This window comes from Kangiella shandongensis, assembly GCF_020005365.1.
GTDB lineage: Bacteria > Pseudomonadota > Gammaproteobacteria > Enterobacterales > Kangiellaceae > Kangiella > Kangiella shandongensis.
The window spans coordinates 1-115,343 of sequence record NZ_JACNML010000005.1 but is presented as its reverse complement, the minus strand read 5'-3'; the positions used below and the strand labels follow the sequence as shown (position 1 = coordinate 115,343).

The 115,343-nt window shown below is 46.0% G+C and carries 120 protein-coding genes (1 of these 120 running past the window's edge); 65 read left to right on the top strand and 55 right to left on the bottom strand.

Annotation, left to right across the window (positions count from 1 at the left end; translation table 11 throughout):
• Together rep and H7708_RS07160 are read left to right on the top strand one after the other, a co-directional pair.
• A protein-coding gene (rep, locus tag H7708_RS07165) for a DNA helicase Rep (protein WP_223669818.1) crosses the window boundary here: on the top strand, window positions 1-1,403 show its 3' portion. It extends 622 nt beyond the left edge of the window; only the last 1,403 of its 2,025 coding nucleotides appear in the window; its start codon lies beyond the left edge, outside the window; its stop codon occupies window positions 1,401-1,403.
• A gap of 117 nt (window positions 1,404-1,520) precedes the next feature.
• A complete protein-coding gene (locus H7708_RS07160; protein WP_223669817.1) occupies window positions 1,521-1,658 on the top strand; it encodes a hypothetical protein in 138 nt (45 codons plus the stop codon).
• A gap of 43 nt (window positions 1,659-1,701) precedes the next feature.
• Here the strand turns inward: H7708_RS07160 and fadA are convergent, their stop codons facing one another.
• Both fadA and fadB read right to left on the bottom strand, forming a co-directional pair.
• Window positions 1,702-2,868, bottom strand: coding sequence for an acetyl-CoA C-acyltransferase FadA (fadA, locus tag H7708_RS07155; protein ID WP_223669815.1), 1,167 nt, complete (start codon window positions 2,866-2,868; stop codon window positions 1,702-1,704).
• A 23-nt stretch (window positions 2,869-2,891) separates the two neighbouring features.
• Entirely contained in the window at window positions 2,892-5,057 is a 2,166-nt protein-coding gene (fadB, locus tag H7708_RS07150) for a fatty acid oxidation complex subunit alpha FadB (protein ID WP_223669814.1), read from the bottom strand.
• Window positions 5,058-5,329: 272 nt separating this feature from the next.
• Here fadB and pepQ point away from each other — a divergent pair, with 272 nt between their 5' ends.
• The 4 genes from pepQ to ubiK are packed head-to-tail and all read left to right on the top strand — an operon-like array spanning window position 5,330 to window position 7,914.
• Window positions 5,330-6,652 (top strand): Xaa-Pro dipeptidase, encoded by a 1,323-nt coding sequence (gene pepQ, locus H7708_RS07145; RefSeq protein ID WP_223669812.1) that lies wholly within the window; start codon window positions 5,330-5,332, stop codon window positions 6,650-6,652.
• Entirely contained in the window at window positions 6,653-7,324 is a 672-nt protein-coding gene (locus tag H7708_RS07140) for a YigZ family protein (RefSeq protein ID WP_223669811.1), read from the top strand.
• Window positions 7,311-7,673 (top strand): SirB2 family protein, encoded by a 363-nt coding sequence (locus H7708_RS07135; RefSeq protein ID WP_223669809.1) that lies wholly within the window; start codon window positions 7,311-7,313, stop codon window positions 7,671-7,673. The genes H7708_RS07140 and H7708_RS07135 overlap by 14 nt, the downstream gene beginning before the upstream one ends.
• A gap of 4 nt (window positions 7,674-7,677) precedes the next feature.
• Window positions 7,678-7,914, top strand: coding sequence for a ubiquinone biosynthesis accessory factor UbiK (gene ubiK / locus H7708_RS07130; protein ID WP_223669808.1), 237 nt, complete (start codon window positions 7,678-7,680; stop codon window positions 7,912-7,914).
• A 46-nt stretch (window positions 7,915-7,960) separates the two neighbouring features.
• Here the strand turns inward: ubiK and H7708_RS07125 are convergent, their stop codons facing one another.
• Both H7708_RS07125 and H7708_RS07120 read right to left on the bottom strand, forming a co-directional pair.
• Window positions 7,961-9,118, bottom strand: a complete 1,158-nt coding sequence (locus tag H7708_RS07125) for a S8 family peptidase (protein ID WP_223669806.1) — start codon at window positions 9,116-9,118, stop codon at window positions 7,961-7,963.
• 14 nt (window positions 9,119-9,132) lie between these two features.
• Complete coding sequence (locus tag H7708_RS07120) at window positions 9,133-9,687, bottom strand: hypothetical protein (RefSeq protein ID WP_223669804.1); 555 nt, start codon at window positions 9,685-9,687, stop codon at window positions 9,133-9,135.
• A 328-nt stretch (window positions 9,688-10,015) separates the two neighbouring features.
• Here H7708_RS07120 and H7708_RS07115 point away from each other — a divergent pair, with 328 nt between their 5' ends.
• Entirely contained in the window at window positions 10,016-11,503 is a 1,488-nt protein-coding gene (locus H7708_RS07115) for a helicase HerA-like C-terminal domain-containing protein (RefSeq protein WP_223669803.1), read from the top strand.
• A 122-nt stretch (window positions 11,504-11,625) separates the two neighbouring features.
• On the opposite strand, the gene H7708_RS07110 is transcribed toward H7708_RS07115, so the two are convergent.
• Window positions 11,626-11,829, bottom strand: coding sequence for a dodecin family protein (locus H7708_RS07110; RefSeq protein ID WP_223669802.1), 204 nt, complete (start codon window positions 11,827-11,829; stop codon window positions 11,626-11,628).
• A 118-nt stretch (window positions 11,830-11,947) separates the two neighbouring features.
• On the opposite strand from H7708_RS07110, the gene H7708_RS07105 reads away from it, so the two are divergent.
• Entirely contained in the window at window positions 11,948-12,838 is an 891-nt protein-coding gene (locus H7708_RS07105; RefSeq protein ID WP_223669801.1) for a PPK2 family polyphosphate kinase, read from the top strand.
• 74 nt (window positions 12,839-12,912) lie between these two features.
• On the opposite strand, the gene gyrB is transcribed toward H7708_RS07105, so the two are convergent.
• From gyrB to dnaA, 4 genes are read right to left on the bottom strand one after another with little or no spacing between them, the layout of a single operon-like run.
• On the bottom strand, window positions 12,913-15,339 hold the full coding sequence (gene gyrB / locus H7708_RS07100) for a DNA topoisomerase (ATP-hydrolyzing) subunit B (protein WP_223669800.1): 2,427 nt from the start codon (window positions 15,337-15,339) through the stop codon (window positions 12,913-12,915).
• A gap of 40 nt (window positions 15,340-15,379) precedes the next feature.
• Window positions 15,380-16,486: a DNA replication/repair protein RecF gene (recF, locus tag H7708_RS07095; protein WP_223669799.1), complete on the bottom strand. Its 1,107-nt coding sequence runs from the start codon at window positions 16,484-16,486 to the stop codon at window positions 15,380-15,382.
• A 59-nt stretch (window positions 16,487-16,545) separates the two neighbouring features.
• A complete protein-coding gene (gene dnaN / locus H7708_RS07090) occupies window positions 16,546-17,649 on the bottom strand; it encodes a DNA polymerase III subunit beta (protein WP_223669798.1) in 1,104 nt (367 codons plus the stop codon).
• Between the two features lie 37 nt (window positions 17,650-17,686).
• The gene (gene dnaA / locus H7708_RS07085; protein WP_223669797.1) at window positions 17,687-19,093 is read right to left on the bottom strand and encodes a chromosomal replication initiator protein DnaA; all 1,407 of its coding nucleotides are present in this window, start codon (window positions 19,091-19,093) and stop codon (window positions 17,687-17,689) included.
• 820 nt (window positions 19,094-19,913) lie between these two features.
• Here dnaA and rpmH point away from each other — a divergent pair.
• The 6 genes from rpmH (at window position 19,914) to H7708_RS07055 (ending at window position 24,107) form a co-directional block, all read left to right on the top strand.
• Window positions 19,914-20,048 (top strand): 50S ribosomal protein L34, encoded by a 135-nt coding sequence (rpmH, locus tag H7708_RS07080; RefSeq protein WP_046562175.1) that lies wholly within the window; start codon window positions 19,914-19,916, stop codon window positions 20,046-20,048.
• A 29-nt stretch (window positions 20,049-20,077) separates the two neighbouring features.
• Window positions 20,078-20,464 (top strand): ribonuclease P protein component, encoded by a 387-nt coding sequence (gene rnpA / locus H7708_RS07075; RefSeq protein ID WP_223669796.1) that lies wholly within the window; start codon window positions 20,078-20,080, stop codon window positions 20,462-20,464.
• A complete protein-coding gene (gene yidD, locus H7708_RS07070) occupies window positions 20,449-20,697 on the top strand; it encodes a membrane protein insertion efficiency factor YidD (protein ID WP_223669795.1) in 249 nt (82 codons plus the stop codon). Before rnpA ends, yidD begins: the two co-directional genes overlap by 16 nt.
• A 3-nt stretch (window positions 20,698-20,700) precedes the next feature.
• Window positions 20,701-22,329: a membrane protein insertase YidC gene (gene yidC, locus H7708_RS07065; RefSeq protein WP_223669794.1), complete on the top strand. Its 1,629-nt coding sequence runs from the start codon at window positions 20,701-20,703 to the stop codon at window positions 22,327-22,329.
• Window positions 22,330-22,349: 20 nt separating this feature from the next.
• The gene (mnmE, locus tag H7708_RS07060) at window positions 22,350-23,717 is read left to right on the top strand and encodes a tRNA uridine-5-carboxymethylaminomethyl(34) synthesis GTPase MnmE (protein ID WP_328798971.1); all 1,368 of its coding nucleotides are present in this window, start codon (window positions 22,350-22,352) and stop codon (window positions 23,715-23,717) included.
• A gap of 90 nt (window positions 23,718-23,807) precedes the next feature.
• Window positions 23,808-24,107 (top strand): DUF2846 domain-containing protein, encoded by a 300-nt coding sequence (locus tag H7708_RS07055; protein WP_223669793.1) that lies wholly within the window; start codon window positions 23,808-23,810, stop codon window positions 24,105-24,107.
• Between the two features lie 33 nt (window positions 24,108-24,140).
• Here H7708_RS07055 and ypfJ read toward each other — a convergent pair whose 3' ends face one another.
• The 3 genes from ypfJ to H7708_RS07040 all read right to left on the bottom strand — a co-directional run bounded on the left by ypfJ (window position 24,141) and on the right by H7708_RS07040 (window position 27,225).
• On the bottom strand, window positions 24,141-24,995 hold the full coding sequence (ypfJ, locus tag H7708_RS07050; RefSeq protein WP_223669792.1) for a KPN_02809 family neutral zinc metallopeptidase: 855 nt from the start codon (window positions 24,993-24,995) through the stop codon (window positions 24,141-24,143).
• 149 nt (window positions 24,996-25,144) lie between these two features.
• On the bottom strand, window positions 25,145-26,467 hold the full coding sequence (locus H7708_RS07045; RefSeq protein ID WP_223669790.1) for a hypothetical protein: 1,323 nt from the start codon (window positions 26,465-26,467) through the stop codon (window positions 25,145-25,147).
• A gap of 53 nt (window positions 26,468-26,520) precedes the next feature.
• Window positions 26,521-27,225 carry a CPBP family intramembrane glutamic endopeptidase gene (locus tag H7708_RS07040; protein WP_223669788.1) on the bottom strand — a complete coding sequence of 235 codons (705 nt, stop codon included), beginning with the start codon at window positions 27,223-27,225 and terminating at the stop codon, window positions 26,521-26,523.
• 166 nt (window positions 27,226-27,391) lie between these two features.
• On the opposite strand from H7708_RS07040, the gene mnmG reads away from it, so the two are divergent.
• The 17 genes from mnmG to H7708_RS06955 all read left to right on the top strand — a co-directional run bounded on the left by mnmG (window position 27,392) and on the right by H7708_RS06955 (window position 44,660).
• A complete protein-coding gene (gene mnmG, locus H7708_RS07035; protein WP_223669975.1) occupies window positions 27,392-29,290 on the top strand; it encodes a tRNA uridine-5-carboxymethylaminomethyl(34) synthesis enzyme MnmG in 1,899 nt (632 codons plus the stop codon).
• Between the two features lie 583 nt (window positions 29,291-29,873).
• Complete coding sequence (rsmG, locus tag H7708_RS07030; RefSeq protein ID WP_223669787.1) at window positions 29,874-30,518, top strand: 16S rRNA (guanine(527)-N(7))-methyltransferase RsmG; 645 nt, start codon at window positions 29,874-29,876, stop codon at window positions 30,516-30,518.
• A gap of 20 nt (window positions 30,519-30,538) precedes the next feature.
• Window positions 30,539-31,309 carry a ParA family protein gene (locus H7708_RS07025; RefSeq protein WP_223669786.1) on the top strand — a complete coding sequence of 257 codons (771 nt, stop codon included), beginning with the start codon at window positions 30,539-30,541 and terminating at the stop codon, window positions 31,307-31,309.
• 32 nt (window positions 31,310-31,341) lie between these two features.
• Entirely contained in the window at window positions 31,342-32,238 is an 897-nt protein-coding gene (locus tag H7708_RS07020; RefSeq protein ID WP_223669785.1) for a ParB/RepB/Spo0J family partition protein, read from the top strand.
• A gap of 141 nt (window positions 32,239-32,379) precedes the next feature.
• Complete coding sequence (locus H7708_RS07015; protein WP_223669784.1) at window positions 32,380-32,754, top strand: ATP synthase subunit I; 375 nt, start codon at window positions 32,380-32,382, stop codon at window positions 32,752-32,754.
• Window positions 32,755-32,817: 63 nt separating this feature from the next.
• Window positions 32,818-33,693, top strand: a complete 876-nt coding sequence (atpB, locus tag H7708_RS07010; protein ID WP_223669783.1) for a F0F1 ATP synthase subunit A — start codon at window positions 32,818-32,820, stop codon at window positions 33,691-33,693.
• A gap of 76 nt (window positions 33,694-33,769) precedes the next feature.
• Window positions 33,770-34,036, top strand: a complete 267-nt coding sequence (atpE, locus tag H7708_RS07005) for a F0F1 ATP synthase subunit C (protein WP_068994180.1) — start codon at window positions 33,770-33,772, stop codon at window positions 34,034-34,036.
• A 64-nt stretch (window positions 34,037-34,100) separates the two neighbouring features.
• Window positions 34,101-34,571 carry a F0F1 ATP synthase subunit B gene (locus H7708_RS07000; RefSeq protein ID WP_223669782.1) on the top strand — a complete coding sequence of 157 codons (471 nt, stop codon included), beginning with the start codon at window positions 34,101-34,103 and terminating at the stop codon, window positions 34,569-34,571.
• 9 nt (window positions 34,572-34,580) lie between these two features.
• Window positions 34,581-35,117, top strand: a complete 537-nt coding sequence (locus tag H7708_RS06995; RefSeq protein ID WP_223669781.1) for a F0F1 ATP synthase subunit delta — start codon at window positions 34,581-34,583, stop codon at window positions 35,115-35,117.
• 12 nt (window positions 35,118-35,129) lie between these two features.
• Window positions 35,130-36,677 (top strand): F0F1 ATP synthase subunit alpha, encoded by a 1,548-nt coding sequence (gene atpA / locus H7708_RS06990; RefSeq protein ID WP_223669780.1) that lies wholly within the window; start codon window positions 35,130-35,132, stop codon window positions 36,675-36,677.
• A gap of 78 nt (window positions 36,678-36,755) precedes the next feature.
• On the top strand, window positions 36,756-37,616 hold the full coding sequence (gene atpG / locus H7708_RS06985) for a F0F1 ATP synthase subunit gamma (RefSeq protein ID WP_223669779.1): 861 nt from the start codon (window positions 36,756-36,758) through the stop codon (window positions 37,614-37,616).
• Between the two features lie 63 nt (window positions 37,617-37,679).
• On the top strand, window positions 37,680-39,056 hold the full coding sequence (gene atpD, locus H7708_RS06980) for a F0F1 ATP synthase subunit beta (RefSeq protein WP_223669778.1): 1,377 nt from the start codon (window positions 37,680-37,682) through the stop codon (window positions 39,054-39,056).
• 37 nt (window positions 39,057-39,093) lie between these two features.
• A complete protein-coding gene (locus H7708_RS06975) occupies window positions 39,094-39,519 on the top strand; it encodes a F0F1 ATP synthase subunit epsilon (RefSeq protein ID WP_223669777.1) in 426 nt (141 codons plus the stop codon).
• Between the two features lie 242 nt (window positions 39,520-39,761).
• Entirely contained in the window at window positions 39,762-41,135 is a 1,374-nt protein-coding gene (gene glmU, locus H7708_RS06970) for a bifunctional UDP-N-acetylglucosamine diphosphorylase/glucosamine-1-phosphate N-acetyltransferase GlmU (protein ID WP_223669776.1), read from the top strand.
• Between the two features lie 2 nt (window positions 41,136-41,137).
• A complete protein-coding gene (gene glmS / locus H7708_RS06965; protein ID WP_223669775.1) occupies window positions 41,138-42,967 on the top strand; it encodes a glutamine--fructose-6-phosphate transaminase (isomerizing) in 1,830 nt (609 codons plus the stop codon).
• A 14-nt stretch (window positions 42,968-42,981) separates the two neighbouring features.
• Window positions 42,982-43,596, top strand: a complete 615-nt coding sequence (locus H7708_RS06960) for a thiol:disulfide interchange protein DsbA/DsbL (protein ID WP_223669774.1) — start codon at window positions 42,982-42,984, stop codon at window positions 43,594-43,596.
• A 134-nt stretch (window positions 43,597-43,730) separates the two neighbouring features.
• Window positions 43,731-44,660 carry a lysophospholipid acyltransferase family protein gene (locus H7708_RS06955; protein ID WP_223669773.1) on the top strand — a complete coding sequence of 310 codons (930 nt, stop codon included), beginning with the start codon at window positions 43,731-43,733 and terminating at the stop codon, window positions 44,658-44,660.
• 6 nt (window positions 44,661-44,666) lie between these two features.
• Here the strand turns inward: H7708_RS06955 and H7708_RS06950 are convergent, their stop codons facing one another.
• The 5 genes from H7708_RS06950 to def all read right to left on the bottom strand — a co-directional run bounded on the left by H7708_RS06950 (window position 44,667) and on the right by def (window position 50,457).
• Window positions 44,667-46,118: a TrkH family potassium uptake protein gene (locus H7708_RS06950; protein ID WP_223669772.1), complete on the bottom strand. Its 1,452-nt coding sequence runs from the start codon at window positions 46,116-46,118 to the stop codon at window positions 44,667-44,669.
• Between the two features lie 12 nt (window positions 46,119-46,130).
• Entirely contained in the window at window positions 46,131-47,504 is a 1,374-nt protein-coding gene (trkA, locus tag H7708_RS06945) for a Trk system potassium transporter TrkA (RefSeq protein WP_223669771.1), read from the bottom strand.
• A gap of 126 nt (window positions 47,505-47,630) precedes the next feature.
• On the bottom strand, window positions 47,631-48,947 hold the full coding sequence (rsmB, locus tag H7708_RS06940) for a 16S rRNA (cytosine(967)-C(5))-methyltransferase RsmB (protein WP_223669770.1): 1,317 nt from the start codon (window positions 48,945-48,947) through the stop codon (window positions 47,631-47,633).
• 28 nt (window positions 48,948-48,975) lie between these two features.
• Window positions 48,976-49,929, bottom strand: coding sequence for a methionyl-tRNA formyltransferase (fmt, locus tag H7708_RS06935; protein WP_223669768.1), 954 nt, complete (start codon window positions 49,927-49,929; stop codon window positions 48,976-48,978).
• Window positions 49,930-49,953: 24 nt separating this feature from the next.
• The gene (gene def, locus H7708_RS06930) at window positions 49,954-50,457 is read right to left on the bottom strand and encodes a peptide deformylase (protein ID WP_223669766.1); all 504 of its coding nucleotides are present in this window, start codon (window positions 50,455-50,457) and stop codon (window positions 49,954-49,956) included.
• 305 nt (window positions 50,458-50,762) lie between these two features.
• Between def and H7708_RS06925 the strand changes: the two genes are divergently transcribed.
• The 5 genes from H7708_RS06925 to dsbG all read left to right on the top strand — a co-directional run bounded on the left by H7708_RS06925 (window position 50,763) and on the right by dsbG (window position 55,498).
• A complete protein-coding gene (locus tag H7708_RS06925; RefSeq protein ID WP_223669764.1) occupies window positions 50,763-51,812 on the top strand; it encodes a LysM peptidoglycan-binding domain-containing protein in 1,050 nt (349 codons plus the stop codon).
• A 99-nt stretch (window positions 51,813-51,911) separates the two neighbouring features.
• Window positions 51,912-53,039 carry a DNA-processing protein DprA gene (gene dprA / locus H7708_RS06920; protein WP_223669763.1) on the top strand — a complete coding sequence of 376 codons (1,128 nt, stop codon included), beginning with the start codon at window positions 51,912-51,914 and terminating at the stop codon, window positions 53,037-53,039.
• An 81-nt stretch (window positions 53,040-53,120) separates the two neighbouring features.
• On the top strand, window positions 53,121-53,600 hold the full coding sequence (locus tag H7708_RS06915; protein WP_223669762.1) for a DUF494 family protein: 480 nt from the start codon (window positions 53,121-53,123) through the stop codon (window positions 53,598-53,600).
• 219 nt (window positions 53,601-53,819) lie between these two features.
• Window positions 53,820-54,662: a prolipoprotein diacylglyceryl transferase family protein gene (locus tag H7708_RS06910; RefSeq protein WP_407929727.1), complete on the top strand. Its 843-nt coding sequence runs from the start codon at window positions 53,820-53,822 to the stop codon at window positions 54,660-54,662.
• The gene (gene dsbG / locus H7708_RS06905) at window positions 54,659-55,498 is read left to right on the top strand and encodes a thiol:disulfide interchange protein DsbG (protein WP_223669759.1); all 840 of its coding nucleotides are present in this window, start codon (window positions 54,659-54,661) and stop codon (window positions 55,496-55,498) included. The genes H7708_RS06910 and dsbG overlap by 4 nt, the downstream gene beginning before the upstream one ends.
• 22 nt (window positions 55,499-55,520) lie before the next feature.
• Here the strand turns inward: dsbG and H7708_RS06900 are convergent, their stop codons facing one another.
• A complete protein-coding gene (locus tag H7708_RS06900) occupies window positions 55,521-55,829 on the bottom strand; it encodes a DUF1272 domain-containing protein (RefSeq protein WP_223669758.1) in 309 nt (102 codons plus the stop codon).
• A 16-nt stretch (window positions 55,830-55,845) separates the two neighbouring features.
• Window positions 55,846-56,388, bottom strand: coding sequence for a DUF2569 domain-containing protein (locus tag H7708_RS06895; protein ID WP_223669757.1), 543 nt, complete (start codon window positions 56,386-56,388; stop codon window positions 55,846-55,848).
• A 191-nt stretch (window positions 56,389-56,579) separates the two neighbouring features.
• On the opposite strand from H7708_RS06895, the gene purE reads away from it, so the two are divergent.
• From purE to H7708_RS06855, 8 genes are all read left to right on the top strand, one after another.
• Complete coding sequence (gene purE / locus H7708_RS06890) at window positions 56,580-57,086, top strand: 5-(carboxyamino)imidazole ribonucleotide mutase (protein ID WP_223669756.1); 507 nt, start codon at window positions 56,580-56,582, stop codon at window positions 57,084-57,086.
• Window positions 57,087-57,143: 57 nt separating this feature from the next.
• Window positions 57,144-57,707 carry an L-threonylcarbamoyladenylate synthase gene (locus tag H7708_RS06885; RefSeq protein ID WP_223669755.1) on the top strand — a complete coding sequence of 188 codons (564 nt, stop codon included), beginning with the start codon at window positions 57,144-57,146 and terminating at the stop codon, window positions 57,705-57,707.
• A gap of 23 nt (window positions 57,708-57,730) precedes the next feature.
• On the top strand, window positions 57,731-58,657 hold the full coding sequence (hemF, locus tag H7708_RS06880) for an oxygen-dependent coproporphyrinogen oxidase (protein ID WP_223669754.1): 927 nt from the start codon (window positions 57,731-57,733) through the stop codon (window positions 58,655-58,657).
• Between the two features lie 10 nt (window positions 58,658-58,667).
• Window positions 58,668-59,666 (top strand): porphobilinogen synthase, encoded by a 999-nt coding sequence (hemB, locus tag H7708_RS06875; RefSeq protein ID WP_223669753.1) that lies wholly within the window; start codon window positions 58,668-58,670, stop codon window positions 59,664-59,666.
• 12 nt (window positions 59,667-59,678) lie between these two features.
• Window positions 59,679-60,572, top strand: coding sequence for an AEC family transporter (locus tag H7708_RS06870; protein ID WP_223669752.1), 894 nt, complete (start codon window positions 59,679-59,681; stop codon window positions 60,570-60,572).
• Between the two features lie 76 nt (window positions 60,573-60,648).
• A complete protein-coding gene (locus tag H7708_RS06865) occupies window positions 60,649-61,365 on the top strand; it encodes a DUF4197 domain-containing protein (protein ID WP_223669751.1) in 717 nt (238 codons plus the stop codon).
• 78 nt (window positions 61,366-61,443) lie between these two features.
• Window positions 61,444-62,325 carry an alpha/beta hydrolase family protein gene (locus H7708_RS06860; protein WP_223669750.1) on the top strand — a complete coding sequence of 294 codons (882 nt, stop codon included), beginning with the start codon at window positions 61,444-61,446 and terminating at the stop codon, window positions 62,323-62,325.
• Window positions 62,326-62,333: 8 nt separating this feature from the next.
• On the top strand, window positions 62,334-62,831 hold the full coding sequence (locus H7708_RS06855; protein ID WP_223669749.1) for an acyl-CoA thioesterase: 498 nt from the start codon (window positions 62,334-62,336) through the stop codon (window positions 62,829-62,831).
• Window positions 62,832-63,013: 182 nt separating this feature from the next.
• Here the strand turns inward: H7708_RS06855 and H7708_RS06850 are convergent, their stop codons facing one another.
• The 3 genes from H7708_RS06850 to rhlB all read right to left on the bottom strand — a co-directional run bounded on the left by H7708_RS06850 (window position 63,014) and on the right by rhlB (window position 66,100).
• Entirely contained in the window at window positions 63,014-63,292 is a 279-nt protein-coding gene (locus H7708_RS06850; protein ID WP_223669748.1) for a hypothetical protein, read from the bottom strand.
• A gap of 170 nt (window positions 63,293-63,462) precedes the next feature.
• Complete coding sequence (locus H7708_RS06845; protein WP_223669747.1) at window positions 63,463-64,704, bottom strand: glycerophosphodiester phosphodiesterase family protein; 1,242 nt, start codon at window positions 64,702-64,704, stop codon at window positions 63,463-63,465.
• Between the two features lie 154 nt (window positions 64,705-64,858).
• The gene (gene rhlB / locus H7708_RS06840; RefSeq protein WP_223669746.1) at window positions 64,859-66,100 is read right to left on the bottom strand and encodes an ATP-dependent RNA helicase RhlB; all 1,242 of its coding nucleotides are present in this window, start codon (window positions 66,098-66,100) and stop codon (window positions 64,859-64,861) included.
• Between the two features lie 112 nt (window positions 66,101-66,212).
• Here rhlB and trxA point away from each other — a divergent pair, with 112 nt between their 5' ends.
• From trxA to H7708_RS06815, 5 genes are all read left to right on the top strand, one after another.
• Window positions 66,213-66,539: a thioredoxin TrxA gene (trxA, locus tag H7708_RS06835; protein WP_223669745.1), complete on the top strand. Its 327-nt coding sequence runs from the start codon at window positions 66,213-66,215 to the stop codon at window positions 66,537-66,539.
• 248 nt (window positions 66,540-66,787) lie between these two features.
• Window positions 66,788-68,044 carry a transcription termination factor Rho gene (rho, locus tag H7708_RS06830; protein WP_068994090.1) on the top strand — a complete coding sequence of 419 codons (1,257 nt, stop codon included), beginning with the start codon at window positions 66,788-66,790 and terminating at the stop codon, window positions 68,042-68,044.
• Between the two features lie 479 nt (window positions 68,045-68,523).
• The gene (locus H7708_RS06825; protein WP_223669744.1) at window positions 68,524-68,781 is read left to right on the top strand and encodes a hypothetical protein; all 258 of its coding nucleotides are present in this window, start codon (window positions 68,524-68,526) and stop codon (window positions 68,779-68,781) included.
• 73 nt (window positions 68,782-68,854) lie between these two features.
• Window positions 68,855-70,336: a 4-hydroxy-3-polyprenylbenzoate decarboxylase gene (gene ubiD / locus H7708_RS06820; RefSeq protein WP_223669743.1), complete on the top strand. Its 1,482-nt coding sequence runs from the start codon at window positions 68,855-68,857 to the stop codon at window positions 70,334-70,336.
• A 12-nt stretch (window positions 70,337-70,348) separates the two neighbouring features.
• Entirely contained in the window at window positions 70,349-71,086 is a 738-nt protein-coding gene (locus H7708_RS06815; RefSeq protein ID WP_223669742.1) for an NAD(P)H-flavin reductase, read from the top strand.
• Window positions 71,087-71,107: 21 nt separating this feature from the next.
• Here the strand turns inward: H7708_RS06815 and H7708_RS06810 are convergent, their stop codons facing one another.
• The 24 genes from H7708_RS06810 to ftsY all read right to left on the bottom strand — a co-directional run bounded on the left by H7708_RS06810 (window position 71,108) and on the right by ftsY (window position 93,428).
• A complete protein-coding gene (locus H7708_RS06810; RefSeq protein WP_223669741.1) occupies window positions 71,108-72,325 on the bottom strand; it encodes a beta-ketoacyl-ACP synthase in 1,218 nt (405 codons plus the stop codon).
• Complete coding sequence (locus H7708_RS06805; RefSeq protein ID WP_223669740.1) at window positions 72,325-73,050, bottom strand: 3-ketoacyl-ACP reductase FabG2; 726 nt, start codon at window positions 73,048-73,050, stop codon at window positions 72,325-72,327. The genes H7708_RS06810 and H7708_RS06805 overlap by 1 nt, the downstream gene beginning before the upstream one ends.
• Window positions 73,051-73,058: 8 nt before the next feature.
• Complete coding sequence (locus H7708_RS06800; protein WP_223669739.1) at window positions 73,059-73,541, bottom strand: ApeP family dehydratase; 483 nt, start codon at window positions 73,539-73,541, stop codon at window positions 73,059-73,061.
• 3 nt (window positions 73,542-73,544) lie between these two features.
• On the bottom strand, window positions 73,545-74,738 hold the full coding sequence (locus H7708_RS06795; RefSeq protein WP_223669738.1) for a beta-ketoacyl-[acyl-carrier-protein] synthase family protein: 1,194 nt from the start codon (window positions 74,736-74,738) through the stop codon (window positions 73,545-73,547).
• A complete protein-coding gene (locus H7708_RS06790) occupies window positions 74,728-75,342 on the bottom strand; it encodes a DUF3261 domain-containing protein (RefSeq protein ID WP_223669737.1) in 615 nt (204 codons plus the stop codon). The genes H7708_RS06795 and H7708_RS06790 overlap by 11 nt, the downstream gene beginning before the upstream one ends.
• Window positions 75,330-76,580, bottom strand: coding sequence for an NAD(P)/FAD-dependent oxidoreductase (locus H7708_RS06785; RefSeq protein WP_223669736.1), 1,251 nt, complete (start codon window positions 76,578-76,580; stop codon window positions 75,330-75,332). The genes H7708_RS06790 and H7708_RS06785 overlap by 13 nt, the downstream gene beginning before the upstream one ends.
• Window positions 76,573-78,897 carry an MMPL family transporter gene (locus H7708_RS06780; protein ID WP_223669735.1) on the bottom strand — a complete coding sequence of 775 codons (2,325 nt, stop codon included), beginning with the start codon at window positions 78,895-78,897 and terminating at the stop codon, window positions 76,573-76,575. Before H7708_RS06780 ends, H7708_RS06785 begins: the two co-directional genes overlap by 8 nt.
• Window positions 78,887-79,525 carry an outer membrane lipoprotein carrier protein LolA gene (locus tag H7708_RS06775; protein ID WP_223669734.1) on the bottom strand — a complete coding sequence of 213 codons (639 nt, stop codon included), beginning with the start codon at window positions 79,523-79,525 and terminating at the stop codon, window positions 78,887-78,889. Before H7708_RS06775 ends, H7708_RS06780 begins: the two co-directional genes overlap by 11 nt.
• Complete coding sequence (locus H7708_RS06770) at window positions 79,522-79,962, bottom strand: acyl-CoA thioesterase (protein ID WP_223669733.1); 441 nt, start codon at window positions 79,960-79,962, stop codon at window positions 79,522-79,524. Before H7708_RS06770 ends, H7708_RS06775 begins: the two co-directional genes overlap by 4 nt.
• Window positions 79,955-81,505: an HAL/PAL/TAL family ammonia-lyase gene (locus tag H7708_RS06765; RefSeq protein WP_407929730.1), complete on the bottom strand. Its 1,551-nt coding sequence runs from the start codon at window positions 81,503-81,505 to the stop codon at window positions 79,955-79,957. Before H7708_RS06765 ends, H7708_RS06770 begins: the two co-directional genes overlap by 8 nt.
• Window positions 81,489-83,225: a glycosyltransferase family 2 protein gene (locus tag H7708_RS06760; RefSeq protein ID WP_223669731.1), complete on the bottom strand. Its 1,737-nt coding sequence runs from the start codon at window positions 83,223-83,225 to the stop codon at window positions 81,489-81,491. The genes H7708_RS06765 and H7708_RS06760 overlap by 17 nt, the downstream gene beginning before the upstream one ends.
• Window positions 83,226-83,231: 6 nt before the next feature.
• On the bottom strand, window positions 83,232-83,600 hold the full coding sequence (locus H7708_RS06755; RefSeq protein WP_223669730.1) for an ApeI family dehydratase: 369 nt from the start codon (window positions 83,598-83,600) through the stop codon (window positions 83,232-83,234).
• 1 nt (window position 83,601) lies between these two features.
• Window positions 83,602-84,945, bottom strand: coding sequence for an AMP-binding protein (locus H7708_RS06750; RefSeq protein WP_223669729.1), 1,344 nt, complete (start codon window positions 84,943-84,945; stop codon window positions 83,602-83,604).
• Window positions 84,946-84,950: 5 nt separating this feature from the next.
• Window positions 84,951-85,514, bottom strand: a complete 564-nt coding sequence (locus tag H7708_RS06745; protein WP_223669728.1) for a COG4648 family protein — start codon at window positions 85,512-85,514, stop codon at window positions 84,951-84,953.
• Between the two features lie 10 nt (window positions 85,515-85,524).
• Window positions 85,525-85,782 carry an acyl carrier protein gene (locus H7708_RS06740; RefSeq protein ID WP_223669726.1) on the bottom strand — a complete coding sequence of 86 codons (258 nt, stop codon included), beginning with the start codon at window positions 85,780-85,782 and terminating at the stop codon, window positions 85,525-85,527.
• Entirely contained in the window at window positions 85,782-86,045 is a 264-nt protein-coding gene (locus H7708_RS06735; RefSeq protein WP_223669725.1) for a phosphopantetheine-binding protein, read from the bottom strand. Before H7708_RS06735 ends, H7708_RS06740 begins: the two co-directional genes overlap by 1 nt.
• Window positions 86,026-86,820 (bottom strand): lysophospholipid acyltransferase family protein, encoded by a 795-nt coding sequence (locus tag H7708_RS06730; RefSeq protein ID WP_223669723.1) that lies wholly within the window; start codon window positions 86,818-86,820, stop codon window positions 86,026-86,028. Before H7708_RS06730 ends, H7708_RS06735 begins: the two co-directional genes overlap by 20 nt.
• The gene (locus H7708_RS06725) at window positions 86,810-87,562 is read right to left on the bottom strand and encodes a beta-ketoacyl synthase chain length factor (RefSeq protein WP_223669722.1); all 753 of its coding nucleotides are present in this window, start codon (window positions 87,560-87,562) and stop codon (window positions 86,810-86,812) included. Before H7708_RS06725 ends, H7708_RS06730 begins: the two co-directional genes overlap by 11 nt.
• 145 nt (window positions 87,563-87,707) lie before the next feature.
• The gene (locus H7708_RS06720) at window positions 87,708-88,487 is read right to left on the bottom strand and encodes a substrate-binding periplasmic protein (RefSeq protein WP_223669721.1); all 780 of its coding nucleotides are present in this window, start codon (window positions 88,485-88,487) and stop codon (window positions 87,708-87,710) included.
• A gap of 235 nt (window positions 88,488-88,722) precedes the next feature.
• Complete coding sequence (gene rpoH, locus H7708_RS06715) at window positions 88,723-89,574, bottom strand: RNA polymerase sigma factor RpoH (RefSeq protein ID WP_223669720.1); 852 nt, start codon at window positions 89,572-89,574, stop codon at window positions 88,723-88,725.
• Between the two features lie 213 nt (window positions 89,575-89,787).
• Window positions 89,788-90,366, bottom strand: coding sequence for a YceI family protein (locus H7708_RS06710; RefSeq protein ID WP_223669719.1), 579 nt, complete (start codon window positions 90,364-90,366; stop codon window positions 89,788-89,790).
• Between the two features lie 116 nt (window positions 90,367-90,482).
• The gene (gene ftsX / locus H7708_RS06705) at window positions 90,483-91,466 is read right to left on the bottom strand and encodes a permease-like cell division protein FtsX (RefSeq protein ID WP_223669718.1); all 984 of its coding nucleotides are present in this window, start codon (window positions 91,464-91,466) and stop codon (window positions 90,483-90,485) included.
• Entirely contained in the window at window positions 91,463-92,143 is a 681-nt protein-coding gene (gene ftsE, locus H7708_RS06700; protein WP_223669717.1) for a cell division ATP-binding protein FtsE, read from the bottom strand. Before ftsE ends, ftsX begins: the two co-directional genes overlap by 4 nt.
• 13 nt (window positions 92,144-92,156) lie before the next feature.
• Window positions 92,157-93,428: a signal recognition particle-docking protein FtsY gene (ftsY, locus tag H7708_RS06695; protein ID WP_223669716.1), complete on the bottom strand. Its 1,272-nt coding sequence runs from the start codon at window positions 93,426-93,428 to the stop codon at window positions 92,157-92,159.
• A gap of 91 nt (window positions 93,429-93,519) precedes the next feature.
• Between ftsY and rsmD the strand changes: the two genes are divergently transcribed.
• The 3 genes from rsmD (at window position 93,520) to H7708_RS06680 (ending at window position 94,821) form a co-directional block, all read left to right on the top strand.
• Window positions 93,520-94,134, top strand: a complete 615-nt coding sequence (gene rsmD / locus H7708_RS06690; RefSeq protein ID WP_223669715.1) for a 16S rRNA (guanine(966)-N(2))-methyltransferase RsmD — start codon at window positions 93,520-93,522, stop codon at window positions 94,132-94,134.
• 185 nt (window positions 94,135-94,319) lie between these two features.
• Window positions 94,320-94,541, top strand: a complete 222-nt coding sequence (locus H7708_RS06685) for a ParD-like family protein (protein WP_223669714.1) — start codon at window positions 94,320-94,322, stop codon at window positions 94,539-94,541.
• The gene (locus tag H7708_RS06680) at window positions 94,534-94,821 is read left to right on the top strand and encodes a type II toxin-antitoxin system RelE/ParE family toxin (protein WP_223669713.1); all 288 of its coding nucleotides are present in this window, start codon (window positions 94,534-94,536) and stop codon (window positions 94,819-94,821) included. Before H7708_RS06685 ends, H7708_RS06680 begins: the two co-directional genes overlap by 8 nt.
• A gap of 26 nt (window positions 94,822-94,847) precedes the next feature.
• On the opposite strand, the gene H7708_RS06675 is transcribed toward H7708_RS06680, so the two are convergent.
• The 5 genes from H7708_RS06675 to H7708_RS06655 form a co-directional block, all read right to left on the bottom strand.
• Window positions 94,848-95,255, bottom strand: a complete 408-nt coding sequence (locus tag H7708_RS06675; RefSeq protein ID WP_223669712.1) for a hypothetical protein — start codon at window positions 95,253-95,255, stop codon at window positions 94,848-94,850.
• 7 nt (window positions 95,256-95,262) lie between these two features.
• Window positions 95,263-95,577: a hypothetical protein gene (locus tag H7708_RS06670; protein WP_223669711.1), complete on the bottom strand. Its 315-nt coding sequence runs from the start codon at window positions 95,575-95,577 to the stop codon at window positions 95,263-95,265.
• Window positions 95,561-95,968, bottom strand: coding sequence for a hypothetical protein (locus H7708_RS06665; protein ID WP_223669710.1), 408 nt, complete (start codon window positions 95,966-95,968; stop codon window positions 95,561-95,563). Before H7708_RS06665 ends, H7708_RS06670 begins: the two co-directional genes overlap by 17 nt.
• A 227-nt stretch (window positions 95,969-96,195) precedes the next feature.
• Window positions 96,196-96,363: a hypothetical protein gene (locus H7708_RS06660; protein WP_223669709.1), complete on the bottom strand. Its 168-nt coding sequence runs from the start codon at window positions 96,361-96,363 to the stop codon at window positions 96,196-96,198.
• Between the two features lie 35 nt (window positions 96,364-96,398).
• Window positions 96,399-97,184, bottom strand: a complete 786-nt coding sequence (locus tag H7708_RS06655; RefSeq protein ID WP_223669708.1) for a class I SAM-dependent methyltransferase — start codon at window positions 97,182-97,184, stop codon at window positions 96,399-96,401.
• A 41-nt stretch (window positions 97,185-97,225) separates the two neighbouring features.
• Here H7708_RS06655 and H7708_RS06650 point away from each other — a divergent pair, with 41 nt between their 5' ends.
• Both H7708_RS06650 and H7708_RS06645 read left to right on the top strand, forming a co-directional pair.
• Window positions 97,226-98,059: an RluA family pseudouridine synthase gene (locus tag H7708_RS06650; protein ID WP_223669707.1), complete on the top strand. Its 834-nt coding sequence runs from the start codon at window positions 97,226-97,228 to the stop codon at window positions 98,057-98,059.
• Window positions 98,056-98,682, top strand: a complete 627-nt coding sequence (locus H7708_RS06645; protein WP_223669706.1) for a uracil-DNA glycosylase family protein — start codon at window positions 98,056-98,058, stop codon at window positions 98,680-98,682. Before H7708_RS06650 ends, H7708_RS06645 begins: the two co-directional genes overlap by 4 nt.
• Window positions 98,683-98,703: 21 nt before the next feature.
• Here H7708_RS06645 and H7708_RS06640 read toward each other — a convergent pair whose 3' ends face one another.
• Window positions 98,704-99,270, bottom strand: a complete 567-nt coding sequence (locus H7708_RS06640) for a DUF1415 domain-containing protein (RefSeq protein ID WP_223669705.1) — start codon at window positions 99,268-99,270, stop codon at window positions 98,704-98,706.
• A gap of 101 nt (window positions 99,271-99,371) precedes the next feature.
• Window positions 99,372-99,722, bottom strand: a complete 351-nt coding sequence (locus H7708_RS06635; RefSeq protein WP_223669704.1) for a DUF3703 domain-containing protein — start codon at window positions 99,720-99,722, stop codon at window positions 99,372-99,374.
• A 130-nt stretch (window positions 99,723-99,852) separates the two neighbouring features.
• Between H7708_RS06635 and H7708_RS06630 the strand changes: the two genes are divergently transcribed.
• From H7708_RS06630 to H7708_RS06620, 3 genes are read left to right on the top strand one after another with little or no spacing between them, the layout of a single operon-like run.
• On the top strand, window positions 99,853-102,405 hold the full coding sequence (locus tag H7708_RS06630; protein WP_223669703.1) for an efflux RND transporter permease subunit: 2,553 nt from the start codon (window positions 99,853-99,855) through the stop codon (window positions 102,403-102,405).
• A gap of 14 nt (window positions 102,406-102,419) precedes the next feature.
• Window positions 102,420-103,232, top strand: a complete 813-nt coding sequence (locus H7708_RS06625) for an outer membrane lipoprotein-sorting protein (RefSeq protein ID WP_223669702.1) — start codon at window positions 102,420-102,422, stop codon at window positions 103,230-103,232.
• Window positions 103,232-103,858 carry a TetR/AcrR family transcriptional regulator gene (locus H7708_RS06620; protein ID WP_223669701.1) on the top strand — a complete coding sequence of 209 codons (627 nt, stop codon included), beginning with the start codon at window positions 103,232-103,234 and terminating at the stop codon, window positions 103,856-103,858. The genes H7708_RS06625 and H7708_RS06620 overlap by 1 nt, the downstream gene beginning before the upstream one ends.
• Window positions 103,859-103,921: 63 nt before the next feature.
• On the opposite strand, the gene H7708_RS06615 is transcribed toward H7708_RS06620, so the two are convergent.
• Together H7708_RS06615 and H7708_RS06610 are read right to left on the bottom strand one after the other, a co-directional pair.
• Window positions 103,922-104,347 (bottom strand): hypothetical protein, encoded by a 426-nt coding sequence (locus H7708_RS06615; protein WP_223669700.1) that lies wholly within the window; start codon window positions 104,345-104,347, stop codon window positions 103,922-103,924.
• 257 nt (window positions 104,348-104,604) lie between these two features.
• Window positions 104,605-105,690: an NHL repeat-containing protein gene (locus H7708_RS06610; protein WP_223669699.1), complete on the bottom strand. Its 1,086-nt coding sequence runs from the start codon at window positions 105,688-105,690 to the stop codon at window positions 104,605-104,607.
• A gap of 218 nt (window positions 105,691-105,908) precedes the next feature.
• On the opposite strand from H7708_RS06610, the gene tssC reads away from it, so the two are divergent.
• The 8 genes from tssC to H7708_RS06570 all read left to right on the top strand — a co-directional run.
• Entirely contained in the window at window positions 105,909-107,354 is a 1,446-nt protein-coding gene (tssC, locus tag H7708_RS06605) for a type VI secretion system contractile sheath large subunit (RefSeq protein WP_223669698.1), read from the top strand.
• Between the two features lie 3 nt (window positions 107,355-107,357).
• Complete coding sequence (locus H7708_RS06600; protein WP_223669697.1) at window positions 107,358-108,152, top strand: type VI secretion system accessory protein TagJ; 795 nt, start codon at window positions 107,358-107,360, stop codon at window positions 108,150-108,152.
• 116 nt (window positions 108,153-108,268) lie between these two features.
• Window positions 108,269-108,820: an OmpA family protein gene (locus H7708_RS06595; RefSeq protein WP_223669696.1), complete on the top strand. Its 552-nt coding sequence runs from the start codon at window positions 108,269-108,271 to the stop codon at window positions 108,818-108,820.
• Window positions 108,821-108,823: 3 nt separating this feature from the next.
• On the top strand, window positions 108,824-109,303 hold the full coding sequence (gene tssE / locus H7708_RS06590; RefSeq protein WP_223669695.1) for a type VI secretion system baseplate subunit TssE: 480 nt from the start codon (window positions 108,824-108,826) through the stop codon (window positions 109,301-109,303).
• Window positions 109,293-111,101, top strand: coding sequence for a type VI secretion system baseplate subunit TssF (gene tssF / locus H7708_RS06585; RefSeq protein WP_223669694.1), 1,809 nt, complete (start codon window positions 109,293-109,295; stop codon window positions 111,099-111,101). The genes tssE and tssF overlap by 11 nt, the downstream gene beginning before the upstream one ends.
• The gene (tssG, locus tag H7708_RS06580; protein ID WP_223669693.1) at window positions 111,098-112,087 is read left to right on the top strand and encodes a type VI secretion system baseplate subunit TssG; all 990 of its coding nucleotides are present in this window, start codon (window positions 111,098-111,100) and stop codon (window positions 112,085-112,087) included. The genes tssF and tssG overlap by 4 nt, the downstream gene beginning before the upstream one ends.
• A gap of 22 nt (window positions 112,088-112,109) precedes the next feature.
• A complete protein-coding gene (gene tssH, locus H7708_RS06575; RefSeq protein WP_223669692.1) occupies window positions 112,110-114,770 on the top strand; it encodes a type VI secretion system ATPase TssH in 2,661 nt (886 codons plus the stop codon).
• 233 nt (window positions 114,771-115,003) lie between these two features.
• Window positions 115,004-115,343: Hcp family type VI secretion system effector (locus H7708_RS06570; protein ID WP_223669691.1), on the top strand; the 340-nt coding region annotated here is incomplete at its 3' end.

Here is a 115,343-nt window from a genome sequence, read left to right as displayed (position 1 = left end):
AGAATAAGATTAAATATTTGTTGGTTGACGAATACCAGGATACCAATACCAGCCAGTACGAATTGATTAAAAACCTGGTTGGCCAGTTCGGCAACTTTACCGTGGTTGGTGATGATGATCAGTCGATCTATTCCTGGCGCGGCGCGCGTCCAGAAAACCTCGACCAGCTCGCCAAAGATTATCCGAAACTCCAAGTCATCAAGCTCGAACAGAATTACCGCTCTTATGGACGAATACTGAAAGCCGCTAACGTTCTGATTGATAACAACCCCCACGTTTTCGAGAAAAAGCTGTGGTCTGATAAACCCTATGGTGATCCGCTGCGTGTCGTTACCTGTGCCAACGAAGATGAAGAAGCACAAAAAGTTGTCACTGAAATCATCACCCGAAAAGCCAGAACCAAAAACGGTAAATACTCAGACTTTGCTATTTTGTATCGCGGTAACCATCAGGCCAAACTTTTTGAAAAAACACTAATCGCGAACAAGGTTCCATATAAAATTTCAGGCAGCACCTCCTTTTTTGGTCGCGCAGAAATTAAAGATATCATGGCTTATCTGCGCTTACTGACTAACGAAGACGACGATAACGCCTTCTTGCGGATCGCCAATACGCCGCGCCGTTCCATCGGGCCGACGACTCTCGAGCAGCTTGGTACTTATGCTCAAAAACGTCACATCAGCTTATACGCTGCCTGCTTCGAGTTAGGATTAGAACAATATCTAACTGGCAAAGGGCTGGATTCGGTTCGCCGCTTTGCCGATACCATTTCTCGTGCCGCCGATAATATCAAGCGCGGCGACAGCATGGGAGTGATGCACGAGTTAATCGCCAAAATCGGCTATCACTCCTGGTTGCATGAAACATCCAGCACACCTAAAGCGGCCGAGTTTCGTTGGAACAATATTCAAGAATTGCTTGGCTGGGTTGAAAAATACGTTGACGAAAATGAACACGATGAAAACCCTTTCGCCGCAGCCGTCGCGAACCTTATGTTACGCGACATGCTGGACCGTAACGAAGAAGAGGAAGAGAACAGCAACGAAGTTCAGTTAATGACACTACATGCTGCCAAGGGTTTGGAATTCAATCACGTTTACCTGGTCGGTATGGAAGAAGAGTTTTTACCGCATAAGTCCAGCATCGAAAACGACGATATCGAAGAAGAAAGACGCCTGGCCTACGTAGGCATTACTCGAGCACAGCAAACGCTGGTCTTCAGCTTGTGTAAAAAACGCAATAAGTTTGGTGAAGTGATCCGCTGCGAACCCAGCCGTTTCTTAGAAGAGCTGCCGGAAGCCGATCTTGACTGGGATGAAAAACGAAAGCCCTTGTCTGAAACTGAACAGCAGGAACTCGCCGACGATAACATTTCCATGTTAAAGGCTTTGCTTGGTGATTAAACTTTAGCCGCCGTTACCTGTCGGCACCGATTTTGCAGTTTCTTACAAAGCCTCACTTGCTTATTACTTACAAATCAGTCAATAATAAAGACGTACAAAGGACACAGGAGGTGAGCTATGTCACTGGTTGAATGGATTATCGTTATCGTAGCCTGTATTTTTATTGTTGGACTTGGCTACGCTGGCGTTACAGGCAAATCTTTTTTTTCTTATAAGAATAATCATAAGAACAATCACAAAAGTAACCACCAATAAAAAAGGCTTCCGAAGAAGCCTTTCGTGATGATTATTGGCTGTACTAATTCAAGCGTTGGAAAACAGTCGCAATACCCTGACCCAGGCCAATACACATGGTGGCTAAACCAAACTCTTTATCTTTGTCTTCCATCAAACGTAGTAACGTCGTTGAAATTCGCGAGCCGGAGCAGCCTAGCGGATGACCCAGGGCGATGGCACCACCGTTTAAGTTAACTCGCTCTTCAAAGTTATCACGAATGCCTAAGCCATCAAGTACGGCAATCGACTGCGCGGCAAACGCTTCATTCAACTCAATCAGATCAATATCGTCTAATTTCATATTAGCTCGAGCCAACGCTTTTTTGACCGCCGGTACTGGACCAAAACCCATGATTGACGGATCACAACCAGCAACACCCATCGAGACAATTTTAGCAATCGGTTTCAAACCTAAACTGTCAGCTTTTTCTTTCGACATCACTAACATGGCCGAAGCACCATCTGAAATCGCTGATGACGTTGCAGCTGTCACCGTACCATTTTTTGGATCAAACACCGGTTTCAATTTCGCCAAATCTTCAACCGTCGACTCTGGACGAATGACTTCATCAAAATCGAACAGCTTTAACTGCCCTTTCTCATCGTGCCCTTCCATCGCCAGGATCTCTTTGGCAAAGCGACCTTCAACCGTGGCTTTATGCGCCAGCTGATGCGAGCGATAGCCTAACTGATCTTGCTCTTCACGACTTACTTTATACATGTTCGCTAACATTTCGGCAGTTAAGCCCATCATGCCAGCGGCCTTAGCCGTGTGCTTGGCCAGTTCGGGATCAAAATCGATACCATGACTCATCGGTACGTGACCCATATGTTCCACACCACCGATAATAAAGACATCGCCGTCCCCGACCATGATCGAGCGTGTGGCCGTGTGTAATGCTTCCATTGATGAACCGCACAGGCGGTTAACCGTTTGTGCCGCTACATGATGAGGTAAGTTCGTTTTTAGCATAGCATTCCGTGCAATGTTAAACCCCTGCTCCAGGGTTTGTTGCACACAACCCCAGATCACATCTTCAACATCAGCCGGATCGAGTTTTTCATTACGATCGAGCAGACCTTGCATCAAACGCGCAGATAATTCTTCCGCACGTGTATTTCTAAACATACCGCCTTTCGAGCGCCCCATCGGGGTACGAATGGCATCTACTACTACTACTTCTTTCATCGTTTAATCCCCTATGGTTTCTCTTAGGATAAGTCTGATTGGTAAAACTTTTTGCCGGCTTTGGCCATTTCCAACATACCTTCGGTTGGCTCATAAGCTTTACCCAGGTGTTGGTATTTCTTAACCAACTCAACGATGGCCTCAATACCTTGCTCGTCTACATATTTAAAGACGCCACCTCTAAATGGAGGGAAGCCTAGACCATAAATTAACGCCATATCGCCTTCGGCAGGACTACCAATAATCCCCTCCTCCAAACAACGAACGGTTTCAATGATCATCGGCAACATCGTTCGAGCAATAATCTCTTCATCGTCGAAGTCTTTTTTCTCGGTCGCCACTTCTTTGAGCAATTCATAGGCCTTCGGATCGGCTTCTTTCGTCGGGCGGCCTTTTTTATCTTTACCGTACACATAGAAACCGCTCCCCGTCTTCTGCCCATAACGATCATGCTCAAACATGACATCAATCGCATCTTTTTCTTCTTTGCTCATGCGATCTGGGAAACCTTCCGCCATCACTTCAGCAGCGTGGCGACCCGTGTCCATACCAACCACATCAAGTAAGTAAGCAGGTCCCATCGGCCAGCCAAATTTCTTGCTCATGACCTTGTCGACTTTTTGGAAGTCAGCACCATCACGGATCAGCTTGGTAAAGCCACCGAAGTAAGGGAATAATACACGGTTTACAAAGAACCCGGGACAGTCATTAACCACTACTGGTGACTTACCCATCTTGCTGGCGTAAGCGACCACGCTGGCAATAGTTTCGTCGGAGGTTTTTTCTCCGCGAATGACTTCCACCAATGGCATTTTGTGTACCGGGTTAAAGAAGTGCATACCGCAGAACTTTTCTGGACGCTTTAATGACTTCGCTAAACGGTCAATCGATATAGTGGATGTATTAGAGCAAATGATCGCATCTTCCGGCATTAAGCCTTCGACTTCCGACAATACCGCTTCCTTCACTTTCGGGTTTTCGACAACAGCCTCGACCACGATGTTGGTATGCTTTATTTCGTCATAGCTCAGCGTCGGTTTAATGCTGGCAATGCCTTTGGCCATCTTTTCATTGGAAATTTTGCCGTATTTAACACCCTTACCAAACAATTTGATCGCTTCTTCCATCCCTTGCTCAAGCGCTTCGGGATTAATATCTTTCATGATCGCCGGCACGCCACGAGATGCTGATTGATAAGCGATGCCACCGCCCATAATGCCGGCGCCTAAAACGGTAGCGTTCTTGACCTCAACGTCAGCCGTCTTCGAGGCAATCTTAGCTTTCTTCTTTAATATCTGATCATTTAAAAAGAGCTGGATTAAGGCTGAAGCCTGGGAGGTTTGTGCCATATCGGCAAACGCTTCATGCTCTGCTTTAATCGCATCTTCCAACTTCATAGCAGCGCTGTCTTCAATCAACTGTACACCACGCACCGGTGCTGGGTAATGTGGGCCCGCCTGACTCGCAATGTAAGCCTTCGATGTCATAAACGACATGGTGGCTTCAGTTTTATTCAGCTGCAGCGGTGCTTTTTTCTCAGCACGGCGGGCCTGCCAGTCAAGTTCACCTTCGACCGCTTTTAACAACATCTCTTCTGTACTGGAGATCAGGTTCTCAGAATCGACGATGGCATCAATAGTGCCTACCGCCAATGCTTTTTGTGGTTTATAACCTTTACCCGTAGACAGCCATTCAAAGGCATTGTCCGGGCCAATCAGTCTTGCCAAACGGACACTGCCACCAAAGCCTGGTACCAAGCCTAACTTCGACTCAGGCAAACCTAGCTGGGCTTTAGGGCTTGCCACACGGAAATCGCAAGTCAGGCACATTTCCAGTCCACCACCGAACGCAATACCATCGATCGCCGCGGCAGTTGGGAACGGCAAGTCTTCAAAGCCACTAAATACCTTATTAGCTTCAACCAGCCACTCAATCAATTGTTCACGGCTCGAAGCAAACAGCTCATTAAACTCGGTAATGTCGGCACCGACAATAAACACCGGCTTGCCACTGGTTGCTATTGCTGCTTTAACCTCTTTATTATCCTTTAATAGCTGGTTAACCTGGTTCCATTCGTCTAGGGTGTTTCGGTCGAATTTATTCACCGATTCTTTTTGATTATTAAAACAGACTTCAGCGATACCTTTATCGCTCAGCCTGCATTGAATAGACTGACCTTCGAAAATCATTCTGTTTCTCCATTTGGGTTATCAGAAACTGGCTTATCACATTCTGGAGCTCGGCTCATTTCTAGATGACCGATACATTAACAAACCAGTGTACTGCAATGAGTCTTATGGACTCAATGGCTTTATCTGGTCTGACCAATCATAGCGAACTTTTCCACAGATCGAAAGCATGTTGCTAGCGTCGCATCACAAAGTTATTCTTTCCTTGCTGATCAACCGCTGGATCTGGAATAATGACGCCTATTATATTCATAGCCAACACGGTAGTTTTTATGACCGATTCACAGCTAAAACCATTGTACGATCAACACATTGAAACGATCACCAAGCGTTATCAGGAAGCGATGCAGCGTCATGGCTTTGATCATCTGTTGATCCCGGCCGGTTCCATGCACGGAATTTTTCTGGACGACATGTCTTACCCGTTCAAGTCTAACTTCCACTTTAATAGCTTTATACCGCACGATGATCTGCACGACAGTACCGTCATCATCTCGGCCAAGGGTGAGCGTACCTTATGTTATTACCAACCTGTTGATTTTTGGCATAAAGTTGCCGGAGATCCGGATGGCTTCTGGGTTGAACACTTCGACATCAAAATGATGCGTAAGAAAGATGAAGTGCGTGCTTTTATGCCTTCCAGCGGCAATATTGCCTTTATTGGAGAAATGGCTTATCCATTCCTCGACGAAGATTTCGACGCCATTAACCCGGGCAACCTGATCAATGAGATCAACTGGCATCGTGCGACTAAGACCGCTTACGAAATCGAGTGTTCGGCATTAGCTAATAAACGTGCCGCCATGGGCCACATGGCAGCACGTGACATGTTCTACAACCAGGGTTCCGAGCTCGAGATTCATTTGGCTTATTTATTGGCCAGCGGCCACCACGAAGCGCAGCTGCCATACAACAGCATTGTTGCTTTGAATGAAAACGCTTCGATTCTGCACTATATGCATTACGATACTGAGCGCCCAAGCGAGCACCGCACTTTCCTCATCGACGCCGGTGCCCGTTATAACAGCTATGATGCGGACATCACTCGGACTTACGCTTTTGATAAAAATACTGAGTTTGCTGAATTGATCGATACCATGGAAAAACTGCACCTGAGCATTGTCGATCGCGTCAAGCCAGGTCAGTCATACGTTGATCTTCATATTGATACCCACCTTGCGATTGCTAAGGTACTGAATCAGTTCAAGATCTGCGACATGAGCCCAGAAGCAATGGTCGAAAATAGCGTTACCCGCACCTTCTTCCCACATGGCCTCGGTCACCAGATAGGGCTTCAGGTTCACGATGTAGGCGGTCACCAGTCTAATGCCGACGGCGATCCAGCGCCACCACCACAAGAGCATCCGTTCTTGCGTAACACACGCCCAATCGAAGAGAACCAGCTCTTAACGGTTGAGCCTGGCCTGTATTTCATCAAATCATTGCTGGCCGATCTGAAAGCAAGCGAACACAGCTCCAGCATTAACTGGGATCGAATTGAAGAGTTCCGTCCATTTGGCGGCATTCGTATTGAGGATGACATCGCGGTAACAGCGGATGGTCATCGCAACCTGACTCGAGCTCACCTCAAATAAATGAGCAAAACTTCCGCCGCGTCAGGGGCGTCTCCTCTGGCCGCTTACCGGGTGCCAGCCCATCCGGTAAGCGAGCCTTGTACCTTTGAAGAAATCATTAAAGGCAGCCGCTTTATCACACGCTCGGTATTCACACCTACCGTTGAGCAGGCAAAGGCCTTTATCAAACAGCTCAATATCGACGAACCCGATGCAACCCATCACTGCTGGGCTTATATCGTCGGCAATCCGGAAAGCACGACGTTGATGGCCTGTTCCGATGACGGTGAACCAAGCGGCACGGCCGGGATGCCGATGTTAAACGTGTTAAAACACTCTGATCTGGGTGATATTACCGTCGTCGTTACCCGCTATTTTGGTGGCACCAAATTAGGTACTGGTGGCCTTGCCCGTGCTTATAGTAGTGGTGTTAAAGAAGCTCTAGAGAGAGTGAGCGCTCACAATCGAATATACACTAGCGAGATCGATCTCATCACCAGCTATGAACTGCAAAATCAGCTGCGCTATCTACTGGAAGAGCATCAGGCACAAAACATTAGCGAAAACTTTAGCGATAAAGTTGCTATTCACGCCGAAGTACCGCAAGATCAGCTCGATTCATTTCTGTCCTCGATTGAGGCGTATCAAAACAAACAACAATTAAGCATAAAGGTGTCCGATGATAGCGTTTAAACACATCCACATGACATTGGCTTTTATTACCATTATTGGTTTTTTAGTGCGTAGCGTCTGGCTCTTCAAACAAAGTCCGATGCTGAATAAAAAGTGGGTGAAAATTACTCCCCATGTGATCGATACTTTGTTACTCACCAGTGGTATTGTCCTGTTGGCTACCTGGTATGGCGGTGTCGTGACTTCCTGGCTTGCGATTAAGCTTGTCATGATCGTGCTTTATATTGTCTTTGGTATCGTAGCCTTTAAAACCCAAAGTGCAGCTATTCGGGGCACTAGCTTTACCCTTGCAATTATCAGCTTTGCCACCATTTTATATTTAGCACGCATCAAACCTGCTTTATGGTAATACTATGATTGATCCTAAAAAACTCGATGATATCGCTCAAAAATTATCGGACGCTGTTCCAGAGCGTCTTAAAACGGCAAAAAATGAAATGAGTCAGCAGTTCAAGCAAGTTTTACAAACTCAGCTGACGAAATTAGATCTGGTTTCTCGCGAAGAGTTTGATACGCAAACGCAGGTACTGTTGCGTACCCGTCAAAAACTTGACGATCTCGAGAAAAAACTGCAAGAGTTCGAAAAATAAATAAAACAAAGGGGCCACAGGCCCCTTATTTGGTGAGTTTTCTGGATTACTTCTTGCCTTTACCATCACAGCCATTAGCCATCAGGTAGTCATAAGCAGCTTTAGCCTGTACCAGACCATAACCATAAGAGTAATCTCGACCTGGATCGCCCAGATCTTTCGCCGATGCGCCTAACGCATTTCGGATCTCATAGTTATTACAGTTAGGGAAATGACTCCATACCAACGCCGTTACACCCGCCGTATGCGGCGATGCCATTGAAGTACCCGAAGCATATGCATACGCATCTCCTGGATAGGTTGATAGTACGTCCACGCCCGGCGCTGCTAACTCAACCTGTGTCGTCGTCTGCGAGAAGTCTGCAACCGTCTCTGTATCATCTACTGCAGCGACTGACACGACCGAGTCATAGGACGCAGGATAGGAGTGAGTAGAGTTACCATCGTTACCGGCTGCAGCGACAGAAATAACACCTGCTTTTTCCACTCTATCGAACGCACGCTGTTCAACTTTAGTTGCAAAAGCACCGCCTAGGCTCATATTGATAACTTTTGCACCAGCATCCGCACAGTCTGAAGCAGCACCGGCTAAATCAGAGGCATAGACAAAGCCACCGCCACTATCAAATACGCGTACAATATGCAGTTCAGGAGAACCCGAACCGAGTACACCAGTCAGGCCACCGTTGCCGTCCAGCGCAGCAATGGTACCTGCAACATGGGTACCATGACCGTGACCATCAACGTTCCAGGGACCCGCCCCTTCACTCTCGCCATCAACACCGGTAGCCGGTAAATCCGAATGTCCTAACGAATAGCCCGTATCCATAATACAAACTTTGACGCCGCCCTGATACGTCAGCTGATCGGCCTGTACCATGGCTAAACCATAAGGCGCAAAATCGGTGAAGCTTTCGGTCTCAAAGTCTGACGGAATAAATTTTCTTACCGCATCTATTTCTACGGATTTAATGACCTTAGACTTTTTTAATTGCTTGAAGGTGTGTTTACTAATGGTGGCTGCAAAAGAATTATCCTCATCCAGCTCAATATTAATTTGCCCTCCAGCAGCTTTCACTTGATTAACCAAGGCTTCTTTCTTGCCCTGGTTGTATTCGAACACCAGACGTATATCATCAGTTTGATCCGCCTGTGCCACAACGGCACCGCTTATTAATAACGTTATTAAACTTTTCTTAAACATTATTCACTCCTTGTTTATTCTGTTTCTTCATCGCTGCTTGGGCAGCCATGATCCTGTACGTTCCCATTTAAAGTACCGTGGTTTAAATAACCATCGAATGGACCATCGCTTAAACTGAATGCTGTTATCGCACCGTGAAAGTTGCCTTTACCTTCACCGGTATCAACGAAACAGGCATAACCAGTGCCACTGCCAGGTGCACCAGGATTACTCGATTCATAAGTAAATTGCGCTTCATACTGATCTAGACAGCTACATTCAAAAGCTAAATCAGGGTTCGAAAGGTCCATAGTACACAAACCAAAATCCGTCACCTCGGCCTTTAACTTCACACCGCCAATGTCTTCAAAATCAATCGCGGACTGATCCTGATAGTTCACTTTTCCCGTGGCATCCATACCATCACATTTTTTTACGTTAAACGTGAAGACAGCATTTTTATCGCCACCAGCAGAGTTCATATGACCACCGCCAGTAAACTTTCCTTCACCAGTGAGTTCACATCCTGAAACGACAAGTATGGCTATCGCAGACGCAACAACCGTTTTCATAGACTTGCTTTGAAACATGGTATCTCCTTGTTTTTGTATATTAATCCATCACTTTTTTAGTGACTTAAACATAGCAAAGGATTTAACTCTTCTTTACAAGAAGTTCCACAGATTTATTTTGTGATAAATTTAACATTTTAAAGAGGTCTTACCAGAGGTGTTTTTATTTTAATAATCAATTAGTTAACTCTCAGCTATAGCTTTTATTAGCATTTCCTTATGTTATCCCACATTTAAAATACACCTTTATACCTACTCTTTTATTAGCCTCACGAACCAAATACACACTTGCCTTTTCCTAGTCTTGGTATAACCTAATTCTAATAATCATAACCAGACAACCACCATGCTGTTAATTGGCGCTAACCCTCAACAGAAACAGATCCGGCTCAAGCCGCAAATGGCCAACCGCCATGGTTTAATTGCAGGCGCAACAGGTACCGGTAAAACCGTGACCATGCAGGTTCTGGCCGAAGGCTTCTCCAAAATGGGGGTGCCAGTCTTTACCGCAGACGTTAAAGGCGACTTATCTGGCATTGCCAGCGCCGCCGGTTCCCACCCTAAGATTGACGAGCGTATCGAAAAAATCGGCATCCCCGACTACCAGCCCCACGATAATCCGGTTATTTTTTGGGACGTTTTTGGCAAGCATGGCCACCCGGTACGCACCACGATTTCCGAAATGGGCCCAATCCTTCTTTCTAACCTTTTAGAGCTTAACGATACCCAGGAGGGCGTCCTCCATATTGCCTTTGATATTGCCGATGAACAAGGCCTTTTATTATTGGACATCAAGGACTTACGGTCGATGCTCAACTGGCTTAGCGATAACCGCAAAGAGATTATGCGCGAATACGGTAACGTTTCACCGCAAAGCGTTGCTGCAATTGTCCGTCGCTTACTAGTTCTCGAAAACTCAGGCGGTGATCAGTTTTTTGGTGAGCCTGCTTTGAATATTCAGGATATGATGCGAACCGACACCTCAGGGCGAGGCCTGATTAATATCCTGCACAGTAAAGAACTGATGCTGAACCCGCGGATTTACTCCACGTTTTTGCTATGGCTTTTATCAGAACTGTTCGAAGAGATGGAAGAAGTGGGTGATCCTGATAAACCTCGCCTGGTATTCTTTTTTGACGAAGCTCACCTGTTATTTGAAAACGCCCCTAAAGCACTACTCGACCGTATTGAGCAAGTGGTTCGTTTAATTCGTTCTAAAGGTGTTGGGGTCTTCTTTATTACCCAGCACCCAACCGATATCCCAGACGATGTCTTGGGGCAACTTGGTAACCGCATTCAACATGCGCTTCGAGCTTTCACCCCTAGAGATTTTAAAGCCGTTAAAACTGCCGCAGAAACTTTTCGACCGAATCCTGAACTAGATACCGAATCACTTATTACACAACTTGGCGTTGGTGAAGCATTGGTATCGGTACTGGATGAAAAAGGACGGCCCAGTATCGTCGAACAAACCTTAATTTGTCCGCCGGAATCACGCATCGGCCCCTTGGACGATAAAGAACGTGAAACGGTCTTTAAAGCCTCGCCCGTCCATGGTCTTTATGATGAAGCGGTTGATCGTGAGTCAGCTTACGAAATTTTACTGGCAAAAGAAGAACAACTTAAAGAGCGTCAGCAAAAAGAAATGGAAGAAGCCAAACGCCTGCGCGAAAAAGAAGAAAAAGCCAAAGCCGCGCGCAAGAAAAAAACGCGCCGTTCTAACCGCCAGGGAATTGGAGAAGCCTTCTTAAAAACTCTAGTCAGAACACTGGGCTCTAATTTAGGAAAAAAACTTCTGCGCGGAATACTCGGCTCTTTAACGGGTAGTAAGTAATTAACGCTGTTTTTACGAAGCACAACTATATAAAAAACATCTAAAATTTAAACAGCAAAAAGGGTGCGCTATGCACCCTCTTTATACATAGTTCTAAGTAAAAACTTATTATAAAGTTATCTTTAATCTTTTAGTAAGAATGTTACTTTTAGTACTACTCGGAAACCAACCACTTCACCGTTGTCGATGACAGCCTGTTGTTCTTTAATCCATGCTGCTTTAACTTGATCAAGGGTTTTGTTTGCTCGTTTTACCCCTTGCACTACAGCATCTTCAAAACTTTTTTCCGACTCAACAATAATTTCGGTAACCTTTGCTACTGACATATTTTTCTCCTTTGTTTTTTATCGTTAACCATTAACTCTTTTCATATTACGTATTTTTAAGGTATAAACAAGGAAGCAAAGCATAAGTTTTGTAAAATATTCATATTAAAGGAGTTTTATGTTTCCTGTAACCGACCATCCTTTTTTGTGTGATAATTCTTTTGATTTAAAGTCAGCCTCAACCTCGGTTAAGGATTTAAAAGATAAAGATCACTATAAGAAAATATATAAAACGAACCGTAAAAAACTTTATGAGGCACAACAAAAACTTTATGCGCATGATAAGTTTTCGGTACTTTTAATTTTTCAAGCTATGGATGCCGCAGGCAAAGACAGCACCATTCGTCACGTTTTTCGCGGAGTCAATCCTGCGGGTTTTCAAGTATCCAGCTTTAAACAGCCCTCTAAGAAAGAGCTAGACCATGACTTCTTATGGCGAACCAATAAACTATTACCTCAACGAGGTCGAATTGGCATTTTCAACCGAAGTTATTACGAGGAAGTCTTAGTTGTTAGAGTTCATCCGCAATATCTATCTTCCCAACAACTACCTTTCGATTATGATTTAGAGCAAGACCCTTTTGGCCACAATAGTTTAACAAACTTATGGCAACAAAGGTTTCGCTCTATCAATGATCACGAACATCACTTGGCCACTAACGGTACTATTATTCGGAAATTCTTTTTAAACGTTTCACGTGAAGAGCAACACCGCCGCTTTAAAAAGCGTATCGAATGTTCTGACAAAAATTGGAAGTTTTCACCAAGCGATCTTAAAGAAAGCGAACTCTGGGATAGTTATATGTCTGCTTATCAAGACTGTTTACGGTCCACATCAACGCCATGGGCGCCCTGGTACTCTATTCCAGCTGATGACAAACCAGCGATGCGAGCCGCAGTCTCTGATATCATTCTTGAAACCTTAAACAGTCTTGATATGCAATACCCATCTCTTGATGAAGAAGTTGCAAACAAGCTTGAACACTATAAGTCCCAGCTTATCGTTTAGATATTCTGTGCTTGTTATAAAAAAGGGCCTTAGCGACCCTTTTTTAATGCTTGAGACTTACTATAAGTTTGGTGCTAGATATCGAGATTGGACACCGATAACGCATTACTCTCAATAAAGTCTCTTCGCGGCTCTACGTGATCCCCCATCAGTGTCGTGAACAACTGATCCGCCGCTACCGCATCTTCAATGGTGACCTGCAGCATGCGCCGCGTTTCAGGATCCATAGTGGTCTCCCAGAGCTGCTCGGGATTCATCTCACCCAACCCCTTATAGCGTTGAATCGATTGGCCCTTACGAGCTTCGTTCATCAACCATTCTAATACTTCACTAAAGGTTTCAACCTCTTCAATCTTTTCGCCACGCTTTACAAATGCCCCTGGCTCAATCAAGCTCTCAAGCTGTTCTCCTAGAAGGCTTATCTTCTTATAGTCCTCAGAAACAAAGAACTCCTTTGAAAGTAAGTACTCACTTTCAATGCCATGATGATGCATTATCATGTGCGGCATATAGATATTTAACTCATTATCTTTACGGATATTAAATTCATAACGGTGAGCGCCACTGGTTCGATCGACGTTCAACTTTTCTTCTAATACATCCGTCCACTGCTTGACCACAGACTCATCTTTCATATCCTCTGCTGACAAGGTCTTATGATAGATTAACTTGTCCAGCATTTCGCGGGGTAGGCGTCTCGCTACACGGTTGATGGTTTTCTTTACTTCCCGATATTCCGTAACCAATGTTTCGAGTCGTTCACCACTGACTGGGGGCGCATCTTTGCTGGTAAATAGTTGGGTATTGTTTAAAGCCAAATTCGTTAAGTAGGCTTCTAGGGCATCATCATCCTTCAGATAGGTTTCCTGTTTACCTTTTTTCACTTTATATAAAGGCGGTTGTGCAATATAGACATAACCACGCTCAATAAGCTCCGGTACCTGACGGTAGAAGAATGTTAACAACAGCGTTCGAATGTGTGCACCATCAACGTCAGCATCGGTCATGATAATAATGCTATGATAACGGGTCTTATCTGGATCAAACTCTTCACGCCCAATACCACAACCCAGCGCAGTAATCAGCGTTCCGACTTCCTGTGATGACAGCATCTTGTCAAACCGAGCTTTCTCCACATTTAAAATCTTACCTTTTAACGGAAGTATCGCCTGGTTTTTTCGGTCACGGCCCTGTTTAGCCGATCCACCTGCCGAGTCACCCTCCACAATATAGAGTTCGGAAAGCGCCGGATCTTTTTCCTGACAGTCTGCCAGTTTGCCTGGTAAACCTGCAATATCCAGCGCCCCTTTACGACGCGTCATTTCACGTGCTTTTCTCGCGGCTTCTCGGGCTCTGGCAGCATCAATCATTTTATTGACGACGGCCTTCGCCTCATTGGGGTTTTCCAGCAAGAATTCCTTCAGGTATTCGCCCATGGCTTGCTCGACAGCACTTTTCACTTCGCTGGAAACCAGTTTATCCTTAGTCTGAGAACTAAACTTTGGATCCGGAACCTTGACCGAGACAACGGCAGTCAAACCTTCTCGAGCATCGTCCCCCGTAGTTCCGACTTTGCCTTTTTTATTATAGCCTTCAGAATCCATAAAACTGTTTAAACCACGTGTCAGGGCTGCCCTGAAGCCAGCAAGGTGAGTACCGCCATCACGCTGTGGGATATTATTGGTAAAACAGAAAATGCTTTCCTGGAAACCATCATTCCACTGCATGGCGACCTCGACAGTAATACCATCCTCTTCTCGCTCTGACGTAAAGTGAAAAACCTTTTCATGAATCGGAGTTTTATTATGATTCAAGTACTCAACAAAGGCCTGAATTCCACCTTCATATTTAAAATGATCGGATTTGCCACTGCGTTCATCCGCCAGGCGAATGCTGACACCGGAATTCAGAAATGATAATTCTCTCAGTCGCTTAGCCAGGATATCGTACTTAAACTCGATATCACTGAAGATTTCAGTGCTTGGTTTAAAGCGTAATTCCGTGCCCGTTGTTTCTGCGTCGCCAACCTCTTCAAGCGGCTTTTCTGGCACGCCTAAATGATATATCTGCTCATGCCGCTTACCGCCTCGACGAATGGTTAAAGTTAACTCATCGGATAAAGCGTTAACGACCGAAACACCTACACCGTGTAAACCGCCAGAAACTTTATAGGAGTTATCATCAAACTTACCGCCAGCATGCAGCACTGTTAAGATCACTTCTGCAGCTGAAACCCCTTCTTCTTCGTGAATTTCTGTCGGAATACCACGCCCATCATCGCGCACAGACACAGAATTATCATCGTGAATGGTAACCATAATATCTGAACAGTGACCGGCGAGAGCCTCATCAATCGAGTTATCTACGACCTCAAACACCATATGGTGCAAGCCGGTACCATCGTCAGTGTCGCCGATGTACATGCCTGGTCGTTTACGAACCGCGTCAAGCCCTTTCAGGACTTTAATGCTCGATGAATCGTAATTGTTATTTTCCGACATAAGGATTCCTTCTGGTTGTATCGTGTTGCATCAGGGCTACCTACAGCTCTGTCACTGTTTGTATAGCCCCATGTTCCACGTGGAACACTTTGACCTCATTATACCTTCTAATTAAGGCCTTGAGGGGTTCTAAATGTACGCAAGTGATGAAAATCTGCTGCTCCAGAGGCTGCTCCGCCAATACGTTGAGCAGAGCTTCCTGGTGACGGGTATCCAGCTCTGCACCAATATCATCTAATAAGAATACCGGTGTCTGCTGCCCGAACTGCTGCATTGCCTGTAATTGAGCAAGCTTAAAAACGGTTATTAACAGTTTTTGCTGACCGCGAGAAAGATAATCTCCGGCCTTCTTCTTCTCATCAATGTAAAACTTTAAATCAGCTTTATGAATGCTTGACTGGGTAAAACCCAGTTGCTGATCTTTAACAAACTGAACCTTATAAAGGGTTTCTAACCCCTGCTCGTCTTTATCCGACCAGCCGGGGTAGACATCAATATCGACGTCCAAACCTGTTAAAAAGCGCTGACTTAACTGTTTAAATAAAGGCCTTATTTTATCACAATACTGCCGCCGAAGTTGAGTAACTTGTGTGGATAAGTCAACTAACTGCTTATCCCAGACAGCAACATCACTATAAGGTGCTCTTTGCTTCAGCAACTGATTCCGATGCTGTAGGAGCTTATGACTCTTTTGCCACAAACCAAGGACAGAATGTTCCACGTGGAACACTCCCCAGTCCAACTGTTTGCGTCGACCGCTTGGGCCCTTCACCAATAAGTCGTACTGCTCCGGTGACAGAAGCTCGGTTGGGAATAACTTTGCTAAACGGGAAAGTTGTTTAACCGACTCAGTGTTGAGCTTGATAGTGACATCGCCACTACGGTTACGCGACACGCCAAGCTGATGATTTACGCCACAGGAGTTCAAACGTGAGAACAGGGTTAATTGTTGTTCGTTGTCAGCAATAACTTTGCTATGTTTGCTTGTTCGGAAAGAGCGGCCATTGCCCAATAAATACAACGCCTCAAGAATACTGCTTTTTCCGGCGGCATTGGGACCATAAATAATATTGAGCCGAGGTGAGAAATCCATGGAGGTTTGCTCCAGGTTTCTCACATTGGAAAGAGATAATTGATGAATGTGCACTATCAGTGACTAACGATTAAAACAAGTGAAAATGCGGTTCTGGTAAAGTGCGGAAGCATTTAAAGTCGCATCGGCATAACGACATACATACTTTCGCCGCCATCAACCTCTTCTATCAGAGTACTGCTATTGGCATCGATAAAAGTCAGCTTGACCTGATCCGTTTTAATGGTATTCATAACATCGATCATATAACTGACGTTGAATCCAATTTCGAGATCCGGCCCCTGGTACTCAACACTGAATTCGACTTCGGCTTCTTCTTGTTCGGGATTGTTAGCATGCAAGCGTACTTGTCCATTGGATAACATGAAGCGAACGCCACGAAACTTTTCATTACAGAGAATAGATGCTCGCGACAGAGACTCCTTTAATACTTCTCGATCCGCAATGACAACTTTATCACCGTTTCTCGGCAGCACCTTATCATATTCAGGGAAACGACCATCCACCAGTTTAGAGGTAAAGGAATAACCCGAATCGGTTATTTTTATATGGTTTGAGCCAAGGCTTAAAGTGATATCGTCTTCTGAGTGTTCTAACAGGCGACCAAGCTCTGCCACGCCCTTACGCGGGATAATGGCATTGACACGTTCATCCAACTCGAGTTTAACGGCTTCCCTTGACAGCGCCAGGCGATGTCCGTCTGTAGCCACCGAGGTCAAACTATCTTCATCAAACTCAAATAACATTCCGTTAAGATAATAACGAACGTCTTGCTGCGCCATAGCGAATTGTGTTTTTTCAATCAATTCTTTTAAGGTATGCTGTGACACATTCAACGACGCCAGACTAGCAGTTTCTTCAAGGCTGGGGAATTCATTGGCTGGCATGGTCGACAGATTGAAGCGGCTGCCTGGAGTGGTAATTCGCAAACGATTTTCACCCATCTCAATTTTGACGCTTTCTCCATCCCCCAGACTTTTAATGATATCCAGTAATTTTCGCGCAGGAACTGTAATTTCTCCTGGTTCGAACTCCCCTTCAAGCTCCACATGCGCTTTGAGCTCAATCTCCAAATCAGTAGCAGTTAGTGAGAGCTTACTATCGTCAACCACCATTAAAACATTGGATAAAACTGGTAACGTTTGACGCTTTTCGACCGCGCCACTAACCGATTGTAATGGTGTTAATAACTGTTCCCGTGTAATGGTAAAACGCATAAGAATACCCTTTATAGAAAGCCCTTATTGAAAATTATTATGTTGATAGTGTTCTTAATAGATTAGAGTAATCCTCTTCAATATCAACACTTTCACTTTTTAATTCGTCAACTTTTCGGCAGGCATGTAATACCGTAGTGTGATCACGACCGCCAAATGCATCCCCGATTTCTGGCAAGCTATGATTGGTTAATTTTTTAGCTAACGTCATAGCCATCTGACGCGGCCGAGTAATAGAGCGGCTACGCCTCTTAGATAATAGATCAGAAACTTTAATCTTGTAATAGCTGGCGACAGTTTTTTGAATATTATCAATGGATATCAGTTTATCTTGCGCAGCAATCAAATCTTTTAAAGCATCTTTTACAAAGTCCAGGGTAATGGCACGGCCGGTAAACTGAGCGTTGGCAATAACTCGCTTTAGCGCGCCTTCCAGTTCACGTACATTAGAGCGGATGCGTTTTGCAATAAAGAAAGCAACTTCATGCGGCAGCTCGATTTTAGACTGATTGGCTTTACTCATTAGAATAGCCACTCGCGTTTCCAGATCCGGCGGTTCGATAGCGACCGTTAGTCCCCAACCAAAGCGTGATTTTAACCTTTCCTCCAGCCCCTCAATTTCTTTGGGATAACGATCACAGGTAATAATAACCTGTTTATTCTTTTCAATTAAGTTATTGAAAGTATGGAAAAACTCTTCCTGAGTCCGCCCTTTGTTGGCAAAAAACTGAATATCATCAATTAGAAGCGCATCCACCGAACGGTAATAATTTTTAAAGGCATCCATACTGTTACTCTGTAGCGCTTTAACCATATTAGCCATAAAACGCTCAGAATGGAGGTAAACAATTTTGGAATCCGGCTTGTCATTAAGAATCAAGTTACCCACCGAGTGCATCAGGTGAGTTTTACCGAGACCAACACCGCCATAGATCAGTAACGGATTATACGAGATGCCGGGATTTTCAGCGACCTGTTCGGCGGCGGCCCGCGCTAGCTGGTTAGACTTACCTTCAACAAAGTTACCGAAAGTAAACTTATTATTGAGATTATTCTGAGGAAAACTCGACTTCGCTACCTGATTGAAGTTGGTGTTAGCTCCAGAAGCATTAGCCATGGACTGACCGGAAGCGGAATGACCATTCGTACCATTACTTTTTGATGGCGTAGCCGCAGGTTGCCTACTGACTGTTTCTATTTGCGCATTACCAACATGCAATGATATTTGCAGTTGAGCCTGCTCAGATTTGCTGCTCACAACTTCAGTAATTCGATCGAGGTATTGCTGTCGTATCCAGTCAACGAAGAAAGGATTTGGCGCAAATAGAGCCATTTCCTTATCTGTCTCTCGAACCTGCAATGGTTTTATCCAAGTATTGAATTCGGTAACCGATAACTCAGATTGTAATCGTTGTAGGCAGTTACGCCAGATGCTATTGGACATAGTAATAGCTTCCAAGTCCTTGATTATTATATTGTTTTAAAAAACGACATACCATAGAAAATTGGCTAATGTTAAGGATACCCTTCTGTTTTTCCACAGCGTCAGGCTAGTGTAGATCCATATGAACTAAATATCCACAGTTTTAGGAAAAATATTAAAATATAGGTCAACCGTATCAAAACCAGGATCGGGGACTAATTACACAAAAGCAAAACAAACACCGCCCAAAAGAACAATCTGTTATTAAATAAGGTATAAAAAAAGCAAAAAACTGTGCAAAAGAGCCTAAAATGTAAAAAAACAACACTTATTAAATATTTAAACACTAGCTTAAAGACAATTAATTAACGGGTTTATCATTTTGATAAGCTTTTGAAATTATATAATAAAAAAGAGTTATCAACAGAAAACAGCTTGACTAATAATAATAATAAGATCTTTAAATATTTATTTATATTTATTACACGACAACTTGTTCAGATTGGATTAAAAATAAAAAGATAATAGCTTTATTTTGAGGCTTTCTGCTCGAAAGCCCAGTTTTTCTTATTTTTATAGGTTTTTCCTATTAGATCTTTTCAATTATTGTGTTAAAGTTATCCACACCTCCTGGAAAGAGGTTATCTAAAAAACACTAGATGTGGTATTCCTGTGCCCTGACGAGCACTAAATAAGTAAAATGCGGAATTATTGCAGCAAACCCTTGAAAAAACAGGGCTCAGAGCATTGCATTCGTCTTATAATTCCTATAAAATTCCGCGTCCTTGAGTCACGTAGCGTTTCGCTATGTGTAGAAGTAACTGTTGATTGGGTTAAGCAGATGAAAAGAACATTTCAACCAAGCGTCATTAAGCGTAAGCGTGTTCACGGTTTCCGTGCGCGTATGGCAACTAAAAACGGTCGTAAGATTTTAGCTAATCGTCGCGCTAAAGGTCGTAAGCGTCTAAGCGCTTAATAGTACCGTACCGATTTGAATTCCTTGATGTGAGCAATACATCGACTGAACGTGAAAGCGATTCACTAAGCTTTCCGCGTGATAGTCGTTTGCTCACAGCTGAGGATTATAAAAATGTCTTTAGTAAGCCGCTCAAGTTGGTTTGCCCTCCTTTCACTCTCCTCGTTACGCCAAATTCATTAAATCATCCTCGTATTGGGCTAATCGTTGCTAAAAAGCATGTGAAATACGCCGTTGAACGAAACCGACTGAAACGGATTTGTCGACAGTCTTTCCGGTTGATGCAACATAACCTGCCACACTACGACATGGTTTTATTAGCGCGTCGCGGTAGTAGTGATATGTCGAATGCGGTATTATTCGAGCACCTCAATCGACTTTGGTCGCGAGCGAAGAAAAAATGCAGTGGTTGCTGATTAAATTAGTCCGGCTTTATCAAATCGTACTGAGTCCCGTGATGGGGAATCAGTGCCGTTTTGCACCGACTTGTTCTCAGTATTCCATCGAAGCATTGCAACAGCATGGTGCCATCAGAGGATCATGGTTGACAGTTAAACGTATTGCACGTTGTCATCCAGGCTGCGAAGGTGGGCACGATCCGGTACCACCAAAGAATACGATTCAACAGACAGAAACTGTAAAAGAGTAAATTATGGAATCAATGCGCGGATTTTTTATTCTGGGCCTAGCGGTATGTACATTTCTATTATACCAGGCTTGGCAAAAAGATTATGGCCCAAAGCCTGCTCAGCAGGCTGCAGTAGCAGAGCAGAAAGATGTTGCGGTAGCTACTGATGATGGAAAAATTTCAAACGATAACCTGATTAACGTCGAAACTGATCTGGTCAAGTTTAAGATCAAGCCAAACGGCGGCGATATCATCTATGCTGAGCTGAAAAACTATAACGTTGAGTTAGACAATACTGATAGCAAGGTGGTTTTATTCGATTACCGTGATCGTTTGTACCAGGCCAAAAGTGCGCTATTAGGTCAAGGTGCTCCAGATAACCAGTTACCTCGTGCCGATTACCAGACAGAGCAGGCTTCATACCACTTAGCCGAAGATCAGGATGAACTAGTGGTGCCACTCACCTGGCAGAATGCAGAAGGTGTAACTTTTACTAAAACTTATACATTCAAGCGCGGACAATACCTGGTAGCAATGGATTACACCATTGACAACCAGTCGTCGAACGATCGCACCTATAATTTTGTTGCCGAGTTAACGCGTGATCAAAAACCAACTGGTCTCGAAGAAAAATCGTCTTTCGGCATGAAGCCGTTTATGGGCGTCGCTTACTCCCCAGAAGAGCAACAGTACGAAAAGATTGACTTTGAAGATCTGGCCGAAGAGCCGATCGACACTTCGCGCCAAGGTGGCTGGATCGGTTTCTTGCAACACTACTTTGTTTCTGCCTGGATCCCGCAGCAGGATCAACAGGTAAGCATCACCAGCTCAGTCAAGCAAAATAAAGATACTACTATCCGTTTTGTACAGCCGACTGTTTCAGTACCTGCCAACCAAAGCAAGACGGTATCAGCCAGCCTTTATGTGGGCGCTAAAGATCTGGAGCAGTTGGAAGCAGCCGCCCCAGGCCTTGATAAGTCATTGGACTTAAGCTGGGTGTGGTGGATTGGTTTACCGCTGTACAAAATGATGCAGTTCTTCTACAGCTTCCTCGGCAACTGGGGCTTGGCGATTATTCTCGTCACCATCGTGATCAAAACTTTGCTATACCCACTATCGGCGGCACAGTATCGCTCGATGGCCAACATGCGTAAATTACAACCCAAAATGCAACGCCTGAAAGAGCGTTATGGCGACGATAAGCAGCGCATGCAGCAGGAAATGATGAAGATGTACAAGGAAGAAGGGGCTAATCCGTTCGGTGGTTGTTTACCGATGTTACTGCAGTTCCCGATCTTTATCGCTTTGTATTATGTATTGTTTGAAGCGGTTGAGTTGCGTCACGCACCATTTTTCGGCTGGATTCAGGATTTATCGGTAGCCGATCCCTACTTTGTGCTTCCATTATTAATGGGTGGCAGCATGTGGTTGATGCAGCGTCTACAGCCAAAGTCACCGACCATGGATCAGATGCAGCAGAAAATCATGAGTTACCTGCCGGTACTATTCACCGTGTTCATGCTGTTCTTCCCTGCCGGTCTGGTCCTGTACTGGTTGTGTAACAACTTGATTTCCGTGGCACAGCAGCAGTACATTACCAAGAAGATCGAGCGCCAGGACGCCAGCGGTAAAAAAGCGGTTAAGAACAAATAGCAGCGGTAAAAGGAATCATTGTGTCAGCCAATAATACGCAAGACACTATCGCAGCGATTGCAACGCCTCCCGGTCGTGGGGGCGTTGGCATTATCAGGGTTTCCGGAAAGCTGGCAGAAACCGTTGCCGAAAAAATCCTTAAAAAAATCCCCAAGGTTCGCGAAGCGAGCTATCTCCCCTTTTATGATAGAAACGGTACCGTTTTAGACGAAGGCATAGCCCTTTTGTTTAAAGCGCCCAACTCCTTTACCGGCGAAGATGTTTTAGAATTGCAGGGCCATGGCGGGCCGGTTATCCTCGATCTGTTGCTCAAGGAAATTTTAAACCTTGGCGTGCGTCTGGCTAAGCCCGGCGAATTTTCCGAGCGCGCCTTCCTTAACGACAAGCTCGACTTGGCTCAGGCCGAGGCCATTGCCGACTTAATCGAGTCGACTTCCGAACATGCCGCGCGCTCCGCGGTTCGATCGTTACAGGGTGAGTTTTCCGGTAAAGTTCATGAACTGGTCGAAGCGCTGATCCACCTGCGAATTTATGTCGAAGCGGCCATCGATTTCCCTGAAGAAGAAATCGATTTTTTATCCGACGGCAAAGTGCTTGGCGATTTAGAGACCATCATTAACAATATCCAGGAACTACAAGGTCAGGCGCAGCAAGGTTCGATCCTGCGCGAAGGCATGACCGTAGTGATTGCCGGTAAACCGAACGCTGGAAAATCCAGTCTGCTCAATGCCCTGGCGGGCAAAGATTCCGCTATCGTCACCGATATTCCGGGCACCACGCGTGACGTGCTGCGAGAGCATATTCACATCGACGGCCTGCCGGTGCATATTATTGATACGGCCGGTTTGCGTGAATCAGAAGATCAGGTCGAAAAAATTGGTATTGAACGCGCCTGGAACGAAATCGAACAGGCCGATCAAATTATTCTGGTCGCCGACTCCAACGAAACCACCGAGTTTACGCCCCACGCCATCGATCCGGCCTTTGAACGCTTTGAGCAGTTTAAAGAAAAACTACTGATCGTCGCCAATAAAATTGATTTATCAAAGCTGAACAATAAATCCTTGGATTCCAATTACAAAACCATTGCCATCAGCGCCAAAGATGGTTCCGGCATTAGTGAATTAAAAAGTGAACTCAAGCAGATCGTCGGTTACCAGCAAAATACCGAAGGCGCCTTCCTCGCCCGCCGCCGTCACCTCGATGCCATCGAGCGCGCCCTCTCCTTCTGCTACCTCGGAAAAGAACAGCTGGTCGATTTTAATGCCGGCGAACTCCTCGCCGACGAACTGCGCCAGGCACAAAACGCCCTGGCGGAAATTACCGGCGAATTTACCGCCGATGACTTGTTAGGGCGAATTTTCTCTAGTTTTTGTATCGGGAAATAATTAATAGTCGAATTGCATAGCCCGTCTGAGCATTGTTAGTATTACAATGCTTGAACGATGGACACGGAAATCACAAAGAAAGAGGGAATCATGTCAAAACTTTTTATCAAAAGAAAACCTGCCTACTTTGGTGCTGCCAGAAAAATCAAACTGTGGATTAATGATGAGTGTGTCGGTAAATTAGCGATTGGCAAAGAGCAATCGTTTGAACTGCCGCCGGGCGAGCATCAGGTAAAAGTATCGATGGACTGGTGTAAAAGCAAAGCCTGTCAAATCACAATCATTGAGCAGCAATCGGTGAAACTAGAAATCGAAACGCAGTTTTTTCTGCTCGCTATGTTGTCGACTTTTTTCAGACCATCGGCATTATTCACACTGCAGCCTGCTTAATGCTTGAGGGACCTGTTTAACTTCTCTTTGCAGCTAGATTGTTCCCTGAAACGTATTGCAGGCGTTAGCGTTACCGCTATTGGCGCCTTGATTAAACCAGTACATACGTTCCTGGGCGGAGCCGTGGGTAAAGGCTTCGCGACGTGGTGGCATACCGGCGCGTTTCATTATGGTGTCGTCGCCGACGGCTTCCGCCGCAGAAAGTGCTTCTTCTAAATCTCCGGTTTCAAGAAATTGCGTTCTTTGCTGGGTTCTATTAGTCCAGACACCGGCCAGACAATCAGCCTGTAGTTCCATTTTGACTTGCAGCGCGTTTTGGCCGGCTTTGTTGGTCTGGCGCTGGGCGCTGCGAACCTTGTCGGAAATGCCGTAAATGGTCTGAATATGGTGCCCTACTTCGTGCGCCAGAACGTAAGCCACGGCAAAGTCACCGCTGGCGCCCATGCGCTTGAGTTCGCCGAGAAAACTTAAGTCCAGATAAATTTTTTGATCCGCCGGGCAGTAAAACGGCCCGGATGCGGCCTGGCCGGTGCCGCAGGCGGTCGGTGTCATATCGCGGTAAACCACCAAGGTCGGTTGTGGATAGCGCTGGTTGGACTGCTTGAAAAAATTGGCCCAGGTGTCTTCGGTGTCGGCCAGAACCACACTGACAAAATCGTACACTTCCTGTTCTTCGGCCGACGGCTCATAGTTGGTCTGTTCGGTTATGGTGCTCGATGATTGACCGCCAACCATGCCGGTTACCACCTGCATCGGATCCTGTTTAAACACAAAAATGGCGATTAGCGCCATGATAATGCCGCCGATACTGAATTTAGCGCCGGATTTCATGCGCTGGGCGCGGCGATCATCGACATTACTGCTTCGTCTGCGGTTTTTCCATTTCATTGGGGAGCCTCTACACTGGATATCGTATCTTAGAGTACCTTATCGCTTAAATTTAAGGCAACTTGCAGAGCGATGTATTAAACAAAATTACAAAAAAAGCTTGTAGCCCAAGGGCTACAAGCCGGGAACCTGACGGACAGAGGGAGATATTATTCAGGCGGTTGTTCTTCTTGCTCCACTTCTTCTCGTTTTACCGCGACGGGGGTTACTTCGCGTCGAACTTTCAAGTTTTTGATTTCATTGATTCGAAACGGCATTTCCAGGTAATTACCCGAAGAGATAATGGTATTAACGCGAACGGTCGAGCCGGATACGGAACTGACTTTGCCCTTGAAGCTTTTGCCGCGATAATCGAAGCGTGCCTCATAACCAATGTAAGAGCCAAGTTTGTCTAGTGAGGTTGGCTGTAAGGTTAAGCCCTGAACGCGAGTTAAGTTATCGTCTTCCAGTTCAACCACTTCATCCAGTTCCGGCAGTTCCGATGGTAGCGGTGGGTTACCAAACAAGGGTTGAATGCGGTGATCATTAAGGAAAACTTGCATGTTCAATGAGCTGACCATACGCTGTGGTGACATGCTCATTAACTCCATGGAATTAATGGCATCGGATGGGAAGCTTTCGATTCTGACGCTCCGTGGCTTTTGAATATAGTCGTTATAGGTGTTGTAGAAGTCTTCGCTGAAATGAAGGTTGTTGTTGTACAACACGTGACGCAGGTAATCCATATGGCGCGGATAGTATTGAGCCAGTTCCAGGCCTTCCTGCTCGGCACAGTATTTGGTCAGGCGCTTGCTAAACTCAGAGTTAAGCATTTCCGCTTTGATCGACTTTAACTTCGGATTAGGGATTGGTGCGTTAGGATCAAATTGGTCGAGCAGGAAGTCAACGTTGAGACTACCATAAGCACCGGCGTTGACGTAAAGATTAAGGTTGGCCTGATTAATATGTTCGTCAGTCGTTAGTGCCGTGCTGAAATCGAGCGTAACCTGTTGATAACCCATGTCCATTAAGTCTCCAACCTCTATGGAATCCTTGTGATTACACCCTGCCAGCTGTATTTGTGTCATCAGATCGGGTTGGGAGGCATAGCCGGAGTCGGTATCCATTGCCGTTGTCAGAGGGAACTGAAGCTGCTTCACTTCGGCGCTCATATTCATACTCTGCGATGACTCCAGAATTCGTCCGGACTCTATGGAGCGAACCAGCTTAAAAGACTGAAGTAAGCTGTCAGTACCAAAACGTAACTCTTCAATGGTAGCTTTTTGCGATGTCCCTGGAATGGTTATTTCGATACCGGTAGTAACCGACTTGCCATCAAAGCTGACGTAGGTATTGTCGTAACTGGCCGGTGCCTGCATCTTCACCATGGAAAAGATGTCATCGATCATTTGTTTGTTTTTATACCAGATATAGCCGTAGGCCAGTCCTGCTAAAATTAAAACTATGATCAGTAGTCGAGTAAAAAACTTCACCAGCATCTCCTTCGTTATTGTTTGCGTAATAGTCTATAAGCTGAGTTAGTCGGTTATGCCAACAGAATAATACAGAAGTTATAGCTGGCATGACACAATATTGGCGCTAACATGGATCGGCTCATCTGTTTGAGCCATCCGAGCAGTATTCCGAGGCAAAACACTGCTAATAGCCCTACCCAATAGTCGTAGTATTCTATTAGGTGAAAGCCCATAAATACAACTGCCGAGGTAAAGATTGCATTAAATGTAGCAAATCTTGCGGCAAGAGAGCCGAGAATCAGACCACGAAACAGGTATTCTTCAAAAAACGGTGCAAAAATGCTAACCACTATAATGAGTAAAAGTTCAGCTAAGAAGCTGTGTTGTTTAATGAGGTCAAAGGTATTGGTTGGATCCAGTGGCCCGGGAATTTGCCGACTGAACCAGTGGATCAGTAAGGCAAGCATGACACCGATGCCAACGGAGCATATCGACCATGAAAAGCTGGTCCGGAGAGCAGGTGTAAACTGTTGATAAAAGAAGTCTTTGGTCAGTAACATCAACAAAGGGTAGGTGATCAGCATGCCACCAATGATGGCGACGATCAGCTGTAACCCATTGGGTTGAGGAGAGTCGGAAAGGAACAGCAATAGAATATTGGTGGTTAGGGATAAGCATAATAACGTTGCTAAGGCCAACCATAAATAATAAGGAAGCCGCTGAGCATTTTGTTGATTTTGAGTCGATGCTGAGGGTATCAAAGCTATGGATGCCATTATTACCTTGCTAAGGTATTGATTTTAGGATCAACGGCAGCGAAAAGATAGTGAAAAATCTGTTCAAAAGTTAATCAGATCAGAGTATGATCTCGCACCCATATCGACAAGGGGTTACAATATGCCTTTGTCGCGATTTAAGTTACACAGGAAAGATAGTCAGTTTATGCGTTACCCAGAAGATTATTCAGTCATTATTATTGGCGGCGGCCATGCAGGAACAGAAGCGGCTCTGGCTTCTGCGCGCATCGGCGTTAACACCCTGTTATTGACGCATAATATTGATACGTTGGGTCAGATGTCCTGTAACCCGGCTATTGGCGGGATCGGTAAAGGCCACCTGGTCAAAGAAATCGATGCATTGGGCGGCGCCATGGCGCAGGCGATTGATTGTGCGGGCATCCAGTTCCGTACCTTGAATGCGAGCAAGGGTCCTGCGGTACGTGCGACACGTGCTCAGGCGGATCGCGCCTTATATAAATCGGCTATTCGCGAGATTCTGGAAAATCAGGAAAATCTGAGCATTTTCCAGAATGCAGTAGTGGACCTGATTGTGGAAAACGAAGGTGCAGCTCAGAAGGTTATCGGTGTTAAGACCCAGATGGGTCTGGATTTCTACGCCAATGCCGTGGTATTGACGGTGGGCACCTTCCTTGGCGGTAAAATTCATATCGGTACGGAAAACCACTCGGGCGGCCGTGCCGGTGATCCGCCGTCAATTGCATTGGCCGATAGGTTACGTGAACTACCGTTTCGCGTGGATCGCTTAAAAACTGGGACGCCGCCGCGAATTGATGCTAAATCGGTAGACTTTTCTCAGCTCGAACAGCAGCCGGGCGATACACCGGTACCAACTTTTTCGTTTATGGGCAATGCGTCGCAGCACCCAGAGCAGATCTCGTGCTGGATTACTCACACCAGTGAACAGACACACGATATTATTCGCGGTGGACTGGATCGTTCGCCAATGTATTCCGGAGACATCGAAGGAGTGGGACCGCGTTACTGCCCGTCGATCGAAGATAAGGTGATGCGTTTCAGCGATAAAAACAGTCATCAGATCTTCGTTGAGCCTGAAGGGTTAAATACGCACGAACTCTACCCTAATGGCATTTCGACCAGTTTACCTTTTGATGTGCAAATGGACTTTGTACGTTCAATTAAAGGGTTTGAAAACGCCCATATTACGCGTCCGGGTTATGCCATCGAGTACGACTTCTTCGATCCGCGCGATCTCAAAGCATCGCTGGAAACCAAGTTTATTGACGGTCTCTACTTTGCGGGTCAGATTAACGGCACTACTGGCTATGAAGAAGCCGGTGCGCAAGGTTTGATAGCGGGCATGAATGCGGCGCTACAGGTGCAAGGTAAAGACAGCTGGTCGCCACGCCGAGATGAAGCTTATATTGGTGTACTGATTGACGATCTAATCACCCGCGGTACGCAAGAGCCGTACCGCATGTTCACATCGCGCGCGGAATACCGCTTGATCCTGCGTGAAGATAACGCCGACTTACGCTTAACCGAGCGTGGCCGCCAGCTTGGCCTGGTCGATGAAGCTCGTTGGGTGGCGTTTAATCAAAAGCGCGATGCCATCGATAACGAACTAAAACGAATCTCTAAACTGGTCATTACGCCGGAGAGCGACGCAGCAAAAAGCTTAAATCAGTCGATTGAAAAACCGTTGAGTCGTGCCTATAAAGCGCAGGAATTATTACGTCGTCCTGATATTAATTATGAATTGTTGATGGCGCAGCCAGAGCTCGGTCCGGCCGTTGACGATATTAAAGTCGCTGAGCAGGTGCAGATTCAGACCAAATATTCTGGCTATATTGACCGCCAAAAAGACGAGATTGAGCGCAATCTGAAGAATGAACATACGGCGCTGCCAGACGATATTGACTATACTCAGGTAAAAGGTCTGTCGAATGAAGTGGCGCAGAAATTGCAAAACTTAAAACCTGAAACCATCGGCCAGGCCAGCCGAATTTCAGGGGTGACCCCAGCGGCGATATCGTTATTGTTGGTGTATTTAAAGAAGCGGAAACATTTGAAGTCAGCATAGTATTATTTGTGTTGGTGTTTTGTGGTTAGTGACAGAGTATTGAGCTGTTCATTTTCTTTGCTTGTCCAAAGAAAATGAACCAAAAGAAAAGACACCCGATATTGAGGTCATATATGACTTCCTTCGTAAAACTCAAGTTATTGACGTATCGCTAAATACAGCCCTTCCATGGTATGAATTTAGCTATTTGAATCATCCAAGATTCAAATTACTATAACTTGAATTGTACTCAGCTCAATATATAGGAATTCGGTGCGAAGTGTCAGAATTTGTCATTAACCTAGTGAAGGGGAAGTTAACTAAATTGTTAAAGTTAGCATCAATAACCCCATAAACATTAGCCGCATGAATTAAAATCATAGGGTAGCCTTTAGCCTGATGTTTGGGTCGCCAAAGAAAAGGGTAAAACAAACTAAGAACCCTTCTTCAATTAAGGGCCCTTAAAAGGTGAACGAGATTGCCACTAAGTCTACGACTTCTCGTAATGACAGTGGATAAAGTCACTAGATTCCGTATTACCTAAAGGTATTCCCGTTGGTCACAGTACGGAATGACAAAATTAAGTTAAAGAGAAAATAAAATAGTGAATCCTCAATTAAAACAACTTCAGCCTGAATTTAATCAAGAGTGTGACCAGCTGGGTATCGCTTTGACCAATGAGCAAAGTGAGCAGTTACTTAGTTACCTATCTTCCTTATTGAAGTGGAATAAGGCGTTTAACCTGACTGCAATCCGCACTCCGAAGGAAGCGTTATACCTGCATTTATTGGATTCTGTGGTAGTTTCGCCGGTAATAGAGCAGTTTGCGAGTTGTCTGGATGTGGGTACGGGCGGCGGTTTGCCGGGAATTCCTTTGGCGGTGTTAAACCCGGATAAGGAGTTTACTCTGCTCGATACCAATAGTAAGAAAACCCGTTTTTTAAAACAGGTGGTCTATGAATTAGGACTAAGCAATGTCACGGTTGTCAACGAGCGGGTGCAAGACTTTGCTCATGAATCAGGGTATGCTTGCATACTTTCGCGTGCATTTGCGTCGTTAAAGGATATGACAGACTGGACACAGCATTTACTTGCGCAGGACGGCCAGTGGCTGGCAATGAAAGGAGTCTATCCGCAGGATGAGATCGATGAATTGGCTGATTCGGTTAAATTAGTCGAATCGAGGCAAGTAAAGGTTCCCAATTTGGACGCAACACGGTATTTTATCTATCTGCAAAAAATATCATAACAGCAAATTTGAGGTGTTTCGTGGCTTACATTATTGCCATTACCAATCAAAAAGGTGGAGTCGGTAAAACGACATCGAGTGTGAATCTGGCGGCGTCGCTGGTTCAAGAAAATCAACGAGTGTTGATGATTGATATGGATCCACAGGGTAATGCCACCATGGGCTCCGGTATCGAAAAGTCAGATTTGGAATTATCTACTTATGACTCTTTAATGGAACCCGAAGAAATCAAGAGCCATATTGTGACCTCGAACGTTGCCGGTTATGACGTGCTACCTTCTAACGGGGATTTAACAGCCGCCGAAGTTCATCTACTCGAGTTTGACGATAAAGAGCAGCGCTTGAAAAAAGCTTTGCAGCGAATCGAAGATCTATATGACTATATTCTGATTGACTGCCCTCCTTCACTCAATATGCTGACGTTGAATTCGCTGGTAGCATCGGATTCGGTGATTATCCCGATGCAGTGTGAGTATTATGCGCTGGAAGGGTTGTCGGCCTTATTGAATACCATTGGTCAGGTGCAGGAACACGTAAACCCGAATCTACAGATCGAAGGGATTTTACGCACCATGTATGATCCACGGAACCGTTTATCCCTCGAGGTGTCGCGTCAGCTCTTCAGTCACTTTGCCGATAAGGTCTATCGCACAGTGATACCACGAAATGTACGTCTGGCAGAGGCACCCAGTCATGGCGTTCCCGTATTGTTTTATGATCGCAGCTCTAACGGCTCCAAAGCGTATTTGGCATTGGCCGGAGAAATTATTAAACGTCGTCAAGCAGCCTAATTGACGACAGTCAGGAACTTAGAGGATTTTTCATGAGTAAACGAGGTTTGGGCAAAGGGTTGGATGCGCTGTTGAGTTCGAGTAGCAGCAAATCGGTAAAACAGGCTTCCAGCTCGGAAGCGGCTGACTCGCTGCTGGAGCAGGATGGCTTGCTTAAGGAATTGCCGATAGAGTTTTTACAACCCGGTCAATACCAACCACGTCGCGTTATGACCGAAGAAGGTCTGGATGAGCTGGCTGACTCGATCCGCGCGCAGGGTATGATCCAGCCGATTGTGGTCCGTCCGATCAGCAAACAACTCTATGAAATCATTGCCGGTGAGCGCCGCTGGCGTGCCGCGCAACGGGCTGAGTTACATCAGGTTCCTGTTTTAATTAAAGAAGTGCCGGATGAAGCTGCGATTGCCATGGCCTTGATTGAGAATATTCAGCGTGAAGATCTCAATGCCATGGAAGAAGCGAATGCGCTGCACCGTCTCAAAGAAGAGTTTAAGCTGTCGCACCAGCAAACCGCTGATGCCGTGGGTAAAAGTCGCACCACGGTGACCAATCTACTCCGCCTGATGCAGCTTACGGAGCCCTGTAAAACCCTGCTTGAGCGCGGTGATCTGGAGATGGGCCACGCCCGGGCCTTGTTGGCGCTAGATGGTACTCAGCAGTCTGATACGGCAAAAACGGTGGTGCAGAAAGGTTTGACGGTGCGCGAGACGGAAAAACTGATCCGTAACATTAATGAACCGAAGAAGAAGCCCAAAAAGGCTGAGAAAGATCACCATATTGTGGCCCTGGAGCAACGGTTGGCCGACAAAATTGGCGCCACGGTTAATATTAACCATGGCAATAAGGGCAAAGGTAACTTGGTGATTAATTACCATAGCTTGGATGAGTTGGATGGTATCTTACAACATTTAGGTATCGAAGAAGATTAAAACACAAGGTATGGTGTTGCTAAAAGCCAAGCTCAGTTCATCGATAAAAAAAACGCCAATGTGGCAGTGGTTTGGTTGATAAAAGGCGGGTAAATCTTTATACTTGCCGCCCGAATAAGTGGTGAAACTGGTTAAATTAGCATGAGTCAATCGTTAGCGCGAAAGGGCCGTATGCAGGCCTATAAGATGGTTCTCGTGCAATTGGTAATCAGTTTTATCTTGTTTCTGATAGGTCTATTAATATCAGGAACCATCAGCCTTTCACTAGGGGTTGGTAGTCTCATTGTGGTGCTAGTCAATTTTGTCTTTGCCACAATCGTATTTCGCAAGTCAGGTGCACAGGCGGCTCAACAGGTTAAAAGAGCCTTTGCTTTTGGTGAGAGTATTAAATTGATGCTCACCATCGTATTGCTTGTGCTTGCGTTTACTATATTACCAGTGCATGCAGGGGCATTATTGATAGGTTTTTCAGTAATTGTATTATCCCAGTGGTTTGCACCGTTGATTATAAAATGATTTTAAGTGGGGCTCGACGGAGCCTAGTGCTTAACTTTTAACGAGTATAGGGTTTAAGAAGCAATGGCATCTTCAGACAAAGTAGATAGTGTTGACTATATCAAGCACCACTTACAAAACTGGCAAGTGTGTAAAACTGATGAAGGCTGGGTGTGGAATCAGTGTCAAGAAGCAGGTTTTTGGACTTTCAATGTCGACAGCCTTATTTTCTCTTTTCTTTTAGGTGTTCTATTTTCTTTTGCTTTCTGGAAAGTCGCCAGAAACGCTAAAATTGAGAAGCCTGGCAGATGGCAATCAATCGTTGAGGTGATCTTCGAGTTCGTTGATAAATCCGTCAAAGATACCTTCCATGGTCGAAACCCTCTGATTGCACCGTTGGCATTAACGATTTTCGTCTGGGTCTTCCTGATGAACCTGATGGATTTGGTACCAGTCGATCTGCTACCGTGGTTGGCGGACAAATTTAACGTTTATGCACTGGGTGCTGAGCCGGGCCATACTTACCTTAAAGTGGTTCCTACGACTGACGCTAACATTACCTTCAGTTTATCGATTGCTGTGTTCTTGCTGATTATCTTCTACAGCATCAAAGTTAAAGGTATTGGTGGCTTTATTGGAGAATTAACATTGCACCCATTCTCCAGTAAGAATAAGTTTGTACAGGTTTTATTGATTCCCGTGAACTTCCTGATGGAATCAATCGGATTGCTTGCAAAGCCAGTATCGTTAGCACTGCGTCTATTCGGTAACTTGTATGCAGGTGAGCTGATCTTTATTTTGATTGCGGTCTTGATGAGTGCCGGTATCGGCGGCATCGTCGGCGGTGGTATCGCTTACATGGTGTGGGCAATTTTCCACATTTTGGTAATCACGCTACAGGCCTTCATCTTTATGATGCTGACGATTGTATACCTCAGCATGGCTCATGAAGATCATTAATCACAGGTTTTAGTTTTTTAGGTTTTTATTTTTTTTAGTTTTAACATTTAACTTTATTTCTCGATTGGAGGAAACAATGGAAACTTTGTTCGCGTTCACAGCATTAGGTGTACTATTAATTTTGGGTCTAGGTGCCCTGGGTACTGCGATTGGCTTTGGTCTTCTAGGTGGTAAATTCCTTGAAGCTTCAGCTCGTCAGCCTGAACTAGCTCCTATGCTACAAACTAAAATGTTCCTAGTTGCTGGTCTTCTGGATGCGGTAACCATGATCGGTATCGGTATCGGCATGTGGTTCACATTCGCAAGCCCATACGTTGGTCAATTGCAAGCTCTAGTCGGTTAATTAAGAGATTGCGAACTGGTATTTATACCAAAATGATGACTAACTTAAGAGAGGGGGAATAGACGTGAATATTAACGCTACCCTATTAATCAACATGATTTTCTTTGTCGGCTTTGTGTGGTTCTGCATGAAGTTCGTATGGCCTCCAATCATGAAGGCAATCAAAGAACGTCAAGATAAAATTGCCGAAGGTCTTGCGGCTTCTGAAAGAAGTCAAAAAGATCTAGAGCTTGCTCGAGAAAAAGCATCTGAGATTCTTCGTGATGCTAAAGGTCAGTCAGCTGAGCTGGTTGATTCTGCTAAGAAGCGTCATGCTGAAATTGTTGATTCAGCGAAAGATGATGCTCGTGCCGAAGCTGATAAGATTAAAGCCGGTGCTGAAGCTGAGATTGAGCAGGAAGTTAACCGTGCACGCGAACAGTTGCGCGCTAAAGTGGCTACTTTAGCAGTTGCTGGCGCTGAGAAAGTTATTGAGCGCAACATCGACGATGCAGCGAACAATGATATGTTCGACAAGCTAGTCGAAGATCTATAAGGGTTAACTATGGCAGAGCTATCTACTATTGCAAGACCATACGCAAAAGCAGCATTCGAATATGCTCTTGGTTCTCAGACTGTGTCTGAGTGGGCAAGCATGTTAGATTTTGTCGCTCAAGCCGTTAGCAACGACGAAGTGGCATCACTGATTACTGACCCTTCCCTTTCGTCTGAACAGAAAGGTGAAGTGGTATTAAAGATCGGCGAAGGGCACTTGGTTGATAAAGTCCAAAACTTTATTAAATTGCTTGCAAGAAATAATCGCTTAGAAGCATTGCCAGCAATTCGCCAACGTTTCGACGTATTAAAAGCGAATTACGAGAAAACAGTTGATGTTGAAGTAACATCGGCAGTGGCCTTAAGCGATGAGCAATTGCAACGACTAACAGACAAGTTGACGACAAAACTTGGTCGTAAGGTTAACATTGAAACACAAGTGGATTCTTCAATGATTGGTGGCCTGCTTATCAGAGCAGGTGACATGGTTATTGACGGATCAATACGCGGTAAGCTCAACAAGCTTTCCGAAACGCTAAGAGCTTAGTGAGGAAGAAGCATGAGTGTGCAACTGAATCCATCTGAAATTAGCGAGCTAATCAAAAAGCGCATCGACTCTTTTGAAGTTGTTAGCGAAGCTCGCAATGAAGGTACTATCGTCAGCGTATCTGACGGTATTTTACGTATTCACGGTTTAGAAGAAGTCATGGCTGGTGAGATGATCGAACTCCCAGGCGGTAAATATGGTATGGCTTTGAACCTAGAGCGTGACTCTGTCGGTGCGGTAGTTCTAGGTGACTACACTGACATCGTTGAAGGTATGACTGCTAAATGTACTGGCCGTATTCTTGAAGTGCCAGTAGGTCGTGGTCTTTTAGGTCGTGTTGTTGACGCCCTGGGTAACCCTATCGACGGTAAAGGTCCAATCGAGAATGACGGTTTCTCTCCAATCGAAAAAATTGCACCTGGTGTAATTGCCCGTCAATCGGTTGATCAACCCGTACAGACAGGTATTAAATCTATCGATGCGATGATTCCAATCGGTCGCGGTCAGCGTGAGTTGATCATTGGTGACCGTCAGACTGGTAAAACAGCCATCGCAATTGACGCTATCATCAACCAGAAAGGCACAGGCGTGACTTGTGTGTATGTTGCAGTTGGTCAGAAAGCGTCAACTATTAACAACATCGTGCGTAAGCTGGAAGAGCACGGTGCAATGGACCACACCATTGTGGTTGCGGCGGCAGCATCTGATGCGGCAGCATTGCAGTTCATCGCTCCTTTCTCTGGCTGTACGATGGGTGAGTATTTCCGTGACCGCGGTGAAGACAGCTTAATCGTTTATGATGATTTGACAAAACAGGCCTGGGCTTATCGTCAGATTTCATTGCTTCTTCGTCGTCCTCCGGGTCGTGAAGCATACCCTGGTGATGTTTTCTACTTACACTCGCGTCTTCTTGAGCGTGCTGCACGAATTAATGCAGATCACGTTGAAAAGATCACTAACGGTGAAGTCAAAGGTCAAACAGGTTCTTTAACAGCATTGCCGATTATTGAAACGCAAGCTGGTGACGTATCTGCATTCGTACCAACTAACGTAATTTCGATTACGGACGGTCAGATCTTCCTGGAAACTGACTTGTTTAACGCCGGTATCCGCCCAGCGGTTAACGCCGGTCTATCGGTATCGCGTGTGGGTGGTTCAGCACAGACCAAGATCGTTAAGAAGCTTGGTGGTGGTGTTCGTCTGGCCTTGGCACAGTATCGTGAGTTGGCGGCGTTCGCACAGTTTGCTTCGGATCTTGATGATGCGACTCGTGAACAGCTTGAGCACGGTCAGCGTGTCACTGAACTGATGAAGCAGAATCAATATGCTCCATTATCAGTCGGTGAAATGGCGGTTTCGCTATACGCTGCTGAAGAAGGTCATTTGAAAGACGTAGAAATCAGCAAAGTCGGTGACTTTGAATCTGCATTGTTGGACTACTTTAAGAATGAGCACAAAGACTTGTTGGATGAAATCAATGAAAAATGTGATTACAACGACGACGTTAAGGCCAAACTTGAAGAAGCTCTAACAAAGTTTAAGTCTACGCAAACTTGGTAAGAAAGTTTTATTAAGAGACGGGTGCTTGTGGCACCCTTCCCTACTTACCAAACACTAATTTTAGACTGGAAATAGAATATGTCAGGCGCTAAAGAGATTCGTACCAAAATTGGATCGATTAAAAATACGCAAAAAATTACTTCTGCAATGGAAATGGTTGCAGCGAGTAAAATGCGTAAAGCGCAAGATCGTATGGCGTCATCACGCCCTTACGCTGAAAAGATTCGCACAGTAATTAAGCATATTGCTCAGGGTACGCCTGAGTATCGTCATGCTTATATTAATGAGCGTGATGTTAAGCGTGTAGGATATATCGTTGTGTCGACTGACCGTGGTTTATGTGGCGGCTTGAACATTAACTTGTTCAAGAAAGCTCTAAACGACATGAAGCAATGGTCGGAGCAAGAGATTGAAGTCGACATGTGTTTGATCGGTAGCAAGGCAACTGGCTTCTTTAAGAAATTTGGTGGTTCGGTTGTAGCTAAAACTTCTAATCTTGGTGATACACCAGAGATTGAAGATTTGATCGGCGCAGTTAAGGTGATGTTAAAAGCCTACGACGAAGGTCGCATTGATCGGTTATTTATCGTAACGAATGAGTTTGTAAACTCGATGACGCAAGACCCGAAGGTAGATCAATTATTACCGCTACCGGTTGGTCAAGATGAAGAATTGCGTCATCACTGGGACTACTTGTATGAACCAGAAGCAAAACCATTGCTAGATAAGTTAATGGTTCGTTTCATCGAGTCTCAGGTTTATCAGGCAGTTGTAGAAAATATTGCATGTGAGCAGGCCGCACGAATGGTAGCGATGAAAGCTGCTTCGGATAATGCAGGTGATCTTATTGATGACCTTGAGCTTGTTTACAATAAAGCACGTCAGGCAGCGATTACTCAAGAGTTGGCTGAAATTAGTGCTGGTGCAGCTGCGGTTTAATACATTACTTTTTCGTAAAGTAGAAAGACAAGTTTTTAAAAGCTTAAGATTGAGGAAATCAATATGAGCACAGGTAACATTGTAGAAATTATCGGCGCGGTTATCGACGTTGAATTCCCGCGTGATAGTGTTCCTAAGGTTTATGATGCACTTACAGTAACTGAGACTGGCTTGACGCTAGAAGTCCAGCAGCAGCTGGGTGACGGTGTTGTTCGTTGTATCGCGATGGGAGCATCAGATGGTTTACGTCGTGGACTAGAAGCAACTAATACTGGCGCGCCAATTCAGGTTCCTGTGGGTACTGAAACCCTAGGCCGTATCATGGACGTGCTTGGTAACCCAATCGACGAAAAAGGCCCTATTGGTGAGAAAGAGCGTATGTCTATCCACCGTAAGGCTCCTGCTTTGGAAGAGTTAGCACCGGCTAACGAGCTTCTAGAAACAGGTATTAAAGTTATTGACTTGGTTTGCCCGTTCGCAAAGGGTGGTAAAGTTGGTCTGTTCGGTGGTGCTGGTGTAGGTAAAACCGTAAACATGATGGAACTTATCCGTAACATTGCGATTGAGCACTCAGGTTTCTCAGTATTCGCTGGTGTTGGTGAGCGTACTCGTGAGGGTAACGACTTCTACCACGAAATGACTGACTCAAACGTAATCGACAAAGTATCACTGGTCTACGGCCAGATGAACGAACCACCGGGTAACCGTCTACGTGTTGCTTTGACTGGTTTGACGATGGCGGAAAAATTCCGTGACGAAGGCCGTGACGTACTATTGTTCGTTGATAATATTTACCGTTATACGCTAGCAGGTACTGAGGTATCAGCACTGCTAGGTCGTATGCCTTCAGCGGTAGGTTACCAGCCAACGCTAGCGGAAGAAATGGGTGTTCTTCAGGAACGTATTACGTCAACCAAGACTGGTTCGATTACATCGATTCAGGCGGTATATGTACCTGCGGATGACTTAACTGACCCATCTCCAGCAACAACGTTCGCACACTTGGATGCAACGGTTGTATTGTCTCGTCAAATCGCTGAGCTAGGTATTTATCCTGCGGTTGATCCGCTAGACTCTACTTCGCGTCAGCTTGATCCGCTCATCATCGGTAATGAACACTATGACGTAGCTCGTGGCGTTCAGGGTGTATTGCAGCGTTATAAAGAGTTGAAAGATATTATTGCGATTCTTGGTATGGACGAGTTGTCTGAAGAAGATAAGCAGACGGTATCACGTGCCCGTAAGATTCAACGTTTCTTATCGCAACCATTCTTCGTAGCAGAAGTATTTACTGGGGCGCCAGGTAAGTATGTTTCTTTGAAAGATACGATTGCTGGCTTTAAAGGCATTCTTAACGGTGAATACGATCACTTGCCAGAGCAAGCGTTCTACATGGTTGGTTCAATTGAAGAAGCGGTTGATAAAGCCAAGAATCTTTAATGAACCCTTGCTTATTCTCTAAGAAAGGGGGAGACTGATGGCAATGACAGTACATTTAGACATCGTTAGCGCAGAAGACTCGATTTTCTCCGGAAAGGTTGAGCGCTTGATTGCAACGGGTGAATTGGGTGAGCTAGGTGTTGAGCCTGGCCACGCTCCCCTGCTAACGTCATTAAACCCAGGTCCGGTCAAAGTGACCTTGCCTGGCGGTGAGGTAGAACTCTTCTTCGTTTCTGGTGGAATGTTAGAGGTTCAACCGCACATGGTAACGGTACTGGCTGATACAGCAATCCGAGCGGAAGACGTTGATGAAGCGAAAGCTTTAGAAGCAGAAAAAGATGCTCGTGAAGCGCTGTCTGATCAGAACTCTGAAATTGAGTACTCTAAAGCGGCAGCAGAATTGGCTGAGGCGGTGGCTCAATTACGTACCTTACGCGCGATTAAAAAGAAAAGTGGAAAATAACTCCTGCTTTTCGATTGAGATCGACCAAAAGGTGGCTTCGGCCACCTTTTTTTATGCCTCTATAAAATAGATGGATCTGATTGGTTGAAATGATGGATAACATTGTATCTCATTGTTGTTTAGGACTTTAGTCGTTTTAAATCGGTAAAAGTATCCGTTATGTAAAAAAGGGTGAAGGGTTTGAGTCATCTAACCATAATAATGTTAGAATACGAGCTTAAATTTTTCTAACTAAAATAATTATGCCATTAAGTGTAGTGATATTAGCGGCGGGTAAGGGAACCCGTATGCGCTCAAAGCTGCCGAAAGTATTGCACCCCATAGCTGGTCGTTCGATGTTGGAGCATGTAATCCACTCCGCCGAGCAGTTGCATCCCGAACAGTTTGTAGTAGTTGCCGGGCACGGCATCGATCAAGTTAGACAGCAACTTTCAGAAACCAATGTCACCATCGTCGAACAGGCGCAGCAGTTAGGAACTGGACACGCCGTTGATCAGGCGCTGCCGGTAATAGAAGACAATCACCAGGTGCTGGTACTGTATGGTGACGTGCCTTTGATAGAAACTTCGACGCTACGACAATTATTGGCCACTCAACCTGAATCTGGGATCGGTCTGCTTACCGTAAAACTCAACAATCCAACTGGCTATGGCCGCATCATTAGAGATTCTGCCGATAGTATTACTGCTATAGTTGAGCAAAAAGATGCCACCGAAGAGCAGCTGAAGGTAAATGAAGTTAATACTGGTATTTTATGTGCACAGGCAAAATCGCTGAAGGCATGGTTAAGCAATATTGATAACAACAATGCTCAGGGAGAGTATTATTTAACCGACTGCATTGCCATGGCGGCGCAAGGTGCCGGCGTTAAGGCCTGTCATCCGTTGTCGGAGATCGAAGTGGAAGGCGTCAATAGCCGCGTGCAACTGGCCAGTCTGGAACGTCGTTATCAGGCAGCAAAAGCCGAGCAGCTTTTACAACAGGGCGTGACCCTGATCGATCCGGCACGGTTGGATATCCGTGGCGAACTAAATTGTGCCAGTGATGTCTTGATAGATGTCAACGTGATCATCGAGGGGCGAGTGAACATAGAAAGCGGTGCGGTTATTGGCGCTAACGTCATATTAAAAGATTGTGTCGTAGGTGCCGATAGTCAGGTTAAACCCAATACCATGATCGAACAGGCGCAGATTGGAAAGGCCTGCTCAGTCGGGCCCTTTGCCAGAATTCGCCCGGGTACTATCCTGGAAGATGAAGCCTTTATTGGTAACTTTGTTGAAGTCAAAAAAACCACTCTCGGCCGAGGCAGCAAAGCCAGCCACCTGACTTATCTCGGTGATGCCGATGTTGGCCAGGGCGTTAATATCGGTGCTGGGGTCATTACCTGTAACTATGATGGTGCCAATAAATATAAAACGGTTATAGAAGATGGTGCATTTATTGGTTCGGACTGTCAGCTGGTGGCGCCGGTTAACGTTGGTAAAAATGCAACGGTGGGTGCTGGGACAACCGTAACCAAGGATGTACAGGCAGAAGAGCTGTGTATCAGCCGGACGCCGCAGAAACATATTTCAGGCTGGCAGAGACCCGTCAAAAAAGTTAAAGAGGAACAATAATAATGTGTGGCATTGTAGGTGCAATTGCACAAAGAGACGTCAGCGATATTCTGGTCGAAGGATTAAAGCGACTGGAATATCGGGGCTATGATTCGGCAGGTGTTGCCATCTATCACGACAATCAAATCGAACGGATCCGCCGTGCGGGTAAAGTTTCGGAGCTGAAAGATGCGTTGAAAGAAACTCCGATTGGTGGCGGCCTCGGTATTGCTCATACCCGCTGGGCCACTCATGGCGAGCCTAATGAAACTAATGCTCACCCCCATATGTCAGAAGATAATATCGCGATCGTTCATAATGGTATTATTGAAAATCACGATGAACTGAGGGATGAGCTTAAGGCAAAAGGCTATAAGTTTGAATCAGATACCGACACCGAAGTGATTGCGCACTGCTTACATGAGGCATTGAAGGAGCATGATAGCCTGCTAAAAGCATTATTAGCGACCACAAAAAAATTGAAGGGTGCCTACGGCACAGTCGCTATTGATGCCACCCAGCCAGACAAAATGGTCGTGGCTCGCTCCGGTAGCCCGTTAGTAGTCGGTAAAGGCATTGGCGAATATTTTGTGGCTTCCGATCAGTTGGCTTTGTTGCCGGTGACACGGGAGTTTCTTTATCTGGAAGAAGGTGAGGTGGCGGAAGTTCGTCGTGATGGCATGACACTGCTCAGTAGCGATGGCGAACTGGTCAAGCGTGAATTTGAAGAGTCTGATCTGCAGCACGATGCGGTGGATAAAGGCAAATACCGCCACTTTATGCTGAAGGAAATTTTCGAGCAGCCTAACGTGGTTGCTGAAACGCTTGAAGGTCGCATTGTCGATCATCAGGTCTATATCGAAACGCTCGGTGAGAATGCAGCAAAGATATTTGAGCAGTTAGATGCTATCCAGATTATTGCCTGTGGTACCAGCTATCATGCCGCGCTGGTTGCCAAGTATTGGATTGAACAGTACCTGAAAATGCCTTGTCTGGTGGAGATTGCTAGTGAGTACCGTTATCGCGATACCGCGGTGTTACCAAACAGCTTGTTTGTGACCATTTCGCAATCCGGTGAAACGGCTGACACTTTGGCAGCGTTGAAGAAAGCGAAGAATGAGGGGTATTTAGCCAGCTTAACCGTATGCAACTCCCCTGCTTCATCAATGGTGCGTGAGTCCGATCTAACCCTTTTAACTCGAGCTGGCGCAGAAATTGGCGTGGCTTCGACTAAGGCCTTTACCGCGCAGCTGGTTTCCCTGCTGTTGTTAATGGTATCCATCGGTAAAGCCAAAGGCATGGATAAAGCGGTGGAAAAAGAGATCGTGGAAGCACTGGAGCATTTACCGCATGAAATTCAGTTGTCACTGGATCAGGCGGATGCAATAGAAAAGCTGTCGGAAGCTTTTTCCGAAAAGCACCATACGCTATTTCTGGGACGGGGCCAGCAATATCCAATTGCCATGGAAGCAGCATTAAAACTTAAAGAAATTTCCTATATTCACGCGGAAGCCTATGCTGCCGGTGAATTAAAGCATGGCCCATTAGCTTTAATCGATAAAGAAATGCCAACGGTTGTGGTTGCACCGAACGATAACTTGCTGGAAAAACTGAAATCAAACGTTGAGGAAGTTCGCTCGCGCGGCGGTAACCTCTTTGTTTTTGCCGATAAGTCAGCTAATATTCAGGCTTCCAATGGTATAACAGTGTTCCCTGTGGATAGTCAGTACACGATTACAGCACCAATGGTGTATACCATTCCGATGCAGTTATTATCGTATTACGTGGCCGTGATCAAAGGAACCGATGTTGATCAGCCGAGAAATCTAGCAAAATCAGTTACAGTAGAATAAGTTAGGAGTCATAAATGAAGTTAAAAGTATTATTGAGCGGTGTATTAGCCTTATTGGCTATGAGCCAGGTGGCTTGTGCTGAAACAACGGGCAAGGCATCTGTAAAAGAAGGCACCGACTATTCGGTAATTAGTGGTAAAGAAGCAACGTCAAAACCCCATGTTTATGAGTTTTTCTCTTACACCTGCCCTCATTGCTACAACTTAGAACCGGTGTTACAAAAGTGGAAAGCGAATGAAAAGCCAGACAGCGTGAAGTTTGAACAGGTTCCGGTCTTTATGAGCCAGGTGCCTCACTTAACTTACGGTTATTATGTTGCGGAAGTTCTTGACGTTAAAGATAAAGTACACCCGGCTATTTTTCACGAGTGGCATGCTGAGAAGAATATCATTCGCAGCAAAGAGCAGCTCATTCCAATTTTTGAAGAAGCAGGTGTTTCCAAAGAAGAGTTTGAAAAAGCGTACAACTCATTCGGTGTCGAGAGTAAAGTGCAATACGCCAAGAAACTGGCGCGTGACTTTAAAGTGATCAGCTTCCCAATGGTTATTGTGAACAAGAAATATAAGGTCGAAAGCTATAAAAACCTGAATGAGATGTTAGGCAACTTTGCGGTAAAAAACACCAAGTAAGCTGTTCATTAGTAAAAAATATTTTTTAATGCCAGTATTCACTGGCATTTTTTATGGGTATACTAAAAGGGATAATAAAAATAACTGAAAAGTCTCGGCATTGATAAATTAATTTTATAGTTGTAGCGCAGTATATGGTGAGTCCAAAGTCTAAAGCATTACCCAAAGGTAAAGCGGTCCACTCCAACCCCAAAAAAGTAAAGTTGATCTGTACTCTAATTGGCATTTTTGCGCGGATGCCAAAGTTTGTCGGTCGATCTTTTGGTAACTTGTTTTCCTTCTGCTCGAAACTTTTTAAGACCCGCTCCTATACGACGTCATTAACCAATTTGGCCATTTGTTTTCCAGACTATTCGCAGGCAGAGAGAGAGCTATTAGCGAAGCGAAGTTTACGGCATACCGGACTGCTATTTTTTGAGGTGGCCAAAATATGGAGAAAGTGTCAGGGTGAGCAGTTTATTGATTCTGTTTACGGTGAGGACAAGGTTAAAGCCTGCCTGGCACAAGGTAAAGGGGTGCTTTTTACAGGTGCACATATCGGCAACTGGGAAGTTGCCCTATATTATCTGGGAAGTCGTTTTCCTTTTCATTGCATGTACCGCCCTCCTCGTCAGCTCGAGATGGACGAGGTCATTTGTCATGGCCGTTGTCAGAACCAGACCTCAATGGTTCGTGGCGACAGTCGCGGTGTAATGCAGCTGATCAAGGCCTTAAAAGGCGGAGAAGTGGCTGCGGTCTTAAGCGATCAGGAGCCGGGCCGTGGTGCAGGCGTGTTTGTGCCCTTTTGTGGCAAAGATGCGTTGACCATGACTCTGGTACAAAAGGTTCAACAGAAAAGTGGTGCCGAGCTGTTTCAAATTGCGGCCGTAAAAAATGAAAGCGGTAGTTACGATATCCGAATGGAGCCGATTGACCTGAAGCCGGAATTGGATGAGAAAGTGTATGCACAGAAAGTGAATGCAGGTCTTGAGAGTATGATAAGGCGTTATCCTGAGCAGTATCAATGGTCTTATAAACGTTTTAAAACCACCTCCTGCGGCGGTCCCAATCCTTACTGTCAATAAGTTTGATTAACGGCGCCAGAAGTAAGGCGTAAACAAGACCAGTAATGTAAATATTTCCAGGCGTCCAAGTAGCATCGCAAAACTCAAAACGTATTTCGTGAGATCATTGAGAGAGCTGTAATTCAGAGCGACTTCTCCCAGACCTGGGCCAAGGTTATTCATGGTCGCTGCGACAGCGGAAAATGCCGTAACCTGATCGAGTCCCTGCGATAACAAAATAAACATAAAGAGAACGAAAAACATAATGTAAGTGGCGAAGAAGCCCCAGACAGCATTAACGATTCTATCGTTTACCGACTCCTTACCTAATTTAATAATAAAAACCCCATTGGGATGAATCAGACGTTTAATTTCGCGGAAACCCTGTTTGAACAGCAAAATAATACGAATGACCTTCATACCGCCCGAAGTTGAACCGGCACTGCCTCCAGGAAAGCTGACGAAGATTAATAATACCGAAACTGCTAACGGCCAAATGTGATATTCAGCAGTGGCAAAACCAGAAGATGTAGCGAACGAAACGGTATGAAAAAGCGTGTGCAAAAAGGCTTCGTAAAATGAAGTATAGTCATGGTCGACCAATAACACCACAGCACCAATCAGGGCAACACTGAGTAATATCATGGTGTAAACCTGGAACTCTGGATCTTTGAGATAAGGACCCATACTGAGTTTACGCACAGCGAAAAAGTGCAGTGAAAAGTTAACGCCACCAAGGAACATGAAGAAGATACAGAGCATCTCAATCAGATCGCTTTGAAAATAACCGATACTGTCGTCATGGGTTGAAAAGCCGCCCGTGGCAATGGTGCTGAAACTATGGCTAATTGCATCGAACGCAGACATACCGGCTAACCAGTAGGCAATACCACAGGCAACGGTCAATCCGACATAGATAAACCACAAGGTTTTTGCAGTACCGGCAATTCTTGGGGTTAACTTTGAGTCTTTGATGGGGCCAGGTGTCTCAGCACGATACAACTGCATACCACCAATTCCAAGCATTGGTAGAATGGCGACCGCCAAGACAATAATACCCATTCCGCCGAGCCACTGAAGCTGCTGGCGATAAAACAGAATCGAGTGTGGCAATTCATCAATGCCGCTGATCACGGTTGCACCAGTGGTGGTAATGCCTGAGAATGATTCAAAAACGGCATCGGCTAACGATAAGGCGTGATTTTCAATCAGCATGAATGGAATCGAACCGAAGAGACTGAGAACGGTCCAGAATAAGGAGACCACGATAAAGCCGTCGCGAATCTTTAGTTCTTGTTTGGCATGTCGCTTTGGCAGAAAGATCAGGAAGCCTGAGATCAGGGTGAGAATAAATGTTATGAAAAACGCACTGCCGCCACCATCCTGATAAATTAAGGCAACCACGCTGGGCGGGATCATGGTCATACTAAAGACCATAATTAAGATGCCTAAAATTCGGGTAATGGTTGCAAACTGCATCGTCGTAAAACCTTAAAAATAGGTTACATTGACTTGGAATAGGCGTTCAACATCACGGATATAACCCTTGTCGACCATGAAGAGTACAACATGATCGTTTTCGCGAATGATGACATTATCGTGAGCAATAATTACCTGTTCATCACGAACTATTGCACCAATGGATGTGCCCGGCGGCAATGCTATTTCACCAATAGTTCGACCAATGACTGATGAGGTTTGCTCATTACCTTTAGCGATGGCTTCGATTGCCTCGGCGGCACCTCGGCGGAGTGAGTACACACTGGAGACATGACCTCGTCGGATATGGGTCAGCAGACTGCCAATGGTGACTTGTTGTGGAGAAATGGCAATATCGATTTCATGCCCCTGTATCAGGTCGACGTAAGCGGTGCGATTGATTAGAACCATGGTTTTGCGAACGCCGAGCCGTTTAGCCAATAATGCCGACATAATATTGGCTTCATCATCGTTTGTTACGGCAATAAACAGATCAAATTCATTGATGTTTTCGTCAGTAAGCAGGTCCTCATCTGAGACATCTCCCTGCAGCACCAGGGTATCTTCAAGATTGTGGGCTAATTCCTCGGCACGTTGCGGGTTACGCTCGATGATTTTGACCAGCATTTTCTTTTCTAACTTTTTGGCTAAGCCTTCACCAATATTACCGCCACCGGCAATAATCACCCGTTGGTATTTCTTTTCCAGTCGTTGCAACTCGCTCATGACGGAGCGGATATGTTTTCGGGCCGCCAGGAAGAACACTTCGTCGTCAGCCTCAATAATGGTGTGACCGGTTGGCACTATCGGTTTGCCGCGGCGGAAGATGGCTGCCACGCGCGTTTCAACGTTTGGCAGGTGCTGCTTTAACTCTGATAGCGCGTTGCCCACGAGTGGCCCGCCATAGTAGGCCTTGACCGCGACCAGACGTAATAACCCCTTGGCAAAGTCGAGTACCTGAAAGGCGCCGGGATTATCGACCAAGCGCTCAATGTATTCGGTGACCAGGCGCTCTGGACTGATAACCACATCAACCGGTATGTGCTGATGAGCAAACAGCTTCTCATTACTGAGATAGTTGCCGGCACGGATCCGGGCAATTTTGCTTGGGGTTTGGTAAAGCGTGTGGGCGATTTGACAGGCGATCATATTGACTTCATCGCTGCTGGTGACGGCGACCAGCATGTCACTGTCATCAATACCGGCGTTAGCCAGTACATCGGGATAGGCGGCGTGACCGACAATCGTCCTTAGATCCAGATGATCCTGAATATAGCGTAGGCGTTTCGGATCCGAGTCGATCAGGGTGATGTCGTTATTTTCGCCTTCGAGGCTTAAGGCCAGACTGGTGCCAACCTGGCCGGCACCGAGAATAATGATTTTCATAACGACAAATTTATAACCTTATTCTTACGTTATCTGTTGCTTATGCTAACGCTAACGGCTCTTGATCGGAAGGTTTTTTTGCCTGTTTGAGGCTTAAACATCAATAATTTAGCTTAAATGTCGGGTTTAACCCGCCTTTTCTAGCAAGGCATAGTAAAAGCCATCCATATCTTCAGTTGCGGGAAGAATCTGACAACCAATGGAAGATTGGCTAATTTTGGCCAGCGGTGACGGTAAGGGTTGCAATTGAGCGTCAGAGTTTTGCTGTAAAAATGTCTCTATTGGTTGGCAATTTTCCTCAAACAGAATCGAACAGGTGGCATATAGCAGTTTTCCGCCGGGTTTTAGAGCCTGCCATGCTGCGGTCAGTAGTTGTTGCTGTATCTGCTGCAGCTCAGGGATATCGCTATTTCGACGCAACAGCTTGATATCGGGGTGGCGACGGATCACGCCCGTAGCGCTACAGGGAACGTCCAGCAGTATGGCGTTATAATGCTCTTTCCTAGTTTGCATAAAGAATAAGGCATCTTCGGCATGAATCTCGGCGGATAGCTCGAGTCGTTCCAGATTTTCCTGGATCCGAAAACAGCGATTGGGATCGATATCGACCGCATCGAGTGAAATAGTGTTTGCGCTCTGTTCCAGCAAATGAGCCGTTTTACCGCCCGGCGCAGCACAGGCGTCCAATACCTTATCATGTTTATTGGGGCGTAAAAGTGAAGCGGCCAGTTGGGCGGCTACGTCCTGAACCGAGCAAAGACCGTCGGCAAAGCCTGGGATGGAAAAAGCCGGTATGGCCTGCTCCAGGACCACAGCACTATCGGCCAGGGAGTGTTTGCGGTAGGCCAGTCCGGCCTCGTCTAACAGCAGGCAGAAATCATCACGGCTGATTTTCATCACATTGACCCGTAATGCCATTGGAGCCTGCTGGTTGGAGTGTTCAAGAATGCTCTCGACCTGGCCCTTATAGTGCGGCTTAATGCGTTGAATAAGCCATTCGGGGAAAGCGAAACGGGTATGCCAGTCTTTATCAAGCTCTTGATTCAATTGATCTTTCTGGCGTAAAAAATTACGTAAAACGCCGTTAAGAAGCTTCGTCGCCCACTCTTTTTTCAACAGGCGACAAGCGTCTACCGTTTCGCTGATAGCAGCGTGATCGGGCACCCGGCTGTATTCGATCTGGTACAGGCCGATCAGTAATAAACAAAACAGATCGCTATCTTTGTTCTTAAATTTTTTGCGTAACAACTGCTGAGCAGAAGCTTGCAGTCGAATAAAATAACGACAGCAACCCAGTACCAGAGCCTTATATAAGGAAGTATCGCTGGGATTTTCGAATTCCACGGCAGCCAATACTTCGCTGGCGGACTGGCCCTCGTAAGCGATGAGTTGTAGTGATTGTGCAGCCTGGCTGCGAATATGGTTGGAAGTTAACAGACTCAAAAGTAGGCCCTGGATTCAAGATAAGACATTAATGAAAGCGACTGCCTGGCTGCAGAAGTTCGCGGTTTTTGGGGGCATTTAGCAGATCTTTAACCGACATTCTGCGCGAACCCGGCAATTGTAGCTCGGTGAGTCGTAGCTGGTGTTGACCGCAGGCAACCACAATGCCCTGTTTATCAGCCTGAACGATAGTACCGGCTTGCTCGTTTGAAGCTTCATTTATGACTTGAGTTTGCCAGATACGAATGGTTTTATCGTCGATCTGGGTTTGTGCTACCGGCCAGCTATTAAAAGCACGAATGGTTCTTTCAATCGTAGTGGCATCCAGAGACCAGTCGATGAAAGCTTCCTGTTTACTCAACTTATGAGCATAGGTCGTGAGTCCATCGTCCTGTGGTTCCGCTTCGATTGTGCCCCCGGCAATTTCATCCATAGCCCTAACTAAAAGCTGGGCACCCTGCGCCGCCAACTTATCGTGCAAGGTTGCACCGGTATCCTCGGCAGTGATGGGAGTAATGGCTTTGGCCAACATAGGTCCGGTATCCAGACCTGCTTCCATTTGCATGATGGTAACGCCGGTTTCACTGTCGCCCGCCTGTATCGCCCGCTGAATTGGAGCTGCGCCACGCCAGCGCGGTAGCAATGAGCCGTGGACATTAATACAGCCTAATCGTGGGATATCTAAAACAGCTTGTGGCAGGAGTAAACCATAGGCAGCCACGACCATTACATCGGCATTATATCCGGCCAGAATCTGGCGTGACTGCTCCGACTTAAAGTTTTGCGGCTGCTCGACCGGTATCTGGTGCGTTAACGCTAACTCTTTGACCGGGCTCATGTGAATTTTCTTGCCACGACCGGACTGTCGATCCGGTTGCGTATAAACAGCAATAACCTGGTGCGGTGAATCAATTAATGACTGTAAACTGGTTGCCGCAAAGTCGGGCGTACCCGCGAAAATTACCTTTAGGGGTTGATTCATATACAGGTGCTCGTTAGTTTGTACTTACTTGTTCTGTCTATGTTGTTTCTCAAGCGCTTTACGGATACGGTTGCGCTTCAACGGCGACAAGTAGTCGACAAAGAGCTTGCCTTCGATATGGTCATATTCATGTTGAATGCATACCGCTAACAACCCGTTAGTATCCAGCTCGAATTCTTCACCATGGCGATCCTGTGCCTTAACGACTACTTCGTTAGCGCGCTGTACTTTGGCGTAGACGCCGGGGAAGGACAGGCAGCCCTCTTCCATTTCTTCGATGCCCCGTTTTTCGATGATTTCTGGATTGGCGAAGACAAGAGGTTCTCTCTTGTCTTCGGAGACATCAATCACGAAAAGGCGCTGGTGGAAATTGACCTGGGCACCAGCCAGGCCGATGCCGGGAGCCTCGTACATGGTCTCGAACATATCATCAATTTGTTGCTGAAACTTATCACCAAAGTCGGTAACAGGCTCCGCCTTGGTTCTCAGTCGTGTATCTGGAAACTCTAAAATGTCTAATTTAGCCATGGATAAATACTGTGTAAATTGAGTACAAGCTATCTATAAATAAATATATGGGGGCGATCATAATCAATTCGACCGGTAAAGACCATTTTTAAGGCAAAAAAAGCAAACAAAAGCTCTAAAATAATGAATAGACTGTGATTAAGTTGTAGTAATCTGCTAAGAAATGTTGATAAGATGATGATCCTTATAGACTTTAGACGGTCTACGTTTGGGTTTTGGCTGTTTCCCTTGGCTATGTTTCGCGGTATATTCGGGGTATAGTGAGCCAATGGGATCCGACTATCAGTAAATTACAAAGGAAAGCCATGAAAAAAATACTTACAGCAGCAGCTGCAACAGCAGCTCTATTATTGGGGAGTATCGCGCAATCGAGTCAGGCAGCCGAGCTGCGCGCCGATCATCCAGATACTTATGTCGTCGAAAAAGGGGATACCTTATGGGACATTTCCGGGCGCTTTTTAACCAGGCCCTGGAACTGGCCAGAGATCTGGCATGTGAATCCACAGGTGGAAAATCCGCACCTGATCTATCCCGGCGATATTCTAAAATTAGTTTATATTGACGGTAAGCCGTATCTGGTTAAAGCATCGGACGGTACCATCAAGTTGCGTCCAAAGGCCCGTGTTTTGTCAGAAGGTGACGCGATCACCACTATTCCTATGGATATCATTCGTCCGTTCCTGATTAATGAACTGGTGGTTGATCCTTCGGTATTTGAGACAGCGCCTTATGTGGTTGCTTTGGCTGATGAGCGAATTGTTAGTGGTGGTCTTGATGACCGAATCTACCTTCGTGGTCTGGACGCTGCTCGTGGCTCTGCCTATGGCGTTTATCGCAAAGGCAAGGAGTATCGCGACCCTGTGACGAATGAACTTCTGGGGGTTGAAGCGCGTTATCTGGCTAATGGTTCTATTGAGAAAAATGGTGATCCAGCGACACTTGACGTTAAAAAGTCAAAGCTTGAAGTTCGAAAGGGCGATGTCGCACTGCCGCGTAATGAAGATCCTTTACCGCCGGTCTATGCTCCTCGCGCGCCGTCACACGACGTCGAAGCGCAGTTGATATCTGTTTACGGTGGTGTTTCGCAAATTGGTCAATATAACGTAGTGACGATCAATAAAGGTCAACGGGACGGTATGGAAGAAGGCCATGTCTTAACGGTTTATCAGCGTGGCAAGAAAGTACTCGATGAGGTAGCCGAAAAGCGTGGCGAAGAAGATCCATACGTCACTTTACCAGAAGAGCGTGCGGGTACCTTGATGGTTTTCCGAACCTACGAGAAAGTAAGCTTGGCATTGATTATGGATGCGCAGCGTCCGATACACTTGTTTGATGTGGCCAGAAACCCATACTAAGAGCTTTCTCGGTTATAGATCTCTTACTAACTGGCCTTGTTGTTATGACAAGGTCAGTTTTTATTGGAAGCAACAAAAATTCGATTTGAAGGATATATCATGGAGTATAAGGATATGACTCATGAAGAAAAACGTGCCTGGTTGGCACTCTCCCGCATCAATATCAGCAGTGGAAAGCTGCGAGCCTTTTTTGAGCACTATTCATCCATTTGTCAGTTGTTCGAACTTTCTGAGAAACAGCTGATACAGCTTGGGTTTCGTGAAGGGTTAAAACAGCGGTTATCGTCTGTTTCTGAGGAAACCATTGAACAGGATCTCAATTGGTTCGACGATGAAAATAAACACCTGATACCATTTACCAGTTCTGACTACCCTGCACTATTAAAACAGGCCGACTCGGCGCCAAAATTGCTTTTTGTGCAGGGCAATAAGAGTCTGCTGAATCAACACCAGATTGCTATCGTTGGCAGTCGCAACCCAACCCCGCAAGGTAAAGACAATGCTGCCGAGTTTGCCAGAACTCTGGCTCGCGCCGGAGCCGTGATAACCAGTGGAATGGCGTTAGGGGTGGATGGCTACGCGCACCAGGCTGTGCTGGATGTAGGACTGCCAACCATCGCAGTGGCTGGTACCGGGTTGGATCGCGTCTACCCTGCCCGCCATAAAACGATGGCGCAGGAGATTGTTGAACAGGGTGCTCTGGTATCGGAGTTTGCACTGGGAACGGGTGTTCGCGCCACTCACTTCCCGGCCCGTAACCGTATCATTTCGGGCATGAGCCTGGGCACATTGGTGGTTGAGGCGGCAATAAAGAGTGGTTCTTTGATCACGGCGCGACTGGCCATGGAACAAGGTCGCGAGGTGTTTGCCATCCCTGGCTCGATCCATAACCCACTGGCTCGCGGTAGCCATGCTCTGATTAAACAAGGGGCCAAATTAGTGGAGACGGCTGAAGAAATAATCGAAGAGCTACAGGCACTGGCATTATGGCAAGCGGAAAGTCAAGGTGCGACCATGATAGCCGGTGGCAATGAAGTAGAGGAATTTGAATTGGGTGAGGAATATCAAGAGCTTATTGGCTGCATTGACTATGATGTGACCCCTATCGATAGCATTGTCGAGCGCTCCGGGCTTGAAATAGATGTAGTCAGCCACATGTTATTACTGTTAGAATTGAATAACCATATTGTGAGCGTGGCTGGTGGTTATCAGCGCCGGTCTAACTGAAGAAAGCAGACACTTCGGGACGCTTAGCAAGTGGCACAACTGACTTTTAATGGGCGTATAGCCTAGACAAAAGAGAGTCCAATGAAAGAAGACGTACTTGACGTACTACTTTATATCTTTGAAAACTTCCAAGACGAAGAAAACAACCATATTCTGGCGAACGATACGTTAGTCGAGGCCCTTGAGGACGTTGGTTTTACCGATGGTGAGATTAAAGGTGCAATCGACTGGTTGGATGGTTTAGTGCTGGCAACATCGGAAAGCTTTAAGCCAACGCCGGAAGCGACTCAGTCTATCCGTCTCTTTTCTCCGCAGGAGCAGCTGGTGTTAACGCCAGCGGTACAGGGCGCGATCATGTATTTTGAGCAGCGCGGTATTCTGGATGCTCATGCCAGAGAGATGGTGATTGATCGGATGACCGCTCTGGGTCAGCAAGAGGATGAAGAAGTCGCGCTGGAGCGTTTACGCTGGGTTGTGATGATGGTGCTGTTTAATATGCAGGACCGTGATGCCGAATTCGCCTGGGTAGAAAACTTAGAGAAAGGCTCTCAAGCTCACTAGGTTTAGTTTTACAGCTTGGAGCTTGGGGCTTTGCATACAGCGACCACGAGTTGTATCGGTCTAATCAATAAGTCCGACTGCATTTTTAGGCTTTGATATCAAAGCTTATACTCTCCCTCCCTTACGTTTTCTCTGGATTTACCGAACATTTACACGGAAGCCACAGCATTACGGCGGCAAAACCCGTACAATTTTTCTTTTTGATCACTATGATTTATCGTGTTAACACTTGATATTGGCCCATTAAGCTTGCCTATAGACCGGTTTCTTCTATTATTATGCATGACTGTTGCTTTAGTGGTAGGAGGCCTCGTTGCTCGACAATATAAAGTCTCCGTGGCTTCCCCACTGATAAATATCTTCCTTATTTCATTGCTGGTAGCGCGTATCGCCTTTGTGCTGCGCTACTTTTCAGAATATCAACCGTTCTGGCTGTCCATGTTGGATATTCGTGACGGTGGTTTTGATATTGCGACCGGTGTTATCACGGCGCTGCTGCTAGCCTGTTATTATGCTTGGCGTCAGCAAAGGCAGAGGCGGGCCTTGGTAGCAGGCCTTATTGCTGGTGCCATGTTGTGGGGGATGACACAGTTTGCGTTATGGGCGATTGAGGATAAAGCGCAGCAACTCCCTCAGGCCATCGTGGCTGATCGGCACGGTCAGAGCCTGGACGTTTCGACAGTGGCGTCGGGTAAACCACGGGCAATAAATTTATGGGCAACCTGGTGTCCGCCGTGTCGCCGTGAAATGCCGGTTCTGGAAAAGGCACAGCAACAGTATTCACAGGTTGCTTTTATTTTTGTTAACCAGGGCGAGCATCAGCAGGTAATTGACAGCTTTTTACAGCAGGAGTCGCTCAGTCTTGATAATGTGTTAGCAGACAAGAACGCCATAATGGGGCAATTGATTGGTAGCCGGGCGTTACCCACAACCCTGTTTGTCGATGCTCAGGGACAATTAATTGATGCCCACCTGGGTGAGCTTTCCCCGGCGACATTAAAAGCAAAACTTGAACGTGTAACCGATACGATGAACGAGGAATCCGAGGATAATTCTTTATGAATACGATGAAGTGGGTTGTGATTGCTTTGACAACAGCAGTACTAACGGCCTGTACAGAAGACACTGCACAAACGAAAGAAACAGATAAACTCACAGCCATCGCTCAAGACCAAGGGGCGTTGGAGCGCAGCAAACAGTACCCATTGCCAGTGGAGAGTATCATCGAGCAGGGCGTTGAAATTATTGATACCTTTGAAGCGCCAGCAGGCATGATAGGCTATGCCGGCATGATGCGCGGGCAGCCTATAGCGATTTATGTTACCCCTGACAAAAAGCATGCAGTGGTTGGCAGCTTAATCGACGCGGAAGGGGTTAACCTGACCACAGAGGTGATGGAGCGGTTGGTCGAAGGTCCGAGAATGGAGCGCGTCTGGAAAGAGCTGGAAGACAGCGCCTGGGTCGCTGATGGAAGTGACGACGCCCCCGTCATAATCTATACCTTTACCGACGCTAATTGCCCCTACTGCCACAAGTTTCGTGAAGCCGCGGATCCTTGGATTAAAGCTGGTAAAGTACAGTTTCGACATATTTTGGTGGCGATTTTGCGCAAAAGCAGTATGACAAAAGGTGCTACCATTTTGGGTAGTGATGACCCAGAGGCGATGATGGAGATGCATCACGAGGAGTTTGCACAGGGTGGTATTGAGATTAATAAAGCAGCAGTGGAGAAAGGACAAGTCAGGGTTCAGTTAAACACCAATATGATGCAGCGGCTGGGCTATGGTGCTACTCCAACCTCTTTCTTTAAAAATTCGGAAGGGAAAGTGAAAGCCATTCAGGGAATGCCGCAAGGGGATGTATTTGAGCAGATGATGGGTAGCGCTAAGCCACAGTAGCTGAGTACAAAGAGAATGCCGCTTAGCGGCGCTCTGGTGCAATTTTCTTAATGGCTTTTGCAAAAGCTCGATGCGTTTCGGGATCGACCGGCTTATGGACTATCTTCTCGCTTGCAGGGTGAAACGCTAAGCTATTACCATCTTTCCAGTTAATTTCAGGCCTGATGGGTCTGGGTACAAAGCCGCCGCCACAGTTTGGACAGACGTTGAGCAAAATATTGTCGACGCAGTCTTGGCAGAAAGTGCATTCGAAAGTGCAGATCATGGCCTCTGTTGAATTCGGTGGTAATGGTTTGTTGCAGTGTTCGCAGCTAGGTCTCAGTTCTAACATGATAGGTTTCGTCCTGTTACTTGAATGTTATTTCTTCAGAGGTGTGTTGATTGGGCTGTGATGGTCGGACAAAAGTCTGCTTAACCCGCTCGGATACCAGCATGTAGGGGACCCAGATTGCGACAGTTATAATGGATCGGGTCAATAACCTGGTCGTTTCTTCATCAAACATTTCCATCTGCGGTAACACCTTGGCGGCAGCCCAGGCATCCACAAGCAGGAAGGTCGGAGTAGCGATGGCCAGAATCATATATAACAGCGGGAAGTGGTGATGCTGACTATAAAACAGATAAATTAACACCAGCCCCAGCAAAATAAATAGGCCATTGATGATAATTTCGCCATAAATTAAGGCCCCGAAATGAGGGATGTAGGATGGTGACGAGGGATCGGTCAATAACTCAAAGCTACCGATAGAGAAAAGGTCTTTATAAGTGCTGTAAGCATCGGCTACCAGAATAAAAGGAGATAGGGTAACACCAATGGCAACCAGAATTAACCAGCCCCCAATTCCTTTTAGGTGATTGGGATCATCATTAAACGCATCTAACGACTCCATATCTTCCCTTCATTTATTTTGTTATTTATTGGAATAACGAAATATAGCAGTAAAGAGTTAGACTTTCTAATGCAAAAAGGCAGGAAAATTAGCAAATTTATTGCGTAGAACCTACACAATAGCCCCGTAAGTCGGTAAAATTCGCCCTAATTTTGTAAATCCTGTTACTTAATCAATTTAGGGGCAAAACCATGTCTAAAGACTTCGTCGCTATCCTTATGGGTTCTGATTCAGATCTTCCTACCATGCAAAAAACTTACGACACGCTAAAAGAGCTGGGCGTAGAAGTGGAGATGAAAATTACGTCTGCGCACCGTACGCCTGTGCAAACTAAAGAGTACGTGAATGATGCTGAAGCGCGTGGCTGTAAAGTATTCATCTGTGCGGCAGGTTTAGCGGCTCATCTGGCTGGCGCTGTTGCTGGTATGACTGTAAAGCCAGTGATCGGTGTGCCAATGGCGGGTGGCCCATTAAACGGTCAGGATTCACTACTGTCTACTGTAATGATGCCTGGCGGCGTGCCAGTGGCGACGGTTGCCGTGGGTTCTGCTGGTGCTAAGAATGCCGCTTATTTGGCTGGTCAGATTATGGCATTGACGGATGAGACAATTGCTAAAGCGGTAGCGGATGATCGTGTTGCTAATCGTGACAAAGTGATTGCGAAAGACGCCGATCTTCAAGCCAAACTTAACGGTTAATTGATTTAGCGCGGTGGTTCTTTCGCCGCGCTAACCTTCGAATCTGTGTCCAAATCGTTGACTTATATAAACGATTTTCAGATCCAAAAAGCCGTCAATGTGATGGAACATGACGGTGTCATTGCTTATCCTACTGAAGCGGTTTATGGTTTAGGCTGCTTGCCTACATCTGATACAGCCGTACAACGTATTCTCGAGATCAAAAACCGGCCCTGGCATAAGGGGTTGATTTTGGTGGCCAGTGAGCTTGAACAAATTGAGCCTTTCGTTGCTCCGCAGGCATGGGATCTGCTGGCCTGCTTTGAGCAATACCCAGGTCAACCGGTGACCTGGTTACTGCCACGGGTCACAACCATGTCGCCGCTGATCTGTGGGCAGCATGACAAAATAGCCATTCGATTAAGCCAAAACCCATTTATCCGCGCCTTATGTGATAAGGCGGATTCAGCGATTGTATCCACTAGCGCTAACCGAGCGGGCCAGCCCGAAATAAAAACACCGCAAGAGATCCGAAACAGGATGATTGATCAATTGGATCTGGTGATAGCGGGGCCTTTGGGCGGTTATGATCGACCTTCAAAAATTATTGATGCACAAACGCAACAGGTTTTACGAGACTAATCGCGTTTGTTCGACGAGGTAGTATGCAAAACATCGATGTTGAAGCAGTTAAACGCTATTTATTGCGACTGCAGGAAGATATTTGTCAGCAGTTAGCGGTAGAAGACGGTGACAAGGATTTTATTAAAGACGAGTGGCAACGCGCGCAAGGTGGTGGTGGCCTGACTCGTGTGATGGAAGATGGTGCGGTGATTGAAAAAGGTGGCGTTAATTACTCGTACGTTGAAGGCACTAACATGCCTGCTTCGGCCACGGCGCACCGTCCTGAATTAGCCGGAAGAAGTTTTAAAGCGATGGGTGTGTCGCTGGTGATCCACCCTAAAAATCCGCATGTACCAACGTCGCATATGAATGTGCGTTTCTTTATTGCGGAGAAAGAAGGTGCCGAGCCTATCTGGTGGTTTGGTGGCGGTTTTGATTTAACGCCCTACTATGCCATCAAAGAGGATTGCGTGTTGTGGCACCAGATCGCGAAAGACGCCTGCGCCCCTTTTGGTGGTGACTGTTACCCTAAGTATAAGAAGTGGTGTGATGACTACTTTTATATTAAACACCGCGATGAACACCGCGGTATTGGCGGCTTGTTTTTTGATGATCTGAATACGCAGGAGACTGGTTGGGACTTTGAGCAGTGCTTTGCCTTTATGCAGTCGGTGGGTGATCATTACATTAAGGCTTACCGACCTATTTTGAATAAGCGCAAAGGATTGCCCTATACTGAAGAAGAGCGCAATTTCCAGTTATATCGTCGCGGGCGTTATGTTGAGTTTAATCTGGTGTGGGATCGCGGCACTCTGTTTGGTCTGCAGACAGGGGGCCGGACTGAGTCGATACTCATGTCATTACCAACAGCTGTCAGCTGGCGTTACAACTGGCAGCCGGAAGCCGGGTCGCGCGAAGCCGAGCTAACGGAATATTACTTAAAACCAAAAGATTGGTTAAGCCAATAAGGTGCACAAAATGAATAGTGGTTTTTTCCCCAGTCGCCGTTTGCGACGCGTCAGAGCACAAGCCTTTAGTCGTGATCTGGTACGTGAGTCAAATTTGTCACCGAAAGATTTTATTTATCCGGTGTTTGTATTGGAAGGTGACAACCATAAGGAGGCGGTGGCCTCGATGCCGGGCGTGGAACGTAAGACGCTGGATTTGCTGCTCGAAGAGTGTGCCGAAGTCGTTGAACTGGGAATTCCGGCCATTGCCCTCTTCCCGGTCATTGGTGAAGATAAAAAGTCATTGCTAGCCGAAGAAGCTTATAACCCGGGTGGTTTGGTGCCGACTGTAGTTAAGGCGATTAAGGCAAAGTTCCCTCAGCTGGGCATTATGACCGATGTGGCGCTGGATCCTTATACCTCGCATGGGCAAGATGGAATTATTGATGAAACGGGTTACATCCTGAATGATGTAACTAAAGACGTCTTGACCAAGCAGGCTTTGTGCCACGCACAGGCCGGGGCCGATATGGTGGCGCCATCGGATATGATGGACGGGCGTATCGGGGCTATCCGCGAAGCTTTGGAAGCCGGTGAGTTTGTGAATACGCTGATCATGTCGTATGCCGCGAAATATGCCTCGAGTTTTTATGGCCCATTCCGCGATGCGGTGGGCTCTGCCGGTGCTTTGGGTAAAGCCGATAAGAAAACCTATCAGATGGATCCGGGCAACAGCGATGAAGCGTTGCATGAAATCGCGCTCGACATTAAAGAGGGTGCCGACATGGTCATGGTTAAACCGGGCCAGCCTTATCTGGATATTGTGCGTCGGGTTAAGGAAGAATTCAAAATGCCAACGTTTGCCTATCAGGTCAGTGGTGAATACGCCATGATTAAGGCAGCAGCAGCCAACGGCTGGCTGGATGAAAAAGCCATTGTGATGGAGTCACTGTTAGGCTTTAAACGCGCGGGTTGTGATGGCATTCTGACCTACTTTGCCAAAGATGCATGCCGTTATTTAGCTGAGTAATCCAGCGGTTTTATGATTATTCTGAATGCGATCATCCCTATCGCCCTGGTGGTATTGATAGGGGTGGTGCTGGTTAAGTGGAAGCTGGTGGGCTCTGCTTTTTTTGACGATCTGTCTAAGGTTGTCTTTAAGGCTTTTGTACCAGTCTTCTTATTTGTCAGCGTCTATGAGACCGGCCTTGAGGACATCGGCGTTACCCTCTTCGCCTATTTTGTGCCAGTACTGGTCGTTTTTGTCGTACTCGCTTTGACTTTCAGCCATCGCATCGCTCTGACGTCGACCTTTTCCAATAATGTGCTGGTAGGTATACCGGTAATCTTATCGGTCGCTGGACAAAAAGGCCTGGTGATCAGTCTGGCAGTGATCTCAGGGCACAGTTTAATTTTATTTACCACCTTCTTCCTGTTCTCCACACGGGTCAATGTCACTCCTTCCAAGTTTAAGGCGGCATTAAGTATTTTCAGTAATCCGGTCATTATCGGCGTATTGCTGGGGCTGATTTTTAATTTATTTGATATACCCATTCCACAGCAATTGTTTAAACCCTTAGAGATGGTGTCCGATGCGGCGCTGCCGTTAGCTTTAATTATTCTCGGCAGTTCACTGGCATCGCTGGGTAGCATTAACCGCTCTGTGATTAAGAAAACACTGATGGTAACTACGATTAAACTGATCGCACTGCCCGCTCTCGTCTTTTCCTTTGGTTACTGGCTGGTTGGCTTGAATGAAACTCAACTGATTTCACTGACTATTCTGGCCGCCTGTCCTACAGGGATCAGTGTGATGCCTTTTGTTGAGGCCGTAGAGTCAGAAAGAAAAGTTGCGCATAACACTATAGCGTTAAGTACTTTGTTGTCGGTGATTACGATTCCGACTACCATATGGTTAGTGCAATCAATCCATTAAGCAGTCAGCCGCACGGATGATTCCAAGTCTTTGCCCTTCTGGGGCTATCGTTGAATAGATATATTAGAGGTATGTCATGAAGTTATTAAAAGTGGCTTTGACGTTAGTGGGAGCAGCGTTCTTGCTAACTAGCTGTAAAACGACCGATATTAACCGTGTCTTAAATACGATAGGTAGTAATCAACAGCTGTCGGAGCAAACAGTGGTTGCGGGGCTAAAGCAGGCACTGGAAGTTGGTACCAAGAACAGTGTTAACCGTACTAACCGTCGCGGTGGCTTCAGTAATAACCCATTAATAAGGATTGCTGTGCCGCAGCAACTGGACGATGTGGCCAGTGGTTTACGTAAGGTTGGGCTCGGCTCTTATGTCGATAACTTTGAAGGGCAAATGAATCGTGCTGCGGAGAAAGCATCGGGTGAGGCAAAGGCAGTGTTTATTAACGCCATCAGCTCCATGTCGATTGCCGACGCCTGGGGCATTTTGCGTGGCGGTGATAATGCGGCGACTAACTACTTTCGTAACAAAACCGAGGTAACTTTAGAGAGGCGTTTTCAGCCTATAATTACCAGCAGCATGGAGCAAGTGGGTTTTTATAAAGATTATAAGCAACTACTCGGTGCTTATGACAAGCTGCCTTTCACTGATAAACCGAATATGAATATTGAAGATTATGTGATGACTGAAACCTTAGACGGACTTTTTACCTTGGTAGCCCGGGAAGAAAAGAAAATTCGTGACAATCCCGTTGCGCGTACGACGGAGCTATTGCAGAAAGTGTTTGCACAACAATAACTACAATAGGTAAGAGGTTTGGCCTTTTTTTATCAAATAAGGTATCTATAGGGAAAGTCGTAACATCAGGTACCTTTTTTGTCTTATCAGTATCAAGAAGTATCATTTACCGCCGCCGATGGCTTCGAGCTAAAGGGGGCACTTTACCCCGCGGCAACGGGCGAGGAGCAGAGCTCTTCCACTCGTTTTTTAGTGATTGGCTCGGCTTTTGGTGTTCCCTACCAATACTACAAACATATCGCGGCTTTCTTGGCGGATAATGGGATTTCGGTAGTAACCTTTGATTATCGTGGCATCAGTCATTCACAGAAAGGCAACATGCCTGCGGATAACATCCTGATGCAACATTGGGGACAGCTGGATTTAGAAGCGGCGATTCAGTTTGTTAAAGATAAGTATGCTCCCGGTAACCTGTATTACATGGGGCATAGTGCGGGCGGCCAAATAACGGGTTTGGCACCCTCGAGCGTTGAGTTTGATAAAATTGTAATCGCTGCCAGCGGTGTTGGCAGTTGGAGACTGTGGCCAGGGTGGCAGAAGTACGGACTCGCAGCAATCTGGTATGTTATTTTTCCATTAGTGCTGACCGCCCAGTTCGGGCACTACTTCTCGTCCAAATTATTAGGCCCAATTCCTGTACCAAAGACGGCGGTAAAACAGTGGTTACGTTGGGCGCGCTCTGAAGAATATTTGTTTACACCGAAACATGGGTTGGACATTTCAAACTACGCTAAGCTAAAAGCAAAGTTGTTTGGCTTAACGATATCCGATGACTGGTATGCACCTCAGGAAGCACGCGATGGCTTATTAAAACACTATTCCAATTGTCATATTGAAACGCAGTTTATCAGGCCGGTTGACCTTGGTTTAAATAAGATTGGGCACTTTGGTCTGTTCAAGAAAAAGCAAGAAATTCGACGAGGAATATGGCAACCTATACTTAATTTTTTAAATGATTAGGTACAACTATGTCAGAGCGTGAGCGTAAACCTTCGGAAGCCATCGAAACCTGGAACTTTGTTTTTCCTAACCAGAGCAACCCTTATGGCAACATGTTTGGTGGTGAGCTGTTGGCTATTATGGATTCGACAGCAGCTTTAGCAGCGATTCGATATTCAGGTCGAACGGTGTCAACGGCCTCGGTAGAGCGTGTTATTTTTAAACGTCCTATTTTTGTCGGTGATCGAATTAAGACTGTGGCCAAAGTAGTATTGGTTGGCTCGAGTTCAATGATGGTTCGCACCGATGTGTTTGTTGATAAAGGTGGTGACGAAGGGGATGTACTGAGTACAACTGCGCACTTTACCCTGGTCGCATTCGATGAAGAGCGTAACCCGGTTACAGTACCTGATCTAATCATTGAAACCGATAAAGAGAAGAAGCACTTTGAGTTGGCGGAGCAAATTAAGGCTCATGTTGGCCGACGAGAGGGAAGAATCAAGAATGTTGTTGAAAAGTGGAAGTAGCCAAGTAGTTTAGAGCTTTTCAAAGGTTATGAAGGGTGGTCTTTTCTTAATGTATGATTGCTGAGATATTGGGTTAAATCGAAAGTATTACTCGAAGGTTTAATTTAAAAATGAGGGGCAAAACAATAAGCGCCAGCTAAATAGCTCGGCTGGCGCTCAGCTCAACTGTCAACGTTAATTTATTATTGCTCAGGAGGAGTCATTGTCGAACGCTGGAGTTGACGCACTTCTTCTTTGTCTCGTTGCTGCTTGAGAACATATTCCTCTTTAGTCCAGCACTGCAACTTTTTAAAATGAGTACCCACCCGATGTGTTTTTTGACAAATTACTTTAGGCTTCTCTTCATCAGATTGAGCTACTTGCTTCTTAGAGTTCTGAGCAGTGCTTGCGGTTTCAGAAGACGTAGTCGCGCAGCCGACAAATGCGAAAGATAGCCCTATAATTATCAATGGTTTAAACATTATTTAGTCCTTTCTTATATTAAGTGAGTCTCGAGAGTATCAAAAATGTTGTGTAAAAATGAAGTCAGAGCTTGTAACAAAATATAACCAGGACAAAGTTCTTTAGATAAATGAGAACTAATTAACAAAAATCTGGGATGTCGTGGGTCGAGTGAGTATCCCCTATATTGTCACCGTCCAGCGCAATTGGCATAAAAGGTTGTTGTCGCTGGCCAGTCAGAGAAAACACCCATCACACCAACGTCCTGCGCTAACACATCGAGCAGCACAAGCATATCGCCATCATTATCAACAGCGTCAGTAACGGTTTGGTAATACCAACCACCGCCTGTTTGTAGCGGGCCTGATCGCTCCAGCGTCCATGTGATGATTTTAAGTCCTGCCTGCTTGGCATAGAGCGCATAATCTGACGGTACGATATTATTATCGTCATCCAAAGTGACTAACGCCCAAAGCGGCGGCGCCACTATCTCGATACCTGTGACACGAAGAGCAAACATATCAATGAGGCTTGGCACATAGTTGGGATCCGTATCCATACGATCATCGAGGTAGACGGTGCTATCCGCCAGTTGAGGCTCGCTTGTAATCCAATATTCTACATCGGCACGGTTAAAAGATTGTGGATAGATGTCCTTCAGTTTCACTCCAGCCCGCTTATATTCATCGATCATTTTTTGCGCATAGTCCTGCTGGCTCATGCCCTGATAAGGCATTGTAACTTGTGGTGTTTTTAGCTCGGGTGTAAACTTTACGCCAAGAGTTTTAAAAAGCTCGATGCTTTCAGCGTGCGTCATCAGAGTACCGGTTGAGGCATACAAGTCGGTGCGCCAGTTAGCTGTGCCCTGCATATAGTCCTCGGCAGTAGTCGCATGTGGATTATAAGCATCCATTTTTCCTTCAAGACTTTTGAATTCTTGAAGTGTGATGTCTGAGGTGCAGCAGCGAGCCTGCGCTGGAGTACCTGTTGTCGGATCGGCGGGGATGAAGGGTTGTGAGCACTTGCTCGCTAAGGCAGTACCAAGAATGTTAGTAGTGGTGTGAAGGTCGCACTGTGAGTGGCGGCAGACCAGCTCTTTGTCACTGGTGAAGGTAACGTCGCATTCCAGCACACCGGCACCCATTTGTGCGGCTGCCACATAGGATTCCCTGGTGTGTTCAGGGAATTGCAACGGTGCACCGCGATGACCGATGGAAAATTCAGATGACTTATAATGTCTTTTCTTAGCGGCACAGGCTTGTAACCGACGTTTTAGTGGACCGTCATCCATATCGTTGAGTAGATAAAAAGGTCTGGGCCCCAACTCTACGCTGGATTTGTCTTTATGACGCGATGAGACATCTTTTTTTGCCGTTGCTGGATATGCGGATAAAACAGTTGCGGCGAATAAGAACAAGTGACACAGTTTCATAAGGTTCTCCCTTTGCTATATGAAGGATGTAGCTTACGGAGAATGTATGAAGATCGTTTTAAGTTACCGTGACACTGTGTGTCAGCGGGTTGAACGGTGAGTTATTTGGCAGTTGCTGTGTGAGCCTGTAAGCAAAGTCACAGGCTCGATAAGGTTAGTGTTTTGAGTGACGACGTTGTGATGGGTGACGTCGTTTTTGTTTTAATGGAACCGAAGGTTTTAATTCTGCCAGGTACTCGGGCTTGATTTCGAGCTTGGGCAATTCGTGGCCAACGTATTCTTCGATAGCCGTAAGGTTCATGGCAAAGTCTTCACCGGCAAAACTCACCGCGTCACCCTCTGCACCAGCACGAGCAGTACGCCCAATACGATGGACATAATCTTCAGCATCGTCAGGCAGGTGATAGTTAAAGACGTGAGTCACTCCGTCAATATGCAGTCCGCGTGCTGCAACATCGGTGCAGACCAATACATTGACCTCATTATTTTTTAAATCGTCTAAAAGCTTCAAGCGTTTCTTCTGGTGAACATCACCCGTCAATAAACCGGCTGGAATATCATTGCCGCGCAAACAGGCCCAAACGTGTTCTGCCGCTCTTTTGGTATTGGTAAAGACGATGGTACGCGCTGGTTTCAGCCGTTTCATAAGGCCCACTAACAGGGGAAGTGATTCATCCCGGCTCGGGTAGAAAAGCGCTTCACGAATTTTCTTTACGGTGATTTGCTCAGCCGCTACCTGGACATGTTGAGGGTTATGCATATGTTCATAGGCCAACTCCTGCACACGGTGTGACAAGGTCGCAGAGAAAAGCATGTTGAGGCGATCGTTAGCCGCTGGCATACGGCGGAATAGATAACGAATATCCTTGATAAAACCGAGATCAAACATACGATCAGCTTCATCCAGTACCACGCTATCGATGGCCTCAAGGCCATAAGCGCCTTGCTTTAAATAGTCGATCAGGCGGCCGGTGGTACCAATCAAAATGTCGACCCCATTTTCCAGTTGGCGACGTTGTTTTTCGTGATCTTCGCCCCCATATACTACCCGAATCTTGAGTTTAGTATGCTTGGCCAGCTTCAAGGCATCTTTAGCAATCTGTACTGCCAGCTCTCGAGTTGGCGCAATGATGATTGAGCGAGGCTCATTGGCACGACGACCTTCAATTTCAGGTAGAGTTAGTATATCGTTCATGACCCCAAGCAGAAAAGCGATGGTTTTTCCAGTACCGGTTTGTGCTTGCCCAGCAACATTTTGTCCTTTAAGTAGTAAGGGTAATGTTTTAGCCTGAATAGGCGTACAATACTGGAAGCCCAGATCGTTGATTGCTGAGAGCAATTTGGGGTGTAGCCCCAGGTCGCTGAATCGTGTATCGGATAAATGTGATTTGTCCATGTATAAATTTTTACCGTTGGATGCTTGCAAAATCGCAAGTCATTGTATCAAATAGAGCCATTGTGCGTCTGATGATTGCCAAGCGCAAGTGAATTAGCAGGAGAATATTTAAATGAGTGACAAAATTGTTAAGTTAACTGACGATAACTTTGAAGCAGAAGTGATTAATTCGGATAGCCCGGTGTTGGTTGATTATTGGGCTGAGTGGTGTGGTCCTTGTAAAATGATTGCTCCAATTCTGAATGAAATTGCTGAGTCCTACGAGGGCAAAGTTAAAGTTGCTAAATTGAACATTGATGAAAACGGCGATACGCCGCCAAAGTATGGCATTCGTGGTATTCCTACCCTGATGCTTTTCAAGGGTGGTAACGTCGAAGCGACTAAAGTTGGCGCTGTATCAAAGTCACAACTGATGGCCTTTATCGACAGCAACATTTAATATTGGTGTTATCGCAAAAAGAGGCTATGGCCTCTTTTTGTTGATCTTGATCGTATTTTTACCTGGTGTTGTTCAATAGTTAACCTAAAAAGCTAGACACCTCAATCATCTAGTGCTACATTTAACCTTGCTGAACACAGCGTCCTAAAATAAGCCCACGGGCAAACTCCGTTTCTACTCCAAACACAAATTTCACGGGAACAGGTAGCATTGTCTATCAATGCGTCAGAGAAAAATCATTCAACATTATGAATCTTACAGAATTAAAGCAGAAATCCGCTCGAGAACTGTCTGAAATGGCGAAAGCCGTTGGTCTTGAGCACATGGCGCGTATGCGCAAACAGGACATCATCTTCGGCCTCCTAAAAAATCATGCCAAAAGTGGCGAAGATATTTTTGGTGGCGGAGTATTAGAAATTTTACCCGATGGTTTTGGTTTCTTGCGTTCAGCGGAAGGATCTTATTTGGCCGGTCCAGACGATATTTACGTTTCGCCAAGTCAAATCAGACGCTTTAACTTACGAACGGGTGATACCATTTTCGGCAAAATACGCCCACCTAAAGATCAGGAACGCTATTTTGCCCTATTGAAAGTCGCAGAAATTAACTACGACAGCCCCGAAAACTCTCGCCGTAAACTATTATTTGAAAACTTAACGCCATTACACCCAGATGATCGTATGCGTATGGAGCGTGGTAATGGTTCAACAGAAGATATTACTGCCCGTGTCATTGATCTGGCCGCACCGATTGGTAAAGGTCAGCGAGCATTAATCGTTTCGCCGCCGAAAGCCGGTAAGACCATGATGTTGCAGAACATCGCTCAATCGATTACTAACAACCATCCTGAGTGTATGCTTATCGTACTTCTTATTGACGAACGTCCAGAAGAAGTAACAGAAATGGAGCGTTCAGTGAAGGGTGAAGTGGTTGCTTCTACTTTTGATGAGCCAGCAGCACGTCACGTCCAGGTTGCAGAGATGGTGATCGAAAAAGCGAAACGATTAGTCGAGCACAAGAAAGACGTGGTTATTTTACTCGATTCGATTACTCGCCTGGCCCGTGCGTATAACACCGTCGTCCCTTCGTCCGGTAAAGTACTAACTGGTGGTGTGGATGCAAACGCATTGCAGCGTCCAAAGCGTTTCTTCGGTGCAGCACGTAATATCGAAGAAGGCGGTAGCTTAACGATTATTGCGACGGCTCTTGTCGATACTGGCTCTAAGATGGATGAAGTGATCTACGAAGAGTTTAAAGGTACGGGTAATATGGAGCTCCACCTGTCGCGTAAGATCGCAGAAAAACGCGTCTTCCCAGCGATTGACTTTAACCGCTCCGGCTCACGTAAAGAAGATCTATTAACGACCCAGGAAGAACTGCAAAAGATGTGGATTTTACGCAAAATCTTACATCCAATGGATGAGTTAGACGCGATTGAATTCTTGATCGATAAGATGGCGATGACGAAGACGAATGATGAGTTCTTCACCTCAATGAAAAAGTAAAAATAATCTTTTTCTTCCTATGCATTGTTGTAGCAAGGTTTTTAATTTCCTCATTTACTGAATGTAAACTCGTTATTAAAAACCTTACTACGCCTCGCCTAGAAAGAAAAATCTTTATTTTTCGTAAAGGGATATTTTGCCAATAGTCTTAACTTTTACGACACTGCCTCGCAAAAACGACTAAAAATCAATTTTTACTGTTTTAGTACAGACAAATGTCCCTTCGGCTTGCCTCGGGTTGGTTCCCTTATATTTAGCTGAGTAATTATCCAAGTAATAGCAATTTAAATCGTGGAAGATTTGAATAACAAATTTCAGCACAGGGATGTGATGTAATTCGTGGTGCGTTAAATTACTTGAAATTATGAAGGAAGTTATTCGAAGAATGACCTAAATATCGGGTGTCTTTTCTTTTGGTTCGTTTTCTTTGGACATACAAAGAAAATGAACATCAACATTTCTTATGCTAATATTTCAGTATGAAGGTAACTAAATCTGATGAAAAATTATTAAAGACCCTGTATTTCAAAGTGAAGAAAGATAATCCAGGGTTAACGGATAAAGAAATTAATCAAAACGTCTTATTAGAATTTAATAAAGTTAAGCTTACTAAGAAAAAACGTAGTGAGACAAGGAAATCTCGAAAAGCTAGAACTAGAAATAGAACAGGAACCTATACCGAAGACTTCAAAAAAGATAGAAGAGAATTAAGCGGTGGAAAATTTTCACCAAAGTAACAATTAAATCATTCCTTAGGTATTGAAGCCCAATCTGATAAAATACCCCAAATATCAAACAACCCCCAATCCCATGCAATACAAAGATCTGCGTGACTTTATCGAAAAGCTTGAGTCGATGGGCGAATTAAAACGTGTCTCGATGGAGGTTGATCCCTATCTTGAGATGACGGAGATTTGTGATCGTACCTTGAGAGCTGGCGGTCCAGCTATACTGTTCGAAAACGTCAAGGGGCATTCGGTGCCAGTATTGGGCAATCTGTTCGGTACCACGCGTCGTGTTGCTTTAGCGATGGGCAAGGAAGATCTAACGGGCTTGCGTGAGTTGGGTGAATTGCTGGCTTTCTTAAAAGAGCCAACGCCGCCGTCGGGTTTTAAAGATGCCTGGCAACAGTTGCCGATATTTAAGCAGGTCATGAATATGGCGCCGAAGCAGGTCAAGAAAGCGCCGTGTCAGGAAATTGTGATCGAGGGTAATGCGGTGGATTTAACCAGTATTCCAGTACAAACCTGTTGGCCGGGTGATGCGGCACCTTTGATGACCTGGGGATTAACTATCACCAAAGGGCCGAATAAGAAACGCCAGAATCTGGGTATTTATCGTCAGCAGGTGATTGGAAAAAACAAGCTCATCATGCGCTGGTTGGCGCATCGTGGCGGTGCACTGGACTTTAAAGATTGGTGCGAAAAGCATCCGGGTGAACGTTTCCCTGTAACAGTCGCTTTCGGCGCTGATCCAGCAACGATTCTGGGGGCGGTAACGCCGGTGCCGGATACTCTGAGCGAGTACGCTTTTGCCGGTTTATTGCGTGGGCAGAAGACCGAAGTGATCAAGTCGATCGGAAATGACTTACAGGTGCCCTCTTCCGCTGAGTTTGTATTGGAAGGTTATATCGAACCGGGAGAGATGGCAGACGAAGGTCCTTATGGCGATCACACAGGTTACTATAATGAGATTGATAGCTTCCCGGTGTTTACGGTGGAGCGCATTACGCAACGGGAAAACCCGATTTATCACTCGACCTATACGGGGCGTCCGCCGGATGAGCCTGCGATTCTGGGCGAAGCGTTGAATGAAGTGTTTGTACCGATACTGCAAAAACAGTTCCCTGAGATCGTGGACTTTTATTTACCGCCGGAAGGCTGCTCTTACCGCCTGGCGGTCGTATCGATGAAGAAACAATATCCGGGTCACGCCAAGCGCGTGATGATGGGAGTCTGGTCGTTTCTGCGCCAGTTTATGTACACCAAGTTTGTGATCGTGGTGGATGATGATGTCAACACACGTGACTGGAAAGACGTGATTTGGGCCATAACTACACGGGTGGATCCAACGCGTGACTGTACTTTGGTCGATAATACACCGATTGACTATCTGGACTTTGCATCGCCAGTTTCGGGGCTTGGCTCTAAGCTAGGGATTGATGCAACTAACAAATGGCCTGGAGAAACCGATCGTGAGTGGGGTGAGCCGATTGTCATGGATCAAACGGTTAAAGACAAAGTCGATACCATGTGGGAAGAGTTGGAGCTCGAGCCTACAGATGATAAATAAGATTGAGGTTGTATGACCGAACAAAAAGAAGCTGAGTTTATTGAATGTGAAGTCTCGTCTGTGCATCGTGCAGGGCGTGATGTTTACTGGGTAGAATTGGAGCCGGTAGAAGGTAAGCTGCCTGAGTACGCAGCGGGTCAATATCTGATGCTGCAGCTGGAAGACGGTTCCTTAAGGCCGTTTTCTATCGCCAGCTCACCGCTGCAGGATGTGTTGGAACTGCATATCCGCCGCTTACCGGGCCACGACGAAGCCGATAAAATTATTAGTCAGTTAAAGCATCAGAATCGGGTCAAGGTGCAGCTGCCTTTCGGTCAGTGTGTATTGACCGGTAGCGAGCGTCCAGCGGTGTTTATTGCTGGTGGTACTGGCTTTGCGCCATTTCACTCGGTCATTAAAACGGCTTTATGGCAGAACATTGATCGCGAGCTGATCCTTTATTGGGGGGCTCAAACTTCGGCCGATCTATACCTGCATCGCGAACCCAGTGAATGGGCCAATAAATACGAGCACTTTTCCTATGTACCGGTGTTATCGGGGCTGGATGAAGAATGGCAGGGGCGTAAAGGTTTTGTTCACCATGCCTTTCTGTTGGATCACAGTGATATCAGTAACATGGATATTTACGTTGGCGGTTCTGAGCCAATGGTTATGTCGGTGTATCAGGATCTACTCGAGCGCGGCGTGGCCAAGGATGCCATCCACTCGGATATTCTGGATATCAAACGCGACATGGGCCTATTAGACTAGGCCTACTATCAGGCCCGTTTGCTACATTCTCTTAAAAATTAGAGATGTATTGATACCGCCGAAAGCAAAGTTATTACTCATAATCATCTGGTGATCCATTTCGCGATCAGTCTCAGTGATATAGTCCAACTCGGCACATTCTGGATCCTGCTCGGTCAGGTTAACCGTCGGTGCGTACCAGTTATGACGCATCATTTCGATAGCAAGCCAGGCTTCGATTGCACCACAGGCACCTAAGGTGTGACCAAAATAGCTTTTTAAAGAGCTGATTGGAACCGGACGCTTGAAAACCTCTCGAGTGGCATGGCTTTCAGCGACGTCACCGCGATCCGTGGCCGTACCGTGAGCACTGACATAGCCAATGTCATCAGCGCTGATATCAGTGTCCTGTAGAGCTAATTGCATGGCGACAGCCATCGTATCTTTTTGTGGCTGGGTAACATGAGCACCGTCAGAGTTACAGCCAAAGCCAACAATCTCAGCCAGAATAGGAGCATTGCGTGCTTTTGCATGCTCGTACTCTTCCAGAATCAGGGTGGCAGCACCCTCACCTATGACCAGTCCGTCGCGATGTTTATCGAAAGGTTTGGGCGTAGTTTCTGGAGCATCATTCTTAATTGAAGTCGCAAACAGTGAATCGAAAACTGCCCCTTGAGTGATGCACAATTCTTCTGCACCACCTGCAATCATCGCTTTTTGACGACCGTATTTAATCGCCTCGTAAGCATAACCAATGCCCTGGCTACCGGAAGTACAGGCGCTACTGGTCGGAATAATGCGTCCTTTCGTACCAAAGAAGACGCCCATGTTAACCGGAGCCGTGTGGCTCATCATTTCAACGTAAGAGGTTGAAGTGAACCCAGTCATAGGTCCGCCTTTTATGAGATCGCCAAAGACAGGTATCGTCCGGGTACTGCCGGACGATGAGCCATAAGCGATCCCGGTTGCACCATTGGTCAGTGCTTCATGCTCTAGTAGTCCAGCTTGTTCAAGGGCCTTTTGTGTGGCGCAGGTGGCGAGCAAGGAGACGCGGCCCATGCTGCGAATTTTTTTACGTGGCAGTTTCGGGAACTGATAATCGACGGGCGCGGCCAGACTGGTCCGTAGCCCTTCGCACTGCTCCCACTCGGGCATAAATTTCACGGCATTGTTACCCGCTTTCAATTGACTGGAAATGGTTTCCCAGTTATCACCGAAGGCGGTAATACCCGACATACCCGTCACGACCACACGTTTCATTAGGCCATACCTCCATTAACAGAGATAACCTGTCGCGTCAGGTAGCCAGCCGAATCCGAGAACAGATAGCTGACCAGACCGGCAATTTCCTCGGGCTTGCCCATGCGGCGGGCCGGAATTACTTTCATCGCTTCCTTGGTGACTTCATCGTCGATCATATCGGTTTCGATGAGCCCAGGGGCGACACAGTTGACCGTAATTTTGCGGCGGGCCAATTCAACTGCCAGCGCTTTGGTGGCACCAATGAGTCCGGCCTTGGAGGCGCTGTAATTCACCTGTCCGCGGTTTCCTAGAACGCCGGAAACGGAAGACATGGCAACGATACGACCACCTTTTTTGTTGCGTACCATTGGCATAACCAAGGGGTGAACCACATTGTAGAAGCCGTCGAGATTAGTGTGAATGACGTCGTCCCAGTCGCTATCGGTAAGCGCTGGGAAGGCACCGTCGCGGGTAATACCTGCATTACAGACCACGCCATAATAAGCGCCATGCTGCTCGACATCCTGCTCAAGAGCAGAACGAGTTTGCTCGCGATCGGCGATATCGAACTGAATAAGACCGGCACTGCCGCCAGCGTGTTTTATCTGCTCAATGGTTTCTTCGGCCTGCTCCACTCCCGAGCGACAATGCACGGTGATATGAAAGCCGTCTTCGGCTAATTGTAGGGCGATACTTTTACCAATACCGCGGCTTGAACCTGTAACTAAGACTCTTCTACTCATGATAGTAATTATTCGTTATGTGTTAATTGATTTGTATCGTCGCTTTCAAAGACGTTAAGCTTGGCTTCGCTGATAATGGTGTCGTCCTGAGTCACGCTGCAGCTAAAGGCACCTAATCCAGAGTCATCCATATAAAGCTCTTCGATATGAATTTGGTAGCTTTGCCCGGCCAGCATTAGCGGAGATGCAATATCCATTTTCCGTGTACCTAGCAAAAAACCTAATTTGACTGGTTCGCCAGCCAGATGGGCCTTAACTCCTGCCAAGGCGGCTATTGCCTGGGCCATGTATTCGATACTGACCCAGCTTTCAATACCTTTCACCGCTGGAATAAAAAAACGACTCGTTGGCTGAATGTCCACTTCGGCGGTTAAAGAATTATCGGTAAAATCTACAAGGCGATCCAGCAGTACCATAGGATCCGAGTGCGGCACAAAATCGGCCACCGGTGCGGCTAAAATGGTTTCTTTCTTTATGCTTGTCGTGTGCATGGCTTACCTCGGTTTTTGGCCGATTATAACACTGACGTTATTGCCGCCAAAGGCAAAAGAGTTGCTCATAGCGACTCGAGGTGGTGAGGCCGGAGCCTGTCCTGAGACTAAGTTTATTGTGGGCAAGGCCGGATCAAACTGCCCATCGTACTGGTGCAGGGCCAGCGCCGAAGTTTGTCTCTGCTGTAGCAGTAGCCAGCAGAAAGCGGTTTCGGTGGCTCCGGCTGCGCCCAGCGTGTGTCCCGTCAGGGGCTTGGTCGAACTACAGGGCGTGGTTTCATTTAAGCTACTGACAACCGCTTGCGCCTCCATGCTGTCATTCAGCGCCGTTCCGGTGCCATGCAGGTTCAGGTAGTCGATGTCTTGAGGCTGAAGCTGAGCCTCTTGCAGCGCCATGCTCATCGCTTGCGCAGCGCCAAGTCCTTGTGGCTGTGGTGCTGAAATGTGGTGTGCGTCGGATGATTCGCCAACGCCGAGCAGCGCAACCTCACTGGGTTCACGGCTCATGATAAATAATGCCGCGCCTTCACCGATATTAATACCTTTTCTATTAACGCTGAATGGCTGGCAAAGTTCGGGTGAAACTGCTTCCAGCGCGTTAAAACCATTCAGGGTCATATCGCAAAGAGAGTCCGCGCCACCGACAATAACGACGTCACATAAATCATTGTCAATCAAACTCCTGGCAGAAGCGAAGACTTTTCCGCTGGAAGAGCAGGCGGTAGATACCGAATATGCTGGGCCTCCAAGCTTAAGATATTGAGCGATAAACTCAGCCGGAGATGACATCTGAATTTGGGAGTAAGCAAATTCGTCGGGAAATATGTCCTGCTGGATTTGGCTGGTTAAAGCACGCTCGCCTTCGGCAATTCCAGAGGTGCTGGTTCCCATCACCACGCCAATTCGGTGACGTGGCGTGTTAGCAGACAGCCTGGTTAAAGGGGCGTTGAGCTGCTGCAGGCAATGTAAAACCAAGCGATTATTACGCGTATTATGCTGGCTCAACGGAGGTGGTAATGTTGGGAGCTCCTGTGTAACTTTACCGACCAGAAAGTCCTGCCCCATCAACTGTGAATGGTGGCGTTGCATACCGCCGGTGTCGCCGGAAATCAATTGGTGCAACACAGCCTCATGCTCAAAGCCGAGAGCATTGACTAGCGCCATATGATTAAGAAAAACAGTGTTATTATGGTTCATTGTTATCGTTTTCGGTTGCTTGCTCTGTGTCGGCTATATCCACAGAGAGCGGTTCAATGTGCAGGCTATAGCCGCGCTCATGGTGGGTAAAGTGAATGATGCCATGAAACGCCGGCTGTTGGCTATATTCAACGCTAATCACCGTTTCCCCATTGCGTTGTATGACTCTTTTGCTTGTCGAAACCTGCCTCGCCTGGCCACCTTTAATTGCCTGCTGAACCTGCTGTATAGGCCATAGGCTGAGCTGGAGGTCGGCTAATAAATATTGTGGTTTAATCTTATCGACCATTGCAGATAAACCATGAGCATTGATTTCACCGCCCTGCAAGATGATGGTAAACAGTCGCGTACCAGTTGGTGTTAAGCCAACCATGGCCAGTTGCCCTCGTTGAATTTCCGTTTGGAAAATCAGGTCGTGACTTTGCTTTTGATAAGTCGCAGTAGCGCTTTGAGTCAGATTGAGGCCATTACTAAAGGGGACCTGTGAAATTAATTCGAAGGACACCTGCTCCGCAATAAACACCCGCTGCTGTGAACTACGGTAGTGGCTAGAACAGCCGATGAGCAGAGCGTTGCATAGCAGGAGGCAAATCAGGACGCGCATAATTCCCCCAGTACCCGTAGGCGGCGCTCTGGCTGTTGCACGAACGAGTTGTCATGATCCCAGGCATAGCCGGCTAAAACTGAGCACACCATTTCTCGGATATTGGCAGGCGCCTGTTCAAAATGAATAATATCCTGGAGCTGCCCCTGATACCATGAGCAGACAAACGCCTTAAAGGTATCAACACCCTGTTGCAAAGGTTGGGCAAACTGGGACTGCCAGCAATACTGCTCTCCGCTGAACTGTCGGGTTAATACCTCGCTGGCCAGCTTGGCCGACTTGAAGGCAATGGTAACTCCAGATGAAAAGATAGGATCAAGAAACTCACCAGCGTTACCGAGTAGAGCATAATTGGTGCCATAAAGTTGCTTTACGTTCGACGAGTAGCCGGTGATGTGCTGTACCGGTGAGATGTTGCGCGATGATGCGAGCAATTTTTTACAGCGCTGGGTTTGCGCTACCGCCTGCTCGAGCATTGACTCCGGTACCGCCGTCGGTGACAGCCGCTCAAAGTATTCGGGCTTGGCAACGCAGCCAAGCGATGCGGTACCATCGGCAAATGGAATAAGCCAGTACCATACGTCTTTCAGCTGCGGGTGGGTTTCGATTAAAATTTTATTGCGGTCGTAACCTGAGTCGGTGATCTTGTCCTCGATATGGCAAAACACCGAGCTACGGACCGGAAAGTCGCTGGGCTGGTCGAGGTTCAGCAGTCTGGGTAGTACGCGAGCAAAGCCGCTGGCATCCAATACAAATCGTGCCTCGACTTGAGTTATATCGCCTTGTTCATCTTCTAAAGTAAGGCTGGGCTGGGGCTCCAGTTGTATGTCTGTAAGCTGGTAGCCAAATTTAAATTCTGCGCCCTGCTTTTCTGCTTCATTCGCCAGCAACTGATCAAAGTCGGCACGTTTGACCTGATAGGTGTGGCTCGGACCCGCGCTGAATTTCTGCGAGAAGTCGAAGTCACTGTAATGACCTTTAGCATAAAAGGCGGCGCCATTCTTGTACTGAAAACCGAGTTTATCAGCCGCGTTTTCAACAGCCGATAATAGCTTGGCTTCCTGCAGGTAGGTCATCGACTGGGGCAACAGGCTTTCGCCAATGGAAAAGCGTGGGAACTGTTGCTTTTCGACCACCAGTACCTTTAATTGCTGTTGCGTTAACAGGCTGGCAGCCATGCTGCCAGCAGGGCCCGCACCGATGATGATCACGTCATATTGTGGGGCATCATTACTCATGCGGTAACCCTTTTGTGCTGTATATTAGATGGCCCAGTATCGGGGATAAGAGGAAAACGGTCAAAATTCCGGTCAACATGGTTAAGCCAAAAGCATGGATTGCCGGCGTTGCACTGAGTGATAGCAGGCCAAAAGACAGTAAAGTGGTAATGGCCGATAAACCGATGGCAAGGTTGATATAGCTTGAGCGAGTTTTTGCCTCGGCATAGAACAGGCCATAGTCGATACCAATACCAAAAACTAAAAACAGGGCCAGCGTACTGAATAGGTTAAAACTACCATTGATACTAATGTTAACGATGACCGCAAATGCCGCTGCAATGACAGGCCCAAGCAGTACATATGCGGCAATTATAGGACGGTACTTAACGGTTAACAGGATAAAAATAATACCCAGTGCAGTTAACAGCATCAGTAATGCTAATTCACGATAATTGGCAAACAGAGTCGAGATCTTTTCGACTTTGTTAATAAAGTAGAGGTAGTCGTGTGCTTGTGCCGCCTGCTGTAAGGCCTCAAGGTCATGAATATTATTCAGTGTAATAATACTGGCTTGCTGTTGTTCGATTTGACCTAACCACAAATAATTAAAGCGTTGACCGAGCGGTGAATTAAGCCACTCATTGATGCCGAGCGGAGTCTGCTGCTGATAATTTTGTTTAAGTTTGGAGATTTGAGCTGGTTGCAACAAACCTAATTCAAGCAACTGCTGAAAGTTATCATTCAGTAGTCGTTTCCCGAGCAGCTGGTAATCGTTACGCTGTTGTTGTGCACTGGGCACGAACTGGGCCGGGTGCTGGTAACCATCAATGACTGCAGACGATACCAGTTGTTGCAGTTGTGGCTCCAGCTGCTGTAATTTTTCGAGCAGCAGTTGTTTATTTTCCGCTTTAACCACGAAAAACTGATTGGTCGCGGGTGCATTAACCAGCTCTTTAATCTGTTGTTCCTGCTGGTATAGCTCAGGTGGTATGGACTGTAATTGGCGGATATTATCGTTGTCCTGCTCGGTATTTAGCAGAAGATAGCCAGCAGTTAAAGGTGCTAACAGCAGCATCAAAATGAAGGTGTTATTGGACGCGTGACGACTGACTCGTAGGTGACTCTTGAAACAACGAAGTAGCCAGTTCGGAGTGGCCACTCGGTAAGGAATGCGGTCGAACAATAACACCACAGTTAAGAAGGCGCCAGCCAGTCCGGTGGCACAGAATAGCGCCATTTGCCGCAGCCCGGGAAATGGCGCGGTAAACAGGGCAATATAGCCAATGACGCTGGATACCAGTCCCATGCTGATAGCGATGAGAATGTGGCGTAATGGATGCCGGTGTTTATTGGCGCTGGCAAAATAATGGAAGGCGTAATCGACGGCAACTCCAACCAGGCTGGAGCCGAAGACCAGCGTTAGAACATGGATCGAACCAAAAAACCAGTGGACCACTGTGAAGGCAATAAAAATACCACTAGCCAATGAGGTCAGGGTTAATAGCAGTGGCGCCGTACTTCTAAAGGCAACAATGAGCAGTAGGATGACGGCAATTAAGGAGCCGAGTCCAATGGTCGAAATTTCTTGTTTGGCCGAAGCAGCAGCATGTTGAGCATAAAAAACGGCGCCAGTTTTAAGCAAAGTTAATTCAGGATTATTTTGCTCAAAATCATGCAGCAGTGTGGTGACAGTGTCCTGGGTATGGGTATCAAACGGCGATGTTTGTAAAGTGGCACTAATCAGTGCTGTGTACTGTTCTTCCTGTTCGAACAGAATGAATCCGTCATCGAGTTGTCCCTGTTGTTGCTTGCCGCCTTTAGCATTTAGGTTCTGCAGGTAACGATAAGAAAGTAAATAAGGATCGGTTGGAATTAAGCCGATCAATTGCCCGGAGAGTGGTGAGTAAACTAGCTGCAGGGTTGCATCCAGAAAGGGTTGACTGCCCTGCTCTAGCATCAACTGGCGATCCCTGTCGGTCAATAAATGGAAGCGGTGATCGAAATACAGTTTGCCGACCGCTTCTTGCTCTTTCTGTGTTAACTGTGAGGTAAAGGAAGCGATTAACTCGGTTTGCTTAAGCTGGGAGATTAGCTGTTTGGCAGCACCGCTGACTTGACTTTTATCATCGGCGGAAACGGCAACGATAATCTGCTTAAAGTTATTATCGGAGAAGCGTGTGAAGGCCTCTTCGGCGAACGGGTCGACTTCGGTCTTTGGCAGTAATTTAAGTATATTGGTTTCAACCCTAAAGCCAGAGGTTAAATGGCTATAAAAGAGCCATCCCGTTACTGCCAGCATTAAAGTCCATATCAGGGTTCTAATATTAGTCGACAAGATATTCCCTTAACTGCGTGATCATGTGCTCAGTGGTGTCAGGGGTGAATGACAGCTGGGTCACGTCATCGTTAGCTTCCGTGAATGCGATCCGTTGTATGCGCTGCGAACCGGTGACTGTAATGTGGTGCATTACATTGTCGATGGTTGAATTGGTCGGCGTCAGCGATATAGTCCATTGGCTGTCATCACAGCGGGTAGCGACGGTAAAATTTTTGTCCAGCTCGGTAAAACTACCTGAGAGAATGGCTAGAAATGTAGATGAGATCAGCTGGCTGGCTGGCTGGTTGCCATTGTCGGGTAGGCTAATCAACTGATCACTTTTATTGTATTGCTTGAATTCGGTATCGGTTATGACGGTAGTGCTTTTAATCGGTTCCAGTGTTTGCCACACCAGCCCCGAGTCCTGGCTTAATAGCAGATAGCCGCTGGAGTACAGTGGTTTGGACAGTACCTTGATGGACTTTTCCTGCTCGAAGCGGGACAATTCTGGCTGTGACTGAAGCTTGGTTGCGATAGCGTTCAGCTCGCAACCTTCGTCTGTGGCACTGCTGATTTGTGGCGAGATTAATGCTACTAGCGCGGCAAGCAAAAGCAGTATTGAAAACTTGAATGTGTGTATTTTCATTGTTGGCAGTAGTTCTCTATTTTTTGTTTTAATACCGTCGGTGAAACGAGTTGCATCTCAAAGTCGTCGGTGGTTACTGCAACTTGGACCGTATAACCTTTGCAGAGTTTCTCGCCATTATTGGCCTGTTGAATTTGATAGTCGATCTTAAGGCGATTTTCAAACTCCGTCAGGGTTGCTACGCAAATCAGCTTTTCACCATAGCGTGCGGGTTTAACATACTTCAGGCGCATATCAATAATGGGCCAGTAGTAACCCGATTGCTTCATCTGTGGATAATCGTAGTCAATCTTGCGTAAGAGCTGACAGCGAGCTTCTTCGAAGTACTTAACGTAATTGCCATGCCATACAATATGCATCGGATCGAGGTCGAAAAATGGAACCTCAACGAAGTACTCTGCGGCAATTGCCATTCTTTTCAGTTGCGAATTATCCATAAGTGCTCCAATGCTGTCGCTGGATCAGCTCAACAAAATGACGCAGCTCCTGTTCCAGCGGGCGATCTTCATCGACCAGGCTGAAGTGCTGGAATACTTCCTCTAGCGTCGTGGTAATAGAGTCAGATAAAGAGTCTGGCTCGAGTTCGTTATGATTGATACGCAGCTGCACCGCTTGCACCGATGCCATGAGCGAGGCAGCCGCGACCTGCTCGGTTAATTCAAGTATGCGCAGGCAATCACGGGCGGCAATGGTCCCCATGCTGACCTTGTCCTGATTATGGCATTCGGTAGAGCGTGAGAACACGCTGGCAGGCATGGTGTTCTTCAAGGCTTCGGCGGTCCAGGCACTGATGCCGATTTGTACCGCTTTAAAGCCATGGTTAATCGGCTTTCTGCCATCTTCAGCGGCCGATAAATTGTTCGGTAAGCCATTGTTAAACTTTCGGTCCATCAGCAGTGCCATCTGGCGGTCCATCAGATCGGCCAGGTTTGCGATACCGGTTTTTAAGGTATCCATCACCATGGCGATGTGGCCACCGTAAAAATGACCGCCGTGCAGTACATGCTGGCCTGCGCCATCAATAATCGGGTTGTCATTGGCGCTGTTCAATTCGGTCTCGATCATTTGGCGAATCCAGGGCATCGAGTCCTTTACCGCGCCAATAATGTGTGGCGCGCAGCGTATCGAGTAGCGATCCTGGAGTCGGCTCGAGTTACGTGGATGGCGGTGGTGATTCAGATCGTCGCGAATCCAGGCCGCGATCTGATTTTGTCCCGGGTGAGGCTTGGCATTAAACAGAATTTCATCAAAGTGCGCGCTGTTACCTTGAAGCGCCGTAGAACACAGGGCGGTGATGCGAGAGCAAAGTTCGATAAGGTATTCGGCACGTTGGTATGCGAGACAGGCGAGAGCGGTCATCACGGCCGTACCATTCATCACGGCTAGCCCTTCTTTTGGCTGTAATTTTATCGGCTCAATTCCCAGTTGCCTGAAAACGTCTTCTGTGGGTAAGGTTTTACCATGATACATCACATCGCGTTCACCAATCAGCGCTGCCGCGACGTAAGATAAAGGTGTCAAATCACCGCTGGCGCCAACGGAACCTTCCTGCGGGATGCGCGGCATAATGTCTTGTTGCAATAAGGTTTCCAGCTGTTCTAACAATCGCCAGCTAACGCCTGAGTACCCCTGACTTAAGGAAGCCAGCCGTGCGCCGAGAATTGCACGGGTCTGCTCCACGGAAAAGATATCGCCCATACCACAACCGTGGAAGCGAGTCAGATGCAGTGGCAATTCATGCACATTGGATAACGGCACCTGCTCGGTGACCGAGTCACCATAACCGGTAGTAACACCGTAAATAACCCCATCTTCCTGCAACAGATCCCTGAGGAAATCTGCACCCTGCTGAATTTTGGCTTTAAAATCAGGTGCTGGATTTAAACGGGCTTCGACCTGCCCTTTTGCCAGTGCATTAATATCTTCAATTGTGATTTTGCCCTTACCGAAGGTAATGGGGGAGCTAGTTGTTGTCACTATGGTGCTTCTCTTGTTGTTGGATCGTTCTCTGTATATGCTGCTGGTCGTCTTTTTGCCAAAAATCGAAAAAGTTAAACCATTGATAGGGAGCTTTTAGAGAATAATACTCGAGCCGTTTTGCATAACGCTCGATAATGGATTGTAACTGTTGCTTCTTATTTCTTCTAGCCAGCTTCAGACTGTCGGCGAAAGGCTCAAGGTAAATATGGTATTGGCCGGATTGCTTGAGACAAAACAGCAAGTAGGTTGGGCACTCCAGTAGTCCAGCTAAAATGAAAGGGCCCTGTGAAAAAGGCGCTGGATCGCCTAAGAATGGGGCATAATTGACGCGACCAAATTGGGTGACGGAAGTTCTGTCGCCGACAATAATGACAATCTCCCCTGCTTCGACCTTCTCTTTGAGTTGGATTGCCGTATCCGCCCCCATGTTATCGACCTGGATCAAATTAACCATGGCCTTGGGATTAAACCTTTCCAGCGCGGCTTGAAACTTAAGGGCATGCTTGGTGAAAACCAGGGCATTAATGGTCAGGCTGCTATCGCTCTCGCCTATAGCGCGGCATAGCTCGAGATTGCCAAGGTGAGAGCCGATAAATACCGCCCCCTGTCTGGGTTCGTGTTGCCGCAGTTGTTCGAACTCATTGATATTATGGAAAACCACATCGTCGCTTTTGACGTCACCGAGCCAGGCTCTGATTTTATCGACGGAAGCCAGTCCAAACTGATAAAAGTGCTTATAGACGTGATACCAGCGAACGCTCCGATTACTGTCTTTTAACTTATTGATTTTTTTCAAAAAATCATAGGAGGCCCGACGGGCTTTATTGCCAGTCAGCACAAAGTAAGCGATCACCGGCAGAAGAACGATGCGGAATAACCATTGGCCAAAGATGCGGTATAACCAGACCAAAGTCTGGATCCCCATGGTCGAGCCACGTTCTTTGGTAGCGGACCAGTGTTGAGCAGGCTGATTTGTTTTATCGCGTCTAAAGCGGCGTGCGATCAACTTAGGTGCTCTTGGCAGCATGCCAAAGAATAGCCGGGTGTGCATTTTGGTAATTCGCCAGTTGTCCTTGAACAACTGGAAGTGTGATGAGCCATCTTCCGGATAAATTACCTTGGTCGGAAGGTTGATAATATCGACTCCTTGCCAATAAAGCTTAACCAGTATTTCGGTATCGAAGTCCATTCGTTTACCAACGTGGCTGTGTTCAATTAACTGGGTAGCAGCGGCCAGCGGGTAGAGACGAAAACCGCACATGGAGTCTTTAATTTTCAGGGACAGGGTCTCGATCCAAACCCAGAAATGGGTGATATAGCGAGGTATTAAACGCCCCAAAGGGACCGACTCGTCATAGTCCGGGATACCACAAATTACAGCGTCAGGAGCCTGTTGGCTTAAGCCAATGAACTGCGGTATATCATTCAGATCATGCTGTCCATCGGCATCCACCTGAATGGCATGACTATACCCCAACTGATGCGCGGCCTTGAAGCCTGCCATAACGGCTCCGCCCTTACCCTGATTCTCGGTCAGCTGAATAAGCTGGAGAAAAGGGTAGCGTTCGGGCAATAACCCAAGATAGTGGCTAGTCGTTTCATCACTGCCATCATTAACCATGATGACGGGAATTGACAGCGGCTCGATCGAGCGCAAGACCTGCTCAATATGCTGAGTATGATTGTAGTTGGGGATGACGATGCAGTATTCTAAGTTCATGGCGAGTTAAGGCTCTACTGCCTGCAGGAAAAGCTTACCCGAGGAGTGCTGTCCTTCTGCGCTGGTCAGGGCAAAGCTAAGGCTTTGTTTACTGTCGTCATAGTTTAACGCCAGTGAAACTATTGTCCGAGGCGTTATAACATGCTGAAATTTTAGTTTAGTTACTTTAGTGATTTGCCAACGGTGGCTTGATGCATCCGGCTGCTTCATATAGTGACCAAAAAAGTGCAATGCCCACTGAATCTGAACTACTCCGGGAACGATGGGAAATGTATCAAAATGCCCAGCGAAAGCGTCCAGACTAGCATCGATCTCGAGCTCGAAAATCACCTCGCCTTTGTTCTCGGTTTGTTGGATGATTACGGGAAAGTTCATACTAAAAGAGCTCCCTTAACGACGCTACGGGTAGTTTTCCCTGAGAATTATAAGGTAGTTGTTCAGGATAACGCCATTTTCTTGGAATCGCCACAGCCTCAAACTTTTGGCGCAGTAAGGCTTTAAGTTGTTGGTTTAATTGGAGCCTGGAATTAGCCTGCAGATAGCCCTGGCCCTTGGTGCTGAGCTGAATAACGGCGCCCAGACAAACTCGCTGCTGTTGCAAAACCACCACTTTGGCTTGGTCAACCCAGTCTGAGTCATTGAGCGCTGCTTCGATAGCGTCCAACGACACGCGCTTTTCCTCAATCTTCACTACCCGATCTATGCGTCCCTGTAATTTAAATTCACGTTGTGAGACGAGCTGTACTTTGTCGTCTAAAGGCTGTGGCTCGACAAGGTGCGGCGAATTGAAGATTGCGCGCTGCTCTTGGTCAAAGCGAAGCGAGGCACCGGGAAATAAGGTCCAGCTCGCATTATTGCTTTCTTGAGTGCGATAGCCGATCCCCCCTGTCTCGGTGCTGCCGAAAACTTCTATAGGGTAACGGCCCAACTGCCGCTTAGCTCCGTCGGCTGCCGATTTAGAGAGTAAACTCCCTGAACTAAAACACTGGCGCAGCGATAAGCTTGGCAGCTCTTGGTCCTGTCGAGAGAGGAACGCTGGGCTGGAAATTAAGCAGCTGTCCGGTCGTTGGCGAGACAGTTCAATTAACTGTTCGGGGTATAAAATAATATCGGTGTAAAAAGCACGACGATACAACAGTGGCCACAATAGTCTGAATATCAGACCATATATATGGTGGTGTGAAACGCTGGCTAAAAACTGACACGAGCCTAATTTTGTCTGGAACAGAGACTCCAACGTGTCCACTTCGATAAATAATTGCTGTGCAGTTTTGGTAATGGCTTTGGGCTTGCTGCTGGAGCCTGAAGTATAAAACTGTATTGTTGTCGTCAGCTCTTCGGGTAGTCGTAGTGGCTCTGCGGGGATTTCTGAGTTAACCGCATAATGATTACTGGCGATAACCCCGCTATAAGGGGCATCAGTAATGATTGCCTGATAGGAGTCCTGGATACTGCTTAGCCAATCCCGTTTATTATTAGCGCTTAATACAATATCTTTATTAAGTAACAATAATGCCAGCCAGTTGACAGCAAACTCATAGCTATTATCGGTGTAGAGTAAGTAGGTGTGGTATGGCTGAGCTTTTAGGTTGGCTACACACTGCGCAACATCGCGTTGATATTGAGGTAGCGAATAATTTCGCGTGGTATTGAAGGCGACTTCTCGGTTGTCGCTCGCGTTAAGTAATGCGTGTAATTGTTGTAATGCTTGTATACACATGATCGCTACTTTCTGCTGAGCATCCACTTACGGTAAATCATCTCACCGAGAAACAGGGAGCCCATCAAGAGATAAGAAATGAAACCATTATAGAGTGTCCAAAACTCTACACTGGCGTAAAAAACCGTGTACAGAGAAATCAGCAGGTTGCAGATAAAAAAGCCACACCAGACTTTGGTAACATTTCGAGTATAGATTATTCCTTCTGCCGGTAGCTCTGGCTCCTGTAACCGCGCCAAGCGCTCAATGACGGTTGGTGGCTTGATAAGACTATAACTAAACACGATAAGAAAGCTCGCGGTGATGACTACCGGGTACAATTTCAAACCTAAAGTGGCGTTCTGGATATAACTCAGTGTAGCGATAGTTAAACCTGCGATCAGGATAACGAACCACAACCCCTTAATTGCACTGAATAATTTACTATTGGTGAATAGTGCTCTGAGAATTACCAGAGCGGCCAGCGTGATAGCCAGAAACTTTGGCTGAAAGTGCTGTAAGCCAAAATATATCGCTATGGGGTAGAGTAAGACCACCACAGCGATAGCTATTTTGAGCAAAACATTCATTGGTGAAGTTTTAGCTGTGCACTAGGTCATAGACGGCATCAACGACATGCTGCATTGTGCGCACGGCTTTGAACGTTTCCGGGTTAACGGACTTCCCCGTGATTTCCTGAAGTTTAATGACAAGATCGACAGTATCAATGCTGTCTAAATCAAGGTCAGTATAAAGATTAGCTTCAAGGGTGATGTCATCTGAATCGACTTCGAAGTCATCGACCAAAATTTCAATCAATTGTTGGTAGATTTGTTCTTTACTTTCCAACTTACTCATCACGCAACTCCTTTCTGTGCTTCAATAAAGTCAGCTAGAGTGCGGACAGAGAAAAAATGTTTCTTTGATTCTTCTGAATCAGAATCCAGTTTGATGTCGAACTTCTTCTTGAGTGCTAAACCAAGCTCCAGCGCATCAATTGAGTCAAGACCCAAACCTTCCCCAAATAACGGATCTTCCGTTTCAATATCATCAATGCTCATGTCTTCAAGATCGAGCGCTTCAATAATGACGCCCTTAATCTCATTTTCTATTGGTCTCATTATGTGTTAATTCCTCTGTAAAAACCTTTTTAATATGCTCCGTTAAGCGTCTGGCTGCGATAGACTCGTTTTTTTCATTATGGATAAACGGAGAAACATCTATTTCCTCTACAACTCTCATCGAGAATTGAGCCCGACGAGATGGTATTTGGTACCACTTTTCTTGTTTTGTTAGCGTTGTCGGGTTGCAGTCGATGATCACCGGCAGTAAATTCTGCTGACAGCGAACCGCAATATTGGCTGCGCCTCGCTGGAGCTTTATCGGTTGATCAGGGACTGTACGTGTACCCTCAGGAAATATGACCAGATTATAACCTTCTTCCAGGGATTTTTTACAGTTTTGTATAAGTTTATTTACATCCTGGTCGTTATTAATAAAGTCGGCTACACGCACCACGCGCTTGAGAAAGAAGTTATTCCAAAGTCCCTGCTTTACCACACAGTCGGCTTTGGGTATTAAGGAAATGAGTGCTACCACATCGATCAGTGTGGGATGATTGGCGATGATCACCTTGCCTTCGACGTCTTTTAGTTGTTGCCGCGCTGCTTCCAAATGGAAGGTAAAAATACCCAGGCTCTGCATAAAGCTGATAAAGAATCTCCAACAACGATGGATTAAAAACCGAGCTTTACGCTTGCGAACTAATGGATCAGGATTAAACAGTTTGATCAAAGGAAATACGAAGATCGACAGGAAGAGACCACCAAGGCCAAAGGTCGTAAATGATAAGCCTGTAGCAAATACCCGCCAGATGTAATTCAGTCTATATAGCATGCTTTTCAAATTCCCAGGCGGTGTCTTCAGTATACATTTGTTGTTGCTGGTTGTTAGCAGCCAGAAAATCAAAAAAAGCTAAATCCAGTGGTAGTTTCGGGTCATCAATGCCTTCTATCTTTTTGAAATTAAAAGATATTGATGGTTTATCCTGCATTGGCAAAGAGAGCAATAGTGAAACACTGCGGCTTGGATTAAGCACTTTTTGTAGTTGAGCAAAGGGTTGGTTCACTTCTAAATCAAAACAGGTCAATAAGACCTTCTGCTCGGGAAAGCGCTTGAGGAAATTGATACTCTCTATCAAGCCGTAACCAAAGGTATTGGTATTGGCGGCGATGCTGGTACCGGGTTGTTTGTTTTTGTTAAAGATGGAGTATAACCCCAGGGCCGCATTGTGCACTGAAAGGCTGAAATCTTTCGGTGAGATTTCCTGTGATGTGACCATATCACTGACAATGCGAACGGTCCGGTTTAACTCTCCGTGCTGTGAGGCGAAAACGGTGATGACATTGGCAGGCTCGACCTGCGCTTTCTGCAGACACATCAAGGATGAGTGCAAGGCCATTTTGCTTAAGCTATTAAGGCGGCGACGTTTAATGGCAGGGATCTGTTTAAGCTCTATTGGATCAAAGTCAACCTGCTGGCTGAAGTCGGGCGAAAAAACCGTACTGCCATCAAGCTTGGGATCTACCCAGCAGTGAGAGGATAGAATAGAAAAGGAAAGGTTGCTGTTGTTGGTCATTATTCTATCCATAAGGAGCTAAGTATTGCTGGCGAGAGTCTAGCCGATTTACTGAGTAACATCAAACGGCGTCCGTAAGGCTCTTAGCCGATCAATAAAAAAGCTGAGCCTTACGGCTCAGCTTGTATATAGATCTATTCAGAGATTAAAATTGAGCGATGACAGTTTTGATTGTATCCTTGGCAACCATATTTCTGATGGCTGCTTGAAGATCATCTAACTGTTTGTCCTTTATGGATTTTTTACTAAACATAAAGGCAACGCTGTCACTCGGTATATGAACATTTGACGCCTTGATTTTGTCATGTAGACGTTTGCGTTTAATGATGTAATGGCCTTCTACTGGATCTGCCAGAACACCATCAATTTCACTATACAGTATATTGAAGAAGCTCTGCTCACCCGAGTTAGAATCCACAAAAAGGTTGGAATACTGCGGATGATTCATCAGTTCGTAAGTTTCTTTACCGTAGAAATAATCGCTGGTAATTCCGACCTTCTGGTTACGGCTTAAAAAGCCACTTAACGTATTGCCGTTATAGCTGTTACTCGCACGAATAAACAGGGTGAAAGATTCATCTCGGTAAGGAGTTGAGAAATTAGCGTAAGCCTTACGGTCAGGGGTGATCGTTGCCCCGGCAAGGACATCAATGTCGCCTTTTTCCAATGCGGTTAGTAGTTCGGTCCAGCTTTTTTCCACAAAGCTGACGTCACAGTTGACAGCATTGGCCACCTGTTTAAATATTTTAACGTCGATACCAGTGATTTCCCCATTACGTTCAAACTGGTATGGAGCCCGCGATTCCCAGCCCATCTTTAAGTTACAGTCACGCTTTGCCGTTGTTTGTTGTTGCTGTTGTTCTGCTTCATCGCCGCCGCATGCTGTGAGAAGGAAGATTGCTGCTATTGTAAGAATTTTACTCATTGTCATTGATAACCTCTCCAGCAATTATTTATTGTTCGCATTTTATACTGCTACGAAATGTGAACTGGATCAAGTATTGATTGCAAATATCGTCTCTTTTTTGCTCGAAAAGTGTCAATATTTTATACACCCCGTGGTTTTCAGTGACAATTTATAGATTTTTCAGTGGAGAGAAATTAGGGCCAGGTATAAAAAAAGCAGGCAAAAGCCTGCTTTTTAATGGTATGAGTTGCTCTTAATGAATAGCATTTTTAATTTTGTTCATGGCATTTTTTTCAAGCTGACGAATACGTTCTGCTGAAACACCATATTTATCGGCGAGTTCGTGTAACGTTGCCTTCTGGTCACTAAGCCAGCGTTGTTGCAATATATCCTGGCTTCGTTCATCCAGTGCTTTTAAGGCATACATCAGACGCTCTTCACGCTGATCTTGCCATTGCTCGTTCTCAACGGCAGCGGCAGGATCTACCTCAGACGACTGGAGATAATGCACGGGTGCGTATGCTGCGCCATCATCATCATCTTGAGCTGGGGCATCAAATGCTGCATCGCGAGCATTCAGGCGCCCTTCCATACGACGGACTTCTTCCGGTTTGACGCCTAAATCATCGGCAACGGCTTTCACTTCTTCATTGTTAAGCCAGTTCAGTGATTTCTTCTTCGAGCGCAAATTGAAGAATAACTTACGCTGAGCCTTGGTCGTCGCGACTTTTACGATACGCCAGTTACGTAGCACATATTCGTGGATTTCGGCTTTAATCCAATGAACGGCGAAGGAAACGAGACGCACGCCCATGGTTGGGTCAAAGCGCTTAACGGCTTTCATCAGGCCGATGTTACCTTCCTGAATAAGGTCCGCCTGCGGTAGGCCATAACCGCTGTAACTCTTTGCGATATGGACGACAAAGCGTAAGTGAGCCATTACTAACTGACGAGCAGCGTCGAGGTCGTTCTCATCACGGAATCGGTGCGCTAACGCCTGTTCGTCTTCAACGGAGAGAACAGGAACCGCGTTGACGGTACTGACATATCCGTCAATACTACCTGTGGGTACGGCTAGCGCCATGTTCATTGGGATATTACTCATTCATCCCCTCCTAAAATTAATGGTTGCTCCGATATTAGCACTCTTGAACTGAGAGTGCTAACTTTTTAGCACTTTGTCTATAAGAGTGCTAAATATAACAAAAGTTTCAAGCCTGTGGGTAAAGAATTGTCAATAAATACGGGCTTTTGATCGAAAATGTAACGTTGGGTGATAGGGCCAGAACGACACAGTATTCTGGCCCAGTCGCTTATTTTACTTAGCCGAAGCTTCAACTTCAATAATGATATGAACCTCGTCGGCAACTGCCGGAACCCCGTACTCCATGCCCCACTCCGAGCGCTTAATGGTACCGCGAGCGGAGAATCCAACGTGCGGTTTTTCCGACATTGGGTGAATGCCCGCCTGGTTCAGGGTCAACTCCAGACTTACTGGCTTAGTTTGATCCAGGATCGTCAAATCACCATGCAGTACACCAGTATTATCGCCATTCTTCTCAAGTTTAGTACTTTTAAAGCTCATAATCGGGTGTTTTTCAACGTGGAAGAAGTCGGGATCACGCATGTGAGCGTTCCACTTTTTGTTTTCTAAGTCGATAGATTTAGCGTTGATTTCCACTGCCGCCGAAGAGTTTGACCAATCATCTTTATCAAAAGTTAAGTCACCGCGGAACTGGCGAAACTTTCCGAAAGAGTTGGAGTATCCTAAGTGATTAATTTTAAAGATGACTTGGCTGTGAACCGTATCAAATTCATATTCAACAGGTTCAGCGTTACTGGTATTAGCAAAAGCTAAACCTGTCATGGCAACCAGGCTGCAAAGTAATTTTTTCATGTATATTCCTTATTAAAATTTGTCTACAGAATAAATAAGCTGCGCTAGTTTTATCAGTCTTAGTCGGTCGGATCAAATGCATTAGCCATATACTGACTATCAGGTAACCAAATAGCTTACTCGGGATTGATATCTTTAAGGTGCTTTCGTACCGAGAACCAGGCGCCGCTCAAGCCCAGTAGCGCTCCAATAGCGAGTAAACCTAAGGTGAAGCTCGGTGCCAGACCAAGCAGGGAAAACTCACTGCTGTAAAGTTGGGCCAACTGATGAGCCGACTGTTGCAGTAACACAAAGATAATATTGACCATTAAAGCAGCCAGCAGAGCAGCGATGAGACCGTACCAGAAGCCAGCATAAAGAAAAGGACGTCGAATAAAGGCATCGGTAGCACCGACCAGCTTAATCACCTGAATTTCTTCGCGACGATTTAAAATAGCCAACCGAATGGTATTACCGACGATAAGCAATACACCAAGTGCCAGCATAATACTAATAAAGGTAGCGATCTGCTCTGAAATATCGAGAATTGAGTTGTATTTTTTGATCCAGGAACTGTCGAGCTTAGCTTGTGCTACCAGCGGCAGCAATGATAACTCCTGTGCCAGCTGCTCGAGCTGCTCTGAATCGCTGAAAGAAGCCGTTGGTTTGAGGGTGATGGAGTATGGCAATGGGTTTTCTTCGAGATAATCCAGGCTATCGCCAAGTCCCGAGTACTGACGAAACATTTCCAGGCCATCGTCTTTTCCTACAAATACGATTTCTTCAAATTCAGTTCGTTGGTTAAGTTGAGTAAATAGCTCTTGTGCCTGCGATTCTGTAGCCGAGTCTTCTAAGTACAGTGCCATCTTGACCCCACCATCCCATGATTGGGAAACCGCCTGAGCGTTGGTCATGAATAAGTAAAAGGCTGCGGGGAGAGCGAGCGCAATTGCCAGAACTAATATGGTCATCAGGCTATTGGTCGGTTGACGCAAAATATCGAGCAGAGACTGGATTGCATTCTCGCGGTGCAGTTTTAATGCACTGTGGAAACGATCCTTGAACCGGACTTTATAACTGGTGGCGCTGGACTTTTTATTATTCGTTTTTGAAGCACTCATGCAAAATCCACCTCGGCCAGTTCATTACGGATGGTGCGCCCTTCTTTGAGGGTGATGACTGGGTGTTTCATACGCGCGATCAACCCTAAATCGTGGCTGGCGATTAATACACTGACCCCGACCTGATTAAATTGGGCGAAAAGATTCATTATGTCCTGTGACAGCTCTGGATCCAGGTTACCGGTTGGTTCATCGGCCAACAGTAGTGGTGGTTTGTTAACGACGGCGCGCGCTATACCGACCCGCTGTTGTTCGCCGCCAGATAACTGTATCGGCAATTGCTTTTCTTTGTTGAGTAGACCGACCTTATCCAAAGCGGCGCGAACCCGCTTTGGGATATCGCGATCGGCCACACCGGCGATAATCAGTGGTAAGGCAACATTGTCAAACACAGTGCGATCAAACAGTAGGCGATGATCCTGAAAAATCATGCCGATTTTTCGACGATGGTATGGGATTTGGCGATCCTTAGCATTACTGATATCAATATCGTCGAGTTTGATTTGCCCGCGTGTCGGACGTTCCATCAGGGCAATCAGTTTGAGTAAGGTACTTTTGCCGGCACCGCTGTGGCCAGTTAAAAAAGCCATCTCACCACGCGGCAGTGCGAAGCTGACTCCCTTGAGTGCCTCATGACCACCGTCGTAACGTTTAAAAACCTGATGAAATTCAATCATTTATAGTTATAACTTAGCTAGCCTCTTCGGTTGTGAATAAGGCTTCAATGAAATCGTTGGCGTTAAATTCACGTAAATCATCGATTCCTTCACCGACCCCAATAAAGCGGATTGGTATTTGTAATTTATCCGCCAGAGCAAAGATAATACCACCTTTTGCGGTGCCATCCAGTTTTGTGATCGTGACACCGGTCAAATTAATGGCTTTATGGAATTGCTCCGCCTGGTTCAGGGCGTTCTGCCCGGTTCCGGCATCGACCACCAGCATCACTTCATGTGGTGCACTGGGATCCAGTTTCTGCATCACTCGTTTTACCTTCGCCAGCTCATCCATCAGGTTTGATTTGGTGTGCAGACGCCCTGCCGTGTCAGCAATCAGTACGTCGACGTTACGGCTTTGCGCAGACTGTAGTGCATCGAAAATCACCGAGGCACTGTCGGCACCGGTATGTTGGGCGGTGACATGAATATTATTACGTTCACCCCAGACCTGAAGCTGTTCCACCGCTGCAGCACGGAAAGTATCGCCGGCTGCCAGCATGACGGACTTTCCTTCTTGTTGAAATTTTTTGGCCAGTTTGCCGATGGTGGTGGTTTTACCAACGCCATTAACACCGACCATTAAAATGACGTGTGGCTTATGAGCCAGTTGCAAAGGTTCTGAGCAAGGGGCCAGAATTTCTGACAGCAACTGACGCAAACGCTCCATCAGCGCTTCAGGGTTCTTCAGTTCTTTGCGCTCAGACTTCTCCGTTAAGTCATCAATAATGCGACGCGTGGCCTCAACACCAACATCCGCCATTAGTAATTGGGTTTCGATCTCTTCGAGCAGTTCGTCGTCAATCTGTTTACTACCAAGCACCAGATCGGCAATACCACTGGTTAATTGAGAGCGAGTTTTGCTTAAGCCATCTTTCAGACGGCTAAAGAAGCCTTTACGGGTTGGTCTTTCCTGGGTTTCGGTATGATTTTTTGCCGGCAGCGGTGTTGCTTGCGCTTTGTCAGGAGTGGCGTCGGGAGTGATTGTTTCCTCGTTAGCCGTTGACGATTGTGATTGCTGCCTCAGATCCTCAGTAGGAGGCGCTTTTGTCGCTTCAGTTACTGGATCGGTATCGTCTGTCTCGAGCTGCTCTTCAAGATCCTGCTCTATGGCTTTATCAATAGCCTCTTCAGCCTGCTCCAGTTTTTCTTCTAATGCCTCTGGAGCGTCATTGTTTTCCGACGATTCGTCTTTTTTACCAAACCAGCCAAACAGGCCGCGTTTTTTCGATTTGTTATCGCTCATGAACCGAACAATCCGTAATTTGTTTATTACAATCAATAAAAGCGCTATCCTACCATCATACTCTAGCTGTCGTCAGCTTCTTAGGTGAAATATGGCTAATCGCGATAAATTCTATAACGACAATCGACGCTCAAAAAAGCAATCATCCCGTGCTGGACAATTTCGAATCATCGGTGGTCAGTGGAAAGGGCGCAAACTCAAGTTTTTTGAAGTGGAAGGCCTAAGACCGAGCCTGGATCGTGTAAGAGAAACCCTGTTTAATTGGCTACAGGGAGAGATTCATGGAGCGCGTTGTCTCGATCTGTTCGCAGGCTCCGGCGCTCTGGGCCTTGAAGCGCTCTCCCGTGGTGCGGGTCATGTGGATTTCGTTGAACTCAACAAAAAAGCCGCCCGCCAGCTGGAAACCAATCTTGGCCTGCTCGACGCTGATAATGATCAGGTGTTTCACCAGGACGCCAACCAGTTTTTAGAAACTCAGCACCAACCTTACGGCATCATCTTCCTCGACCCGCCCTTCCATAAAGATATAGCACAAGGGATTGTTAGCAAGTTAGTACAAACTAACATGGTGCAAGGTGATACCCTGATTTACCTCGAAATTGAACAGAACCTGGAAGTCGAAATTCCTGAAAACTGGGAACTAATTAAAGATAAAAAAGCCGGGCAGCTACAGTATCGGTTGTATAGGGTGAAGATTAGCGGTTGATTCTGAAACCACTAGCACGTCATTCCCGCGAAGGCGGGAATCTTTAAAGTAGCATTTTGTTGTAGTAGATTCCCGCCTTCGCGGGAATGACGAGTCAGTATCAGCATACATATTGTGTGGCGCTTTGCATCAAATTGATGCGTCATGCTACAATGGCGCTAACTTTAAACTAAGAGGCTAACACTATGAGTACAACCAGTATTCGCCTTGATGATGAACTATTGGATCAGGCTGCCATTATGGCCAAGGCCATGAACCGTTCTATGCCAAAGCAGATTGAGCACTGGGCCAAGATTGGCAAAATTATGGAAGATAACCCAGACCTGCCTTACAGTTTTGTGCGACAGGCGATAATCGCTCAGGTAGAGAAAGAAGCAGGAGAACTGGAGGAATACGACTTTGGCTAAAGTCAAAAGGATTTTGCAAACGCCGTCATTTAAACGAACGGTTAAAAAACTGCACAAGAATCAAAAAAGGGATCTGGATAAAGCGATTAAGACACTGGCTGATGAACCTCTCCTCGGACAGCAAAAGAAAGGCGACCTGGTATTTTTACGAGTTTATAAATTTAAAATGGCAAAACAACAGACCTTATTAGGCTATAGCTTTGATAAAGGCGAGTTGGTTTTAGAGCTGATGGTACTTGGAAGTCATGAAAACTTTTATCGGGATATTAAAAAACGTTAACCTAATGGTGGAAAAATAAATACTATCTACTCATATCTTAGCTTCGCACTAATTTCATTAAGAAGGGAAAAGTAACGATTATAGAATTCTATTGTTTCTTTCGGAGGAGCTTCAGATAATGTTCCATCATCATTAAATAACTCGTCATAATAAGGAGTTCCTTCAGTGGTGATATCAATATTTGGCAACAAGCATAAAGAACCAAATGCTGTTTCAGGACTATAAACACCAGCGACTATATTGCTGCTTATACTTCTAACAGGAAATTGAATTTGTTCGTGAGCTAAAGGTATTATTTCGCACCTAGGAGTGATGTAAGGCTTGATGTGACAAAATAATGAATCGAATAAATCTGTTTCATGTAAATAGTTTGAAGCATCCTTGTTAGTATAGGTTGTAAGCCTAACGCCATCAAAATCTAAATGATTACTCAAAGTTTCACTATCCTTTCGGTTTTCTATGAAAAAAAGGATCCAAAACATAGAAAAGATTAGATCCCCTTGCCAAAAGCTCAAGAAGAGTGGTTTGCCAGAATAAATTCCGGGCGCTAATATTCAAAAAATTAAACGGTTCCGCTATCCAATTATCGTTTTCAACTTGTATGCCATCATCAGGAAGATCTGAAATTAAGTCAGGGTGAAAGACTATAAAGTCATATTGGTCAAGTTTTGGGCAAGAGTAATAGCTAAAATAATCAAGCCCAATGCTGTCGGGGTAAATTCCGCCTATAATGGCTCCCTTAAAGTTTGTGCTCAAGCTTGGCTCCTGAGTTAATTAATGCTTCTTTAATTTGTGGAATCCATCGTGCGTAACTAAACCCACTGGATGGATGGTTAATGACTTTGTATTTGATATTGTCAGGAATCTTAGGCAAGTTGTAGGAAAGTCTTTTTCCTAACACTAAAATTAAATCAGGCTTTAGTTCGTTCAAGACTTCATAGAAAGGCTCAGTAGAGAGTTTCCAGATCTGTGGACTTGGGCTTTTTCTAGCTTTTTCTGCAACAATTTCTTGGCAGAAATTATAAAAAGCAACTTTATCCCAAAAATGCTTTTTATCATCGCTACTAAGAACTGCAGAAGAATCTAATGATAATGATTTAGCTAAAATAGTGAAAAAACTGTGTTTACCCGTAATGCCCAATTTCATAACTACATTTTTGGTTACTTCCGAGTCTTTTGTTAACTTTTCTCCATAATGAGATTCTCCAAGTAGCAAGACTTTTAGACCATAAAGCCCTTCTTTCCAATACTTATTACCAACCCAGGGTTGAAATATAACTTTTCCATAGTTCTACTCCCTCTTAATTCAAATAAATCATAGCTATTTACACTACAAGCGCAAAACGGCAATGCTCTTGTGGTTTAAAAGGTAGCTTATCGTGTAACTCGAAACAAATAAATCGAGGATTTGCTTGGCGCTTTTTTCTCGTTTTTACTTCCCCAGGACTGAAGCCAGTCGTTAAATTCGGATTCATTAATCAAATCACCTTTTTGCACAGAGTTTAGCGTGGTAAGGGTATCTTGCCATTGTTGATTACTCACGATGTTCTCCGATAAATAGGTTTTCATGTAGATTACTATAGCTGATGTGGGCTGCCAATAATATAAACATCAAAGCGATTGCCCTTTGACTCAATGCTCATCGAGGGCTTTTGCTCATTGAGATACGGCGCATAGCTCGGTCGTTTAACCACCACGCGATATTTAGCATATTCGAGTGCGGTGGGCAGCAGTTGATCTGCGTCTTGATCTTCGCCAACCAGTAGTTTCACCAGCCGCATTTCTTTTTTTACCGCGGCGCTTTTATTACGCGGTGGAAACATCGGGTCGAGATAGATAATATCGGCTTGAGTTTTTGTGGATAGTTGCTTTATCAACTGGGAAGCCTGGCCCTGATATAGTTCGAAATGGTCTGCATACAGTTCTGGCTGACTTTGGGCGGCCCTTCGTATCGCATCCTCCAGTAAACTGGCGACAAAAGGAGAGCGTTCGATTAATCGCAGGGAGCAGCCTAGCCCGCGCAGTCCTGCAGCATCGCGCCCGAGCCCGGCCGTGGCGTCAAGAATCCCGGGCTGCCAGTTGTGCTTCAAACCGCAGGCTTTGGCAATGTGCTGCTTGCGCCCCCCGCCATGCTGGCGCCGATACGCCACCTTGCCTTTAGTGAAATCAAGGTGAAAGGAAGCCGAAGCGCCGTCCAGCATGGCGCTGAAGCTCAGACGCGGTTCCTGATCTTGAGTATCGTAGTAGAAGTAGCCGTGATAACCGGATAATTGAACTGAGTCAGTGACAGTGGGTAGTTCGCTGAGTAAACTAGGAGGTGATGGGGCATCCGGTGTTGCGAAAAAAGCAAACGATGGTGTCACTGGCGAATCCTTCTTTGTAGTAAAGAGTTAATTAAATCAATATGATAGAAACAGTCAGCTCGAGTCTAGAGGTACATGTTGGGGTCACCTCTTCTGAACAAAACCCGCTTGAATTATTAGCTGATGAGAGCGGTTTGTCAAAACAGAAGATCAAAGAGGCGATGAGTAAAGGTGCCGTGTGGCTGGCAAAAAACAAACATAAAAAAGGGGCTGCGCGCCCTATCCGCCGCAAGAACAGCAAGCTGAAAGAAGGCGATCAACTCTTTTTATACTATAACCCGCATATTTTGGCAGAAACGGTAGCGCACCCGGAGCTGGTGGCCGATGAAGGCGATTATTCGGTATGGAATAAGCCTTACGGCGTATGGGCTCAGGGCTCCAAGTGGGGAGATCACTGCTCTATTGGGCGTCTGGTTGAACAGTATTTTGATTATCATCGGCAGAGCTTTATTGTACATCGACTGGATCGAGCTGCCAGTGGCTTAATGGTTGTGGCTCATAATAAGAAGACAGCCGCGGCCCTGTCACAGTTATTCGCTAAGCGAGAAGTTGAGAAGATCTATCATGCCCGCGTACGGGGGCGTTTGCCACGGCCAGAGTTAACCGTGTCCGAAGCTATTGATGGAAAACCGGCGAAGAGCCACATTAAAGAACTGGCGGTTGAGGGGGAGAATAGCCTGCTGGAGGTGAGTATTGAAACGGGACGTAAGCACCAGATCAGAAAACACCTGGCAAGTATCGGCTGCCCCATCCTGGGCGACAGGCTGCACGGTGGGGCTGAACTGGATGATATCGATCTGCAGTTAAAAGCAGCAAAATTGATGTTTACATGCCCTGTTTCCGGCGAAAAAAAATACTATAGTCTAATCTCATGAGCCAAAGATTGGTCGACGAAGTTAAAGCCTGCACCATTTGTGAAGACTTACCATTGGGACCAAAACCTATTTTTCAGTTTGGTAAAAATGCCAGGGTACTCATTGCCGGCCAGGCGCCAGGGCAGATAACGCACGGCCATGGCCGCCCGTTCGACGATGCCAGCGGTGTTCGCCTGCGGCAGTGGCTTGGGGTGGATGAAGAAGCTTTTTACGATCCGCAGCAGTTCGCCATTTTACCGATGGGCTTTTGCTATCCCGGCAAAGGTAAATCTGGTGACCTCCCTCCTCGTCCAGTATGTGCTCAGACCTGGCAACATCGACTGCTAAAAGAACTAGCTGATCTGGAGCTGGTGGTAGTGATCGGACACTATGCGCTGCAATGGCACCTGGGAGTAAAAAAATCGCAGGCGATAACACCGGTGGTAAAAGACTGGCGTAAATATCAGAAAATAGAGGTTAAAAGCGCCAAAAACATCGATAATGGCATCGAAAAAGCAGTAAATTACTTCCCATTGCCCCACCCTAGCCCACGCAATAATATCTGGCTAAAGAAAAATCCTTGGTTTGAGCAAAGCCTGCTGCCCGAATTACAAGAAAAGATTGCGACTATTTTGAACCGATAGTTGTTGGCATAAGATATTGCCCTAGTCCAGTTTGGCCTTTTTAGCTTGTTTTAATATGTGTTCAAAGTGAGCTTTCCCTTTCTCTCTGGCAAGCTCAATGTTGTTCTGGGGAATGGATTCAGGATCATCGTAGTTTTTCAGGGCTTTTTCCAGACTGGCTTCTCTCAGGATATGTAAGATGGGATAGGGTGAACGATTGGTGTAGTTTGCCGGATCATCGCTTTCCAGACCATCAAAGCAGTAGTCAGGATGAAAGCTGGCAATTTGGTAGGTGCCCGTGTACTCGAGTCGCTCAAATAACTGGTTGCCGTACTCCACCAGATCCAGATAATCCTCAAAGGCATCAAAGCTCTGAGGGAAGATTAACAGACTGGTTTCGACACAGGCATTGTGATCGAGCGTTTGTAATTCCTCAACCAGCTCATAAAGCGAATTTTCGATACTATTAGCTGACGATACGCGATAATTAATACTATTTTTGACAAGTTCACGACGAGCAAAAGGGCAAAAGTTATAGCCAATAACGGTTTGCGACAGCCAATAACGCACTGAGGCAATGATGTTTTCTTCCGGGATTAGTGATGTCATAAAGCTTGTCAGCCCGCCGTAATCAATAGGGGGATTAGAGTATTACGTTGTTGCGAAGCTGACAAGACAAAACTGGCATGGGCTGAGTGGTAACTGGTATTTCATTCCTGTCGAGGACTTGGCATTAAATAAAGTTTTAAGTCGTCGGGGATTGGCATGGGTTTAAAAGGGGAGACGTTGGCGCCCCCCGTATTGCCAAGCGGATACTTTCCAAACAGGGAACCGATTGAGCCGATAATTCGAATCATCTGACCAAAAACTTCTTTAACGTCGAAGCGCTTAATCCCGACGCGCAACATCCAGTAATGGCTCAGTACGTGCCGACCATAGTGCGGCTGGGATAAAATATGGGCCCGTTCTAAATAATAGAATGCTTTATTAAGCTCTTGTTTTATATAATATTCTTTACCTAAAGATAACTCGCTTTTAAACTTTTCTTTTAATGTTTTCATGTCTGATTCTTTGTCTGAAAAGTGTGTGCTACGTTGTTGACAGACTAGTTGGTTTGTTATTAAATAGCAACTCCTATCTTACCGATGGCACCAAGATCAACAGACCCTAACAAAGGAAAAGGGATTAAACATGTCTGACACGCATCAAAATTCTCATAACAAAGACAATAAAACCGTAAAATTTGGGCGTTTTATTGTCAATCACCGCTGGTTTGTATTGTTAAGCTCCATTGTTTTATTGGTTCTGACGGCGTTTGGCAGCAGCAAGCTGGAAATCAAAACCGATTATCGAGTGTTTTTCTCTGAGGATAATCCACAGTTAGTGGATTTTGAGAACATTCAAAATACTTACGACAAAGCCGATAATGTCATGTTTGTCTTGACGCCGAAAGAAGGTACGGTGTTTGATCGGGAGACCCTGAAAAGCATTCAATGGCTGACGGAGCAGGGCTGGCAAATTCCTTACTCGACTCGTGTCGATTCGATTACCAACTATCAGCATACCTGGGTCACGCCAGAAGACGAAGATTATATGCTGGTTGGTGCGCTGCTTTGCGTGCCCGATAAGTCAGCTGACTTTGATAGCCAGTGTGAGCATGAGTCGGTGACACCGCAGATGATTGATGATCTCAGCGATAAGCAGATCGAACGGCTGTCCGATATTGTGGTTAACGAGCCGCAGCTCGTTAACCGCATCATTAATCCCGACAAAAGCGTTACCGCGGTCAATGTGACGGTACAAATTCCGTCCGATCCGGATCTGGAAGGGCTGGAAGGTGAAGCCTGGGACGCGAAAAAAGCGGAAATCTTGGGTGCTGTGCCGAAAATTACCGCTCACGTGCGCCAGCTCCGTGATGAATTGATGGAGCGTAACCCGAATCTGGAAGTGCGTCTGACGGGCGTTATCATGATGAACAATGCATTTGCCGAAACTGGGCAGAATGACATGATGACGTTGACGCCTTTGATGTTGTTACTGGTCATTCCGTTGGCGCTATTCTTTATGATGCGCAGTATCAGCGGTACTTTTAGTAGTCTTTTTGTCATCATCTTTTCCATTGTCAGTGCCATGGGTGCCGCCGGCTGGCTGGGGATTTTCCTCACTGGACCAATGTTCTCGGTACCGACGATCGTCGCGACCATGGCGGTAGCCGACTCGGTGCATCTGTTGGTGACTTACCTGCACAATATGCGTCATGGCATGAATAAGAACGATGCCATGGTTGAAAGTTTGCGTATCAATATGATGCCGATTTTCCTGACCAGTATCACTACCGCTATCGGCTTCCTGACCATGAACTTTAGCGAAGTGCCGCCACTGCGTGACCTGGGTAATACGGTGGCGATAGGCGTGAGTTATGCCTTTATTTTCTCGGTGACGTTCCTGCCGGCCGTGATGTTGTTGCTACCGACGAAAGTCAAAACCACGGAAAGTAACGGTTACAGGATGATGGATCGGCTGGGCGACTTCGTAGTCGCCAAACGTAAATTATTGCTGCCGGCTATGGCGCTGATCAGTTTGGCGATTATTGCTTTCCTGCCAAAAAATGAACTGAACGATGAGTTCGTTAAGTATTTCGATACCACCATCGATTTTCGGGTTGATTCGGATTATACCGCGGAAAACCTGACCGGCCTCTATACCATGTTCTATAACCTGCAAACAGGGGAAGATAGTGGTATTCACGAAGCCGAGTTTATGGATACGCTGGAAGAATTCGTGGCTTTCGCTGAACAGCAGCCGGAAGTGCTACACGTGCAAAGTTATACCGATGTCATGAAGCGGCTGAACAAGAGTATGAACGGCGATCGTGAGGCCTGTTACCGACTGCCGAAGCAGTCATTGCAGGAGGAGTGTAACCGTCTGCTCAAAGAGGAGGCGACAACACCGGAAGAGTTGAATACCAGTATACGCCAACTGACCTCACAGTTTACTCTGATGTATGAAATGTCGCTGCCGAAAGGAATGGACCTGAACAATCAGCTCAATAGCGACAAGTCGGCAACGCGGGTGCAGCTAGCGTTGAAGAATATTTCCAGCACCGAAGTGATTGCGCTGGAGGAGAAGTTTGCCCACTGGTTTGAGCAAAACGCGCCGAGCTTAGAAATTGCAGATTCCAGTCCAGCGATCATGTTTGCTCATGTTGGTCAGCGCAATATTTATTCAATGTTGACCGGTACCGCCTGGGCTTTGGTATTGATTTCCTTATTATTGATCGTAGCGTTACGTTCGATGAAGCTGGGTCTATTAAGCTTAATTCCGAACATTATTCCAATGGCAGTAGCCTTTGGGATCTGGGCCATGTTCCAGGGCCAGATTGGTATGGGTCTATCGGTAGTGACTGGCATGACGCTGGGTATCGTGGTCGACGACACGGTGCATTTCCTGAGTAAATACCTGCGCGCGAGGCGCGAAAAGGGTTTAGATTCCCACGCGGCAGTGAAGTACGCCTTCCATACTGTGGGGACGGCACTAACAGTGACGACTATTGTCTTAGTTTTAGGCTTCCTGGTGTTGGGCATGTCTCATTACGTGATGAACAGTCATATGGGCATCTTGACCGGCATCACACTGGCAGCCGCCTTGATTATCGACTTCTTATTATTACCACCATTACTGATGTTACTTGAACCAAAAAAAGCTGAAGTGACAGAAGGTGAATTAATCCATCAAAATCAATAAATTAGGAGATATTGATGAAACCATTATTAATGTTAGCCAGTTTGTTCTTTGCGTCTATGACGCTGCAAGCGAACGAATCCGTAAATCCGCAGATTACGGACGCGACCGATCCACAGGCGAAGGGTCTGGCTATTGCTAAAGAAATGAAGGCCCGTAATACGGGCTGGGGCGATAGTGAAGCTAAAATGACCATGATCCTGCGTGATAAAAGTGGTAACGAGACCGATCGTAAAGTTCGTGTGAAAAGCCTCGAAGTGGAGGGCGATGGCGATAAAAGCTTGAGCATATTTGACGAGCCACGTGATGTCGAAGGCACCGCGTTTTTGACCTATTCACATATCGAAGGTAACGATGATCAGTGGTTATTTTTACCAGCGCTGAAACGCGTAAAGCGTATCTCGTCGTCTAATAAGTCGGGGCCCTGGATGGGCAGTGAGTTCGCCTATGAAGACTTGTCATCGTTCGAAGTCGAAAAGTATGACTACAAATTCTTACGTGAAGACGAGCTGGATGGACGAAAAATGTACGTGGTGGAATCGTACCCGACTTATGAGAACTCAGGCTACAGTAAAACCAATACCTGGATCGATCAGGAGCACTTCCGTGTTCACCGCATAGAATTCTTTGACACGAAAGGTGATGCATTAAAAACCATGAATGTGTCTGATTTTAAGTTATACTTAGATAAGTATTGGCGTGGTCACAAGCAGGTCATGACGAATCATCAGACCGGCAAGAGCACCGTCGTCAAGTGGTCTGAATATGAATTTAACACTGGATTGGACGAAAGTGACTTTAATAAGAGTAGTTTAAAACGAGCACGATAATGTCCGCAGAAGCGATTAAAGCGAGCGTCAGAGATGCTGATGCAACACGAGGTAAAATTTTACAGGTAGCCTTTGAGGAGATCCTTCTCAAGGGCTATCAGGGTTTACGCGTGGATGGTGTTTTACAGAAAACATCATTGACCAAAGGGGCCTTTTATCATCATTTTTCGAGTAAAAAAGAGTTGGGCCACGCAGTTATCGACGAGGTGTTAAAGCCCTGGATCGACCAGCGCTGGATTTTACCTTTGCAACATATTGAGCGTCCTATCGACGACTTAATCGCTATGCTAAAAGATGCCCGTGACGAAATCAGCGCGAATGAGCTGCATACGGGTTGCCCGCTCAATAACTTAACGCAGGAAATGTCACCGCTGGACGAATCGTTTCGAACGCGTATTGCCGATATCTGGCAGGAGTGGCACCAGGCATTAGCAAGTACCCTACAGCGGGGAGTTGAGCAGGGGCATATAAAACCAGACGTTGTGCCAAACAATGTTGCGCGCTTTCTGATCGCCGCAATGGAAGGCATTATCGGTCAATGTAAATGCTATATGAACGACAAGGCTTTCTATGAGGCGGGAGTTTGCCTACAAGATTACCTTGAGAGTTTGAGGCTGGAAAAGTAAGCTTACTTAAAAACAATAAAACACCCGGCATCAAGGAGAAAGGGTAGAACAAAAAGTTGAGAACTAACCGAGTTCACCTTTTTTGTAATGGAAGTGCTGTTTAGTTTTCTCAACAATTTGAACTTCAGGCATTTGGTCGGCGGTTTCGACCTTGATGTCGGGCTGGTTCCTGAGAGTGGTTTCCTCTAAATATTTGTAAAGCTCTTTTTTGGCCATACTGGGTCCAAAAATAAAAATCGACTCTGCACCATCAAGCTCCTGCGCTATTTTCTGATAAAATAACGTTAACTGTTGCTGGTAACGCCGGTCAGCATGGTCTTCCGCAAAGATCCCCTGTGAAGTGTATGGGGCAGCGGAACGAGATCCCCTCTTTTGATCGATATGCTCTTCAACGTTTGACTCGATTGTGTTCGTTCTGAGTTCGTCTTCGGTTAGCTCAACTATAAATGCTTGTCGTTGGTCTATCCATAATCCCACTTGAGACTTCATAGATACTGCCTCCCTATAGGTTAAATGCTACTGTCTGCAACCATCATCAAGGCTGCACAAAAAATATACTACTGATATTTTATAATACGCTTTGTGCACTAACCTGAAAAGCTGCTTGTATGGATATCGCTATATCGGGAGTAGGGATTTAAGAGCAAAGGACTTTTATGAGGTGGGAGTTGCTTGCAAGATTATCTTGAGAGTTTGAGAAAAGTAGGCTGAAAACTAGTTTTATAAGCTTTCAGCCATTGATTTATTTAGTTTGCGATATATGGCTGTGAACAGTCAGTAGTCCCTGCGTTGCAAACCACAAATTTTTGCGAGATAAATTTACTGTATGAGTATTGAGCAACGTTACTACTGGATGTTTCAATAATGGAACCATTGAAATAGATATCGACCGACTCTGCTGCTGTTGACCAGTTGAGGGTCGTATTTATCCATTTTCCTTTGCGCGAAGAATGAGCTTGTAGCGTTGGAGATTCAGGAGCTACTTGTGTGAAGTCGACAGGATCAGTGAAAGGCATTTGATAGCTGCTGCCAGTATAAAGCAAATAGCTGCTGTGTTGCGCAAAATCGACTTCATAAAGTTGGCCTTCCCAATTGGTGACTGTTAGTAGCCCGCTTGCATTGACATCTATATCGTTAAGATTGTTACTAACAGTGATAGATTGAAGCTGTTGGCCTTGACTATCCAGCTGCAAAACATTACCACCCCATTCCGTTACATATAAGTTGCCATCAGCATCAACGGCCACACCGCGAGGTGAGACAGCATCAAGGTTAATACTATTTATAACCTCTTCTGTTGTTGGATCGATAATATCGAGATGTCCCCAATAGTCATCTTTAAGTGCGTACAGTAAACCGTTTGTGGAAAAAGCAACGTCTATGTAGCCTTCATGATCAGCAAAACGGCTGTATGCCTGGTTGTTAAGATCAAAACGTATGATGCCCCGCGCTTCGGCACCACTAGTCGACATATCAGTCATGAATAGCTGATCACCATCAATTGCCAACCCTCCATAGCTAATATTGTTAACGGTCGACCAGCCAGGGAAAGTATATTTGGTTTCACTAAGATCAGTGACATTGAAAATTGTCAGGCTGGGGGAGAATGCATCGTCAGACCAAAAGGCCACACGATTATTGTCAATGACTTCAATGTCACGAGAAAAGTTACTTGAATTTGTTTGATGTGTAAAAACTGGGTAGCCGGTTGCATCTAGTATGGTGAAAGTGCCATTTGTGATAGTAACAGTGTCACCAGTCTTTAAGCTTTGGGCGTCTACCGTTAGTGGGAAAGCTACAGCCAGTATTGGTATAAGAATCTTTTTATTCATAGTACTTCCTTAAAGTGTTGTAGTTAATAGTGGGTATGATCCAGAGCCATAAGAGAGGGAAAGTAACGGTAGCAACCAAGCTCGTCAAGATAAATAATTTAATTTTTTAAGGTATATTTAAGAAAAGTATCACGTTTCTGAGTTTTTTTTGAAGGGGTGAAGTGTTATTATTCCTGGGCGAAAATAGCTTTTTCTAGGATAATCAAGAGTTAAGAGCATTGCAAAAGAATAATGACAAGGCTATTGCTCAGCTTTCTTCTCAGATAAAATCACAGATACATGGAGAGGCCGAAGCGATAGGGGCACAGGGTGATGGCTTCGACTGGGAACGTATTGAAATCCAGTTACAGATCATGGTGCTTAAAATTGATAAGAAAATTAATCGCTTAGTGAACGCCATTATCCATCACCCGCGCTTTCAGGAATTAGAAGCAAACTGGCGGGGCCTTTATTTTCTCTGTTGCGAAAGGGCATTGGAGCGCTCAGCGCGCGCCACAAAAATTAAGTTGTTGGATATTAGCTTAGCCCAATTAGGTAAGGATCTTTCTCGGGCGATAGATTTTGATCAAAGTGAGATCTTTAAGAAGGTCTATTCCGAGGAGTATGACAATCCAGGTGGTGAGCCTTATTCATTATTGCTTGGCTCTTACCGCATGCGCTTAAAGCCCAGACCCGAGGTCGGCATCTCGGATATTGAAATCCTGCAGTTGATGTCATCGGTAGCAGCGGCTGCCTTTGCACCGTTTTTAACCAGTCTGGAACCAAGCTTTTTTGGAGTAGACAGGTACAAAGAGCTGTCACCCTTAATGAATGTCTCAGACATGATGCGTCAACCGGAGTATCGGGCCTGGAATTCCCTGCGCGATAGTGAGGATGCTCGCTTTTTAGGCATTGTGTTGCCCGACATCCTGATGCGACGTCGCTATCAGGATGATGGAACCCGTGCCGATGGTTTTGTGTTTAAGGAATCCATTGAACAGCCCAGTGATCGCTTGTGGGGCAATGCAATCTATGCCTTTGCGACGACCGTGATGAGAGCATTTAGTGAGCATGGTTGGTTTGCTTCCATTCGAGGCGTATCGCGAGGACAAATTAATGGTGGTGTGGTCACTGATCTGCCGGTTGAACTATCCCCGGTGGATGGCGAAACACCAGTGTCACCCATCGCCGTCAGTATCACCGACAGCCTTGAGCAGCAGCTGCATAGCCACGGTTTTATACCGGCAACAGCGATGGCAAGAACGCCATATATTGGTTTTTATGGCAATAACTCGGTACAAAAACCTGCGGTGTATAAGGACTCAGTAGCGACGACCAATGCGGCCATGTCGAGCATGATGCAGTACACCCTGTGTGTCTCGCGGTTCGCCCATTATATCAAAGTGATCTGCCGGGAGAAGGTGGGTAGCTTTATTAATGAAACCGAGTGCGAGCAGTTTTTACAACAGTGGTTACTGAAATATACCACGGCAAATGATGACGCATCGGTGGAAATCAAAGCCAAGTATCCGTTGCGGGAAGCGAAAGTCAGTGTTGCAGAACGTCCAGATAAACCCGGTTATATGCTGTGCGACATGCATATTCGTCCACACTTTCAATTAGATAATTTAACGTCAAGTATTCAACTAACAACCGAAATAGTTCAAAGCAAGCGAGGAGCATAAAAAATGGAAGGCTTTTCAGAAAAGTACAGTGAAGGGAAGATAGATGAATGTATCAGTCAACTGGTAGAAGAAATAAAACAATATCCAGATCAGCATTTTAAAAGAATGCTATTTGGTCAGATGCTGTGTGTCGCCGGCGAGTATGAACGGGCCGATAAGCAATTGGACTTATTATCAACGCTCGAGCCGAAATACGTTATGGAAGTGGCGAACTGGCGTAACCTGATCCGAGCGGCGCAGCATCGAGAAGATTTCTACAAGCAGGGACGTCCACCGAAGGTCATTGGTGAACCATCACCTCAGATGGAAAAACACATTGAAGCGATAGCTGCTTTAAGAGCCGATGATAGCAAAGGATTTGCTGATGCTCTGCATGCTGCAGAAGAGGGTCGTCAGGCAGTCAAAGGCTCATGGAATGAAGAGGACAAAAGATTTGATGATTTTCGCGACCTGGATGATTTGAATGGTGGCTTTATGGAAGTGCTGGCTCCTAATGGCAATTACTACTGGATTGCCAATGAGTCGATTTCATCCATTGTATTTGAGGATACTAAACAACCTATCGACTATCTGTGGCGCAAAGCGGATCTGATCCTCAATGACGGCACACAAGGGGAAGTGTATATACCGGTGACTTATATTGATGCAGCTACCGATCAGCAGCGACTGGCAAGAGAAACCGATTGGCAGGAGTGTGATGTCACAGAAACGGTTCGCGGAATGGGCCAGAAGACCTATCTAGTCGGTGATGAAGCCGTATCAATTTTAGAAATTAATAGTCTTGAGTTTCAACAGTAACCATAACACTAACCCAACATTGGGACCTAACAATGAGAATATTAACAATTATATTATGTTCGATGATATTTCTCTCTGGATGTGAATTATTAAATAACACTTTTCAGTGGGGAGAAATGACGGAGGAAGAACGCTATCTGGAGAAAAAGCGGCGTTCGGAGCAACAAAAAACCTTCATTTATCAAAAAGAAATCGTGTCACCCGAAGAGTATATGCAAATCATCGATAAGTCATTTTATCGGAATTTTGTTAACGAAGAGCAGGTACAGGTGATCCGTTATGCCGATGCCGAATTTTATGACGTGACATTGCGTTTAAAAGGTAAGGATATCTTTAGAACAGATAGTGAGGTTCTGACCAGTAGTGCAAAAGATTTGCTCGATAGGATCTCGAGTTTACTTAACGTCTATGACAAGAGCTCGGTCTCTGTGGTTGGTTTTACCGACAATGTTGGTTCGGCGGATTATAACTTGAAATTGTCGAAAAACCGTGCGGAAAGCGTGTTATCCAACCTGGTGTTGCGTGGTGTTGATATCAGCCGCTTAAGATCCTGCGGTTTGGGCGAAAAGAATCCTATTGCTTCAAATAAAACGCCACAGGGTCGAGCTACCAATCGCCGCGTGGAGTTACACATCAGTACCTATTTTGATGGCAGGGAGTGTTTATAACGGATGAAACCGAACGAGATACCGGAATTACGATCGTCATTACTGGATATGTTGCATGATGAGGACAATGGAGCTCATTATTTTGATCCCTATGAGCGTTATAAAAAAATGGTATGTCGTGATATCGAGTCGTTACTCAATACTAAGCTCGACTGGACACCGCTGATTGATTCGCTACAGGAGCTGAAGCTGTCATCAGTGAACTACGGTCTGGAGGATTTTTCAACAAAGAACCTCACCTACCCGGGTGATAAGGATATGCTTTGTATCGAGATCCGCGAGTTGATTGAGCAATATGAGCCGCGCCTTGAGCGAGTGAAGGTTAAGATTCTGGAAAACAGCGATCCTGTCGACAGGGTGGTGCGGCTGATGATCACTGCTAATTTGATTATAGAGCAGGATCGGGAACGTTTATCGTTCAGTACAAAACTGAATCCGGTTGATCATTTATTCAGTGTTAAGGAGCTGGACAATGAAGGATAATTTTCTTAGCTACTACAATAAAGAATTAGCGTATTTCCGAGAATACTCAGAAGAATTTGCTAAGAAGCACCCTAAAGTTGCTGGCCATCTGGGACTGGACGAGAGCGAAATCGAAGATCCGCATGTCGCGCGCTTAATCGAGGCCGTTTCGTTTTTGACAGCGAGGGTACAGCAAAATATCGATTCTGGTCTGCCGGAATTAACCCAGTCTCTGTTCAGCGTGTTATACCCCGATTACTTTGCGCCAATTCCCGCTACCGGTGTTTTTTCGTTTGAGTTAAAAGAAGGGGTAGATAAGCCTTATACCATCAGCAAGGGAACGCGGTTCCGCGCCATCCAGAGCGGTATGACCGAGTGTCGCTTTCAGACCTGTTATGACACCACGTTATATCCGCTGAAGGTCAGTGAAGCGAGTTATAGCGGGTTGCCGTTCGAGCTACCGGAATTACCGAGTCGCAAAACCAAGGTACTGTCGCGTTTGCGCTTTGAGATAGAAGCAACCAGTGAAGGTCTGGATGATGATGGTTTCGAGGTAGAGCACTTACGGTGCTTCCTTAAAGGACAGCAGCAACACGTTGCCAAATTGTTTGAGCTTATCCATAACGATACGGTATTGATCACCATTAAAGATCAGTCCGCGGGCGCAGAAGAAAAACGTATTGATCCGGTCAATATTCGACAGCTGGGTTTTGAATCGGACGAAGCCGTCTTACCCTATAATAAGAAGAGCTTTGGGGGCTTCAGGGTACTGTCGGAGTTTTACCATGTTCCAGACAAGTTTTTATTCTTTGAATTACAAAATATTAACTTAGGCTTTAAACAGGGAGCGGTGCAAAAAGAAATAACCTTGTATTGTAAGGAGCACTACCCTGATCTGGAGCAATTCCTAACAGCGGCCAATTTTTCACTTGGAGCAACGCCGGCCATTAATTTATTTGAACATAATCCAGAATTGATCGACGTTGAACCTTTGATTAATGACTATAAAGTGAATCCGTCAGCCAGTCAGCCCGACAGTTATGAAGTACATCATATTAAAGCGGTTAACAGCATTAATGAGTCTGGAGATAAGGAGCCGCTGTTCCCAATTTATAAACCCAATACGATTAAAGAGCAGGCCTGGGTGTGGAATTATCAACGATCCTACAATGAGCGTGCCGGTGGCAAACGCTCTGCCGGGCTAGAGACTATTTTAACGCTAATTCCACAGTCACAAGAAGAACAGCAAAGGCCAAAGTTTTTGCAATTAGTTACCGAGTGCAGCAATAGGAATTTAACGACCAGACTGCGGTTAAGTGAAGGTGGTTGTCAGCTGTTGTTTGCAAAGCCCACGCCAACGATCCGCCAAATCAAATCGGAAACCCGGTTATCGACACCAAAGCGACCTCAGGTCACCGATAAGTCTCGTTGGCAGTTAGCGCGTCATCTGAATTTGAGCTATTTGTCGGATCAGGGAGTTGATGGGCTAAAGGAAATATTGGGCTTATACAACTTTTTCGAACTTCCAGAAGTTGAAAATATGATCGATGGAATTCAGGAAATGAGTATCGAGCCCAGTGTTTCAAGAGCTGTTATTGGAGGGCATTCTGGTGTGATTCACGGTAACAACCTGACCCTGATTTGTGATGAAGAATACTATACGGGCACCAGTGTGTATTTATTTGGCTGTGTGCTGAATGCCTTTTTATCGCAGCTTTGTCAGGTTAACTCATTCGTCAAGTTAAGTATTAAGTTGCAGGGGCATAGAGAAAAGGTTTATAGCTGGCCGGTGTTAGGTGGCAAGGTTAAATTGTTATGAACGACATGACATTGAAACTGGAAGAGCGCAGCGATGCAGACGATCCGTTTGCAGCGATTTTTGCAATTGAGCAGCAATTGTTTAAAAAACATCAAAGCAGGGCTTTGGACTGCCTGGAAAAAGGTTTCATCCAGTTCAAGCATAAACAATCATTCGATCCTCACGAGCCGGCGATCGTATCTACTCAGCGAACGGGTGATGGTGAAAAAGTATTAATCACCAGCGCCCTGTTTAGTTTGACAGGGGCTAATGGCATCTTGCCGAACCATTATTCGGAAACTCTGGCTAAGAGCCTGCGAGATAAAAACCATGTCCTGAAAGATTTTTTGGATATGTTTAATCATCGGTTGAACAGTTTGATGTATCGCAGCTGGGCAAAGTACCGCCTGGACACCGATAAGTCGTATCAAGCCAACGTCAGTCATTATCAATCAACCGCTGATTTGATTATGACGACACTTGCTGGCGAGTCATATCCCATGAAGGAAAACTCTTCGGCTTATTATAGTGGTTTGACTTACGCCTGTGCCCGCTCGGCAGACAAACTGAAGAGCGTAATCAACGACCTATCCGGCTTAAACGCTGCGGTTAATGAGTTCCAGGGTAAATGGATCGAACTGGAGGATGATCAGTTGAGCCGAATGGGTTCGAATGGTCAAGGAGTCAGCTTTAATCAGTTAGGCGTAAACACCATGCTGGGTCGGCGCTGCTGGGATCTGAGCTCGAGTTTTGAAGTTGAGTTTGAGGTCAATGATGCCGCAACTTTCCGCAGTTTAACGCCGGGAGGGAAGATGAACCGGTTACTCAACAAAACCTTAAAGAATTTAGTCGGCGACGGTTATGAATTTAATTTTAAATTGAAAGTAAAGGCCAAGCATTGTCAGACTGTTCAGCTCAGCCCCGGCCAGCAGAAAACGGCCCTCGGTTCGAGTGCCTGGATGGGGCTGTCTACGGACAACGAAAAAGTTATTAATTATTACTGTTAACAAACGGGATTAGGAGAATACTGTGTCAAATAATGAACTCAGAGTGCTTATTGATAAGCTAAATGGATTTTGTAAAACCAGTCTGGAAGGGTCCGCTGGATTATGTCTATCCAGAAGTCACTTTTATGTCGAAATCGAGCATTGGTTCTTGAAGATATTGGACACTGAGTCGAGTGACTTCAAAAGTATATTTAATTACTTTCAGGTGGATGGAAATAAAGTTATCCGTGATTTAAATAAGTCATTGGAGCGGTTGAAAACCGGAAATGAACATCCGCCAGCACTTTCGACTTACCTGGTGAGTTTAATTAAGCAGTCATGGTTACAGGCCTCAATCGAACAGTCGAATACACAGGTTCGCTCCGGACATTTACTGCTGGCACTCTTAAAAGATGACAGCCTGTCTATGCTGATTCATGGTATTTCCCCAGAGCTTGAGAAGTTAAATCATGAACAGCTATCCGTTGAATTTGAACAGATAACCGCTGATAGTGATGAGGGTACTCAAGAGCAAGGAGCGACTGCAAATACGTCTTCGAAAGGTACGCCAGCATTAGATCAGTACACGGTCGATTTAACACAGCAGGCGCGTGATGGCGAACTGGATCCTGTATTAGGTCGTGAAGAGGAAATACGCCAACTGACCGATATCTTAACGCGTCGCCGTCAGAATAACCCGATTTTGACGGGTGAGGCCGGTGTCGGCAAGACGTCAGTAATCGAAGGTTTCGCCAGCAAGATTATCGCCGGAGAAGTACCTCAGGTATTACAGGACGTCAGTGTTCGAGTGTTAGATATGGGCTTGTTGCAAGCTGGTGCCGGTGTTAAAGGTGAGTTTGAAAATCGATTGAAAAATGTTATCGATGAAGTTAAAGGATCTGTGCAGCCAATTATATTATTTATCGATGAAGCGCATACCATGATTGGTGCCGGTGGTTCGGCGGGGCAGAATGACGCGGCGAATTTATTAAAGCCGGCTTTAGCCCGTGGTGAGTTGCGAGTGATCGCGGCAACGACCTGGGCCGAGTATAAAAAATATTTTGAAAAAGATGCCGCGTTAACTCGACGTTTCCAAGTGGTGAAAGTTGAAGAGCCTGACTTCGATACTGCGGTGGCTATTATGCGGGGGCTAACTGATGTCATGGAAAGTCACCATAAAGTTCGAATTCTGGATGAGGCACTAGTCGACAGTGTTAAGTTATCGCAGCGTTATATCGCAGGTAGACAGTTGCCAGATAAATCGGTCAGCCTTTTGGATACGGCCTGTGCGCGAGTTAATTTGAGTCAAAACTCAAAGCCAAGACAAGTTGAAGAGTTGGAAAAGAAACTGGAAGAAATCGTTCGCGAAGTCACTATCCTAAATAAAGAAGCTGATGACGATGCTTTGCATCAGGAACGACTAAACGAGCTGGAGTCTGAGCAGGAATCAATCACTGAAGAATTAGCTGCGGTCGAAGAGCGCTGGCAGCAGGAAAAAGAACTGGTAGAAAAAATTAACCAGCTAATGAATCAACATGTTGAAGCGACTGAAGAAGCAGAAGAAGAAGAGGTTGATGACGGCGATTACTCAGCCGATGCTAAAGATGCCGTTGATACCGATGACATCTTAAGTGAATTAGCACAGCTGCGCTTTGATCTGGAAAAGTTGCAGGGTGAATCGCCAATGGTGTACCCCGAAGTCGATTCGCGCGTGATTGCCGAAGTGGTTTCGGATTGGACAGGAATTCCAGTGGGCAAGATGCAGAAGAGTTCCATCGGCGTTTCTCTTAATCTCGAAGACACTTTACGTAAAAGAGTGGTTGGACAGGACAGTGCGCTGAAGGGCATTGCTAAAGCGATGAAGACGTCAGCAGCGAAGCTGGTTGACCCAACCAAGCCAATCGGTGTCTTTTTATTAGCCGGTCCGAGTGGTGTCGGTAAGACTGAAACGGCGCTGGCGTTGGCCGAGCAGATGTATGGCAGCGAGCAGAATATCACAGTCATTAATATGTCTGAATTTAAGGAAGAGCATAAGGTTTCCTTACTGATGGGCTCGCCTCCAGGTTATGTTGGTTATGGTGAAGGTGGTGTTTTAACAGAAGCCGTAAGACGAAAGCCTTATTCAGTGGTGTTGCTTGATGAGGTGGAGAAGGCGCATCCGGGTGTACAGGATATTTTCTACCAGGTCTTTGATAAAGGTATGCTCAAGGACGGTGAAGGGCGTGACATCGATTTTAAGAACACGTTGATTATTATGACCTCGAATGCTGGCACCGACACCATTATGAAGCTGGCAGAGGATCCTGAAACCATGCCAGAAGGCGAGGCGCTGAATAAACTTATTCATGAAGAGTTATTGAACGTGTTTAAGCCTGCCTTCCTTGGGCGTACCACCTTGTTACCTTATGTGCCTTTGGGTGAAGACGTGCTGGCTCAAATCACAAGAATTCAGCTGCAGAAGGTGTCTGATCGAATTACCGATTCCTACAAGGTGAGATGCGACTTTGATGAGAGTGTTATATCTAATATTGTATCTCGTTGTACCGAGGTCGATTCTGGTGCCCGAAACATCCAAAAGATCATTAATCAGAGCTTATTGCCGGAGTTATCAGAGCACTTCCTCAACGCCATGATTGAGGAACAGGATATTGGCGATGTTCTCGTAAAGGCAAAAGATGGAAAGCTTATATTTGACAGGGGCTAGAAGATCATTTGATTGTTCATTTAACGACTTAAAGATCAAGCGTTAATTAATAAATTTAGCAGTCAATAATGATTTCTATGAAGTGGTTCTTGTTTTTGTGATTATTTATTTAAATAAGTTGAAAAATTTGAACTGATTAGTAATATCTGAGTGTGGATATCTTTTCACACAAGATATATCTTGAATTATATCGGTTAAATTTTATGGCATATGGACGCTAAAAGGAGAAAACTATGTCTATATTTATGAATTACGACGGCATCAAGGGTGAAGCGACGGCAAAAGGTCACGAAGACTGGATTGATGTGTTGTCATTGGATTGGGGTGTACAGCGTGGGATCACGGCTCGTGTTGGTACGAGCAAAGATCGTGAAGCGACGTCGGCGGACGTGAGCGAGCTGCGCATCACCAAGTACATGGATAACACCACGCCTTACTTGTTTAAAGAAGCGTGTGTGGGTAAGGGCAAGCAGGTTCAGTTGCACTTAACGAAGACCGGCGACACGCTGGAGAACTACATGGAGTACAACTTAAAGGACTGCATGATTAGCGGCTACCGCGTGAACACGGACG

Coding starts and splice junctions, on each gene's coding strand:
- H7708_RS07160 (WP_223669817.1), top strand. CDS start 1,521: ATGTCACTGGTTGAATGGATTATCGTTATCGTAGCCTGTATTTTTATT.
- fadA (WP_223669815.1), bottom strand. CDS start 2,868: ATGAAAGAAGTAGTAGTAGTAGATGCCATTCGTACCCCGATGGGGCGC.
- fadB (WP_223669814.1), bottom strand. CDS start 5,057: ATGATTTTCGAAGGTCAGTCTATTCAATGCAGGCTGAGCGATAAAGGT.
- pepQ (WP_223669812.1), top strand. CDS start 5,330: ATGACCGATTCACAGCTAAAACCATTGTACGATCAACACATTGAAACG.
- H7708_RS07140 (WP_223669811.1), top strand. CDS start 6,653: ATGAGCAAAACTTCCGCCGCGTCAGGGGCGTCTCCTCTGGCCGCTTAC.
- H7708_RS07135 (WP_223669809.1), top strand. CDS start 7,311: ATGATAGCGTTTAAACACATCCACATGACATTGGCTTTTATTACCATT.
- ubiK (WP_223669808.1), top strand. CDS start 7,678: ATGATTGATCCTAAAAAACTCGATGATATCGCTCAAAAATTATCGGAC.
- H7708_RS07125 (WP_223669806.1), bottom strand. CDS start 9,118: ATGTTTAAGAAAAGTTTAATAACGTTATTAATAAGCGGTGCCGTTGTG.
- H7708_RS07120 (WP_223669804.1), bottom strand. CDS start 9,687: ATGTTTCAAAGCAAGTCTATGAAAACGGTTGTTGCGTCTGCGATAGCC.
- H7708_RS07115 (WP_223669803.1), top strand. CDS start 10,016: ATGCTGTTAATTGGCGCTAACCCTCAACAGAAACAGATCCGGCTCAAG.
- H7708_RS07110 (WP_223669802.1), bottom strand. CDS start 11,829: ATGTCAGTAGCAAAGGTTACCGAAATTATTGTTGAGTCGGAAAAAAGT.
- H7708_RS07105 (WP_223669801.1), top strand. CDS start 11,948: ATGTTTCCTGTAACCGACCATCCTTTTTTGTGTGATAATTCTTTTGAT.
- gyrB (WP_223669800.1), bottom strand. CDS start 15,339: ATGTCGGAAAATAACAATTACGATTCATCGAGCATTAAAGTCCTGAAA.
- dnaN (WP_223669798.1), bottom strand. CDS start 17,649: ATGCGTTTTACCATTACACGGGAACAGTTATTAACACCATTACAATCG.
- dnaA (WP_223669797.1), bottom strand. CDS start 19,093: ATGTCCAATAGCATCTGGCGTAACTGCCTACAACGATTACAATCTGAG.
- rpmH (WP_046562175.1), top strand. CDS start 19,914: ATGAAAAGAACATTTCAACCAAGCGTCATTAAGCGTAAGCGTGTTCAC.
- yidD (WP_223669795.1), top strand. CDS start 20,449: ATGCAGTGGTTGCTGATTAAATTAGTCCGGCTTTATCAAATCGTACTG.
- yidC (WP_223669794.1), top strand. CDS start 20,701: ATGGAATCAATGCGCGGATTTTTTATTCTGGGCCTAGCGGTATGTACA.
- H7708_RS07055 (WP_223669793.1), top strand. CDS start 23,808: ATGTCAAAACTTTTTATCAAAAGAAAACCTGCCTACTTTGGTGCTGCC.
- ypfJ (WP_223669792.1), bottom strand. CDS start 24,995: ATGAAATGGAAAAACCGCAGACGAAGCAGTAATGTCGATGATCGCCGC.
- H7708_RS07040 (WP_223669788.1), bottom strand. CDS start 27,225: ATGGCATCCATAGCTTTGATACCCTCAGCATCGACTCAAAATCAACAA.
- mnmG (WP_223669975.1), top strand. CDS start 27,392: ATGCGTTACCCAGAAGATTATTCAGTCATTATTATTGGCGGCGGCCAT.
- H7708_RS07020 (WP_223669785.1), top strand. CDS start 31,342: ATGAGTAAACGAGGTTTGGGCAAAGGGTTGGATGCGCTGTTGAGTTCG.
- H7708_RS07015 (WP_223669784.1), top strand. CDS start 32,380: ATGAGTCAATCGTTAGCGCGAAAGGGCCGTATGCAGGCCTATAAGATG.
- atpB (WP_223669783.1), top strand. CDS start 32,818: ATGGCATCTTCAGACAAAGTAGATAGTGTTGACTATATCAAGCACCAC.
- atpE (WP_068994180.1), top strand. CDS start 33,770: ATGGAAACTTTGTTCGCGTTCACAGCATTAGGTGTACTATTAATTTTG.
- H7708_RS06995 (WP_223669781.1), top strand. CDS start 34,581: ATGGCAGAGCTATCTACTATTGCAAGACCATACGCAAAAGCAGCATTC.
- atpA (WP_223669780.1), top strand. CDS start 35,130: ATGAGTGTGCAACTGAATCCATCTGAAATTAGCGAGCTAATCAAAAAG.
- atpG (WP_223669779.1), top strand. CDS start 36,756: ATGTCAGGCGCTAAAGAGATTCGTACCAAAATTGGATCGATTAAAAAT.
- atpD (WP_223669778.1), top strand. CDS start 37,680: ATGAGCACAGGTAACATTGTAGAAATTATCGGCGCGGTTATCGACGTT.
- H7708_RS06975 (WP_223669777.1), top strand. CDS start 39,094: ATGGCAATGACAGTACATTTAGACATCGTTAGCGCAGAAGACTCGATT.
- glmU (WP_223669776.1), top strand. CDS start 39,762: ATGCCATTAAGTGTAGTGATATTAGCGGCGGGTAAGGGAACCCGTATG.
- glmS (WP_223669775.1), top strand. CDS start 41,138: ATGTGTGGCATTGTAGGTGCAATTGCACAAAGAGACGTCAGCGATATT.
- H7708_RS06960 (WP_223669774.1), top strand. CDS start 42,982: ATGAAGTTAAAAGTATTATTGAGCGGTGTATTAGCCTTATTGGCTATG.
- H7708_RS06955 (WP_223669773.1), top strand. CDS start 43,731: ATGGTGAGTCCAAAGTCTAAAGCATTACCCAAAGGTAAAGCGGTCCAC.
- H7708_RS06950 (WP_223669772.1), bottom strand. CDS start 46,118: ATGCAGTTTGCAACCATTACCCGAATTTTAGGCATCTTAATTATGGTC.
- trkA (WP_223669771.1), bottom strand. CDS start 47,504: ATGAAAATCATTATTCTCGGTGCCGGCCAGGTTGGCACCAGTCTGGCC.
- fmt (WP_223669768.1), bottom strand. CDS start 49,929: ATGAATCAACCCCTAAAGGTAATTTTCGCGGGTACGCCCGACTTTGCG.
- def (WP_223669766.1), bottom strand. CDS start 50,457: ATGGCTAAATTAGACATTTTAGAGTTTCCAGATACACGACTGAGAACC.
- H7708_RS06925 (WP_223669764.1), top strand. CDS start 50,763: ATGAAAAAAATACTTACAGCAGCAGCTGCAACAGCAGCTCTATTATTG.
- dprA (WP_223669763.1), top strand. CDS start 51,912: ATGGAGTATAAGGATATGACTCATGAAGAAAAACGTGCCTGGTTGGCA.
- H7708_RS06915 (WP_223669762.1), top strand. CDS start 53,121: ATGAAAGAAGACGTACTTGACGTACTACTTTATATCTTTGAAAACTTC.
- dsbG (WP_223669759.1), top strand. CDS start 54,659: ATGAATACGATGAAGTGGGTTGTGATTGCTTTGACAACAGCAGTACTA.
- H7708_RS06900 (WP_223669758.1), bottom strand. CDS start 55,829: ATGTTAGAACTGAGACCTAGCTGCGAACACTGCAACAAACCATTACCA.
- H7708_RS06895 (WP_223669757.1), bottom strand. CDS start 56,388: ATGGAGTCGTTAGATGCGTTTAATGATGATCCCAATCACCTAAAAGGA.
- purE (WP_223669756.1), top strand. CDS start 56,580: ATGTCTAAAGACTTCGTCGCTATCCTTATGGGTTCTGATTCAGATCTT.
- hemF (WP_223669754.1), top strand. CDS start 57,731: ATGCAAAACATCGATGTTGAAGCAGTTAAACGCTATTTATTGCGACTG.
- hemB (WP_223669753.1), top strand. CDS start 58,668: ATGAATAGTGGTTTTTTCCCCAGTCGCCGTTTGCGACGCGTCAGAGCA.
- H7708_RS06870 (WP_223669752.1), top strand. CDS start 59,679: ATGATTATTCTGAATGCGATCATCCCTATCGCCCTGGTGGTATTGATA.
- H7708_RS06865 (WP_223669751.1), top strand. CDS start 60,649: ATGAAGTTATTAAAAGTGGCTTTGACGTTAGTGGGAGCAGCGTTCTTG.
- H7708_RS06855 (WP_223669749.1), top strand. CDS start 62,334: ATGTCAGAGCGTGAGCGTAAACCTTCGGAAGCCATCGAAACCTGGAAC.
- H7708_RS06850 (WP_223669748.1), bottom strand. CDS start 63,292: ATGTTTAAACCATTGATAATTATAGGGCTATCTTTCGCATTTGTCGGC.
- H7708_RS06845 (WP_223669747.1), bottom strand. CDS start 64,704: ATGAAACTGTGTCACTTGTTCTTATTCGCCGCAACTGTTTTATCCGCA.
- rhlB (WP_223669746.1), bottom strand. CDS start 66,100: ATGGACAAATCACATTTATCCGATACACGATTCAGCGACCTGGGGCTA.
- trxA (WP_223669745.1), top strand. CDS start 66,213: ATGAGTGACAAAATTGTTAAGTTAACTGACGATAACTTTGAAGCAGAA.
- rho (WP_068994090.1), top strand. CDS start 66,788: ATGAATCTTACAGAATTAAAGCAGAAATCCGCTCGAGAACTGTCTGAA.
- H7708_RS06825 (WP_223669744.1), top strand. CDS start 68,524: ATGAAGGTAACTAAATCTGATGAAAAATTATTAAAGACCCTGTATTTC.
- ubiD (WP_223669743.1), top strand. CDS start 68,855: ATGCAATACAAAGATCTGCGTGACTTTATCGAAAAGCTTGAGTCGATG.
- H7708_RS06815 (WP_223669742.1), top strand. CDS start 70,349: ATGACCGAACAAAAAGAAGCTGAGTTTATTGAATGTGAAGTCTCGTCT.
- H7708_RS06810 (WP_223669741.1), bottom strand. CDS start 72,325: ATGAAACGTGTGGTCGTGACGGGTATGTCGGGTATTACCGCCTTCGGT.
- H7708_RS06805 (WP_223669740.1), bottom strand. CDS start 73,050: ATGAGTAGAAGAGTCTTAGTTACAGGTTCAAGCCGCGGTATTGGTAAA.
- H7708_RS06800 (WP_223669739.1), bottom strand. CDS start 73,541: ATGCACACGACAAGCATAAAGAAAGAAACCATTTTAGCCGCACCGGTG.
- H7708_RS06795 (WP_223669738.1), bottom strand. CDS start 74,738: ATGAACCATAATAACACTGTTTTTCTTAATCATATGGCGCTAGTCAAT.
- H7708_RS06790 (WP_223669737.1), bottom strand. CDS start 75,342: ATGCGCGTCCTGATTTGCCTCCTGCTATGCAACGCTCTGCTCATCGGC.
- H7708_RS06785 (WP_223669736.1), bottom strand. CDS start 76,580: ATGAGTAATGATGCCCCACAATATGACGTGATCATCATCGGTGCGGGC.
- H7708_RS06775 (WP_223669734.1), bottom strand. CDS start 79,525: ATGAAAATACACACATTCAAGTTTTCAATACTGCTTTTGCTTGCCGCG.
- H7708_RS06770 (WP_223669733.1), bottom strand. CDS start 79,962: ATGGATAATTCGCAACTGAAAAGAATGGCAATTGCCGCAGAGTACTTC.
- H7708_RS06760 (WP_223669731.1), bottom strand. CDS start 83,225: ATGAACTTAGAATACTGCATCGTCATCCCCAACTACAATCATACTCAG.
- H7708_RS06755 (WP_223669730.1), bottom strand. CDS start 83,600: ATGAACTTTCCCGTAATCATCCAACAAACCGAGAACAAAGGCGAGGTG.
- H7708_RS06750 (WP_223669729.1), bottom strand. CDS start 84,945: ATGTGTATACAAGCATTACAACAATTACACGCATTACTTAACGCGAGC.
- H7708_RS06745 (WP_223669728.1), bottom strand. CDS start 85,514: ATGAATGTTTTGCTCAAAATAGCTATCGCTGTGGTGGTCTTACTCTAC.
- H7708_RS06740 (WP_223669726.1), bottom strand. CDS start 85,782: ATGAGTAAGTTGGAAAGTAAAGAACAAATCTACCAACAATTGATTGAA.
- H7708_RS06735 (WP_223669725.1), bottom strand. CDS start 86,045: ATGAGACCAATAGAAAATGAGATTAAGGGCGTCATTATTGAAGCGCTC.
- H7708_RS06730 (WP_223669723.1), bottom strand. CDS start 86,820: ATGCTATATAGACTGAATTACATCTGGCGGGTATTTGCTACAGGCTTA.
- H7708_RS06725 (WP_223669722.1), bottom strand. CDS start 87,562: ATGACCAACAACAGCAACCTTTCCTTTTCTATTCTATCCTCTCACTGC.
- H7708_RS06720 (WP_223669721.1), bottom strand. CDS start 88,487: ATGAGTAAAATTCTTACAATAGCAGCAATCTTCCTTCTCACAGCATGC.
- rpoH (WP_223669720.1), bottom strand. CDS start 89,574: ATGAGTAATATCCCAATGAACATGGCGCTAGCCGTACCCACAGGTAGT.
- H7708_RS06710 (WP_223669719.1), bottom strand. CDS start 90,366: ATGAAAAAATTACTTTGCAGCCTGGTTGCCATGACAGGTTTAGCTTTT.
- ftsX (WP_223669718.1), bottom strand. CDS start 91,466: ATGAGTGCTTCAAAAACGAATAATAAAAAGTCCAGCGCCACCAGTTAT.
- ftsE (WP_223669717.1), bottom strand. CDS start 92,143: ATGATTGAATTTCATCAGGTTTTTAAACGTTACGACGGTGGTCATGAG.
- ftsY (WP_223669716.1), bottom strand. CDS start 93,428: ATGAGCGATAACAAATCGAAAAAACGCGGCCTGTTTGGCTGGTTTGGT.
- rsmD (WP_223669715.1), top strand. CDS start 93,520: ATGGCTAATCGCGATAAATTCTATAACGACAATCGACGCTCAAAAAAG.
- H7708_RS06685 (WP_223669714.1), top strand. CDS start 94,320: ATGAGTACAACCAGTATTCGCCTTGATGATGAACTATTGGATCAGGCT.
- H7708_RS06665 (WP_223669710.1), bottom strand. CDS start 95,968: ATGAAATTGGGCATTACGGGTAAACACAGTTTTTTCACTATTTTAGCT.
- H7708_RS06650 (WP_223669707.1), top strand. CDS start 97,226: ATGATAGAAACAGTCAGCTCGAGTCTAGAGGTACATGTTGGGGTCACC.
- H7708_RS06645 (WP_223669706.1), top strand. CDS start 98,056: ATGAGCCAAAGATTGGTCGACGAAGTTAAAGCCTGCACCATTTGTGAA.
- H7708_RS06640 (WP_223669705.1), bottom strand. CDS start 99,270: ATGACATCACTAATCCCGGAAGAAAACATCATTGCCTCAGTGCGTTAT.
- H7708_RS06635 (WP_223669704.1), bottom strand. CDS start 99,722: ATGAAAACATTAAAAGAAAAGTTTAAAAGCGAGTTATCTTTAGGTAAA.
- H7708_RS06630 (WP_223669703.1), top strand. CDS start 99,853: ATGTCTGACACGCATCAAAATTCTCATAACAAAGACAATAAAACCGTA.
- H7708_RS06625 (WP_223669702.1), top strand. CDS start 102,420: ATGAAACCATTATTAATGTTAGCCAGTTTGTTCTTTGCGTCTATGACG.
- H7708_RS06620 (WP_223669701.1), top strand. CDS start 103,232: ATGTCCGCAGAAGCGATTAAAGCGAGCGTCAGAGATGCTGATGCAACA.
- H7708_RS06615 (WP_223669700.1), bottom strand. CDS start 104,347: ATGAAGTCTCAAGTGGGATTATGGATAGACCAACGACAAGCATTTATA.
- H7708_RS06610 (WP_223669699.1), bottom strand. CDS start 105,690: ATGAATAAAAAGATTCTTATACCAATACTGGCTGTAGCTTTCCCACTA.
- H7708_RS06600 (WP_223669697.1), top strand. CDS start 107,358: ATGGAAGGCTTTTCAGAAAAGTACAGTGAAGGGAAGATAGATGAATGT.
- H7708_RS06595 (WP_223669696.1), top strand. CDS start 108,269: ATGACGGAGGAAGAACGCTATCTGGAGAAAAAGCGGCGTTCGGAGCAA.
- tssE (WP_223669695.1), top strand. CDS start 108,824: ATGAAACCGAACGAGATACCGGAATTACGATCGTCATTACTGGATATG.
- tssF (WP_223669694.1), top strand. CDS start 109,293: ATGAAGGATAATTTTCTTAGCTACTACAATAAAGAATTAGCGTATTTC.
- tssG (WP_223669693.1), top strand. CDS start 111,098: ATGAACGACATGACATTGAAACTGGAAGAGCGCAGCGATGCAGACGAT.